Genomic DNA, 111,488 nt, shown 5'->3' with positions numbered 1-111,488 from the left:
GGGCAGCGCGTCGACGCTCTGTCCCGCGTCCGGCTCCCGGCGCAGGTCGGTGAGGAGTTCGCGGGACTCGGCGGCGGCCCGGCGTGCGGCGCGGGCGACGAGTTCGGCCTGTTGCCGCAGGCGCGCCGGGTCCGTGGTCGTGCCGCCCGCCGAGCGGGCCAGGCCCTCCGCCGCGAGGGCCAGGCCGTGCAGGGTCTTGGCGACGGAGTCGTGCATCTCGCGGGCCAGCCGGGCGCGTTCGGCCGCGACCGCCTCGGTGGCGGCGAGACGGGCCCGGACGGTGCTCAGGGCCTGGGTGGCCGTGCCGAAGCGGAGCATGAGGTTGCGCAGGTTGGATCCCATGGCGCCGGTGATGACGCACAGTCCGGGCAGCAGCAGCCGCTCAGCGAGGCTCACCTGCGCGCCGTCCTTCAGGGCGGCGTGGACCAGCAGGAGGATCAGCGACTGCAGGGAGGCGAAGCAGGCGGCGCCCCGCCAGCCGTAGACGATGCCGGCGAGGAGAGGGGTGCAGACGCTGACGTAGGCGAGGGTCGTGTCCGGGCCGGCGGAGACCAGGAGCAGCGAACCGAAGAGGGTGTCCACGGCCAGGAGGGTGGGGTGGGCGAGGAGGAGGGGGCCGAAGCGTTCCCAGTCGCGGAAGAGGACGTACGAGCCCATGAAGGTGGTGACCACGGCCGCGCCCACCAGGCGGCCGCCCAGGCCCGGGGAGGCGTTGAGGAGGGCGGCGGGGGCGGCCAGGGCGATCATGGCGAGGCGGAAGCCGAAGACCTGGCGGCACATCGCCTGGAGGGCGTTGACCTGGAGCGGGATGGGCGTGTCGGAGTGCGGTAAGGCGTCCTGGCTCGTGACGGTGTCGCCCGGGGCGCCACCGGGGATGTCACCGACGCCGGGGGCGCCGTCGTCGTACGCGCTGTCCCCGGGGCGCGGCTCGGGGTGGGTGACGTGGGGCGGGCGGGCCGCCGGTGCGGGGGGCCTCGCGCGGCGCCGGAGCAGGCCGCCGCGTCCCCTCGTGAGCGTCGTCATCACCGTCACCCCGTCCTCCTATTCGCCCGTGAGGGGGCTGAAGTCCGTGCCGGAGCCGAGCAGCAGGCCCGCGCCGAGGAGGAGCATGGTGGCCGGGACCATGAACGTGGTGATCATCAGCGTGGCCCGGGGGACCGCGCGGGCGGCCCGGCGGCGCGCGTTCTGGGCGTCCGTACGCCGCATGTCCTTGGCGATCGCGACCAGCGTGTCGACGATCGGCGCGCCCAGTTCCTCGCCCTGCTGGAGCGCCGTCACGAACATGGCGACCTGTTCGGAGTCGTTGCGGCGGCGGAGTTCGGCGAAGGCCTCGCGGCGGCTCACCCCCAGGTCCATCTGGCGGAGCGTGATGCGGATCTCGTCCGCCCAGGGGCCCTCGTACTTCGACGCCACCCGGTCCAGCGCCTGCCGGAAGCCGAGGCCCGCGCTCACCACGACGGCGAGGACGTCCAGGAAGTCCGGGAGGGTCCGTTCGATCACGTCCTTGCGGATGCGGATCGCCGACCAGATGCCGACCTCGGTCCAGAACACGCCGAAGGCGAGGAGGAGGAGCGCCAGGACGACGTCGCCCCGCAGCAGGAACACGACGCCGCCGAAGCCGCCCAGGGCGCCGTACACGGCGCGGCGTGCCGCGTAGCGGTCGATCGTCAGGCCGCCCGGGTTGCCCGCCAGGTCGATCTTGCGGCGGTACTTGGCGACCTGTTTGGGGCCCATCATCCGCAGGACGGCGGGGGCGTACCGCATGCCCAGACGGTCGACGAGGGAGTCGACCGCGCCGGTCCGTGTGGAGCCGACCTCCAGGGCAAGCGCCAGGTCGGCGGGCAGCCGGGCGTCCGCCCGGTACATGCGGATGCCGGTGAAGACGCCCCAGACGCTGAGGCCCATGACGAGTGCGAGCAGGTATTCCATGTCCGTGTCCCTCCCGGGCCGCTCAGACGTCGATCCGGGACATACGGCGGATGAGGAGGAACCCGACCGCGTACAGGGCGAAGGCGATGATCACGGCGGCCTGGCCGAGGGGGGAGCCGGTCATGCGGTCCAGGGCGCCGTCCTTGACCCCGTTCATGAGGAAGAGCGAGCCGACTCCCAGCACCGGTACCGCGTACGACGTCATGCTCACCTGCGACAACTGCGTCCGCACCTCCCGCCGGGTCTCCTTGCGCTCCTCCAGCGTCTCCGTCAGGTTCCGCAGCGCCCCCACGACTTGTCCGCCCGCCCGGTTGGAGAGGACCAGCGTGGTGACGAGGACGACCAGTTCCCGGGACGGCAGGCGGTCGGCCAGTTCGCCCAGGGCGTCGTCCAGGGAGTGGCCGACGGCCAGCTGGTTGGCGACCTTGGCCAGTTCCTCGCCGGCCGGGGCCTCCAGTTCCTCGGCGGCCATGCCGATCGCGGTGCGCAGGGCGAGACCCGCGTGAGTGGCGTTGGCCAGGATGCGGGCCAGTTCGGGGAGTTGGTTGATGAACCGCTCGATGCGTTTCTGGCGCTGCCAGGTGAGGAACTGCCACGCAGCCCCGATGCCCAGGAGGCCGGCCAGCGGCCCGAAGAAGGGGGCCAGGGTGGCCTGGCCGATCAGCCACAGGGCGGCGACCGTCGCCAGCATGCAGGCGAAGAACTCACCCGGCGTCACGTCCAGGCCCGTCGCCTGCAGTTTCAGTTCCAGCGTGCGGCCGAGGTTCGTACGGCGCAGGCGGCGGTCCAGGGTGCGGAAGCGGCGCCGGCGGCCGGTGAGGACGGGCCGGCCGGTGGCGGAGAGGCGGTCGACGAGCGCCGCCCGCTGGGCGCGGCCCCGCGCGTAGGTGTGCAGGCCCACGACGGCCAGGACACAGGTCAGGAGGGTCACGCCGGAGGTGAGGGTGATCAGGGTCTGGAGATCCATGGGGCCGCGTCCTGTCCGTCCTGTCCGTTCTGCCTGTTCTGCTCGCTCTGCCTGTTGTGCCTGTACTGCCTGTTCCGCCTGTCCTGCCTGCGGGGTCTGCCGGCGCACCGGGGTCACCTGTCCGTCCGGCGTGTCGGGGCCGATCCGGCTGTTCGGCCGGTCCGGCCGGTCCGGCTGCCCGGCTCATCTGCCCGCCCGGCTGACCGACGTGTCCGGGCCCGCCCGGCTGACCGGCCCGTCCGGGAAGGTCCGCCCGCCCGGCCCGTCCGGTCCACCCGGCCCGCTCCGGCTGCCTACCTGCCGGCGGCTCACCTCGCTTCCCGGGTCGTGAGTTCGTCGAGGGTGCGGGCCACCCCGAAGGCCTGCGGGACGGGCTGGCTCGCCATGTAGAGGCGGTCCGCGGCGCGGCGCGGGAGCGGGAAGTACTCGAAGACGCCGTAGATGCGGCCGTCCGCCGCCATCGGCCGGGCGTTGAAGCGGGCGACCGTCGCCAGCCGGTACGGCTCTCCACCGTGGCTGTCGAGCAGCGCGATCTCCGTCACCCGGCGCGCCCCGTCCGCGAAGCGGGTGAGCTGGACGATGACGTCCACGGCGCTGTTGATCTGGTCGTGGAGGGCGACGAAGGGGATCTCGACGTCGGACATCGAGGCCAGGGTCTGCAACCGCATCAGGGCGTCCTCGGCGCTGTTGGCGTGGACGGTGGCCAGGGAGCCGTCGTGGCCCGTCGACATCGCCTGGAGCATGTCGAGCGACTCGCCGCCGCGGACCTCGCCGACCACGATCCGGTCGGGCCGCATGCGCAGCGAGTTGCGGACCAGGTCGCGGATGGTGATGCGGCCCTTGCCCTCGACGTTCGGGGGGCGGGACTCCAGGCGGATCACGTGCGACTGCTGGAGCTGGAGCTCCGCCGAGTCCTCGATGGTGATGATGCGTTCGCCCTCCGGGATCAGGCCCGAGAGCGCGTTCAGGAGGGTCGTCTTGCCGGTGCCCGTCGCGCCCGAGACGATCACGTTGAACTTGGCCTGCACCAGTCCCGCCAGCAGGTACAGCATGGGCTCGTCCAGGGAGCCGAAGCCGATCAGTTCGTGCAGGGTGAAGGAGCGCGGGAAGCGGCGGATGGTGAGGGTGGGGCCGGTCAGCGACAGCGGGGGGATGATGACGTTGACGCGTTCCCCGGAGGGCAGACGGGCGTCGACCATCGGGTTCGTCTCGTCGACGCGGCGGTTGACCGTCGAGACGATGCGTTCGATCGTCTGCATGAGCTGGTCGTTCGACGCGAAGCGGAGCGGGAGTTGCTCCACCCGGCCCGCCCGTTCGACGAAGATCGCGTCGGGGCCGTTCACCATGATCTCGGTGATGGAGGCGTCCTCGAGGAGCGGTTCGAGGATGCCCAGGCCGAGGGCCTCGTCGACCACCCTGCGGATGAGCTGGGAGCGTTCCACCGTGGACAGCACCGGGCCCTCGCGGCTGATGATGTGCCCCAGCACCCGCTCCAGCCGCACCCTGCGCTCGGCCGCCGCCAGCGAACTCATCTCCGCGAGGTCGATCTCCTCCAGCAGCTTGGCGCGGTAGGAGGCGACGAGGTGGCCGTCCTCGCCCCGGCTGCCGTTCTCCTCGGGGGAGGTGATGCGTGCGCGCAGGCTCATGTCCGGTGCCTTCCTTCACGGGCCATCAGTGGTCGACCGGCATCGTGGCGGTCTTGTGGGCCTGGCCGAAGTCCCCGATCCCGGGGATGACGGACGGGATCGTGACGCTGGAGGTGACCTGGACCTCGTCGCCCAGGTCGGCGGGCGAGCAGCTCGTGCCGTCGGCCAGCCAGCTGCTGACCGCGTTCCGGCAGGCGCCCTGGACGCCCTCGTCGAGGGACGCGCTGCGGGCCCCGGCCCGGGCCGCCGTCCCGGCCTGCTGGGCCGCGTACGCGACCAGCCCCAGTTGTACGGCGGCCAGCGCGACGGCCAGCAGGATCGGCAGGAAACCCAGGTACTCCAGGGCGACCTGGCCCCGGTCCCGGGCCGCCTGACACCGGCCCCGTACCCCTTGGCCCCGGTCCCTGGCCACTGGGCGCCGACCCTGTTCCACCGGGCCCCGAGCCCGGGGCACCGGGCGCCGTTCCCAGCTCTCCTGCCGCCGGCCGCGCGCCACCCGACCCCTCCCCCGCGCCCCTCGGTGCCGCTCCCCGGCGGCCTGGCCCCGGTCACGTCCGCCGCGTCCGTACGCCATCTCAGTCGTCCTCTTCCTCTACGGCGCCCGCGTGGCCGTGCACCGTGAACGGGAAGGCGATCGTGCCGGGGAAGAGGACGGGGACCCGCAGCCGGACGTCCGCCGTGACGAACCCCGCCGACGACGAGCAGCTCACCTCGGCGCCCGCCTGCCACGCGTCCGGCAGCTTGTCCGTGCCGGCCTGTTCGCACACTGCCTGCCGCTCCCCCGGATGCGCCGCCGTCCCCTCCCGCACCGCCTCGTCGGCAGCATTCCCCGCGAGCGTGAAGGTGTACCCCAGCAGCACGAACTGCCACACCATCACCAGGGTCACGAGGATCAGCGGGGTCATGCCGAGGAACTCGATCGTGACCTGGCCCCGGTCCCGGGCTCCGCGCAGCGCTGGTAAGGACATCCCCTCAGTCCTTCCTCCGCCGGAGCACCACCGAGCCCCGGTCCCCGCCCCGCGCGGCCCGTCCGGTCCTGCGCGGCGAGGCGCCCTCCGCCGCCCTCACCAGGCCCAGCTCCCCCGCGAGCGCCCACATCGCCTGCCGGACGCTGCCCTTGGCGTCGAGGGCGTGGACCCGGCCGGCGTCCACGGCGGCCTGGAGTTCCTTGAAGTGGGCGGGGATCGTGGTCGTGGCGATGGCGGTGCCGGTGATCTTCCGGATGAGCGTGGGCTGGATCTCGGTGGCGCGGCTGTGGCGGTTGACGACGACCGTCGTCTCCTCGGCCTTGCGGATCTGCAGGCGGTCCCACATGCGGACGGTGCGCTTGGCGCCGCGTACCGCCACCACGTCCGGGGTGGTGACCAGCAGGGCCGTGTCGGCCATCTCGACCGCGGCCGCGCCCGCGCCGCCGAGCTGCGCACCGCAGTCGACGACGACGACCTCGTAACGGGAGCGCAGGGCGCTGACGATCTGGCGGGCGGCGCGGTCGGTGACCTCCTCGCCGCGCTCGCCCTCACCGGGGGCGAGGAGGAGGGCGACGCCGCTGTCGTGGCGGAAGACGGCCTCGGAGAGGATGCGGGGCGAGATGTCGGCGATGGCGGCGAGGTCGACGACCGAGCGGCGGAACTGGACGTCCAGGTAGGAGGCGATGTCGCCGGTCTGCAGGTCCATGTCGACCAGGGCGGTGGGTCGGCCGGACGCCTGGGCTGCCAGCGCGATCTGGACGGCGGTGAGGGTCGCGCCCACGCCTCCCTTGGCGCCGCTGACGGTGACGACGGTGCCGCCGGCGCCGGTGAACACGTCGCCGCCGTGGCCGAGATGACGTCGTACGCCGACCGACCACTGGGCGACCGCCTGAACGCGGTTCGCCAGCTCCTCGTAGTTCAGGGGGAGGGCGACCAGGCCGCGGGCGCCGGAGTCCATGGCCGCCGCGAAGAGGCCGGGGCTCGCGTCGGTGGTGACGAGAATGACGCCGACCGCGGGGAAGCGCAGGGCGACCTCGCGGACCAGCTCCAACGCCGGGACCGGGCCGATGCGTTCGTGGACGATCACGACCTCGGGCAGTTCGTCGACCGACTCGGCGGCCAGCCGGGCGAGGGTGTCGACGAGCTGGGTGGAGTCGGCGACCGGGGTGACGGGTTCGGCGTCCGGGAGCTGGCTGAGCAGGGTGGTGAGGGAGCGGACCGCGTCCGCGTCGCCGACGGCCGGGAGGATCCTCGTGGGCATGGGCGGCGGCCTCTCACTTGTCCGTGGCGAGTTCGTACGTACGGTCCTGCTCGGGAACCGCGGTGGGGGCGCCGGGTGCCACCAGCGCGAGCCGGACGCGCTTGGCGAACGACTCGGCGTAGGTGATGCGCTGGGCGTCGAGGGTGGACAGCGCGAAGGTGATGGGGACCGCGTCGGTGGGCTGCCGCCCGCGGTCGTCGGCGTCGGGTTCGAGGGCGGTCAGCTCGCCGACGTCGAGGACGCGGGCGTTGGTGACGATGATCTTCGACTGGTCGGGGTCGCCGTCCTTGGCGCCCTCGAAGGTGGCGTAGACGTTGACCGAGGAGCCCGGGGTGATCTTGCCGGCGACGCCGGTCGCCGCGTCGATCATGATGGCGACCTCCTGCTGGCCGGGCTGGAGGGCGGGCTGGTCGACGATCATGTCGCTCTGGAGCAGGGAGCCCTTCTTCAGGGTCGTCACGGCGATCTTGCCGCGGATGGCGGCGAGATCGGTCACCGCGTTGCCGGAGAGCCAGCGCTCGGGCATCTCGATCTTCTCGAACTGGCCCGTGGTGAGCGGGGTGTAGGGCGCGACGTCGGACCTGAGCCGGTAGGCGGTCACCTCGGGGCCGACCTTGGACTCCACGTCGTCGATGACGGAGAGGACGCCGGCGAAGGCGCCGAGGGCGCACACCACCGACAGGAGCAGGAGAATCACGCCGCGGCGCTGACGGGAGTTCATGAAACCGTGCAACCTCGTTGGGGGTCGGGTCGAGCGGACGGGTGCGGGCGGGGTGGTGGACCTGGTCAGCCGCCGGCGGTGAGCGCACGGCTGTGGCGGCCGCCCGCGGTGAGCGCGCGGACGGGGCCGGTCGTCTCGTGGGCGGGCGGCGGGGTGGCGGAGCAGAAGACGCAGCGGTCGCCGATGACGTCGACGCCGCACCAGTGGCAGACCGTCTGCCGTACCGAGGTGACCAGTTGGTAGAGGACCGACAGGTCGGGCAGGTAGGCACAGAACTCGACGAGCTTGCCGGTGCCCCACCAGTCGGCGGACTCGGCGGGCAGCTCGGTCTCGCGCAGGCCCTGGACCTTCCAGGCGGGGGCGAGGGTGCCGGTGACCCAGTCGGCCGGGAGCCGGCCCGGGGCGACCAGCATCCAGGTGCCGAACTCCGGTCCCGGCAGCACGGTTTCCGCACTCACCTTCACCAACTGCGGCTGTGGATGGGCGAGGACACCGAACTGGCTGCCCGGGACCCAGGACCGGGCGTGCGACTTCAGGCCGACGGGGATCCGGTCGAGGCGGGCGACGGAGGCGAGCAGGGCGCCGGTGTGGAGGTAGTGGATGAGCAGCCGGCTCGCCGAGGCCAGGACGCCGGGGCTGAGGTCGCAGGAGGCGAGCTGGCGCAACTGGCGGGCCAGGACGGCGAGCGCGAGCGGGGGCAGGTCGGGCCGGAACAGGGCGATGCGGTCGCTCTCCAGGAGGGAGCGGATGGTGTGCAGCCGGTGTTCGACGGCCGGGGGGACGGCCCGCGAGTACAGGACGATCAGGTACCCGTGCTGCTCGACGAGTGTCTGGACGTCGGCGACGGCCTGGTCGAGGGGCCGGCGGTCCAGGCCGTCGAGGACGGCGGCGGGCACGGTCCGCTCGTCCTGCGGCGGCAGCGCCAGCTCCGCGCCGGTCACGGCAATGGCAGTTGGCACGCGCAGCTCCCCGATTCCCGCGGTCCGGCCCACCGGTGTGTTACTCCGGCGCACCGGGGTGACTTCATTGCGTGACTACCTCAGCACTGTATCCACGCCCCTGTGGCCGGAGAACCACTTTCCGTGGCTGTGCACCAACTGCCCTTCCCTCAAGTCAGGCCAAACCGGGGCAGGTTACGCACATCAAGGCCTCCCCTGGCGGACACCTTGACAACACAATTGGTCTGGACCAACTTGTTGTCATGTCCCCACAGAAACGATCGACACGGTTCTGGTCGGGAGCGGTGACCGCCGCCCTGACCCTCTTCCTGTCCCTGGCGGGCGCGGCTCAGGCGTCCGCCGCGGACGTCAACAACGCGAGGAACGCCGGCTTCGAGTCCGGGCTGACGAACTGGACCTGCTCGGCGTCGAGCGGCACGGCCGTCTCCTCCCCCGTGCACGGCGGCACCGCCGCCCTGAAGGCGACCCCGGCGGGCCAGGACAACGCCCGCTGCTCCCAGACGGTCGCCGTCGCACCCCGCTCCACCTACACCCTGAGCGCCTGGGTGCAGGGCGGTTACGCCTACCTGGGCGCGGCCGGCACCGGCACCACGGACGTCTCGACGTGGACCCCCGACTCCCCCACCTGGAAGCAGCTGTCGACGACGTTCACCACGGGCGCGTCGACGACCTCCGTCACCGTGTACCTGCACGGCTGGTACGGCCAGGCCGCCTACCTCGCCGACGACGTCTCGGTGTACGGCCCCGACGGCGGCGGTGGCGGCGACCCGGCCCCCACGGTCCCGGCCGCCCCGAGCGGACTCGCCGTCTCCGGTACGACCTCCTCGTCGGTCTCCCTGACCTGGAACCCGGTGTCGAACGCCACCGGCTACAGCGTCTACCGCGACGGTACGAAGGTGACCGCGGTGACCGGCACGTCGGCGACCGTGACCGGGCTCGCCGCCTCGACGTCGTACGCCTTCCAGGTCACGGCGGTCAACACGGCCGGTGAGTCGGTCAAGTCGGCGGCGGTCACGGGCAGAACGGCCGCGACCGGCGGAGGCGGCGGGGGCTCGGTGCCCCGGCACGCCGTGACGGGCTACTGGCAGAACTTCGACAACGGCGCGACGGTCCAGCGGATCTCCGACGTCCCCGCCCAGTACGACATCATCGCCGTGGCCTTCGCGGACGCCACGACGACACCGGGCGCGGTGACCTTCACCCTGGACTCCGCCGGGCTGGGCGGCTACACGGTGGACCAGTTCAGGGCGGACGTCCGGGCCAAGCAGGCGGCCGGCAAGAAGGTCATCGTCTCGGTCGGCGGTGAGCGCGGCACGGTGAGCGTGAACGACGCGGCGTCCGCGGCCAACTTCGCGAACTCGGTGTACGCGCTGATGCAGACGTACGGCTTCGACGGCGTCGACATCGACCTGGAGAACGGCCTGAACGCGACGTACATGACGCAGGCGCTGCGCGCGCTGTCGGCGAAGGCGGGCCCGTCGCTGGTCCTGACGATGGCACCGCAGACCATCGACATGCAGTCGCCGTCGAACGCGTACTTCCGGACGGCCCTGAACGTGAAGGACATCCTGACGGTCGTCAACATGCAGTACTACAACAGCGGTTCGATGCTGGGCTGCGACGGCAAGGTCTACAGCCAGGGCTCCGTGGACTTCCTGACCGCCCTGGCCTGCATCCAGCTGGAGAACGGTCTCGCCCCGTCCCAGGTGGGCCTGGGCCTGCCGGCCTCGACCCGGGGCGCGGGCAGCGGCTACGTGTCGCCGACCGTCGTCAACAACGCGCTGGACTGCCTGACGAGGGGCACCGCCTGCGGCACCTTCAAGCCGCCGCGGACCTACCCCGACCTGCGGGGCGCCATGACGTGGTCGACCAACTGGGACGCGACGGCGGGCAACGCGTGGTCGAACGCGGTGGGCCCGCACGTGCACGCGCTGCCGTAGGACACGGCGGGGTGAGCGGAGGACGCCCGGTTCCCGGCACCGCCGGGGACCGGGCGTCGGCATCCGGCCACGGCGGATCCCCCCGCGGGAAGCCGCGTTGCATCCGGCAATCCGCTGATGTGATGATCCCGGGCATGGTGGTGGACGGGGGAACCGGCCCGCAGGAGCAGCCGCGCAGGTCCCGGCTGGACGAGTACGCGGAGATGGCCGTGTCCGGCGGCACGGGCGACCAACCCCCTCCGGGTGACGCCCTCCCGCCGCCCCCCGGCACCACTCCACAGGCGCCCTCCGAGCCACAGGCCAGGGCCACCGCTCCCGCTTCGGACGCGATGGACCGACTCGACCGTGACCGCCGTGACTTCCCGGCGCTGCTCGGCGAGTTCCGCCGTACCCCCGTCCTGGTCCCCCTCGCCCTCGCCGACGGCGACGAGGCGCCCCTGGCCGCCGACTTCGGCGGCATCCGCTGGATCTACGCCTTCTCCGACGAGTCGGCGCTGGCCCGGTTCGCGATCGCGATTTGCGAAGGAGGCACACACGCGTGCCCGAGAGGACAGTACTGAGCGTTCTGGACACCCTCACGCCGATGACAGATCAAACCGCGGTGTGCGTGGTGCGATGCGTGGCCGGAACCGCCGTTCTCGGCATGGCTTTCACTCCCGAGCCTCACCAATCAGCAGTAGGCGCCTACGCGAAAAGCCTCATCCTGGAAAGGATCGAGTGGTATGGAATGAATGTTGAGCAGTTGGACACCGTTCACTCTGGAAAAGCCACCCTGCGAGGCGGCGCGGCGGAATCGCTGACACCTGGAACCACGCCGAGCAGGCGGGAGACCTGCCCATCGGTAAGCGACTACGCACGCTTCACGTGGGCGGTCCGCTCCATGGCCCAGTGGCCCACGGGCTCGCGTGCGGCGCACTGCTGTGCGTCAACAACGGCTCGCTGTGGAACGCCATGGCTTGGCACGGCACCGGCTACGACGGTGAGCGCTCACGTCTTCGGGAGTGGTGGGGAATCACCACTCCCGAAGCGTGGCAGTCCGCTCTGCGGCAACTCCTGGACTGCGCATCACACAGCGATGTATGGGAGTTCGCGCTGAGGCTGCGCCGCACCATCGCGCGTGACTTCGGCGGGCACGTCGACACCGGGTACTGGCGGCAGGCCGCCGCCAGTCTCATCCGCGCGAACTCCGGTGGTTCGACCGTGCTGAGTGCCGATGGGGTGACGAAGACCGAGCCACGACCCACGTCCGAGACCGAGGCCCGTATCGAGGGTGTGCAGCGACTCATCGGCCGCATCACGCGCTACGAGGCCCGGATGCGCGCCGACGGAGTGCTCGACGAGAACCGGTACGTCTCCTCCGTCGACGCCTGGGACCTCGGGCGGGCATCGAAGATGGCACGGTGGGGACTCGGAGCGCGGTTCGGCACCCTTCAGGAGGCTGAGTCTGCCGTGGTACAGGCCAGGCGGGCAGCCTCGCTGTCCTACTGCCCCTGGCAGGACTTCTCCGCCGGCTACATCCTCGGACGGTGCCTCCACTTCGACGAGGAAGAGTTCGGGGAGTGGTACACGGACATGCTCGACGCTCACCGGATCCTGATGTCCGACCCTGGAAACCCTTGGCTCAACATCCCCTTCCGGTAGCCCTTCCGTACGCCACCGCACTCGCCCTCGGCAGCCTCGCCCACATCCGCGTCCCACCGCCCGGTTCACGCGACTCGCCGAAGCCCCAGTCGCCGTCGCAGGCGCGGCAGACGCAGGCGAGGACGCGGAGCGCTGCTCGGCGGCGGGTGTCACAGGCGGCGGCGAGGCGGGGTTGGGTGTGGCGGGGGTGGTTGTCGTAAACGATCACCCGGAGGGTGTCGGCTCGGTAGCGGAGGGAGAGGTAGAAGTCGGCGGATTGCGTGAACTGGGCCGCCACCGCAGTCAGTTCGCCGACCGCTTGCAGCGCCGGATCCAGCATGTCGTGCAGGCCGTGGGCCTTCAGCATTTCGCGGGTCGCCGCTCGCGCGAGGGCGGGACTGGCCAACGCTGCGGGGAGCGTGAGGCTGTAGGAGAGGGTTTCGGGGATGGGGGCGGTGAAGTCCGCGGGGAAGGTGGGGGCGACAGGGCAGAGGGGCATGGGCATGGCGGGGCTCCTGATGGGCGTACAGGTGTTCGCAGTCGGTGGCTCGTCTCCCTGGCGCGGGCCCGCCCCTCCAGGGAAAGAGCGTGCGGACAGGCTCGCGCGATGCACTGGCAACTGCCGATGCGTAGTTGATGCGTTACTGAATGTAAGACTCCTAGTGGTTCAATTACCACGCGATCTTTGAAATTGACCCGATCGTGGTCGCTCGGTGCCGATTGGCGGCAGACTGCTGACGAACCGCACGGAAGGAACGGCATGCCCCCGAGGACGACCCCCACGGAGCGTCAGAGGCGTCTGGGCAGTGAGCTGCGCAAGATGCGGACGGCGGCGGGGATAACGGCCGACCAGGCCGCCGGGCTGCTTGGCCTCGACCGCGCGAAGATCTCCAATATCGAGACCGGCATCCGCACCATCAGTCCGGAGCGGCTGCGCACCCTCGCGTGCAACTGCGACTGCTCGGACCTGGTGTACATCGAAGCCCTCGTGAGCATGGCGCGGCCCAACGGACGGGGCTGGTGGGAGCGTTACCGAGGCTCCCTCCCCGCCGGGGTACTGGACATCGCCGAGTTCGAGGCGTTCGCGACACGGATGCGAACCGTCCACATCGCCCACATTCCCGGACTGTTGCAGACCAGCGATCACGCCCTCGAACTTTTCCGGGCAGTGTTGCCACCGCTTCCGGACCACGAGGTCGCCCTGCGACTGGCGTACAGGGTGGAGCGTCAACAGGTGTTGGATGGGGACAACCCGCCCGAGTACGTCGCCGTCGTGCACGAGGCCGCGGTGCGGATGCAGTTCGGCGGGCGCAAGGTGGCCCGCGCCCAGTTGGAGCACCTGCTGGACGTCTCCGAGCGGCCGACCGTACGGCTGCTGGTCATTCCGTTCGCCGCTGGTACCTTCCCCGGCTCGGGGCAGACCTTTAACTTTCTGGAAGGGCCGGTCCCCCAACTGGACACCGTCCAGGTCGACAGCACCCATGGGCCGGAATTCCTTGACGGGGAAGCACAGTTGGCCAAGTACCGTACGCATCTGGACTGGATGGAGCGCATCGCCCTCTCCCCGGAGGAATCGCGCGACTTCGTTCGGGACATCGCCAACAGCCTGTGAGGAGACGCCAGATGGATGCCATCACTTGGGAGGAGCCCTTCTGCGGCGAGGGAGCCAGCTGCTTCCGCCTCGGCACCGACCCCCAAGGCAACGCCTACATCGCCATAGCCGGCGCCGAGGACGCCTACCTCACCGACTCCCGCGAAGCGCTCCGCACGATGATCCTCGACATCAAGGCGGGGAAGGCCGACCACCTCCTCTGAGAACGGTGGCCTTCTCCGGTCGGTCTCAGCGGTCCAGAGGACGCAGGCACAGGTTCGTCGTGCCGTCCTCGCTGTACTTGAGGTCCGCCATGTACTCACCGTCCTCGCACCCCTCCAGGCCCGGTTGCGTCACCCGCAACTGGGCGGCCGTCGAGTCGCACGTGACGGCTTTCAGGTCCTGGTCGCTCCAGGAGCCGTCGTTGCGGGCGCAGGTGCCGACGGTGAGGGGCTTGGGGTCGCTGTCGCCGCTGAGCAGGCCGACCACCATCAGGACGGGGGCCGACACGACCAGCGCGGCCAGCAGGGTCAGGGGGACGAGGGCGACCATGCCCGCCGGGCGCTTCATCAGCGGCTTGCCCGGGTCGAGCGGGGGCCGGCCGCCCCAGGTGGTGGGCTGGGGGAGGCGGAGCAGGGCGGAGCGGGCGCCGAGGTTCATCAGCAGGACGGCGCCGGTGATGATGACGGACAGCGGGCTCCACCAGCCCAGCAGCATGGTGTTCGCCTGCATCTCACGGAAGACGGCCAGCCCGCAGGTCCGGCAGAACACCCCCTGCCGCCGCAGGTTGCGCATGATCACGATCATGCCCTGGTGGCCCCGGACGGTCACCGGTACGGCGGGTGCCGCTCCGCAGACCTGGCACACGAGGGCGGGGGCCGCACCCGGCTGCGGGTACCCATGCGGTGTCGGCGCGTACACCGGGTGTCCGGCCGGCGGCTGGTAGGAGGGCGGGGGTGTGCTCACGAGGACTCCGTCGTTGATCAAGCAGTCGGTGCAGCACCCTATCCAGCCGCACCGGCTACCCCATCGGCCGGTAGTGGCCCAGCACCCACGCCAACTGCCCGAACCATCCCGCCAGTTTCTCCCGCGGCTTCGCGTCCACGACGGCCTCGTAGAACCTGCCGTCCAGATGGACCACCGCCACCATCAGCGCCTTGCCGTTGGGGCTCGCCTTGTAGTGGACGCTGCGGATCTCCGGCCAGTCGAACTCGGCCGACACGCCGTACATCTCGAAGGCGATGCCCGAGGCGTCCACGACGATCGAGTTGTGCCTGTCGACCGCCAGGAACTCCGGTGCGGACGCGGCGGGGGCGCCGTACGGGGGTGGCGGGGCCGCGTACTGGGGTGAAGGGGACGCCCCGCAGGGGGGTGGTGCCGGGGCCCCGTACGGGGGCGGGGGCGGGCCGAAGCCCGGGGGCGGGGGTTGATGGGTCATCCTGCGGTTCCTCCCGATCACGGCGCGACGGAAACTGCGCTCATTCTTTCCGTCCCCGGTGAAACATTTCTCCGGCCCCACCCCATCAATGAGGTGAGGACAGTGCGCGAGCACGGACACACCAACTGGGGGAGCACATGGGGCAGGCCGCCCGCGTGGACGAGTACGCGGAGTTCGCTGCGGCGCGCACCGGGCAGCTGTACCGGTCCGCGTGTCTGCTCACCGCCGGGGACACCCATCTCGCCGAGGATCTGGTTCAGGAGACCCTCGGCAGGCTGTACCTGCGCTGGGGCCGCGTCTCGCGGGCGGAGAACCCCGCCGGGTACGCGCAGACCGTCCTCACCCGCACGTTCCTCGCCCACCAGCGCCGGCGCAGCAGCGGTGAGCGTGCCGTGGACGTCTTCCCGGAACGTGCCGACCACGCCGCCGACGTACCGCTGCGGCTCACGCTGCTGCAGGCCCTCGGCCGGCTGCCCGCCAAGGACCGGGCCGTCCTCGTCCTGCGGTACTGGGAGGACCGGTCGATCGAGGAGACCGCCGGTGCGATGAACGCCAGCTCGGCCGCCGTACGGACCCGGTGTGTGCGGGCCCTCGGCCGGCTGCGGGAGCTGCTCGGCGAGGACATCGGCGAGTACGCCAGACCGTGAGCCGGAGCCTTGAGCCCTGGGCTTACGGCCCATGGACTCGCCGGCCCCTGACACTGCCCCCCACGACTTCTTCTTCACTTCGAACCCCGGGAAACGGTGGTGTGCCATGCCCGTCGAACAGCCCAACGACCCCTTCGAGGACCGGTTCTCCGCCGCTCTGCGCCAAGCGGGCGGCACCTTCGACACCGACCGGGCGGCACTCGTCGCCGCGGGCCAGGCGTACGGGCGCCGGCTGCGGCTGCGGCGGCGGCGGGCCGTCGTGGCGGGGGGTGCGGCGGGTCTCGCCCTCGTGGGGGTGGGCGGGGCCCTGCTCGCACCGTCCGAGGGAAGCGCGAGCGAGAAGCAGCGCACCTCCGTCGCCGCGAAGCGGTCCGACGAGCCGGGTTCCGTCTCGGCCGACGAGATGATCCGCACGCTCGAGAAGCTGCTCCCCGAGGGCGAGATCAGCGGCGTGCAGGGGCGGGGGACCGATGATCCGCTGCCGCCGTACGCGTACGTCGTGTTCGACGACGGGAAGGGCGCGGGGGCCATCTCGCTGAGCGTGGACCGGATCGCGCGCGGCACCGAGACCGTCGACCCGACCCGTGAGGTGATGCCGTGCCCGGACCCGGACTCACCGATGTCGAGCCTGGACCACTGCGTGACCGAGACACTGCCGGACGGCTCCGTGGTCACCCTCTTCCAGGGGTACGAGTACCCCGACCGCCGTGCCGAGACCAAGGCGTGGGGGGCGGACCTGGTCACGCCGGCCGGACAGCGCGTGAGCGTGAGCGAGTGGAACGCCGCCGCCCAGAAGGGCGAGCCGGTGAGCCGGCCCGAACCACCGCTGTCGCTGGACCGGTTGAAGACGCTGGCGGCGGCGAAGGAGTGGCGGCGGGTCGCCCACGCCATCCCGAAGCCGAGCCGGCAGCCGGCCCCCTCCACACCCCGGGGCACCGAGGGCGTCGGGGGCCGGCGGATCCTCGGGCTCCTCACCGCCGCGCTCCCGGACGGGCTGAAGGTCGTCTCGCGCGGCGCGCAGGACCCGGACTTCGCCTACGTCGTCGTGGACGACGGCAAGGGCAGGAGCTACGTCCAGATCAACGTGCAGGCCGGCATGTCCGACGCCGCGGACCAACTCTACGGCGCGGACTCCGAGACGCTCGCCGACGGCACGCGTGTCGCGACGCGCCAGGGACCGGGCGAGAAGGGCGGCGAGGGGGTCGTGATGTGGACGGTCGACACGATGCGCGAGGACGGCAAGCGCGTGGTGGTCAGCGCCTTCAACTCGGGCCGCCAGGACACGGCCGCCACCCGTGAGGAACCCGCCCTGTCCATGGCGCAGTTGCGGAAGATCGCCCTCAGCCCGCAGTGGCTGGTGATCGAGGGCGGCTGACCTATGGCGGACTGGCCCTCAGCGGCGGGCCAGGCGGGCCGGGTGTCCCCCGGCCCGCCGGGGCTCAGAAGAACTCCGACCACGGCTGGTCCCAGATCTGCTTCACGCACAGGACCAGGAACAGCAGCCCGGCCAGTGCGAGCATCCCGTTGCTCACCCAGCCGTTGCGCCACTTTCTGGGCGTGCGGGAGGAGTTGAGGAGCCAGATCAGGGTCCCGGCGAGGAACGGCAGGAACGCCGCGCCCAGCACGCCGTAGAGGACGATCAGGCGGAACGGCTGGCCCTGGAAGAGCAGGACGATCGGCGGGAAGGTCAGCCACAGCAGATAGGCCCGGAACGGCCAGGAGCGCTCGCGGGCGCCGGAGGCGACCTCCGCGCCGGTCGTCCGCTCACGGCCGCGGTAGCGGGCGACGAAGTCGGCGAACATCAGGCTCACGCCGTGCCAGACGCCGATCAGGGAGGTGAAGGAGGTGGCGAAGAAGCCGATGAGGAAGAACTTGGCCGTCGCGGTGCCGTACTCCTCCTCCAGGATGTCGCCGAGCTGGATGAGGCCCTTGTCGCCGCCGGCGATGGCCACGTTCGCCGAGTGCAGCAGTTCCGCGCCGACGAACAGCATCGCGATGACGAAGATCCCGGTGGTGGCGTAGGCGACGCGGTTGTCCATGCGCATCACCTTCATCCAGCCGGTGTGGGTCCAGCCCTTGGCGTTCACCCAGTACCCGTAGGCCGCGAGGGTGATGGTCCCGCCGACGCCGCCGATCAGACCGAGGGTGTTGAGGACGGAGTCCTTCTCGTCGGGAAGGACGGGCAGGAGGCCCGCGAGGGCGTCCGGGAGGTTCGGGGTGACCCGGATCGCCAGGTACACCGTCACCAGGAACATGACGCCCACGAGGACCGTCATGACCTTCTCGAAGACCTCGTACTTGTTGAACCAGACGAACACCAGGCCCACCAGCCCGCAGGCGATGGCCCACCACTCGAGGTCCATGATGTCGGGGAACAGCGCCTGGAGGGGCAGGGCGCTCGACGACATCGCGGCCGCGCCGTAGACGAAGCCCCAGATCACGGCGTAGACGACGAAGAAGTACGTCGTCCAGCGGCCGAGGCTGGCCCAGCCGTCGAACAGGGTGCGGCCGGTGGACAGGTGCCAGCGGCCGGCCGCCTCCGCGAGGGAGATCTTCACGAGGCAGCCCAGGATCGCCGCCCAGAGCAGCGTGTACCCGAAGTTGCTGCCGGCGATGAGGGTGGCGACCAGGTCGCCGGCGCCGACGCCGGTCGCGGCGACGACGATGCCGGGGCCGATGTGGCGCCAACTGGACTTGTGGGGGGTGTGCTCGGTGCTGCCGGATGATGCCTCGGTGTCCGTGGGGTTTCCCGTGGTGTCCGCCATGAAGGTCAAGAAAGCCCAATCGAGGCGGTCGGGCAAGAGGGTGTGCGCGATCTCCCCCGGATGTGCTCGCGCGCCGCCCACCGCGGCACAACCAGCCGCCGGGGGGTCGGCCCCGGCGACCGGGCGAACCCGCGGAGGCCGGCCGGCCCGGCCGGGCGCTACGGCTGTCGCCGGCCGCAGCCGTCGCACCCGCACGTGCCGAGCTCGAACCAGACGGTCTTGCCCGACCCGTCCTGGTGACAGCCCCAGCGCCGGGCGAGCGCCTCCACCAGGAACATCCCCCGGCCGCTCTCCGCGCAGCCCGCCTCCAGGACCTGCGGGGTGCGGCGGCCGGTGTCGGTCACCTCACAGCGCAGGACACCGTGCGCGGCGGACAGCACGAGCCGGAAGTGGCTCGCGGAGTGCAGCAGGGCGTTGGTGGCCAGCTCGCTGACGAGGAGGACGGCCGTGTCGAGCAGGTCGCCCCGGTCGGCCAGCCCCCACGCCTCCAGCTGTCGGCGCACCTCGGCGCGGGCCTCACCGACCGCGGACGGCCGGGGGTCGTACCCGACGCTCAGGTTGCCCGCCCCGAGGGGCGGTTGCAGACAGGCGCCGTACGGAGGGTCGGGGTCCGGGAGGCGCCCCCCGGCGAGTTCCAGCATGGCTTCAGGATGGCCTCCCCGGACGACCCGTACACGGGGAGGACTACCTGATTCCGTACCTGGGGTACCCGCGTACACCCGTGAGGTCTACGGGTCACCCGTACTGGAGGCGTACGTCCGTGCCCCCGTCCTCGGCGTCGCGGACGTCGACGTACGCGCACACCTGGCGGGCGAACCACAGGCCCTGGCCGGGCTCCAAACCGGCCGTGGGAGGGGGGACGAAACCGGCGAGGGGGTCCTCGACGCGGCGAGCCAGGGTCAGTTCGCAGACGCAGCCGGTGCCCTCGCCCCACAGCAGGGCGCCGGCGACCGGGCCGAGCGAAGCCGCCTCGGTGACGGCCGTCGCGAACAGTTCGGCGTCGGCGTCGGCCAGTCCGCGTCCGGCCGCCCAGGCCCGCACGGCGTCCCGCGCGGGCTCGGTGAGCCGGAGCGCGTCGGACGGGGGCGGGGGCAGCGGTACGGCGTCCAGTTCGGCCGCGAGCCGTACCGGGTCCTCGTACACCCCGGTGCCGGGGTGGGCGCGGCGGGCGGCGGCGACGAGGGCGGAGCCGGCGGTGCGGGTGTCGTAGACGCACAGGGCGGTGGTGGCCGAGGGGGCGAAGAGGAGGTTGGCGAGGGCCTCGTAGCGGATCCACTCGGCGCTCTCGCGCGGCGAGCGTCCGGCCCGTCCGTTCCACACCGGTTCCATGAGCAGGTGGATACGGCCGCCGGGGCCGGCGTGCGCGGCGAGGTGCCCGGCGGCCCGGGCGACGGCGTTGGCGGCGGAGCCGGTGTACCAGTCGGTGTGCGGGACGAGGCCGACGCCCTGGGCGTCGGCGCCCAGGGCGTCGCGCAGCAGGTCCAGCTTGGCGGGGGCGGCGATGACCACGGGCGGGGGCTCGTCGGGTGCCGCGAGCCCTTCGGCGAGGAAGGGCAGGGCGACGGCCAGGAAGGCGTCGTCCGTGCCGGGGGCGGCCATGCGGTGGTCGAACGCGCCGGGTGCCTGGGCCGGTCGAGTGCTCATCGGTCCCCCATCTGTGGTGTGCGGGTGGGTGTGAGTGCGGGTGTGGTGGCGTGGTCGCAGGGCGGGCGCAGGGGTGCGGGTGTCACCGCTGGGCCGTCACCCAGGCGGCGATCTGGCTGCGGTTGCTGAAGCCGAGTTTGCTGAGGATGCGTTCGACGTGGCCCTCGGCGGTACGGCGGGCGATCACCAGCCGGTCGGCGATCTGCTGGTTGGCGAGGCCCTCGGCGACGAGTTCGGCGACCTGGACCTCGCGGCGGGTGAGGCGGACGGCCGGACCGTGCGGTGCGGGCGCGGCGCTCGTGACCGGTTCGTGGGACGGCGGCAGGGCGTCGGCGGCCGGACCGTGCGGCCGGGGTGTGCGGCCCGGGGCCGCCGTGGGGCCGTCGGCCGGACCGTGGGCGGGGGCTCCCTGGCGGGGAAGCGGCCCGTGCGGCGGAGCCGGGCGGCGCCGCGCGGGATCGCCGGCTCCGGCGGTCAGGACGTGGGCGACGAGGTCCGTGAGGGCGAGGGCGGCACCGCGCTCGTAGGCACGGTGGAAGGCCGTGCCGCCGAGCGCCCCGCGGGCCCGTTCCTCGCTGCCGCGGCGAGTGGAGTTCAGCGCCGCCGATCCCCAGCGACTGCGGTCGACGTCGGCCCAGGCGCGGTCGGCGCCGCCGAGCAGGACGGCCGCGTGCTCGTGGGCGCCGCGCTCGGCGGCGATACGGGCCAGCAGGTCGAGGGTGAGGCCCATGCCGAGGACGTCGTGCACCTCGAGCTTCAGGCGCAGCGCCTCGCGGCCGTGCCGCTCCGCCTGCCGCCAGTCGCCCTTCACGGTGTGGGCGAGGGCCAGCATCCGCTCCACGTACGACAGCACCCACCGCTCGCCGTGCTCGGCGCACAGCCGGCGGGTCTCCTCGCAGACGAGGACCGCCTCGTCGGCACGGCCCAGCAAGCTCAGGGCGCACGCGAGTTCGACCCGGTCGAGGCCGACGAGGCTGAGGTGCTGGCCGGAGACGCGGCCGCGTTCGACGCCGGCCCGGAAGTGGTCCAGGGCGCCGGCGAGGTCGTCGCTGAACAGGCGGATGACGCCGACGACGTACTCGGCGTGGGCCGCCTCGGCCGCGTCGCCGAGGCGGTGGGCCAGGTCGCGGGCCTGTTCGGCGCGGCGGCGGCCGCGGGTGAGGTCCTCGGGGCAGAGGGCGAGGAGCCCGGCGGCCCACAGGGCGCGGGCGCGTTCGCGGGTGGGTCCGGGGTTGGCGTCCAGGGCGCGGTCGAGCCAGTAGCGGCCCTCGCGGGGGGCTCCGCAGGCGTGCCAGTGGAACCACAGGGTGCCGGCCAGGCGCAGGCCGGCGAGGGCCTCGCCGGGGGCGGTGAGGCTGAAGTCGAGGGCGGCGCGGAGGTTGTCCTGCTCGGCCCTCAGCCGCGCGACGATCTCGGGCTGGCCGGGGCCGAACCACTCCCGCTCGCAGGTGGTGGCGCGGTGCTGCATCCAGTCGCGGAAGCGGATGCGGACGGCGTGCTCCTCGCCGGGACGCTGCCGCAGTCGCTCCAGGCCGTAGTCCCGGAGGGTGTCGAGCAGGCGGTACCGGACGGTGCCGCCCGGGCCGGACTCGCGGCTGAGGACGGACTTGTCGACCAGGCCGGCCACGGCTTCCAGGACGGCGTGGGGGTGGAGGGGGGCGGGGCCCGGTGCGGTGGGGGGAACGGGGGGCGCTGAGGATACGTCAGCGGTGGTGGGCGGCGGGGTGGGTGCGGCGGGCGGCACGGTGGGGGTGGCGGGCGGCGCGGCGGGGGTGGCGCTCGGCACGGTGGGCTCGGCGCTCGGCACGGTGGAGGTGGCGGGCGGCTCGTGCGCGGGGCCCCCGCACACCGCCTCCGCCGTCTCCAGGTCGAAGCCGCCCGGCAGGACCGACAGGCGGGCCCAGACCAGTTGTTCCGCCTCGCTGCACAGGTCGTGGCTCCAGTCGACGGCGGCGCGCAGGGTCTGGTGGCGCGGGGACACCGTGGGGCTGCCGGCGGTCAGGAGGTGGTAGCGGTCGTCGAGGCGGCGCAGGAGTTGGTCGACGTCGAGGACGCGCATGCGGACCGCGGCCAGTTCGATGGCGAGGGGGAGGCCGTCGAGGCGGCGGCACAGGCGGGCGACGGAGGCCCGGTTCGCGGCGGTGAGGCGGAAGCCGGGGACGACGGCGGCGGCGCGGTCGGCGAAGAGGGCGAGGGCCGGGTAGCCGTCGGCGGTGGAGAGGTCGCCGTCCGGGTCGGGGACGGGTAACGGCCGTACGTCCAGGAGGTGTTCCTCGGTGAGGCCGAGCCGGTGGCGGCTGGTGGTGAGGAGACGCACGCCGACGGTGCCGTGCAGCAGGGCGCCGGCGAGGGTGGCGCAGGCCGGCAGCAGGTGCTCGCAGTTGTCGACGACGAGGAGCAGTCTCCGGTCCCGTACGCGCTCCACGAGGGCGTCCAGCGCCGGGCGGTCGGAGTAGTCCCGCAGGCCGAGCGCGTCGGCCACCGCGAGCGGGACGAGGGCCGGGTCGTTGAGGCCGGAGAGGTGCACGAAGCGCACGCCGTCGGGGAAGGCGCGGGCGACCCGGGCCGCGATCCGTCCGGCGAGGCGGGTCTTGCCGACGCCGCCGGGGCCGGTCAGGGTGACCAGCCGGGCCCTCGCCAACAGCTCGCGCCCTTCGGCCAGTTCACTCCGCCGGTCGACGAAGCTGGTCGTCTCCACCGGCAGGTGACAGTCCCGTCGTGGCGCTGATCCGCCCATGATCAGCCAGTCCTCTGGGGGTGTGGTCGGAGGAGCGAGCCGGAGGGTGCGGCTCCTCTTTCGTGCGGACCCCCAGTGTTCCCCGTGACGTACATATATGCACGCGCGCCTCACACCCGCGGGTGACCTTTGCCGAGGACCGCGCCGGGGACGACGGCCATGCGTACACTGCGCGACCACGCGGGACGGTGCACCCGTCCGCCGCGGCCACCGGCGTATGGATCCGGCCAGTCCGGCGCTTTGTTCGCTCTTGACCTGACCATGACATGAGCCGACGATGAGCGGCACCCCGCACAGGCACGTCGCGCAGGCGCGTCGCACCGGCGCGTCACGCAGGCACCCCGCACAGCACGTCGCACGAAGCACCACCCCCCGCTCCACTCCCCCACATGTCCGGCGACCCCGGACTTCTGGAGACCCAAGGAGAGTTCATGCGACTCCGCATACGCGGCTCAGGCACCCGCGGCTCCGGCACCCCCGGCTCGGGCGGCGCCCTCGGCGGCAGACGGACCGCCGCCCTCGCCGCGCTCATGGCCCTCGCCCTCGCGGCACCGGTCTCGGCGACCGCCACGGACGCGGCGGCCGGCAGCGCCCCGAAGGCGGCCGCCACGGTCGACGACATCCGCCAGTACGAGATCCACGTCCACCACAGCACGCCCCAGATGCGCACCGCGATCGCCGCGTCCGGCGTGAGCGTCGACGAGGCCGACGAGGAGACCGTCGTCGTCTCCGGCCGCGCGGACCAGATCAGGAAGCTCCGCGCGCAGGGCTACGAGGTCGCGCCGGTGGGCGCCGCGCCCGACCGCACCGCCGAGGGCGAGGTGCGGCTGTACGACTTCCCCTCCGCCGACTCGCGGTACCACAACTACGCGGAGATGAACGCGGAGATCGACCAGCGCATCGCGGCCTACCCGAACATCATCAGCAAGCGGGTGATCGGCAAGTCGTACCAGGGCCGGGACATCGTCGCGATCAAGATCAGCGACAACGTCGGCACGGACGAGGCCGAGCCGGAGGTGCTGTTCACCCACCACCAGCACGCGCGTGAGCACCTGACCGTGGAGATGGCCCTGTACCTGATCCGCGAGCTGGGCGCCGGCTACGGCACCGACTCCCGTGTCACCGGCATGGTGAACAGCCGCGAGATCTGGATCGTCCCCGACATCAACCCCGATGGCGGCGAGTACGACGTCGCCACCGGCTCCTACCGCTCCTGGCGCAAGAACCGCCAGCCCAACTCCGGTTCCTCGTACGTCGGCACCGACCTCAACCGCAACTGGGCCTACCGGTGGGGCTGCTGCGGCGGCTCCTCGGGCTCGACGTCCTCCGAGACGTACCGGGGTACGGCGGCCGAGTCGGCGCCCGAGGTGAAGGTGGTCGCGAACTTCGTGCGCAGCCGGGTCGTCGGCGGGGTGCAGCAGATCAAGGCGGGCATCGACTTCCACACGTACAGCGAACTGGTGCTGTGGCCCTTCGGGTACACCACCGCCGACACCACCACGGGGATGACGGCGGACGACCGCAACGCCTTCGCGACGGTGGGCCGGTCGATGGCCGCGAGCAACGGGTACACGCCGGAGCAGGCGAGCGACCTGTACATCACGGACGGGTCGATCGACGACTATCTCTGGGGCTCGCACAAGATCTTCGCGTACACCTTCGAGATGTATCCGGGGTCCGCTAGCGGGGGCGGGTTCTACCCGCCCGACGAGGTGATCGAGCGGGAGACCGCGCGCAACCGGGACGCGGTGCTGCAGCTGCTGGAGAACGCGGACTGCATGTACCGCTCCATCGGCAAGCAGGCCCAGTACTGCGGCTAGGACCTACTCGGCGCCCTTGACGTCCTTGACGTCGTCCGCGTCCGTGGAGTCGTGCGCGTCCGTGGCGTCGTCGGCGTCCTCGAAGTAGGCGTCGAGCACCGCGTCCAGCTGCTCGTCCCACTCCTTGAAGCGCCCCCTGGCCGTCGCCTCGATCTCGATCGGGTACCAGCGGCGGTCGGGGGTGTGCACCGTGACGGTGAACCGCTTGCCGAAGCGCGGCGCCTCCGTCTCGATCGCGCCGATCTCGTCCCAGCGGAACTCGCACTCCTCCTCGTCGAGGCGGAGACGGACGCCCCTGGCGTCGGCGACGATCCGCGCCCGGCGGTCGGCGGCCTCGAAGACGGGACCGTCGGGGGTCTCCTCCTCCGGCTTCTCCCCGGCGGCGTCGGCCGGTTCGGCCCCGGACGCGGACGCCGACGCGGTGCCCTCGTCGACGACCGCCTCGTCGACGACGGCCTCGTCGTCGTCGTCCGCCGTCGCGTCCTTCGCCTTCGCGTCCTCCGGCTCCGCGGTCACGGGCGAGGTGAGCCCGGGGATGAATGCCGGGTCGAATCCGGCGCCCTCCAGGGGCTGGCTGCTCGAACCTATGCGCTGCTCCACAGCGGGCAGTATGGTCGAAGATCCTGTGCCGCACACAGCCGGGCCACGACTTCGTTATCAGACCCCTACACGAACAGGCTCAATACGGCCGCCGCCAGGAACCCCACCACCGACAGCACCGTCTCCAGCACGGTCCACGTCTTCAGGGTGTCCCGTTCGCTGATGCCGAAGTACTTGGCGACCATCCAGAAGCCGCCGTCGTTCACGTGCGAGGCGAAGATGGAGCCGGCGGAGACGGCCATGATGACGAGGGCGACGAACGGCTGGGAATGGTCGCCCTCGGCGAGGAGGGGGGCGACGATGCCGGCCGTCGTCACGATGGCCACCGTCGCCGAGCCCTGGGCGACCCGCAGGACCACCGAGATCAGGTACGACAGGACGATCACCGGCAGGCCGACGTCGTTGAAGGTGTCCGAGAGGGCCTGGGCGACCCCGCTCGCCTTGAGGACGGCGCCGAAGACCCCGCCCGCGCCGACGACCAGCAGGATGTTGCCGACCGGCTTCAGCGAGGCCGTGGAGACGGTTTCCAGGGACTTGCGGGACCAGCCGCGCCGGATGCCGAGCAGGTAGTAGGCGAGGAACAGGGCGATGGTCAGGGCCACGAAGGGGCTGCCGAAGAACTCGACGACCGAGCGGCCGGTGGAGGGGTCCAGGGCGATCGAGGAGAACGTGGCGGCGAGGATCAGGACCAGCGGCGTACCGATGATGCCGAGGACCGTGCCGAGCGGTACCGGGTCCTCGCGCGGCACGACGCCCTGCGCCCGCTGTTCCTCGACGACCGCGCGCTTCGCCTCCGCCGCCGCCTCGACCATGTCCTGCGGTACGGCGACGAAGAGGCGGCGGCCGATCCACGCCGAGAACGCCCAGGCGGCGAGCACCGCGGGGACACCGCAGACGACGCCCATGAGGATGACCCAGCCGAGGTCGACGTGGAGGAGGCCGGCGGCCGCCACCGGGCCCGGGTGCGGGGGCAGGAAGGCGTGGGTCATCGACAGGCCGGCGAGCAGGGGCAGGCAGTAGAGCAGGATCGACCTGCCGCTGCGCTTCGCCGCCGCGTAGACGATCGGGGCGAGGACGAAGATGCCGACGTCGAAGAAGACCGGGATGCCGAAGATCAGGCCGGTCACGCCCATCGCGAGCGGGCCCCGCCGCTCACCGAACAGGCCGAGCAGCCGGGAGGCCAGGACCTCCGCGCCACCGCTGACTTCGAGGACCGCGCCGAGCATCGTGCCCAGGCCGATGATGATCGCGACGTGGCCGAGGATGCCGCCCATGCCGGACTCGATGGTGGAGACGGCGTCCGAGCGCTGGACGGTGCCGAAGAGTTCGGTGACCGACAGGCCGGCCAGCAGGCCGACGGCTATGGAGACGGCGAGGAGGGCGACGAAGGGCTGGAGTCTGACCTTGATGATCAGGTAGAGGAGGAGGGCGATGCCGAGGGCGGCGACGGTCAGCAGGCCGGCCGTGCCGTCGACGAGGAGGAGCAGACCTCCGGTGTGGGGTGGGGCGTCGGCGGGGGCGGCGGCCGCGAGTGGGAGGGACATGCGGTGGTCCTCTGCGTAAGTACATGAAGCTTTCGGGCAGGGGGGATCGCGGCACGGCGCACCCGGGCAGGGGGCGCCGTGCCGTCGTCGTACGGCGTGCGGGAGTGGGGAGGAGACGGCCGGGGACAGCCGGGGCCGTCGGCCGGTCAGCCGAGCACGGCGAGCGCGTCGATCTCGATCAGGAGTCCGGCGGGAAGGCCGACGTAGACCGTCGTGCGGGCCGCGGGCGGGGCGGTGAGCGCCTGCTCCGCGAAGTAGGCGTCGTAGATCTCGTTCATCTCGGCGAAGTGGTCCACGTCCGTGAGGTAGACGCGGATCATCATCACGTCGTCCCAGCTCGCGCCGCCCTCCTCGAGGATCGCCTTGACGTTGGCGAGGGTCTGGAGGGTCTGCTCGCGCAGGGTGGGGCCGGCCGGGGTGGGGGGTGTGCCCTCCTCGGCGGGGAGGAAGCCGACCTGGCCGGCGACCTGGAGGATGTCGCCCTTGCGGACACCGTGCGAGAACCTCGCGGGCGGGGTGGTGTGGGTGGGGGGGATGAGCGCGGTCTTCTCGGTCATGCGGCGCCTTTCCTGCGGTTCATACGGGGGTCACCGGCGTTCTGCCGGAGTACTCGCCGCTGATGTCGTCCGCCGTGCGGCGCACCTGCGGGAGGAGGGTGAGGAGTTCGTCGGCGGTGACGACGACGTTCGGCGCGGACACCGACATCGCGGCGACCACCCGGCCGTCGGCGCCGCGGATCGGCGCGGCGACGCAGTTGATGGACTCCTCGTGGCCGCCGAGGTCGGTGGCCCAGCCCTGTTCGCGCACCTTCTCCAGCTCCCGCAGGAAGGCGGGCGCGTTGGGGGTGGAACGGACCGTGTACAGGGGATAGTCGAGCTTCTCGGCGACCGCGCGGCGCTCGGGCTCGGGCAGGTCGGCGAGGAGCAGCTTGGCGACGGCGGCGACGGTGATGGCGACGGGCTTGCCGATCCGCGAGTACATGCGCACCGGGTACCGGCTCTCCACCTTGTCGATGTAGAGGACCTCGCCCTCCTCGTACACCGCGAGGTGGACGGTGTGTCCGCACCGCTCGTTCAGCCGCGTCAGGTGGGGGTGGGCGATCTCGCGGATGTCGAGGTTCTCCATCGCCTCCTGGGCGAGGGCGAAGAGGCGGGCGCCGAGGCGGTAGCGCTGGTCGGACTGGCGGTAGACGAGCCCGTGCTCGTGGAGGGTGCGCAGCAGGCGCAGGGCCGTGGACTTGTGGACGCCGAGGCGGTCGGCGACCTGTCCGAGGTCGGCGGGTCCCTCGGCGAGCAGCGGCAGGATGCTCAGGGCGCGGTCGACGGTCTGGCTCATGGGGTGCGTACCTCCTCCTCGGCCCGGTGCGCGGCGGGGGTGGTCCAGCCGGGGCCGAGTCGAAGTGTCCCCCACGCCTCGTCGTCGAGGGCGGCCAGGCGGTCGGCGAGGTCGCGGGCGGGCGGCGCGGCGAGGTCGCCGGGGACGGTGAGGGCGGCGGCGGCCATGAGGTGGCCGTGGCGCAGCCGGTCGCGGACGGGCAGTCGGCGCAGGGTGGCGGAGAGGAACCCGGCGGCGAAGGCGTCGCCGGCGCCGACGGCGGCGACGACGTCGACGCGGAGGGCGGGGACGAGGGTGGCGGTGCCGTCGGCGTCCTCGGTGCCTTCGGTGTCCTTGTCGAACGCGACGGCTCCGCCTCTGCCCGTCTTGACGACCAGGAGCCGCGGCTCGGGCAGCGCGTTGCGGAGGGCGCGCGTGCCGTGCAGCCCCCAGGCGGCCCGTGCCTCGTCGGCGCCGACGAAGACGATGTCGGCGCGGCGGGCGAGGTCGAGCAGGACGCGGGGGCCGTCGGCGTCGCGCCACAGGCCGGGCCGGTGGTTGACGTCGAAGGAGACGAGCGGCCGTCCGGGCCGGGGCTCGGTCAGCTCCCGCATGAGGGCGAGGCAGTCGTCGGACAGCGCCGCCGTGATCCCGGACAGGTGCAGCACGCGGCCCGCGCGCGCCGCCTCCAGGTCCACGTTCCGCACGGACATCGCCGAGGCCGCCGAGCCGGCCCGGTAGTACGCCACCTCGTGGGCGTCGGTGGCGCGGTCCCCCGCGGTGCGGAAGTAGATGCCGGTGGGTCGCGCGGGATCACGCCGTACGGACGCGACGTCGACGCCGTACGCACCGATCTCCTCGACGAGGTGGTCGCCGAAGCCGTCGGCGCCGACGCTGCTGACCCAGCGTGTCGTGTGCCCGGCCGCCGCCAGCACGCACGCGACGTTGGACTCCGCGCCGCCGATGGCCCGGTCGAAGGAGGGGACGTCGGCGAGGCGTCCCGGACGGGAGGGCAGGAACGTGACCATGGACTCGCCGAGCGCGACGACGTCCACGACGTCGGGGGCGTTGCGGGCTCCGGTGGCGGTCACGATCGTCGTAGCTCCTCGGTCGGTGCGGTGGCCGTCGTTGACCCCGCGTGGCCGAGATGTTAGACAGCGGTAAGCGGTATACGCAATGAGCGTTGCATTCTGCGCAACGCACTGGATGGGGAGGCTCCTGATGAGCAGCGAAGCGCTCGCGCGTCTCGGCGAGGAACGCGTCGACCACCGTTTCAAGGGCCTCCCGCCGGATGCCGACGGGCTCACGGTCGGCGAGCTGGCCGCCCAGCGCCGCAACCTCTTCACCGGCGGCTTCACCACGCCCGTCCTGGCCCTCTCCGCGGAGCGCCTGGAGCACAACCTCGCGCTGATGGAGACGTACGCGACCCGCCACGGTCTGGCGTTCGCCCCGCACGGCAAGACCACCATGGCCCCCCAGCTGTTCCGGCGTCAGATCGAGCGCGGCGCCTGGGGCATCACGCTCGCCGTGCCGCACCAGGTGCGGGTGGCGCGGGCGTTCGGGGTGCGGCGGGTGTTCCTCGCCAACGAGCTCGTGGACCCGGCGGCCCTGCGCTGGATCGCCGCCGAGCTCTCCGCGGACCCGGACTTCCGCCTGGTCTGTTACGTCGACTCCGTGCGCGGGGTGGAGCTGATGGACGCCGCCCTGCGCGGGGCGCGGCGCCCGCTGGACGTGGTCGTCGAACTGGCCGCCGGCGAGGGCGCGCGGACCGGGGTGCGGACGGAGGCGGAGTGCGCGGCGGTCGCGGACGCGGTGGCCGGCGCGCGGACCCTGCGGCTGGTGGGCGTGGCGGGCTACGAGGGCGAGGTCCCGCGGGCCGACCCCGAGCGCGTGCGGGCCTGGCTGCGCCGACTGGTCGCGCTGGCCGTCGACCTGGACGGGGCGGGGCGGTTCGCGGGCGTCGAGGAGATCGTCGTCAGCGCGGGCGGCAGCGCCTGGTTCGACGCGGTCGCCGACGTCTTCGCCGAGATCCCCGGCCTCTCCCTGCCGGTGCTGAAACTGCTGCGCTCGGGCGCGTACGTCTCCCACGACGACGGCCACTACCGCAGGCTGACGCCCTTCAACCGGGTCCCCGAGGAGGGCGCCCTGGAACCGGCGTTCCGCCTGTGGACCCAGGTGGTCTCCCGCCCCTCCCCCGAGCAGGCCTTCGTCAACGCGGGCAAGCGGGACGCGGCCTACGACCTGGACCTGCCGTTCGCCCAGGTGGTCCGCCGGGACGGCACGGAACGCCCCGCCACCGGCGTCTCGGTCACCGCCCTGTCCGACCAGCACGCCTGGCTGCGCACGACCGGCGAGGCGGACCTGGAGGTCGGCGACTGGGTCGGCCTCGGCCTGTCCCATCCGTGCACGTCCTTCGACAAGTGGCCGCTGATCCCGCTGGCCGAGGCGGACGGCACGGTCGTCGACTACATCCGTACGTTCTTCTAGGAGGCCGGTCGTGGAAGAGCTCGTCATCCGGGACGCGGACGTCGTGGACGGCTCCGGCGAACCGTCGTACCGCGCCGACGTCGTGGTCGACCGCGGCCGGATCGTCGCGATCGTCAAGGAGGCGGCGGCCGCGGGCTGCCAGCGTCCCCGGGCGGTCCGCGAGCTGGACGCCGAGGGCCTGGTGCTCTCCCCCGGTTTCATCGACATGCACGCCCACAGCGACCTCGCCCTGCTGCGCGACCCCGACCACAGCGCGAAGGCGGCGCAGGGCGTGACGCTCGAGGTCCTGGGCCAGGACGGCCTGTCCTACGCCCCGGTCGACGACCGCACGCTCGACGGGGTGCGGCGGGCGATCGCCGGCTGGAACGGCTACGGCGAGGACATCGACTTCGACTGGCGGTCGGTGGGCGAGTACCTGGACCGCCTGGACCGCGGCGTCGCGGTCAACGCGGCCTATCTGGTCCCCCAGGGAACCGTCCGCGCGCTCGCCGTCGGCTGGGAGGACCGGAAGGCGACGCCCGGCGAGCTGGACCGGATGCGGCAGCTGGTCGCCGAGGGTCTGGAACAGGGCGCGGTCGGCATGTCCTCCGGGCTCACCTACACGCCCGGCATGTACGCCGAGGACGCCGAACTGACCGAGCTGTGCCGGGTGGTGGCGTCGTACGGCGGCTACTACTGCCCGCACCACCGCTCCTACGGCGCGGGGGCCCTGGAGGCGTACGCGGAGATGGTGGCGCTGGCCCGGGAGGCGGGCTGTGCGCTCCATCTCGCCCACGCCACCATGAACTTCGGCGTGAACAAGGGCCGCGCCCCCGAACTGCTGGCCCTCCTCGACGACGCGCTGGCCGCCGGCGCCGACATCACCCTCGACACCTATCCGTACACCCCCGGCTGCACCACGCTGGTCGCCCTGCTGCCGAGCTGGGCGAGCGAGGGCGGGCCAGAGGAGATCCTGCGGCGGCTGGCGGACGAGGAGACCGCCGAGCGGATCCGCCACCACCTGGAGGTCGTCGGCGCGGACGGCTGCCACGGCGTGCCCGTCGACTGGGACACCATCGAGATCTCGGGCGTCGGCGGCCCGGGCCTCGGCGCGTACGTGGGCCGGACGGTCCGGGCGTCGGCGGACCTGCGCGGCGAGACCCCCTGGACCACGGCCCGCCGCCTCCTCCTGGAGGACCGCCTGGCCCCCACGATCCTCCAGCACGTGGGCCACGAGGAGAACGTGCGGGCCATCATGCGCCACCGGGTCCACACCGGCGGCTCGGACGGCATCCTCCGGGGCACCAAGCCGCACCCGCGCGCGTACGGCACCTTCCCGCACTACCTCGGCCACTACGTGCGGGAGTTGGAGGTGCTGTCGCTGGAGGAGTGCGTCGCCCACCTCACGGGACGCCCGGCGGCCCGGCTGCGGCTGCCGGACCGCGGGCTGGTCCGCGAGGGGTACCGGGCCGATCTGGTCCTGTTCGATCCGCGGACGGTCGCGGCGGGCTCCACCTACGACGCCCCGCGCACGCCGCCCACCGGCATCCCGTACGTCCTCGTCGACGGCCGGTTCGTGATCGAGGACGGGCGGCGGACGGACGTGCTGGCGGGGCGGTCGGTGCGCAGGACCCCGTAGGCCCCGGTCCGGTTACGGCTTGGGCAGGGTGCAGCCGGCGGCGCTGAGGTTCAGCTGGTTGCGGGTCGTGAAGCAGGCCGGGAACTGGTAGGTCTGCTGGGCGTAGTTGATGCCCTGGCGGACGGTGACGTTGCCGGCGGCGTCGATCTCGCACGGGTTGTTCACCGTGCAGGTCCCGCCGTCCTCGTTGCCGGTGTTGTTCACGGCGACGACCTTGCCGGTGGCCTGGTCGACGACGGGGGAGCCCGAGGTGCCGCCGATGGTCTGGCAGGCGGAGGTGTAACGGACCGAGTCCTTCCAGGTCCAGTCGCCCTCCTTCATCCGGTACACGAACCCGTCGATGTTGCAGCTGTAGAGCCGCTTCCAGTAGCCGGAGGCGACGGTGATCGCGGTGCCGGCGGTGGGGTGCGTGTCCTGCACGGTGAGCGGGCTGATGCCGTAGGAGCTCCGTATCGTCGCGTACGTGGTGGTGAGCTGGTAGATCGTGGCGTCCGTGTCGGTCATCGTCGAGTAGGCGATCTTGCTGGCCCGCAGCGTCGCGACACGGGTGCCGGACGAGTTGAGCAGGCCGAAGGTGCGGCTGGACGCCCGGTTGACGATCACCTCACCGGGTGCCGGGAACCCGGTCTCCAGGCAGTGGCCGTTGGTCAGCACCAGCGCCGGGTCGGTGTCGAGGGAGTTCGGGAAGCGCACGACGGACCCGGAACAGTTGCTCAGCGCGACGGTCCCGGCGAGGGTGACGGCCTGGAGCGTCGGCGACGCGGCCTCGGCGTCCGCCTTCACGGCGGCCGCCTTCACCGCGCCCGCCTTCTCCGTGGTCGCCGGAGTCGATGTCACGGGCGCCGCGACCGCGGGCGCCGCGCCGGCCCCGGCGATCGCCAGGGCGAAGAGCGCGGCAACGAGAGGCTTTCTCATGTGGGGGTCCCCTCTTACGACGAGGCGACCGGAGATCTTCCGGTCGCCCGCTGATTTGTCATGCGCATTGTTAGCGCAGGGAGGGGGGAGGACAAGGGTCGCTTTTCAGCCGGGGGACTCCCGGCGAGGGGCGGGGCGGCGGCTCAGGGGCGCGCGCCGGGACGGGCGGCTCAGGGACGGGCGCCGGGGGGCGGCTCAGGGGTGGCGCCCTCCCGCCTACCGGGGCCCTTTGGAGGCCCCCGGCCCGCGCCCCTTCCGGCCCTCCTTGCCGGAGGACTCCGGGGAGGGCTCCGCGGACGTCGGACCGGCCGACGGGGAAACCGTGGGCGCCGCGGCCGAGGGGGTGGCCGGGGGCGCCGAGGACACCGTGGCGCCCGCCCCGGAGGACGCGCCCCGCGTCGGGCCCGCGTCGGGGGTGCCGGTCGGGGACACGGTCGGGTCCGCGGACGGGGACGCCGATCCGCCGGGTTCGGCCGGCCCGGCGGGCGCCGACCGCGCGCCCTCCTGCTTCTCCCGCGACCCGCCGTCCTCGGGGGACCCGGAGAAGGCCAGCCCCGCGACCACCGCGGCCAGGGACACCGCCCCCACCGCCCCGACGGCGAGCACCACCCGGCGCGGCCGACGGGCGGCACGGCGCCGGTCCGCGCGCCCGCCGGGCATGCCCGGGCGCGGATCCTGTGGGACGCGAGGCAGCTCGGTCGTCTCGTCGTACGCGTTCTCCCACCCGTGAGCGGCCGCCGGATCGGCGTACTCCTCGTACGAGGACGGGTCGGTCGCGGCGTACGGGAGGTACACGTTCGGCCGCACCTCGGGCGCTCCGCTCTCACCTGGCCTGGACATGGGCGCGGATTGTAGATACCCATGGGGCGCCTGGGACAGCGGACGGCGATACCCACCCAAACCACGCGTCTCACGTGGCGGAAAACACGCCCCGAGAGGCGTTACCGAGCCGTAAGCTCCCAGACATGCAGGTGATCCAGTCGACCAAGCTCGCCAATGTCTGTTACGAGATCCGGGGTCCGGTTCTCGAGGAGGCGATGCGCCTGGAAGCGGCGGGGCACCGCATCCTCAAGCTGAACACCGGGAATCCGGCCGCGTTCGGCTTCGACTGCCCGCCGGAGATCCTGGAGGACATCCTCCGCAACGTCTCCTCGGCCCACGGCTACGGCGACGCCAAGGGCCTGCTCGCCGCGCGCCGGGCGGTCGTCATGCACAACCAGACCCTGGGCATCGAGACGGACGTCGAGCACGTCTTCATCGGCAACGGCGTGTCCGAGCTGATCGTGATGGCGATGCAGGGCCTGCTGGACGACGGGGACGAGGTCCTCGTCCCGGCCCCCGACTACCCGCTGTGGACGGCGGCCGTCTCCCTCTCCGGCGGCACGGCCGTCCACTACCGCTGCGACGAGCAGTCGGACTGGATGCCGGACCTCGCCGACGTCGAGCGCAAGGTCACCGACCGCACCAAGGCGATCGTCATCATCAACCCGAACAACCCGACGGGCGCGGTGTACGACGAGGCGATGGTGCGGGGCCTGACGGACATCGCCCGCCGTCACAACCTGCTGGTCTGCTCGGACGAGATCTACGACAAGATCCTCTACGACGGCGCCGAGCACACCCCGACCGCCGCCGTCGCCCCGGACCTGCTGACCCTCACCTTCAACGGCATGTCGAAGGCGTACCGGGTGGCCGGCTACCGGGTCGGCTGGATGTCGATCTCCGGCCCGCGCGCCCACGCCGACTCCTACATCGAGGGTCTGACGATCCTGGCGAACATGCGGCTGTGCGCGAACATGCCGGGCCAGCACGGCGTGGTGGCCGCGCTGAGCGGCCGGCAGACCATCAACGACCTGGTGCTGCCCGGCGGGCGGCTCAAGGAGCAGATGGACACGGCGTACGAGCTGCTGACGCAGATCCCGGGCGTGACGTGCGTCCGCCCCAAGGGGGCGCTGTACCTCTTCCCGCGGCTGGACCCCACGGTGTTCAAGATCAAGGACGACCGGCGGATGGTCCTCGACCTGCTGCGCCGGGAGAAGATCATGGTGGTCCAGGGCACCGGCTTCAACTGGCCGGAGCCGGACCACTTCCGCGTGGTGACCCTGCCGACGGTGACGGACCTCAGGGACGCGATGGGCCGCATCGGGCGCTTCCTGGACGGCTACGGCCAGCACTGACGCCTCACGCGCTCACGGCCGGTGATGGACCGGTCCCGGTTTTGTGATCGGCTCAACTTTAGACGAGATCTAAGCTAGGATGGTTTCCTGTCAGAGCACGGGAGGCCATCCTCATGTACGAACCGATCCGTACCAAGTCGGTCCACAGCACGATGGCCGGCACCACCTCCGACTTCCCCCACCGGTCCCGCGAGGAGGAGCTGGACATCCAGCTCGCGGGGCATCTCGCGGCACTGCTCGCCGTCACCGACGAGCTGCGCGCGCAGTCACCGTCCAGCGACCTGGACACCGCGGCCGGACGGCTCGCGCAGCAGGTGGCCCGGCTGAGGGGAGGACGGACGCCGGTCCGTACGACCCCGACCGCCAACCGGTCCGAGCCGCCCCTGGCGGCCCTCCACGAGCGGGCGCACACCCTGGCGGGCCGCGCGCTCGTCGTCGCGGCGTCCCGCGCGGACACGGCTGTGGCGATCCTGGTGGCGGAGCGCATGGACGCGCACGCCGCCGCGCTGGCGGAGCAGAAGGAGCTGAGCACCGCCGGCTGACCCCTTCGAGGGGTCCCCTTGAACGGCCCCGGTCCGCGTGCACCCGCAGCGACGCGCGGACCGGGCGCCATGACACCGCGTCGGCTTCGGCCGACGTTCGCCGTTCCGCCGCAGGGCTCCGCGTCCTGCGGCGGCCGCGGGTTCTTCGTGGCGGGCCGCGCGGTTCCCCGCGCCCCTGGAAACCGGGTGCTGCTCGAAGGCCGACGGGGTTCGGCCGCTCATCGGGGCGGGCCACGGGAAGCGTGTGCGGGCCGGCCGGTCCGGTACTGACCTTCCGTCGGTCTGCGCGCGACTCAGGCGCGGCAGCAGGCGTCGCGAGAGCGGTTACTCGGAGGACGGGTCGCGGTCCGTGGCCGTGCGGGCGAAGGCCTGCCGGCGTGCCGGATGTACGGGCGAAGGCCTGCCGTCGTCCCGTCCGTCGGGGCGGACGGGGGGACGACGACAGGCCCAGGGCTCCTCACGCCGTTGTGCGGAGCCTCGCCGGTCCTTGGTGCTCACCGCGGCCGGCCGTGACGATGTTGCTGGTCAGGGCACGATCGGAGCCGGCCGCGGCGTCTTGGGGGGCTTTCTCAGCCCAGGCGCTGCACCAGTGCGCGGTACTCGTCCCAGAGCTCCTCGGGCGTGTGGTCGCCGAAGGTGTTGAGGTGATCGGGGACCAGGGCGGCCTCCTCGCGCCAGACCTCCTTGTCGACGGTGAGCAGGAAGTCCAGGTCGGAGTCGGACAGGTCGAGCCCGTTCGTGTCGAGGGCCTCCTTGGTCGGCAGGATGCCGATCGGGGTCTCGACGCCCTCCGCCCTGCCCTCCAGGCGCTCCACGATCCACTTCAGGACGCGGCTGTTCTCGCCGAAGCCGGGCCAGACGAACTGGCCCTCGTCGTTCTTGCGGAACCAGTTGACGTAGTAGATCTTCGGCAGCTTGGACTGGTCCTTGTCCTTGGCGACGTCGATCCAGTGGCCCATGTAGTCGCCCATGTTGTAGCCGCAGAACGGCAGCATGGCGAACGGGTCGCGGCGCAGCTCACCGACCTTGCCCTCGGCCGCGGCGGTCTTCTCGGAGGCCACGTTGGCGCCGAGGAAGACGCCGTGGTTCCAGTCGAAGGACTCCGTGACCAGCGGGACGGCGGTGGCGCGGCGCCCGCCGAAGAGGATCGCCGAGATCGGCACGCCCTTGGGGTCCTCCCACTCCGGCGCGATGATCGGGCACTGCGCGGCGGGGACGGTGAAGCGGGCATTGGGGTGGGCGGCCGGGGTGCCGGACTCCGGCGTCCAGTCGTTGCCCTTCCAGTCCGTCAGGTGGGCCGGAGTCTCCTCCGTCATGCCCTCCCACCAGATGTCGTTGTCGTCGGTGAGGGCCACGTTGGTGAAGACGGAGTTGCCCCACAGCGTCTTCATCGCGTTGGCGTTGGTGTGCTCACCGGTGCCGGGCGCGACGCCGAAGAAGCCGGCCTCGGGGTTGATGGCGTACAGGCGGCCGTCCTCGCCGAAACGCATCCAGGCGATGTCGTCGCCGATCGTCTCCACCGTCCAGCCGGAGATCGTCGGCTCCAGCATGGCGAGGTTCGTCTTGCCGCAGGCGCTCGGGAAGGCGGCGGCGACGTACTTGGACTCGCCCTGCGGCGGGGTCAGCTTGAGGATGAGCATGTGCTCGGCGAGCCAGCCCTCGTCGCGCGCCATGACGGAGGCGATGCGCAGGGCGTAGCACTTCTTGCCGAGCAGGGCGTTGCCGCCGTAGCCGGATCCGTAGGACCAGATCTCGCGGGTCTCCGGGAAGTGGGAGATGTACTTGGTGCTGTTGCAGGGCCACGGGACGTCCTGCTCGCCCTCCTCCAGCGGCGCCCCGAGCGTGTGCACGGCACGCACGAAGAAGCCGTCGGAGCCCAGCTCGTCCAGGACCGGCTGTCCCATCCGGGTCATGGTGCGCATGGACACGGCGACGTAGGCGGAGTCGGTGATCTCGACGCCGATCGCGGAGAGGTCCGAGCCGAGCGGTCCCATGCAGAACGGGACGACGTACATCGTCCGGCCGCGCATCGAGCCGCGGAAGACGCCCTTCTCGCCCTGGAAGATCTCCCGCATCTCCGCGGGGGCCTTCCAGTGGTTGGTCGGGCCCGCGTCCTCCTCCTTCTCGGAGCAGATGAAGGTGCGGTCCTCGACCCGGGCGACATCGGTCGGGTCGGAGGCCGCGTAGTACGAGTTGGGGCGCTTGATCGGGTCGAGTTTCCTGAAGGTGCCCTTCTCGACCAGCTCCTCGCACAGGCGCTGGTACTCGGCCTCGGATCCGTCACACCAGACCACGTTGTCCGGCTGGGTCAGTTCGGCGATCTCGTTGACCCACGAGATCAGGTCCTGGTGCTGGGTGGGGATGACGGGGGGAGCCGCGATGTCGCGCGCCACGATCGCTCCTAGGTGAGGGATTTTGTCCTTGTCTGCCCCGTGGGGGCCGCGACCCGGATGCTTCGCAGCGAGCTGCTGAGCGCTCATCCGGTGCCGACCGCACTCATTTGATCATCCGACGCCTCGGCGCATCTGTCCAGAGGACGTCACAGATGAGCGGCGTGAGGCTCGCCACGTGGGCATCCCGACGCCCTCGCGGGCCTCCGGAGACCGTGAGATGATGGCCACTCTTCGCCCCTCATCCGGCCTGGTTGAGCCGTAACTTACGGTTCCGTAGGTACGATGCGGCGCATGACTGCGTCCGCTCCCGACGCGCGTACGGAGACTCCGGCCGCCGGCCAGGGCCCTGTCGCGCTCTCCCTGCCGCATCCGGTCAAGCCCAAGCTCCGCGGCTGGCTGCACCTCGGCATGTTCCCGGCCGCCCTCATCGCGGGTCTCGTGCTCACCGCACTCGCCGACTCCCCCCGCGGCCGCGTGGCCTGCGGCATCTACGCCCTGACCGCCTGCCTGCTGTTCGGCGTGAGCGCGCTGTACCACCGGGGCGACTGGAGCCCGCGCATGGACGGCATCCTGCGCCGCCTCGACCACGCGAACATCTTCCTGATCATCGCGGGCACCTACACCCCGCTCACCATGCTGCTCCTGCCGGGAGCCAAGGGTCAGTGGCTGCTGTGGGGCATCTGGGCCGCCGCGGCGGCCGGCATCCTCTTCCGGGTGTTCTGGGTGGGCGCGCCGCGCTGGCTGTACACCCCGTGCTACATCGCGATGGGCTGGGCGGCCGTGTTTTTCCTGCCGGACTTCCTGCGCACGGGCGGCGTCGCCGTCCTCGTCCTGGTGGTCGTGGGCGGCCTGCTCTACAGCGTGGGCGGCGTGATCTACGGCCTCCAGCGACCCAACCCCTCACCGCGCTGGTTCGGCTTCCACGAGGTCTTCCACTCCTTCACGCTGGCCGCGTTCGCCGTGCACTACGTGGGCATCTCGCTGGTGGCATACCAGCACGCATAGACCTTTTCCCGCCTTTTCCAGGGCCACGGCTTCCGAGCCGTGGCCCTTTCGCGTTGCGCGAACCGGTCACGGCTGCCGAGCGGCGCCTTCGCGCCCGGGGGCCGGTCGCGGCGTCCGAGCCGTGCCTTCCGCGCTGGGGGCCCGGTGGCGGTTAGGGAGCCGCACCTTTCGCGTCGCACGGAGTGTCGCGGGACAGCAGGACCACCCTTCCGACAGTAGCACCCTATTGACAGTCCGTGGATTTTGACAGTTACTCTCACTCCATGCCTCCTATCCCTTCCCCCGGACCCCACCCCCGCCGCTGGTGGGCCCTCGGGGCCCTGGTCGCGAGCATGCTGGTGCTCGGCTTCGACCTGACGATCCTCAACGTGGCCCTGCCGACGATGGCCCGGGACCTCGGCGCCGGCACCGGCGAACAGCAGTGGATGGCGGACGCCTACGTCGTCGTCTTCGCGGCCCTGATGCTCCCCGCCGGACTGCTGGGCGACCGGTTCGGGCGGCGGCGCATGCTGATCGGCGGGCTCGGCGTCTTCCTGGCCGGCTCCCTGGTGGGCGCGCTGGCCGACGACGTCACCCCGGTCGTCGCCGCCCGTGCGGTGATGGGCGTCGGCGGAGCGCTGATCACCCCGCTCGCGCTGTCCGTGCTGCCGTCGCTGTTTCCTCCCGGGGAACGCGGCAGGGCCGTCGCCCTCGTCTCCACCGGCTCCGCGCTCGGCCTGCCGCTCGGCCCGATCATCGGCGGCTGGCTCCTGGACCACTTCTGGTGGGGCTCGGTCTTCCTGATCAACGTGCCGATGGCCGCGATCGGCATCCTCGCCTGCGTCGTCCTGCTGCCCGAGACCCGTGACCCCGCCTCCCCCACGGTCGACGCCCTCTCCACCGCGTTCACCGCCGCCGGGCTCGGCGCCCTCATCTACGCGATCATCGAGGCCCCCGAGCGCGGCTGGGCCGACCCGCTGGTGCTGGGCACGTTCGCCGGATCCGCCGTCCTGCTCGCCGCACTCGTCCGGCGGGAGCGGCGGACGGCACGCCCCATGCTCGACATGACCCTGCTCACCGACCGCGGCTTCCTGCTCAACGCCCTCGCCGCGACCCTGGTCATGTTCGTCCTGTCCGGGCTGCTGTTCGTCGTGCCGCCGTATCTCCAGGCCGTCCTCGGCAACGACGCCCTCGGTACCGGCATCCGGCTGCTGCCGCTGGTCGGCGGCCTCGCGGTCGCCGCGAGGGCCGTCCCGGCCCTCTCCGAACGGTTCGGCGCGCGGGCCGCGGTCTGCGCGGGCCTGGTGGTCCTCGCCTTCGCCGGCCTCCTCGGCAGCCGTACGACGGCCGACTCCGGCTACGGCTTCACCGCGCTGTGGCTCTCCCTCGCCGGTGCCGGTTTCGGCCTCGCCCTCCTCCCGGCCATGACCGCCGCTCTCGCCACCCTGCCCGCCGACCGCGCCGGCAGCGGCTCCGGTCTGCTGATGACGCTGCGCCAGGTCGGCGCCGCGATCGGCATCGCCGTACTCGGCAGCCTGCTGTCCGCCGCCTTCCGCGACCGCCTCGACGTCACCGGTCTGCCCCCCGGGGCGGCCGAGACCGCGGGGGACTCCGTGGTCGCCGCGCACCTGGTCGCCGAACGGGTGGGCTCCGCGCACCTCGCCGCCTCCGCGGACGGCGCCTACGTCCACGGCATGGACCTGGTCCTGATCGTGTCCGGCGTCGCCGCCCTCGTCTCCGCGCTGCTCGCGGCCGTGTTCCTGCCGACGGCGCCCCGCCGCCGTCAAACGCAAACCCCTGACCTGGTCGTCCCGGAGGCGGATGCCCGACAATGACCCTCATGACGGCCGCACGCTCCTCCCTCGCCTCAGCCGACCGCCCCCAGCTCGGACTCCGCGAACGCAAGAAGATCAAGACCCGCGAGGCGATCCGCACCGCGACCTACGCCCTGGTCGAGGAGCAGGGATACGAGGCCACGACGATCGAGCAGATCGCCGACCGGGCCGAGGTGTCACCGTCGACCGTCTTCCGCTACTTCCCGACCAAGGAGGACATCGTCCTCACGGACGAGTACGACCCGCTCCTGGCGGAGGACCTGCGGGCCCGGCCCGCCGACGAGCCGTGGTCGAAGAGCATCCGGCATGTGATGCGCGAGGCCATCCGCACGGGCGTCGAGGGCGACATGGAGGTGGCGCGGCTGCGGACCCGGCTGATGGTCGAGGTCCCCGCGGTGCGGTCCCGGATGATGGAGAGCATGTCGGTCACCGGCCGCATGCTCTGCACCGCCATCGGCGAGCGCACCGGCCGCGACCCCGACAGCCTGGAGGTCCGCATCTACGCCATGTCCCTCATCGGCGGCCTGATGGAGACCTCCCTGTACTGGGCCGAGAGGGGCCACCAGGACGACCTGACCTCCCTCGTCGACCGCACGCTGGACGTCCTCGAGCACGGTCTCCCCCGGGAAAGGCCCTGAGGCCCCGCCGCCCCGCCGTGCCATCCTGACCGGGTGAGCACACCCGAGATCCACGTCGAAGTCGCCCCCGAGCTGGCCCTGTTCGTCCCGCACGCCCGACGGTCCGGCGCGCACGCCCTCGCTGTCGACGGGCTCTCCACCCTGGGCCATGTCGTCGAGTCCCTCGGCGTCCCGCTGACCGAGGTCGGCACCCTGGTCGTCGACGGCCGTGAGGTGCCCGTCTCGCACATCCCGGCGCACGGCGAGTCGGTGAGCGTCCGCCCGGTCGAGCGCCCCCAGCGGGTCCCGGGCGCGCCGCTGCGCTTCCTCCTCGACGTCCACCTCGGCACCCTCGCCCGCCGGCTGCGGCTGCTGGGCGTGGACACGGCGTACGAGTCGACGGACATCGGCGATCCGGCGCTCGCCGCGCGCTCGGCGGCCGAGCGCCGGGTCATGCTCAGCCGTGACCGGGGTCTGCTGCGCCGCCGCGAGCTGTGGGCCGGCGCGTTCGTCTACAGCACCCGGCCCGACGACCAACTCCGCGACGTCCTCGACCGGTTCGCGCCCGAGCTGCGCCCCTGGACGCGGTGCACCGCGTGCAACGGACTGCTGAGGGAGGCCACCAAGGACGAGGTCGCCGACCAGCTCGAGCACGGCACACAGCGGTCGTACGACGTGTTCGCGCAGTGCCGGGAGTGCGGGCGGGCGTACTGGAAGGGCGCGCACCACGAGCAGCTGGAAGCCATCGTGGAGCGCGCCCTGAAGGAGTTCGCGGGCGACCGGTAGGGCCTGTCCGCTACGTCTTCCTCACATCGCCCTTTCCGCAGGCGATGCCGTCCTTGTTGCGGTCCAGGCCGTGCCGGTCACGGCCGCCGACCGCGAGGCCGGTGCCGTAGCCCTTCGTCCTGAGCCAGTCGCACCGCTCCGCGACCCCGTTCACCTTCTTCGGGAACGTCCACGGCACGCACTGGCTGACGGTGCCGTAGGAGTGGTCGCAGCCGTCGTAGCCGGCGGGCATCTCGACGCCCTGGTGACCCTGGTGGTGCCGGTGGTCGGCGGGGTCGGTGCTCTCCGGGCTGACCGAGCTCCTCTCGCTCGCCGGGATCTGCGCCAAATCCTCCGCGAACTCCTGCACGCGGGCCGCCGCGACCTGCCCGTCGGCGCCGATCCGCACCCACCTGGACACCGACGGCACGCCGTTCGCGTCGACCACGGACAGCATGTACCAGCCGGGCGGGGCCAGGTCGGGGTTGCTGGTCAGGCTGAGGTCGACGGTGTCGCCGTCGACCGTCATCGGCAGGTCGACGTAGCGCTGGTTGGGGTCGGAGGAGTGGGTGATCGCGGCCGGGCGGATCAGGGACGCCTTCACCACCGGCTTGTCGACCGTGATGCGCTGGTCGGTGCCGTACGTCCAGCGCGTGCTCGCCACCGAGGTGATCCGCGGCCGGTCGCCCTTGAAGAGGTACGGCGGTTCGTAGACCGACACGCGCTGGTCGAAGGAGCCGTCCCCCGGGTTGTCGCCGACGCTCAGCACCCGGCCGTCGGGCAGCAGCAGGGACGAGGAGTGGTACGTCCGCGGGACCGGATCGGTCGCCAGGCCCGGCTCGAACGTGTTGGTCGCCGGGTCGTACATCGACGCCTCGAAGACCGGGTCCTCGCGGTAGGTGTGCAGGGCGCCGCCGGTCTCCAGGACCTTGCCGTCCGGGAGGATGACCGCCGAGACGTACACCTTGCCCTGGTCGCCGGTCTGCGGGGTGCCGTCCTGGTAGTGGCCCTGCGGCAGGTCGGGGCCGGGCACGTACCGCGGCGAGTCGGCCTTCAGGTCGATGACGTCGACGAGCCGGTGCGCGTCGGGCGAGACGGTGTGGTTGCCGCCGCCGATGGTGATGACCTTCTGGTCCTGGGCGGGCGGCAGCAGCACCGACATGGACTGGTCCCGCTCGTCCTTCCTGCGCAGGCCGGGTACGTCGGCGATGGTCCCGGCGTCGTAGTCGTAGACGGAGGCGCCGGTGCCGGGCAGGCCGTTGCCGAAGACGTGGCTGCCGGTGTAGAAGAGGCGGCCGTCCTGGAGCAGGATCATCGACGGGTACAGGCCCCAGAAGGACCAGGCCTGCTTGGCCTCGCCGAGCGGCAGCCACTTGTTCTGGGCGTGGGAGAAGTGCTCGTTGACGACCGTGCCCGAGGAGTCCTCGGCGAGGCCGCCCAGCGAGATGACGTCACCGTTGCCCATGGCGGTCGCCGACGGGTACCAGTGGCCCGCCAGCATGTCGTTGACCTTGATGTACTTGTTCTGGTCCGGGTCGAAGACGTAGCTGGACCGCAGGCCCTTGTAGCCGACGCTGCCGTCGGGTGCGGCGTAGTCCTTGTTCCCGCCCATGACCAGGACGCGGCCGTCGGGGAGCTGAACGTGTCCGGCGCAGAAGAAGTCCTCCGGCGTCGGGATGTCGGTGTAGGTGCCCGCCACCGGGTCGTAGACCGAGGTCTTGAAGGTGCCGGCCTCGAACATGTCGAGGTCGTTGCCGGAGCCGGCGATCAGCAGGACCTTGCCGGTGTGCAGCAGCACCGAGTGGATGGCCCGGACCGGCATCTCGGTGGTCTGGACGGTCCACTTGCCCTTGCACTCCGGTCCGGTGCCGCCCGTGGTGCAGGGGTCGGGGCCGGAGGGGACGGTGGCGTCCGTCATCGCGTAGTCGTCGGTGGTGAGGCTGCCGACGCCGTAGAGGGCGCCGCCCCAGGTGATCCGGTCGGTGTTCGGCGGGATGAGCGGGGTGCGGACCTCGGTGCGGGTCCAGTCCGCCGACTGCTCCAGGGTCTTGAGGTCGGTCCAGTAGACCCAGCCCTGGACGGTGTCGTGGCGGAAGAGGGTGAAGGCCACGTTCGGTGTCGTCGACTTGTACCAGAACGACAGGTCGTACTGGTGGTCCGGAGTGACCTGGGGGGCGCAGGAGTTCTCCAGCATCATCGTCTTGCGGTCGCCGTCGGCGCGCCGGGTCAGCTCGATGCGGACGGCACGGCTGCCGGAGTGGGCGTCGTCGGTGACGGTGAAGGTGAAGTCGTTGTCTCCCCAGCCCGACTTCTCGAAGCACTGCGGGAACCGGGAGGGCCCGTCGAGGATCTCCAGGCCCGGGTTCCTGACCAGGTTGGTGGCGGCGGTGGCGGGTTGGGCGCCCAGCGGGCCGAGCCCGAGGGCGGCGGCGAAGAGCATGAGCGCGGTCAGCAGCAGGCGGGGCGTTCTGCCGTGCGGCAGGGGCCGGCGCCATGCTGGTCTTCGGGCTCCGTACATGTGAGTCCCCCCTTGGTTCACGGGCCCCCCTCCGGCGCGGGGCCCGCGTGTCACTCGTCGTTCTCGATGCGGAGGATGTCGATGCGGCCGCCGCCCTCGCCGAAGGTGGCGACGGGCGTGCCGTGCGCGAACAGGTCCCGCAGGGTGGGCAGGTGCTCGCGCTCACCGCGCAGGGCCGCGGTGGACACCACGTAGTCGATGTCCTTCCAGCCGTGCGGCAGCGTCTTGGTGACCGCCGGGTCCTGGTCGAGCTTGTAGTGCCAGATGACACCGGTGCCCGGCCGGTAGCCGGCGTCGACCGCGTCCAGCCAGAGCACGCCGTCGGTGACGATGCGCACCCGGTCGCGGTCGCCGACGGGCGTCTCGCGCAGCCAGCGCGCGGCGTCGTGGTAGACGCCGTTGTCGTGGGCCTGCACGGCGGCCCGGTCCCGCTCGTACCAGTGGGGTCCGGCGAGTGCCGCGGCGGCGGCCGCTGCCGCCACGGCGGCGACGGTCCGCAGGTGCGGCCTGCCGGGCAGCCGGGCCACCACGGCCTGCGTGAGCCCGGCCAGGGTGAGCGCCAGGAACGGCAGGACCTGCACGATGTACATCTGCGGCAGGTATCCGCCGGGCCGCAGCGCGACCAGCGCCAGCACCAGGACGGCGAGCGCGGCCGGCCGCAGCCGGCGCACCGCGAACGCGCACACGGCCGCCGCGGCACCGCCGATCAGCAGGTACGGGTCCCGGTCCAGCCAGTCCGCGAACAACTGGTGGGCGTCGGTGCCCTCCTCGAAGGCCGAGCCGCTGCCCTCGCGTCCGCCGAGCTGGAACGCGAGCGTGCCGAGCAGCGACACGTGTCCGGCGCCGGGGAACAGCTCGCCCTTGAGCAGGGCGTAGAGCGGATAGAACAGGCCGGTCAGGACGAACCCGGAGCCGAAGCCGGCGAAGGAGAACTTGCGGGTGCTGGGGTGGCTGCCCTGCCAGAGGGTGACCAGCAGGACAGGCAGCAGGACCCCGATGGTCTCCTTGGAGAGCACCGCCACCGCGAACGCCGTGCCGGCCGCGACGTGGTGCCACAGGTGGCGGCGCGGTGACAACGCGAACGCGAAGGACACCAGCACCCACAGGACGGCGAAGTTGTCCAGGTAGATTTGCCGGTGCAGCACCACGGCGAGCGGTGACAGCGCGTACAGCAGCATGGCCGCGGCGGCGGTGGGCCGGGCGAGTCCGAGGCGCCGGCCGATCACGTACACCAGGACCATCGACGCCGCGGCCACCGGCAGCACGGCGATCCGCCCCTGCACGAAGGTGGGCAGGTCGGGCAGGAGCCAGTTGGGCAGCCAGGAGACGGTGGCGAGCTGGATCCAGCCCAGGGGCGGGTGGTCGTACCAGTAGGTGTAATGCGCGAGATCACCGTGCTGTACGGCCCATGCCTGCGCGAGATAGGTGCCCTCGTCGTCATTCGGGAATGGGTAATTACCGATTCCGAGGATCCTCACGAGGAGACCGGTAAGGAATACGGGGGCAACCCAGAAAACATCCCTGCGTAACACTCCTCCGCGTATGGAGGTGCGCCCGTCACCCGAATCACCGGACGGCGTCCGGGAAACGGAAGAAGAGCCTTCGGAAACTGCTGTTTCGGACGCATCACGCGCACGTGTGTGCGGTATTGCGGTCCCCATGCGGAATCCCCCCACCCACTTCTGGGCCTGATGACAGCCGTGGGACTCCCCCTTGAAACCCCCCGGAATCAGGCATGCCGGAGCATCATGGCACACCTCCGGACCTCACATAAGCAGAACCTGTGACTCCGCTTGCGGCGGCGATCACCACGGCGAGGCCACATTGCGAGGGAAATGCCGAACCTGCTAACTTCGGCCCTACTTTGCTCGTGGACCTGCATCGATCATGCGCGAAAACTCCGGGGAACCGGCTGGGAACCGGCCCGCCACCAAGGGTTGTCAATGATCACGAGCACTTCTGGAAGTCCCGTCGGCCGGGGGGCCGCAGACGGACGAGGACATTCCGCGCACACCCGAGTTGAATCACCGTTCACATCAAGGATGACCAAGAAAAACCGAGGGGGGAATTCGTGGTCTCCGCCATTCTTTTCATCGATTCGATCATTCTCATGGCCGCCGCCGGCGTGACCCTGTGGTGGATGCTGCACGCCTGGCGCACCCCGGAGACACTGGAGTCGACGGCCTTCGCCACACCCGACGGCAGAGCGGACCTGTCCTTCTCGCTCCTCGTCCCGGCCCGGCACGAGGAGGCCGTCCTACGGCACACGGTCGAGCAGATGCTGCGCATCGACCACCCGGACTTCGAGATCCTGCTGATCGTCGGTCACGACGACCCCGGGACCGCCGCCATCGCCGACGAACTCGCCGCAGAGCACCCCGGCACGGTGCGCACGGTGGTCGACACCCACGCCAGGAAGAACAAGCCCCGCGCCCTCAACACCGCGCTGCCGCACGCCCGCGGTGAGATCATCGGGGTCTTCGACGCCGAGGACGTCGTCCACCCGGAGCTGCTCAGTCACGTCGACTTCGCCTTCCGGCGCGAGAACGCCGACGTCGTCCAGGGCGGCGTCCAGCTCATCAACTACCAGAGCAGCTGGTACAGCCTGCGCAACTGCCTGGAGTACTTCTTCTGGTTCCGCAGCCGGCTGCACCTGCACGCCCGCAAGGGGTTCATCCCGCTCGGCGGCAACACCGTCTTCGTCCGGTCCGCGCTGCTGCGGGAGACCGGCGGCTGGGACGGCGACTGCCTCGCCGAGGACTGCGACCTGGGCGTCCGGCTGTCCAGCGGCGGCGCCAAGGTCGTCGTCGCCTACCACTCCGCGCTCGTCACCCGCGAGGAGACGCCGGACTCCGTCAAGGCGCTCTACAAGCAGCGCACCCGCTGGAACCAGGGCTTCCTTCAGGTCCTGCGCAAGGGAGAGTGGCGCCGGCTGCCCGGCTTCGGCCAGCGGATGCTCGCCCGCTACACCCTCAGCACCCCCTTCGTGCAGGCCGCGACCGGTGTGATGATCCCGCTGGGCATCCTCTTCGCCGTCATCGGCGGCGTCCCACTGCCGTTCTCGATGTTCGCCTGGCTGCCCATGCTGCCGATGGCCGCGATGATCGTCTTCGAGGCGGTCGCCCTGCACGACTTCGGCCGCGAGTACGGCTTCCGCATCGGCTTCGGGCACTACGCCAAGCTCATCCTCGGCGGCCCCGTCTACGCCGTGATCCTCGCGGCCGCCGCGCTGCGCGCCGTGTGGCGCGAGTACACCGGGCGCCGCGACTGGGAGCTGACCTCCCACGTCGGCGCCCACCTGCCGGTCCAGACCCCCCAGCCCCAGGAGGTACGGTGACGGCGCTGCCGGCCGATGTGTCCGTCGTCGTCCCGACCTTCAACGAGGCCGACAACATCCCCGAGCTGCTCGCCCGGGTCTGCGCCGCGATCCCCGCCGGGACCCGCGCGGAGGTCGTCTTCGCCGACGACTCAACCGACCACACCTGCGAGGTCATCGAGGAGGCGGCGCGGTTCAGCCCGGTCCCGGTGATCCTGCACCACCGTCCGGTCCCCGTGGGCGGGTTGGGCGGTGCGGTGGTCGAGGGCATGTCCCGGGCCTCGGCCCCGTGGATCGTCGTCATCGACGCCGACCTCCAGCACCCGCCGGAACTCATCCCCGAACTGATCGCCCGGGGCGAGACCACCGGCGCCGAACTGGTCGTGGCCAGCCGTTACGCGGCCGGCGGCGACCGCAGCGGCCTGGACGGCGGCTACCGCAAGCTGGTCTCCAGCACCTCCACGCTGGTCACCAAGTCGCTCTTCCCCCGCGCCCTGAGCGGGCTCACCGACCCGATGAGCGGCTTCTTCGCCATCCGCCGCACAGCGGTCGACCGCGCCTCCACCGAGGACGAGGGCCTCCAGCCGCTCGGCTACAAGATCCTGCTCGAACTGGCGGTACGGTGCCGGCCCCACGGCATCGCCGAGGTCCCGTACGCCTTCGGCGAGCGCCACGCCGGCGAGTCCAAGTCCACGGCCCGCGAGGGCATGCGCTTCCTGCGCCACCTGATCACCCTGCGCACCGCCGACCCCCGCGCCCGGGCGGTCGTCTTCGGCCTGATCGGCCTGTCGGGCTTCGTCCCGAACCTGGCCCTGCTGTGGCTGCTCACCAGCTGGGCCCCCGGCCTCCACTACGCCCCGGCGGAGATCATCGCCAACCAGGCCGGCCTCCTGTGGAACTTCGCCCTGATCGACTCCTTCGTCTACCGCAACCAACGCGGCCACCGCCGGCGCGGCACCCGCCTGCTGTCGTTCGCGGCCGTCGGCAACGCCGACCTGATCGCCCGCATCCCGCTGGGCGCGCTCCTCATCGGTGTCGGCGGGATGACCGCCCTCCCCGCCACGGCCCTCGCCATGGCGATCGTCTTCACGGCCCGCTTCCTGGTCGTCGACCGGTGGCTCTACGGCCGCCTGCGCAAGCACCGTCCGCCGACCGCCCGGGTCACCCCGGAGCCGGTGCCGGACCCGGTACCGGACCCGCTGGGCTGACGTACCCTCCACGGGGCCCGGGGCGCCACCGCGCCCCGGGCCCCGTCGGCCCGCCCACCGTGACCCGCCGCTCAGGGCGTGAGCTTCTCCCTCAGCCCCGCCGCGTCCGTCACCGGCATGTCGCACACGAAGCCCCGGCAGACGTACGCCGTCGGCGCGCCGCCGACCAGCACGCGGTCGGCGAGCAGCGGGAACTCGTCGCTGTCCGGCGTGCCGCAGGCCACCACCGCGCCCGGCGCGGGCGCCAGCAGGGCGGTGCGGTGCAGTTCCCCGGTGGCGGTGTCGTCGACGGAAGGCCCGGCCACCGCCACCTCGCGCGGCCCGTCGAGCAGCGCCTCGGCGACGGCGAGACCCCAGCCGATGAACCGCGGCACCCGCGGTCCCAGCGCCTTCACCACGCCCAACGCCCGTTCGGCGGCGGTGCGGTGGGGTTCGGAGCCGGTGTGGGCGGCATACGAGAGCAGCGCCCCGGCCGCCGCCGACCACCCGGAGGGCGTCGCGTTGTCGGTCGGGTCCTGGGGCCGGCGGATGAGCTGTTCGGCGTCGGCGGCGGTGTCGTAGAGGGCACCGGAGCCGGGGTCGGTGAAGCGGGCCAGGACGTGGTCGAGGAGGAAGCCCGAGAACTCCAGCCACACCCCCTCGCCCGTCACGGAGGCGAGCGCGAGGAAGCCCTCCGCCACGTCGGCGTAGTCCTCCAGCACCCCGGCGTTGGCCCCGATCTGCCCGTCCTTGCTGGTGCGGGCGAGCCGTGCCTGGTCGTCGAGGTGCAGCCGGACGAGGAGGTCGGCGGCGGCGAGGGCCGCCTCGACCAGGTCGGGGCGGCCGAAGTAGGCGCCGGTCTCGGCGAGCGCGGCGATCGCGAGCCCGTTCCAGGCCGCGACGACCTTGTCGTCCCGTCCGGGGGCGGGACGGGACGCCCGCGCCTGGAACAGCCGCCGCTTGACCGACGCGATCCTCTCGGCGTCGAAGACACCCTCGTGCTGCGGGAGCTGGAGGACGGAGGCGCCCTCCTCGAAGGTGCCCTCCTCGGTGACGCCGAAGTAGTGGGCGGCGATCTGCGCGTCCTCGGCGCCGAGCACCTCGGTGAGCTGCTCCGGCGTCCAGACGTAGTACGCGCCCTCGACGTGCCTGCCGGTCCCGTCGTCGCTGTCGGCGTCGAGCGCCGAGGCGAACCCGCCCTCGGCGGTGCGCAGTTCGCGCACCATGAAGTCGGCGGTCTCCAACGCCACCCGCCGGGCGAGCTCGGACCCCGTGGACCGCCACAGGTGGGCGTACACCCGGCACAGCAGCGCGTTGTCGTACAGCATCTTCTCGAAGTGCGGCACCACCCAGTCCCGGTCCACCGAGTACCGCGCGAAGCCGCCCCCGAGCTGGTCGTAGATCCCGCCCCGGGCCATCCGCTCACACGTGTCCCGCGCCATCTCCAGCGCGCCCTCGGCCCCGGTCCGCGCGTGGTGCCGCAGCAGGAACTCGATCACCATGGACGGCGGGAACTTCGGCGCCCCGCCGAACCCGCCGCGCTGCGGGTCGTACTCGCGGGTCAGCCCGAGCAGCGCCTGCCCCAGCTGCTCCTCCCCGGGCGCCAGGCTGTCCCCGTACGAGATCTCCCGCCCCGCCAGGTCCCGCACGATCTTCCCGGCGACCTCGGCGACCTCCTCCCGGCGGTCCGTCCAGGCCTGGTGGACGCCCTCCAGCACCTGCCGGAAGGAGGGCATGCCGTGGCGCGGGGCGGGCGGGAAGTACGTCCCGAAGTAGAAGGGCTCGGCGTCCGGCGTGAGGAACACGGTCATCGGCCAGCCGCCCTGTCCGGTGGCGGCCTGGACGGCCTCCATGTAGACGGCGTCGACGTCGGGGCGTTCCTCGCGGTCGACCTTCACGCTCAGGAAGTGCTCGTTGAGGTAGTCGGCGGTCGCCCGGTCCTCGAAGGACTCGTGGGCCATGACATGGCACCAGTGGCAGCTCGAGTAGCCGACGCTCAGCAGCACCGGCACCCCCCGCCTGCGCGCCTCCTCGAACGCCTCCGCCGACCAGGGCCACCAGTCGACCGGGTTGTCGGCGTGCTGGAGGAGGTAGGGGGAGGTCTCATGGGCCAGTCGGTTCGCCATGGAGTCCATCCTGCCGCAGTACCCACCCCGACACGCGTCAGGCGTCTCCCGCCCCGGCCCGCCCGGCTCGCGTCAGGCGTCTTCCGTCCGCCGGCGCGCCCGGTGAGGGGACCGCGTTCGCACTCTCGCGCCCGTGCGCCCCCGCGCCGCACCGCCGGAGGGGGGAAGGGATATGCGGGACAGCCATCGGGCGGAAGCCGAGGAGCTGTGGTACGGGCCGTGGAGAAAGGGGTACGGCGTTCGGGCGGCCGTACCGACCGGCAGGTGCTGATGACACGGGTCCGGGGCGCGATGCACACGATCGTGCGGACCGCCGCCGAGGAGTACGAGGCGTACGCGCGGGCCGGGACGGAGACGGAGGCCGGCCGGCTCAGCTTCGGGCAGCGCCATGCGCCGGAGGCCGCCGGTGGGCTCCACTGCTGGTGGCGGGGGGCGCGGTGGTGACGACGGCCGTCGTGGACCTGGCGCTCGGCACCGGTCCGGGGACGGCGCCGGGCGCCGGCGTGGCCCTCGGGGTGGTCGGCGCCGCGACGACCGTGGTGAAGGCCGCCGGGTCGCATCTGCCGGCCGCCCGTCACCGCGCGGGTGAGGCCGGCCGGCCCGGTGGGCCGGAACAGCTGAGGCTGCGGTGGCTGACGGCGCTCGAGGTGCGTGGAATCCGTCCGTTCACGCGGGGAAGCCGGCATCACGCGCCGACTCCCGGACTCGCCACGTCATGCCCCCACGTCGGCGTCCGCCCGGCCGGCCGGCTCGCGCTCAAGCCACCGCGGTCGGGCGGACACCGCCGTACGACCGCCGGGCGGCGGGCACCGCCGTTCCACGACCGCCGGGCGCGGGCAACGCGCCTCGGCGGCCGGGCTCAGCCCTTCGCCGGCGAGGCCTTCCCCGTGGCGCCCTTGCCGGAGGCACCCGCGCCCCCGTCGGCGGCGTCCTCCGGGGTCTCCTCGAAGTCGACCTTGCCCATGTGCTTGTTCATGGACTTCATCAGGCCCCACACGGCCAGTGCCATCACCGCGAAGACGATGAAGCCGAGGACACCCGGGGTGACCTTGTCCTCGTCCACCTCCTTGGCGAGGGTGGCGAACTGCGTCACTGCCAGGCTCACGCTTGCGCTCATATCAGGCATTGTCGCGGATGCCCGCGAAGAGGTCGTCCTCGGGGAGGGAGGTGTCCACCCGCGACTTCGCGAGCTCGTACTCCTCCGTCGGCCAGACCTCCTTCTGGACCTCCATCGGCACCCGGAACCAGCCCCCGTCGGGGTCGATCTGCGTGGCGTGCGCGATCAGCGCCTTGTCGCGGATCTCGTAGAAGTCGGCGCACGGCACGTGCGTGGTGAGCGTGCGGTCCTTGTGCCCGGACTCGTCCCAGCGCTTGAGCCACTCCCCGTAGGGCGACTCCAGGCCGCGGTCGAGCATCGCCTGGTGCAGCGCCTCGGTGCGCGGACGGTTGAAGCCCTGGTTGTAGTAGAGCTTCAGCGGCCGGTACGCCGGCCCGAACTCGTCCTCCGGGTACTTCACGGTGTCGTCCGCGCCCTCGAAGGCCACCATCGAGATCTTGTGGGTCATGATGTGGTCGGGGTGCGGGTAGCCGCCGTTCTCGTCGTAGGTGGTGATCACCTGGGGACGGAAGGCGCGGATCTGCTTCACCAGCTCGCCGGCGGCGGTGTCGACGTCCTCCAGGGCGAAGCAGCCCTCGGGCAGCGGAGGCAGCGGGTCGCCCTCGGGGAGGCCGGAGTCGACGAAGCCGAGCCACTCCTGCTTGACGCCGAGGATCTCGCGGGCCTCGTCCATCTCCTTCTTGCGTACCTCGTGGATGTGCTCCTCGATGTACTTGTCGCCCTGCAGCTTGGGATTGAGGATGGAGCCGCGCTCCCCGCCCGTGCAGGTCACGACCAGCACGTCCACCCCCTCGGACACGTACTTCGCCATGGTGGCCGCGCCCTTGCTCGACTCGTCGTCGGGGTGCGCGTGGACGGCCATCAGTCGCAGCTGGTCAGTCAAGACTCAATCCTCGGTAAGTCGGCGCCCCCGTGGGACCGGGCGCGATCGGCGGCTTCTATAGTGACCGAATCGGGGGACCAATAATTCCGGAGCCAGGCTCCGGAAGCCCTTTTGGGACGTTCGTCCCGTCGGCGTCGAGAGGACGATCATGAGTACGGCGAGCACGCGACGGCCCGAGGGCCGCTACGGCCGCTCCTCGGACGAGCGCGCCGACCGTACGCTCAAGATCGCCGGCGCCGTCCTGGGCACGGGCCTGCTCGCCCTGATGGGCTACTTCGGCTATCACTACGTCGGCGAGAACGAGATCAGCGGCGAGCTGATCGCCTTCTCCGTCTCGGACGACGCGGTGAAGGTGCACCTGGAGGTCCGCAAGGACGCGGGCGCGAGCGGCTACTGCACGGTCCGCTCCCAGGCCGAGAACGGCGCCGAGGTGGGCCGCGCCGACTTCCGCTTCTCCGGCTCGGACACGCGGATCGACAAGGTGGTCACGCTCCGTACGACGTCCAGGGGCACCTCGGCGGAGCTGCTCGGCTGTCACGCCGACTGACACCACGGCCGGGTTCCTCCGGAATACGTACGGCCTGACCTGGGTTGACGTGATTCTGGTGGCTTATGTCCTCCCCCTTCGGCCGTTGAATTGTTAGGCTCGTGGTTTCGCCCGTCCCTGGAGGAACATGCTTCCGGGTAGGGCGATGCTTTGTATTCCCAGTACCGACGAGGAGCACCCTGTGACCCAGACCAGCGAGAACGTCACCTGGCTGACCCAGGAGGCGTACAACAAGCTCAAGGATGAGCTTGAGTACCTTACTGGTCCTGCGCGCACGGAGATCGCCGCCAAGATCGCGGCCGCGCGCGAGGAGGGCGACCTGCGGGAGAACGGCGGGTACCACGCGGCCAAGGAGGAGCAGGGCAAGCAGGAGCTCCGTGTGCGCCAGCTGACCCAGCTCCTGGAGAACGCCAAGGTCGGCGAGGCCCCGGCGTCCGCGGACGGCGCGGTGGCGCCCGGCATGGTCGTGACGATCGCCTTCGACGGTGACGAGGACGACACCCTGACCTTCCTGCTGGCCTCGCGCGAGTACGCGAGCTCCGACATCGAGACCTACTCGCCGCAGTCCCCGCTGGGCTCCGGCGTGATCGGCCACAAGGTCGGCGAAGACGCGGAGTACGAGCTCCCGAACGGCAAGAAGGCCTCCGTGCGCATCCTCAAGGCCGAGCCCTACAACGGCTGACCGGCCGCATCGGCTTCTTCGAGGAGGCCCCCGGCGCCCGCGTGGCGCCGGGGGCCTCGCCATGCGCCGGCGCGACGAGGTGTGGCGACGGTCGGACTGCCCCCGGGCGGTAGGTACTGCTCCGGGGCACAATCCCCCAGGCGGCGCGTCCCAGGCGGTACGTCACCCCAGGCGGTACGTCTCACGCGGTGGCCGAGCGGTATTTGCGGACCGCCAGCGTGCGGAATATCAGGATGATCAGCACCGAGTAGATCAGTGAGGCCCAGACCGGGTGCTGCATGGGCCAGGCCTCGGACGGTGACTGTCCGGGGTTGGCGAACAGGACACGGCAGGCCTGGACGGTGGCGCTGAACGGGTTCCACTCGGCGATGTGGCGCAGCCAGGGCGTCATGTTGCCGGTGTCCACGAACGCGTTCGAGATGAAGGTGACGGGGAAGAGCCAGATCAGCCCGCCGGAGGTGGCCGCCTCGGGGGTGCGCACCGACAGGCCGATCAGGGCGCCGATCCAGGTGAAGGCGTAGCCCAGCAGGAGCAGCAGACCGAAGGCGGCCAGGACGCGCCCGAGGTCGGTGTCACCGTCGGAGCCGACGCGCCAGCCGACCAGGACGGCGACGACGGCGAGGACCAGCAGGGTCAGGGCGGTCTGCACGAGGTCGGCGAGAGTGCGGCCGGTGAGCACCGCGCCCCGGGCCATGGGCAGGGAGCGGAAGCGGTCGATGAGGCCCTTGTGCATGTCGTCGGCGATGCCCGCGCCGGCACCGGCGGTGGCGAAGGTGACGGTCTGGGCGAAGATCCCCGCCATGAGGAAGTTCTTGTAGTCGGTGGCGCTGGTGCTGCCGCCGATCTGCATCGAACCGCCGAAGACGTAGGTGAAGAGCACCACGAACATGATGGGCTGAATCAGCCCGAAAATAACCATTTCCGGAATTCGGGACATTCTGATCAAGTTGCGTTTTGCAACGACCAGCGAGTCCCGGGCGGCCTGCCCGAACGGGCGGGTGGGTGCCGCGCTCCGGGCGGCGTCGGTGACGGCGCTCATTTCACGGCCTCCTTGCCGCTCTCGTCGTTCTCGTCGTTCTCGTCGCCCTTGCTCTCGGCCACGCGCCCCGTGAGCGAGAGGAAGACGTCGTCCAGGGTGGGGCGGCGCAGGCCGATGTCGTCGATCTCGATTCCGCGGGTGTCCAGTTCGCGGATCACCTCGGCGAGGAGCTTCGCCCCGCCCGTGACGGGCACGGTGAGCTTGCGGGTGTGCTCCTCGACGGTGGTGTCGCCCTTGCCGAAGCCGGCCAGCACCTCGGCGGCGGTGGCGATGTGGTCGCGCTCGTGCACCACGACTTCCACGCGCTCGCCACCGGTGCGGGCCTTGAGCTGGTCGGAGGTGCCGCGGGCGATGACCCGGCCGTGGTCGACGACCGCGATGTCGTGCGCAAGGTGGTCGGCCTCCTCCAGGTACTGCGTGGTCAGCAGCAGCGTCGTACCGCCGGAGACGAGGCGCTTGATGACGTCCCACAGCAGTTGGCGGTTGCGCGGGTCGAGGCCGGTGGTCGGCTCGTCCATGAACATCACGGGCGGCGAGACCACCAGCGCCGCGGCCAGGTCGAGGCGGCGCCGCATGCCTCCCGAGTAGGTCTTCGCGGGGCGGTCGGCGGCCTCCGCGAGGTCGAACTGGTCGAGCAGTTCGGCGGCCCGGGCCTTGGCCGCGCCGGCCTTCATCTGATAGAGCTGACCGACCATCCGGAGGTTCTCGCGGCCGGTCAGGTACTCGTCGACCGCGGCGAACTGGCCGGACAGGCCGATCGAGCGTCGGACCTCGTTGGGGTGCTTGAGCACGTCGAACCCGGCGACCACGGCCCTGCCGCGGTCGGGGCGCAGGAGAGTGGTCAGACAGCGGACCGTAGTGGTCTTGCCCGCGCCGTTCGGTCCGAGCAGGCCGAGGACCGTGCCCTCCGGGACGTCGAGGTCGACGCCGTCCAGGGCCTTGACGTCACCGAAGGTCTTCACCAGGCCTTCGGCATGGATGGCGCCGGGCATATGAGTCTCCACGTCGTTGGGGATGCTGCTAAAAGGATGGCTTCGCTCTTTTCGTTCCGCCCGAGGGGTGGCATGAGTCACACCATAACGCGATGTATCGCGTCTCTCAACGGACTTCCCCGAACGAGTGACACGGAGCGTCGTGCGACAGGACCCGACCTCAGCGAGACCCAGCGTGAGACCCCAGGTAGAGAACCCCGTTCGAGACCCCAGCCGGGCCCTCACCGGACCCTCAGCCGATGACCCGGTAGCCTGCCTCGCGCAGAGCCTGGCCGACCTCGGCGCAGTGCGCCGGACCCTTCGTCTCCAGGTGCAGCTCGACCTCCGCCTCGGTCAGCCCGAGCCGCGGGTCGGTCCGTACGTGGCTCACGTCGAGCACGTTGGCGTCGACCGCCGACAACACCCCGAGAAGCGTGGCCAGAGCACCCGGCCGGTCCGTCAGACGCAGACGCACGGCCAGATAACGGCCCTGTGCGGCCATGCCGTGCCGCAGGACGCGCTGCATCAGCACCGGGTCCACGTTGCCGCCGGAGAGGACCGCGACGACCGGGCCCTCGAAGGCGCCGGGCTCACTGAGCAGCGCCGCGACCGGGCTCGCCCCGGCCGGCTCGACGACCAGCTTGGCCCGCTCCAGGCACAGCAGCAGCGCGGTGGACAGCTCGTCCTCCGACACCGTGCGCACCTCGTCCACCAGGTCGCCGACGATCCCGAACGGCACGTCACCGGGACGGCCGACCCTGATGCCGTCGGCCATCGTCGCCGGGTTCTCCACCGCCACCGGCCGCCCGGCCGCCAGCGAGAGCGGATACGCGGCCGCCCCCTCCGCCTGCACGCCGACGATCCGCACGTCCGGCCGCAGCTCCTTCACCGCGACCGCGATGCCCGCGGCCAGCCCCCCGCCGCCGATCCCCACGACGATCGTGCGCACCTCCGGACACTGCTCCAGGATCTCCAGGCCGACCGTGCCCTGCCCCGCGATGACGTCCGGGTGGTCGAAGGGGTGGATGAACACCGCGCCGGTGGCGGCCGCGTACTCCTGCGCCGCGGCCAGCGTCTCGTCGACGACCTGCCCGTGCAGGCGCACCTCGGCGCCGTACTCCCGGGTCGCGCTGATCTTCGGCAGCGGGGCGCCCTGCGGCATGAACACCGTGGACCGCACGCCCAGCAGCGAGGACGCCAGCGCGACACCCTGCGCGTGGTTGCCGGCACTCGCGGCGACGACCCCCGCGGCCCGCTCCTCCGGCAGCAGTCCGGCGATCCGCACATACGCGCCGCGCAGCTTGAACGACCCCGTCCGCTGGAGGTTCTCGCACTTGAAGTGCACCGGCGCCCCGACGAGCTGGGACAGGTGCCTGCTGCCCTCCATCGCGGTCATCCGCGCGACGCCCGAGAGCATCTTCTGGGCGCCGCGCACGTCGTCGAGGGTGACGGGCCGCAAGGAGTCAGCCGTGCCATAGCTCATGACACCAGCATCGCAGTTCACAGGCGGGAACGACCGTTGTGACCAACCACCGAGACTGGTTTGCGCAGCCCTCGTACGACCCGCCTTCCGGCCGCGTACCCTGTCCCCCAACCCAGCACCCCCTTCATGAAGCGAGCCCCCGGCCATGCCCACAACACCTGAAATGTCGATGGACATGACGACCGTCGGTGACACCGGTCTTCTCGACACGCTGCAGCACGAGGTCGCCGTCTTCGCGCGCCGTGCCGAACAGACCCGGCTCGGCGGCGTCGGGCAGGTGCGCAACTCCATGGACCGCGCCGCGTACCTGCTGCTCAACCGTCTCGACAAGGAAGGTCCCATGGGCGTCAAGGCGCTCGCCGCGAGCATGGGCATCGACTCGTCGACCGTCACCCGGCAGGTGGCTCCCCTCGTCGACACCGGCCTGGTCAAGCGCACCTCGCACCCCGAGGACGGGCGGGCCGTGGTGCTCCAGCTCTCCCCGCGCGGGATGTCACGCCTGGAGGAAGTGCGCTCCTCGCGACGTCAGTTGATGGCCGAGCTGACCCACGACTGGGCGCCGGAGGAGCGCGAGGCGTTCTGCGCGCTCCTCACCCGCTTCAACAGCGCGCTGTCGTCCCGGATGGCCGCCCAGGGCGTCCCGGGCGCGGAGCCCGCCCCGGCGTCCTGACGCCCCGCGCGCGGGGCCCGCATCCCGCGCGTGCGCGACTCTTGACCGACGGCCCGGCCCTGGCCTCATATGAGACCGGGTCCCCGTTCGCCGCGTGCGTCCGGGATCCGTTTCCAGGGGGTCGCCGGCAGGCGGGAGGCGCGCGGTGGGAGCACGGCACGCGGCCCGGGGCGCCCGCCGGGCCCGGGAGTTCGAGGCGTTCGTCGCCGGCGCGGGCGGCCGGCTGCTGCACACCGCCACCCTGCTCACCGCGGAGGCACCGGACGACAACCCGCGCGCACGCCGCCTGCTGACCCATGCCCTCGCGCACACGTACGCGTGCTGGGACCGACTGCGCGGCGAGGACCCCTACGACCGGGCCCGCCGGCACCTCGCCACCCGCTTCGCCCACCGGGCGTGGTACGAGTACGGCGCCGGCCTCGTCCGCGCCCGTGCCCGCCCCGCCGGCGTGCTCGCCCGCCTCACCCCCCGGGAACGCTGCGTCCTGGTCCTCAGGCTCTACGAGGGCGTCGCGGAGGAGCAGGTGGCGGGCCTGCTCGATCTCCCGCCGGAACGTGTCCACACCCTCTGCGACCGCGCGACGGCGACGCTGCTGCGTCCGCCGCGGGGGCGGACGGCGGCGGTGGTGGGCGCCGAGGCGGCGGCGTCATGAGACGGGACCCCCGCGAAGCCCCCCGACCCTCCGGCCGGCCGGCCGACGCCGGCCGAGCGCCCGGGGACCTCGGCGGATCCCGGACGCGCTCCTGGAGGAGGTCCCGATGAACCGGCCCGAGCGGGAGGCCGCCGTACGGCAGCTCATGGAGCGGACGGTGCCGCGGGTACCGCCGGAGCTGCACGCGGACGCCGTACGCCGAGGCAGTCGCCTGCTGCGGCGGCGGACGGTCGCCCGGCGCCTGCTGTGGCTGCTGCTGTGCGCGGCCGTCGTGGCGTTCACCGTGTGGGCGACGACGGCCCAGCCGTGGGTGGAGCCGCCGTCGGAGACGACCCCACCCCTGACCGACTGGTGAGCCGGGCCGGAGCGGACTAGCCGAGGGCCAGCTCCAGGTCCTCCAGGAGGTCGTCGACGTTCTCGATGCCGACGGAGAGACGCACCAGGTCGGCCGGGACCTCCAGGGCCGAACCGGCCGCGGACGCGTGCGTCATGCGCCCCGGGTGCTCGATCAGGGACTCGACACCGCCGAGGGACTCCCCGAGGGTGAACACCCTGGCGCGGTTGCAGACCTCGACGGCCGCCTCCTCGCCGCCAGCGACCTGGAACGACACCATGCCGCCGAACGCCCGCATCTGCTTGGCGGCGACCTCGTGACCGGGGTGGTCCGGCAGGCCCGGGTACAGCACACGCGTCACGCGCGCGTGCCGGGTCAGCATGTCGGCGATCTTCGTGGCGTTCTCGCTGTGCCGGTCCATGCGCACCGACAGCGTCTTCGTGCCGCGCAGCACCAGCCAGGAGTCGAACGGCCCGGCGACCGCGCCCATCGCGTTCTGGTGGTACGCCAGCTCCTCGCCGAGGGCCCGGTCGCCCACGATCAGCGCGCCGCCGACGACGTCCGAGTGACCGCCCATGTACTTGGTCAGCGAGTGCACGACGATGTCGGCGCCGAGCGCCAGCGGCTGCTGCAGGTAGGGGGTGGCGAAGGTGTTGTCCACGACGAGCCGGGCGCCCGCGTCCCGGGCGACCTGGGCCACGGCGGCGATGTCGGTGACGCCGAGGAGCGGGTTGGAGGGGGTCTCCACCCACACCGCCTTCGTCTTCGGGGTGATCGCGGCCCGTACGGCGGCCGGGTCACTGGTGTCGGCGACCGACCACTCCACACCCCACCGGGAGACGACCTTCGCGAACAGCCGGAACGTGCCGCCGTACGCGTCGTTCGGGATGACCACGTGGTCGCCGGGGCTGAGCAGCGTACGCAACAGGCAGTCCTCCGCCGCCAGTCCGGAAGCGAACGCCAGACCCCGGACGCCGCCCTCCAGGGCGGCCAGGTTCTCCTCCAGGGCGGTCCTGGTCGGGTTGGCGCTACGGCTGTACTCGTAGCCGCCGCGCAGGCCGCCCACGCCGTCCTGCTTGTAGGTCGAGACCTGGTAGATCGGCGGGACGACCGCGCCGGTGAGGGGATCGGCGGTGTTGCCCGCGTGGATCGCCAGGGTCTCGAAGTGCTGACTGATGTGCCTGTCGCTCATGGGCACCGAGCGTAGTGCGCCGGAGGACGAGGTGCGGTCCGGCGGTCGCCGGCGCCTGCCGCCGGAGGCGTCCACGAGAGCGCGCCGGGCGGTTTTCCACAGGTCGGGCGGAGGGGGTTGGCCAATTGTCGGCGGCGTCTGGAACCCTTGAGACATGGAGATTCTGTGGGTCCTGATGGCGCTGGTCATGTTCGGCTTCGTGCTGTTGCCGTTCCTGCGTCGCAGGCGCGGCATGATCGAGCAGGTCCCGGCGGGCCACCCGGACGCCGCGGACCCGGCGGACTACGGCTTCGTGCGGACGGAGGAGCTGGACATCCGCATGCCCGGCCCCGACAAGGACCTGCTGGACGTCCTCGACGTGGTGCAGCGCACCCAGGACTACCGGGCCGCGCGGCAACTGCTGGCCGGTACGGAGACGGAGGGCGAGCTGCGCTGGCAGCGCGTGCAGGCCTTCGCGGGTGCCGCGGCGCTGGAGCTGCAGCAGCGGCCGGGCGGGGTGAGCGACACGCCGGGCGGGCAGTGGCTGCGGGTGTGGCGCACGGAGGCGCCCAAGGACCCGGGCGGCGCGGCGGTGCACGCCGAGTTCCTGGTGCAGCAGGCGTGGCGGACGTCGACGCCGGGCACGGACGACTTCCGGATCATCATGGAGGAGGCGAAGGACGCCTGCGGCCAGGCGGCGCTGCTCGCCCCCGGTGACCCGATTCCGTACATCGTCGAACTGTCGGTGGCCCGCGGCCTGAACTACTCGCAGGCGGAGTTCGACCAGCTCTGGCTGAAGATCCTGGACCGGGCGCCGGCGCACATGGGCGCGCATCTGGCGGCGCTGCACTACTGGTGCGAGAAGTGGCACGGCTCGCGCGAGACGGCGAAGTCGTTCGCGGAGGCCGCGGCGGCGCGCGCGCCCCAGGGTTCGCTCCTCGCGGCGATGCCGCTGTTCGCGGTGTTCGAGCACCTCCCCGAGGTGAACCTCGTCAGCGGCTTCTACCAGAGCGAGGTGGTGACGAAGGCGATCCACGGCGCGCTCTACGCCGTCCATGCCGCCCGCCCCGACGACCCGATGCTGGCGCACGTCCGCCATCTGCTCGTCTTCTTCCTGGTGCGCGCCGAGCGCTGGGCGGAGGCGATGAACCAGCTGATACACGTCGACGGACACGTGGGCGCGCTGCCCTGGACGCTGTCCCCGGACCCGGCGGCGGAGTTCGCGGTGTACCGGGCCCTGGCGGTGGCGGGCTACGAGGCGAACGGCGGCAATCCGGCGACGCTCCCGCACTGAGCCCCGGCCCCGGAATGCACAGGGGTCCGCGCCCGTTGACGTGTGCGCCCCCGACCAAAGATGGAGTCCGCATGTTCCTGCACAGCCGTACGCCCCAACTCCCGACGCCCGAGCAGGCTCTGCGGGGCCGCCCGGAGCCCGCGTTCTCCGTCCCCGACCGCCACACGGTCCTCGGCAACCCCCTGCTCGGCCCCTACCCCGAGGGCCTGGAGATCGCCGACTTCGGCCTGGGCTGCTTCTGGGGCGCCGAGCGCACGTTCTGGCAGCTCCCCGCGGGTGTGTGGACGACGCTGGTCGGCTACCAGGGCGGCCACACCGAGCACCCCACGTACGAGGAGGTGTGCTCGGGTCTGACCGGCCACACGGAGGTCGTCCGCGTGGTGTTCGACCCGGAGGTGGTCTCGTACGCGACCCTCCTGAAGACGTTCTGGGAGGCCCACGACCCCACCCAGGGCTTCCGCCAGGGCAACGACGTCGGCACCCAGTACCGCTCGGCGATCTACACCCACTCACCCGCCCAGGCAGCCACCGCCGTCTCCTCCCGCGACGCCTACCAGCAGGTCCTCACCGGTTCGGGCTACGGCACGATCACGACGGAGATCCTCCCGGCGGAGGACCGCACGTTCTATCCGGCGGAGGCGTATCACCAGCAGTACCTCGACAAGAACCCGGCCGGTTACTGCGGTATCGGCGGGACCGGGGTCTCCTGCCCGATCGGCGTGGCGAAGGCCGAGGGCTGACGTCGCCGGGGTTCAGGTCGGCCGTGTCCGCGGGGCCGCCCGCCTCGAGTGGTCACCGCGGGATCGGCTCGGGGCTCCGACTGGGCCGCGTTTCTCGATTCTTCTCGTCCTTCTCGGTGGCGACGGCCGCGGCGGACAGGAGTGTCGCCGCGGAGAGGCTGCCCCAGAGGGCGGCCGGGCCGTGGGGCGCGAGAGCGGTGATGACCGCCGGGGAGACGGCCAGACCGAACCCCGTGGAGAGCTCGAAGCGGGCGAGGGTGCGGCCCAGGGCGTGGGCGGGGGCCAGGTGGGTGACGAGCGCGGTGGCGCTGCCGGCGTAGATGATCTCGCCGAGGGTGCAGACCACGGACACCAGGGCGACCGCCGGGGCGCCCCGGCCGGGTCCCAGTGAGGTGGCCGCGAGGAAGCCGAGGTAGGACGCGGCGAGCACCACGCCGGCGAGGGCCAGCACGGTCCGCCGGGAGAAGCGGGACAGCAGGACGGTGACCGGAACCTGGAGGGTGACCACCAGCACCGTGTTGGCCACGAAGACGGCTGCCGACCAGACCGGGGACGCGTGCACCTGTGTCACCAGGATGAGAGGCAGCGCGATCTCGGGGACGTTGAGGCAGAAGACGTAGACCGCGTTGGCGGCGAGCAGCGCGCGCATCCGGGGTGCGGGCCCGTCGTCGCCGTCCCGGGCCGGGGCAGCGGCCGGAGGCGCGTGCAGGTGGACCGACCACACCAGGCCCGCCGCGGTGAGACAGGCGAGCCCGGTGACGGCTGCCAGCGCCCGCAGTGCGGTGGTGCCGCCCGCCAGGCATACGGTGGCGATGAGCGCGCCCACGCCCAGGCCGGCGTTGCGCAGGGCGCGGCCTCCCGCGAGAGCGGCGTCGCGTTCCCGGCCGTGGGCGACCGTGGCCACGACAGCCGCATGGGCGGCCGGCCAGGCCTGGTTGCCGATGCCGAGGAAGAGGGCCGCCGTCGCGAACAGCCAGACGTGCCCCGCCGGGGTGGCCAGCAGCACCGCCACGCCCAGCACCCGGACCAGCATCGACGCCGCCACGACCGTGCTGCGCGCGCCCCGGTCCAGCCATCGGCCCACCGCGGGCATGCACGCCAGGCCCGCGACGACGGCGACCGTCATGGCGGTGCCGGTGACCGGCGCGGACAGCTTCAGCACCGTCAGCCCGTAGAGCAGCAGGAAGGGCCGCAGCAGGCCGGTGCCGAGCGCGTCCACGGTCAGGGCGACGGCGTAGCGGGGGCCTCCGGAGGCCCGGACGAGGGCGCGGGGCTGGATCCTGGTGGTGGTTGCCATGGCGTCACACGGTGGGGTCTCCCGCCGGGTCGGGCACGTCGGTTGACGGTGTCCGTCAACCGACGCCGTCGCCGGCCGTCCCGGTCCGTGATGCTGAGGGGATGACGTTGAGGATCGACATCGGCGGCCTGCCGTCCGGGCGACTGCGGTTCGCCGCCTCCCCGCTGGCCGAGCTGACCGCGATGCTGCACGTGCTGGCCGAACCGGGGCATCATCCGCAGCTCGCCGGCTGGGCCGGGGACGTGTGGGCGGGGCTGCGGCCGGAGCTGGCCGAGCGGTTGCGGGAGGCGGAGTTCCTCTGGCGTTCCTCGCAGGCCGACTTCCTGCTCCCCGCCCGGCCTCGGCCGACCCTCGCCGAGGAACTGGACGACGTGGACCGCATCGACGACGAGACGTATGTGACCGCCGCGCTCGTCACCACCTGCGGCGGCAGCCGCGTCCCCGCCGCCGCGCCGTCACCGCTCACCGACGCCACGGCGCGCGAGCGGGCCCTGGACCTGGCCCAGGCCCGCGGGGCGCGGCAAGAGGCCTTCGCGGAGCGGCTGCTGGCGGACCCGGCGGCGGTGCGGGCGCGGGTGCGTCACACCCTCGAGCAGTGCGCCGAGGCGTTCTTCGACGGCGCCTGGGCGGGCGTCGCCGTGCGGCTCGCCACGGATCTGCGCCTGAAGAACGACCTGCTGAAGCGCCAGGGCGTCGGGGCGGCTCTCGCGTCGGTGTCCGGCGCGGTCACCCTGGCGCCGGACGGCGACTGCATCATCGTGGACAAGCTGCAGGACAAGGCGACCGCCGCCCCCGGCACCGGGGTCACCTTCATCCCCAGTGTCTTCGGCAGCCCCCACCTGGTGGTGGTCCACGCGCCCGGGTGGCAGCCGGTGGTGCAGTACCCCGTGGCCGAGCCGAGTCCGTCGGAGCCGGTGTCGCTGGAAACGGTCACCCTACGGCTGGAGGCCCTCGCCCATCCGGTACGGCTGCGGCTGCTGCGCACCCTGGCCCGCGGCCCCCACACCACCGGCGAGCTGGCCCACACGTGGGAGCTCTCGCCCCCGGAGGTCTCCCGCCACCTCGCCGTCCTGCGCCGCGCGGGCCTGCTCACGGCCCGGCGGCAGGGTCGGTACGTCCGTCACACCGTGAATCTGCCCGGCCTGACGGCGCTGGGCACCGACCTGCTGGCGGCCGTCCTGCGCTGAACGGCCCCGCCGGGCGTTCCTTCCGCCAGGTCCGAGGGCCGTCCCCCGGGAGCTGTCATCGGCTCCGGGTTTCCGGGTCAGGCAGCGCCCCCGGGAGCTGTCGTCGGCTCAGGGGTCGGTTCGGTCGGCCCCGGAACCGGCCGGGTGGGCGCGTACCCGGGCCCGGTCGCCCCGGGGGCCGAAGATGTGCAGGATCTCGACCGGGTGGTCGTCGGCCGGGCCGAACCAGTGGGGCTCGGCCGTGTCGAACTCGGCGACCTCACCGGGGCGGAGGGTGAGTTCGCGTTCGCCGAGGACGAGCAGGAGTTCTCCCGCCAGGACGAAGAGCCACTCGTGGCCGGCGTGGGTGACGAGCCTGCGGGGGGTGGGTGCGATCACCTGTTTGAAGACCTGGAGGCGGCCCGGGTACTGCGTCAGCGGCACCAGGACGCTTCTGTTCCTGCGGTGGCGCAGCGGGGCCAGGTGGACGCGGGGGTCGCCGGTCGCCGGGGCGGCGATGAGCTGGTCGAGCGCGACGCGGTGGGCGCGCGCGAGCGGGATGAGGAGTTCGAGGGTGGGGCGGCGCCTGCCGGACTCCAGCCGGGACAGGCCGCTGACCGAGATGCCGGTCGCCGTCGACAGCGCCTCCAGGGTCATCCCGCGGTCGCGGCGCAGTGAGCGCAGTCGAGGCCCGATGGCGGCGAGCACCTGCTCCAGTTCGGCATCCACGGGCACCAGTGTGCGGTACGGGATCCGGGGCGCGTCGGCGCAGGTCATGGCTGTCCCGCGGGGTCCGGTGGAATTTTGCGGTGTCTGCAAAAACGCTGTCCGGTCGGGGGGCGTCGGCCCGACCGTGTTGCTCTGGCCCGTGCGGAGTCGATTCCGCGAGCTCCCACGCGCCCCGAAGGAGCGACCCATGCCGAACCCCACGCACGCTGTCCGCCCGGTGGGCGCCGTGCGCCCTGTGAAGTCCCCCGACGGCGCGTCCGGACGCTGGACGGTCCTGGCCATCTGCTGTCTGAGTCTGTTCCTGGTCGGACTCGACACCACGATCGTGAACGTCGGGCTGCCCTCGATCGGCGCCGGCCTGCACATCGGGACCCGCGGTCTGGAGTGGACGGTCGACGCGTACACGCTGGTGATGGCGAGTCTGCTGATCTCGTCCGGCGCGCTGGCCGACCGCGTCGGCCGGCGGCGTGTGTTCCGGCTGGGGCTGGTCGTGTTCGGTGTCGCGTCCGTCGTGTGCGCGCTGGCGCCGGGCTTCGGCGTGCTGGTCGCGGCCCGGGCGGTGCAGGGGGTCGGCGCGTCGATGCTCAGCCCGGTGGCGTTGGCGATCGTCGTCAATGTGATGACCGATCCCAGGGAGCGGGCGCGTGCGATCGGCGTGTGGGCGGCCGTGTTCGGCGTCAGCATGGCCGCCGGGCCGCTGGTGGGCGGCGCTCTGGTCTCGGCCGTCGGCTGGCGCTCGCTCTTCTGGATCAACGTGCCGGTGGTGCTCGTGGCGCTGGCGCTGACCGCCTTCTTCGTCCCGGAGTCCCGTGCGGAGCGGCCGCGCAGGCTCGACGGCCCGGGTCAGCTGCTGCTGACCGTCGTCGTCGGCTCCTCGGTCGCCGTGCTGATCGAGGGACCGCGCGTCGGGTGGGGCTCGCCCCTGGCGCTCACCGGGTACGCCGTCGTCATCGGCGCCGCGGTCGCGTTCGGGTGGGTCGAGTCGCGCCGGGCCGAGCCGCTCGTGGACCCCCGGCTGTTCCTTCGGCGCCCGTTCGCCGCCGCTGTCGTGGGCGCGGTCGCGGTGTTCGTCGCCCTGAGCGCGACCCTGCTGCTGAACACGCTGTACCTGCAGCACGGGAGGGGCATGACCCCGCTCGCCGCGGGGGTCGTGACGCTCCCGATGGCCGTCGCGGCGACGGTGTGCGCGCCGCTGTCCGGGGTGCTCGTCGGGCGTTTCGGGCCGCGCCCGCCGCTGGTGCTCGCCGGGGTCTTCACCACCGCCGGCGGCCTGTGCCTGGTGGGTCTGGACGACCACACCGACCTGCGGTGGCCCGCGCTGGCCTACCTGCTCGTCGGTATCGGCTTCGGATGCGCCAACGCGCCCCTCACCCACACGGCTGTCAGCGGCCTGCCGCCCGCGCGGGCCGGCGTCGCGGGCGGCATCACCTCCACCGCCCGCCAGCTGGGCTCGGCCCTCGGCATCGCCGCCGCCGGCAGCCTGATCGCCGGCGCCGCGCCGGCACAGCTCGCCCGCGCCTCCCGCCCCGGCTGGTTCCTCGTCGCCGCCTGCGGCCTCCTCATCCTCGCCGTGGCCGCACTGGCCCCGTCGGCCCGCGCCCGGCGGGATCCACGACCGGTCGGGAGGCCGGCCGGCCACGCGGAAACGGAGGGGGCCCGCACCGCGGGAGGCCGACCGGGCCGCGGCTGAGGGGCCGTCGGGGCACGGCCGTACGAGCGCCGGCTGAGGGTGCCGTCGGGGCACGGCTGAGGGGCCGTCGGGGCACGGCTGAGGGGGCCGTGGGGGGGGCGGCTGAGGGGGCCGTGGGGGGCGGGACGCCCAGAGTGGCTCACCCACACCGGGACGGCGGTGTCTCCCTGGATCGCCTGAGCCCGAAAGGGGATCCGATTCCTCCCTCCGGGAGCGCGCGGAGCACCTTCCTCCTCCCCGGACAACCGGGCACGAGGGGCGCGGGAAACCGGAATGATGTCCTCCCCGCGTACGGCTGAGGCCCCCCGGCACCAGCCGGGGGGCCTTCGTGCGGGACGTCCGACGGTGTCAGATCGTCGCCGTGTCGATCACGAACCGGTACCGCACATCGCTGTTGAGCACCCGCTCGTACGCGTCGTTGATCTCGGACGCGCTGATCAGTTCGATCTCCGCGCCCAGGCCGTGCTCGGCGCAGAAGTCCAGCATCTCCTGGGTCTCGCGGATGCCGCCGATCATGGAGCCGGCGAGGGTCTTGCCGCCGCCGATCACGGAGAAGAGGTTGAGGGAGACGGGCTCCTCGGGGGCGCCCACGTTCACCAGCGCGCCCTCCGTCTTGAGCAGCGTCAGGTAGGCGTTGAAGTCCAGCGGGGCCGAGACCGTGGACACGATCAGGTCGAACGTACCGCGCAGTTCCTCGAAGGTCTTCGGGTCGCTGGTGGCGTGGTAGTGGTCGGCGCCCAGCTTGAGGCCGTCGTCCTTCTTGCGCAGGGACTGCGACAGCACGGTCACCTCGGCGCCGAGGGCATGGGCGATCTTCACGCCCATGTGGCCGAGGCCGCCCAGGCCGAGGATCGCGACCTTCTTGCCGGGGCCGGCGTTCCAGCGCTTCAGCGGGGAGAAGAGGGTGATGCCGGCGCACAGCAGGGGTGCGGCGACGTCCAGGGGCAGGCCGTCGGGGATGCGCACGACGAAGTTCTCGTCGACGACGATCTTCTGCGAGTAGCCGCCGTGGTTGGGCGTGCCGTCCCGGCCGATCGCGTTGTACGTGGGGCCGAAGCTCCCGTTCAGGCAGTACTGCTCCTGCCCTGCCTTGCAGTTGTCGCACTCGCGGCAGGAGTCGACGAGGCAGCCGACGCCCACCCGGTCACCGACGGCGAACTTCGTCACGCCCGGTCCGACCTGCGAGACGACGCCCGCTATCTCGTGGCCGGGCACCATCGGGAAGATCGCCTCGCCCCAGCCCTCCCGGGCCTGGTGGATGTCGGAGTGGCAGATGCCGGCGAACTTGATGTCGATCAGCACGTCGAACTCGCCGACCGCGCGGCGCTCGATGGTCGTGCGCTCCAGCGGAGCCTTGGCGGACGGTGCGGCGTAAGCGGCGACGGTGGTCGTGCCAGTGGTCATGCTGGGGTCTCCTAGCAGGTCGTACGCCCGGTCTGCCTTCGGACCGGGTACGGCGTCCAGCCTGCCGCAACGCCCGGCGGTCACCCAGTCCTCACCTGTGCCTACGTCCCCCGTGCCTACCACTGGCGGGGTCAGGATCGTGTGCGTACGACGGTGAATACTGGACGCATGGACCAACAGCCCGAAGCCGTGCCGGAGCCCGCCGGCGGCCTGGACCGGCGTGCCGAACTCAGCGAGTTCCTGCGCACCCGGCGGGCCCGGCTGAAGCCGGAGGACGTGGGGCTGCCGGACTACGGGCGGCACCGCCGGGTGCCGGGGCTGCGGCGCGAGGAGCTGGCGCAGCTGGCCGGGGTGTCGGTGGCGTACTACACGCGCCTGGAGCAGGGCAACGGGCGGAACGTGTCGGCGGAGGTGCTCGACTCCATCGCGCGCGCCCTGCGGCTGACCGACGCCGAGCACGCCCACCTCACCCACCTGGCGAAGCCGAAGCACAAGAAGAAGCAGGCGGCCCGGCCACAGCAGGCGCGGGCCTCGCTGCGGCAGCTGCTGGACCTGATGGACGGGGTGCCCGCGTACATCGTGGGACGGCGCACGGAGATCCTCGCCTGGAACCGGATGGCCGCGGCCGTCTTCGGGGACTGGGCCGAGCTCCCGCCCGCCGAGCGCAACTGGGCCCGGCTGGTGTTCCTGCGGCCCGACTACCGCGAGCTGTACCTGGACTGGGAGCAGAAGGCGATCGACATCGTGTGCGTGCTGCGCATGGACGCCGGCTGCTACCCGGACGACCCCCGGCTGTCGGCGCTGGTGGGTGAGCTGTCGGTGAAGAGCGAGAACTTCCGGCGGCTGTGGGCGACGCACGACGTCAAGGAGAAGAGCCACGGGGTGAAGCGGCTCAGGCATCCGCTGGTCGGCGAGCTCTCCCTGAACTTCGAGAGCTTCAGGCTGGCGGACGACGGCGAGCAGTCGATGGTGGCGTACCACGCGGAGCCGGGGTCGCCTTCGGCGGAGGCGCTGCGCCTGCTGGCGAGCTGGGGAACCGACGCGACGCGGGCGGGGGCCGGGTCTCAGGCGCCCTCGGCCTAGCAGATCGCCCCGCGGCTCAGCAGGTCTCCCCGCGCACCGGTGCCGGGCCGGCCGGGGGCCGCCGCCCTCAGGTGCCCGCCACGGCCCTCGTCTTCGGTGGCCGGACGGCTGTGGTGACCGGTCGTCGCTCGCACGGCGCCGCCGGGCCCCTCAGCCCCGGTGCGGCGGCATCACCCCCCAGCCCCACTTCGGCACCGCCTGGTCCGTCGGCGGCTTGGCGTCCGGTCCGGAGAAGCGCACGGCGAGGCGGGTGCCCCATTCGACGCAGGCGAGGAACGCCGAGCGGAACTCCGCGTCCGTGGGGAGGCCGGCCTCGTCCGCCGCGTCCTGGACGAGGTTCACCCAGCGGCGGCGCTGCGGCTCGGTGATGCCTCGGCCCACGTGCTGGGCGACCATGTGGCCATGGCCGCCCAGGGTCGCGGAGTAGGTCGCGGGGCCGCCGAAGACCTCCGCGAGCCAGAGGGCGACGTGCTCGGCGTACTCGGGGCCCAGGTCCGCGAAGACCGGGGCGAGGAGGTCGTCCGCGAGCACCTTGGCGTAGCAGGCCTCCGTCAGGCGGGCCAGTGCCTCGGCGCCGCCCGCCCACTCGTACAGGGTGGGCACGGCGGAGCCCTCGCCGCGCACCGACGTGGGCTTGTAGTGGCGCATCTCCTCGATGTCCCCGACGTACGGGCGGGTCTCGGCGAGGAAGGCGGGGAACAGGTCCGAGGTGCGGAAGCCCTCGAGGTGGTCCTCCGTCGACGTCCAGGTGACGCGCAGGACGAAGTGCGCGAAGTCCTCCTCGCAGCGGGCGAGTTCGTAGTCGACGCAGTGGGGTGAGGCCGCGAGGAGGGGCGCGGCCCGGGTGTAGGCGGCGAGGAACTCCGCGGAGCGCTTCTCGGGGATGTGGTAGCGGATGTACTCGACGGTGGTGGACGCGCTGGGTTTCTCGGACGTCATGGGGCCACGCAAGCACGAACGGGCGCCGAAGGCTCCCCCTCCGGGTCGGCGTTCGCTCAGCGCTCAGCGGGAGGCGGTGTCCGGCCGCCCTTTTGGACCTGTCGAGGCAGCCGTCTTTGGCCCTGTCGGCCGGACCATGGGCCCGTCAGGGTGGAGGGACCTCGCACGTGCGGAGGTCAACCTTGCGGAGGTCCCCTTGAGCATCGCGTTCCTGCTGACCGCCCTGGTGATGGCGGTCACCCCCGGCACCGGGGTGGTGTACACCCTCGCCGCCGGGCTGTCCCACGGCCGCCGGGCGAGCGTGATCGCCGCGTTCGGCTGCACCCTCGGCATCGTGCCGCACCTGGCGGCGACGATCACCGGCCTCGCCGCGCTGCTGAACACCAGCGCGGTCGCCTACGAGACGGTGAAGTACCTCGGGGTCGGTTATCTGCTGTACATGGCGTGGGCCGTGGCGCGCGACAAGGGCGCGCTGGTGGTGGAGGGGGACGGGCCCCGGCCGGCGGCCCGGGTGATCGGCTCCGCGGTGCTGGTCAACCTGCTCAACCCGAAGCTGACGATCTTCTTCGTGGCGTTCCTGCCGCAGTTCGTCCCCGCCGGCGCATCCGGGTCGACGGGCGCGATGCTGCGGCTCGGGGCCGTCTTCATGGGGGTGACCTTCGTGGTCTTCGCCGCGTACGGCCTGTGCGCCGCCGCCGTCCGGGACCGTCTGCTGTCCCGGCCGCGGGTGATGACCGGCCTGCGCGGGGTGTTCGCCGCCAGCTTCGTGGGCCTGAGCGCGCGGCTGGCGGTGGCGTGAGCATGCGTTTCCGGCACGCGGACGCCGTCCGCCGCGACCACCCCGGCCTCGCCGCCGGCGCCCTGTACGCCACCGGTGTCGACGCCACCGCCGACGTCGGAGCGCGCGTCGCCGAGTACACCTCGCGTGCGCTGGAGCGGCTGGCCGGGGCCACCGAGAGCGGGTTCCCCGAAGTGCTGGCCTGGCGGCGGGCGTTCGCCCGGATGGGGCTCAGGCCGACGCAGTACCGGTGCGCCTCGGAGTCGCTGCTGCGGCGGCTGCGCAAGGAGGGGAGCCTGCCGCGCATCCATCCGGTGGTCGACCTGTGCAACGCCGTCTCGGCGGCCTACGCCGTCCCGGTGGCGGCCCTCGACGCCGACCGTATCGCCGGGCCGCTGCTGGAGGTGCGCCACGCCCGCGGCGACGAGCGGTACACGACGTTCGGCGGCGGCATCGAGCACCCCGCGCCCGGTGAGGTGATCTTCGCCGACTCCGCCGGGCGCTCCCATGCCCGGCGCTGGACCAACCGGCAGAGCGGCCACTCCGCGGTCGGGGAGCACACCGGCAGGATCCTCGTGGTGGTGGAGGCGCTGCACGACGGCGGTGAGGAGACCGTGGCGGAGCTGCTGAAGACGCTCGCGGAGGAGCTGTCCGCGCACTGGCCGCCGACCGGCCCGGCGAGGACCGCCCCCTCACCGGCCGGTGGCTCGATGCCCGGCCGCCCCGCCACGGCCGGTCCCCCGCAGACCGCTCCGCCCGCGGCCGGCCCCAGGGTCGCCGTCCTCACCCCCGCCGCACCCGAGTTCCTCTACCCCGACCCCGTCCCCGCCGGGCACCGGCCGCCGGGGTGAGCCGTGGCAGCATGGGCGGGGTGACCGAGCGGGAACAGGCAACGGCGACGCGCCGCACCACCGACACCCCGGCGGCCTACGACGGGCACCCGGCGCACGGCTCGGACTTCCTCCAGCTCGACGCCGGTGACGCGCCTCCCGGCGGCAAGGCGGACTGGCTGGTGCGGCAGCTGCGCCGGGCGATGGCCGACGGCCGGCTCACCGTGGGCAGCAGGCTCCCGCCGACCCGGGTGCTCGCCGCCGAGCTGCGCGTCTCCCGCGGGGTGGTCGCCGAGGCGTACCGGCGGCTGACGGAGGACGGTCACGTCGAGGGGCGCCGACGCGGCGGGACGGTGGTGGTGGCGGTCTCCCCCGCCCTGCCGCCCCGGACCCCGGCCGCGGTCGCCCCGGAGCCGGTCGCGCCGGGCTCGCTGTTCGCCGGTGTGCCCGGCCCCGAGGTCTTCGACGCGCTGCGTGCCGCCCCGTCCCGCATCGACTTCACACCCGGCCGGCCGGACCTCACCGCGTTCCCCCGCTCGGCCTGGCTGCGGGCGGAACGCGCCGTGCTCGCCGGGCTGTCCGCCGAGCACCTCGGATACGGCGACCCGAGCGGCGCCCCGGAGCTGCGCCGTGCGATCGCCGGCTGGCTGGCGCGCGGGCGCGGCATCCGGGTCGAGCCGGACGAGGTGCTCGTCGTCGCGGGCACCGCACAGGCGCTCACCCTGCTGCACCCGGTGCTGCGGGCGGACGGTCTCGACACCGTCGCCGTCGAGGACCCCGGCTCGCTCGGCACCCGTCAGCACCTGGAGCACGGCGGCCTGGCCACCCCGCCGGTGCCCGTCGACGACGAGGGCGTCCGGGTGGACGCGCTGCGCGCCACCGGCGCCCGGGCGGTGCTGCTCACCCCGGCCCACCAGTTCCCCCTGGGCGTGGTGACGAGCGGCGAGCGCCGGCGGGAGCTGCTGCGCTGGGCGGCGGAGGGTGGGCTGATCGTCGAGGACGACTACGACGCCGAACACCGCTACGACCGGCCCCCGGTGCCCGCCCTGCGCGGTCTCCTCGACGACCGGGTCTGCTATCTGGGCAGCGTGTCCAAGCTGCTCGCGCCCGCGCTGCGGATCGGCTGGATGGTGCCGCCGCACCGCCACCGGGACGCGCTGGTCGCCGCGAAACGCTTCACCGACCTGGGCAACGCCGTCCTGCCGCAGCTGGTGCTGGCCCGGCTGATGGAGTCCGGTGACCTGGAGCGGCATCTACGGCTGCTGCGCGGCCGTCACCGGCGCCGCCGCGACGCGATGATCCACGCCCTCGCCGGCCATCTGCCGGGCGCGGTGGTGCACGGCGCGGCGGCCGGCCTGCACCTCACCGTCACGTACGCGCCGGACGTGCCGGACACCGAGCTGGCCGCCGCCGCGCTGGCCCGTGGGGTGAAGGTGCAGCCCCTGTCCTGGCACCGCCGGCTGCCCGGGCCTCCCGGCCTGGTCCTCGGCTACGCGGCCACCCCGGCCGGGGTCGTCGCCGAAGGGGTGGCGGCGGTCGGCGAGGCGCTGCGCGCACTGTCCGCCTGACGCCGGCCGGCCGGGCCCCGGCCGCTCGATTCGGGCCGGCCGCTCGACCCGACCCCGCCCCGCGAACCGGCCCGGCCGCGGCCTCTCGTGCGAGGCCGGGGCCGGGCCGACGTGGGCCGGTGTCCGGCTGCTCGCCGGGGTACGTGGCGGGGCCGTCAGGTGGCGGCGTTCTCCTTCACCGTGATCCTGCCCTTGCGAATGGTCGCGAGGCGGGGGGCCTTCCTCGCGATCGACGAGTCGTGCGTGACCATGATGAAGGTGAGCCCGTGCTCCTTCCACAGGGTCTCGAGGACGTCCATGATCTCGTCGCGCATGGACTCGTCGAGGTTGCCGGTGGGTTCGTCGGCGAGGAGCACCTTCGGCCGCTTCACCAGGGCGCGGGCGATGGCCACGCGCTGCTGCTGCCCGCCGGACATCTCACTGGGCAGGTGCCCGAGCCGCTCGCCGAGCCCGACCGACTTCAGCGCCTCGGCGGCCCGCTCGCGCCGTTCCCGGGACTTCACGCCGAGGGGGACGAGGGCGGTCTCGACGTTCTCCTGCGCGGTGAGCGTCGGGATGAGGTTGAACGACTGGAAGACGAAGCCGATGTTCTCGCTGCGTACCTTCGTCAGCCTGGCCTCCGACAGCTTGGCCAGATCGACACCGTCGAGGACGATCTCGCCCTCGCTGGGCCGGTCGAGCGCGCCGAGCATCTGCAGCAGCGTCGACTTGCCGCCGCCGGTGGGCCCCTGGATGACGAGCCGGTCGCCGTCCGGGATGGTCAGATCGACACCGTCGAGGGCGTGGACGGTCTCCTTGCCGCGGGTGTAGCGCTTGGTGACGCCTCTGAGTTCGTACATGGGTCAGCTCCTGGGTGGGGTGAGGGGGTGCGGGATTTCCGGCGGCGGCTACTCGACGCGCCGCAGCGCGTCGGCCGGACGCAGCCGGGACGCCCGCCAGCCGCCGAACGCCCCCGCGATCAGCCCACCGGCCACCGCGAGCGCCACGGCGAGCGCCACGGTCGTGACGCTCACGGGCGCGGTGAGCGCGACGTCGAGCGTCTTCGCCGCCGCCTGCCGCCCGGGACCGCCGAAGCCCCCGCCGCCCCCGGGGCCGCCCGTGCCGCCGCCACCGCCGCCGCCCAGCTGCGCCTCCAGCGTCGGGCTCATCGCCGTCACCGCGTACGCTCCCGCCACTCCGACCGCGATGCCCAGCACGCCGCCCAGCAGCCCGTTGACCATCGCCTCACCGACGACCTGCCGGGTCACCCGCCCGGACTTCCACCCGAGCGCCTTCAGCGTCCCGAACTCCCGCACGCGCCGCGAGACCGCCGACGAGGTGAGCAGCCCGGCCACCAGGAACGCGGCGACCAGCACCGCGATGGACAGCCACGTGCCGACGCTGGTGGCGAGGGAGGACGCCGTGGACAGGGAACCGGAGACGGTGTCCGCGAGGTCCGCGGAGGTCGTCACCGTCGTCCCCGAGACGTTCTTCTGGATCGCGGACTTGACGCTGTCGATCTTCTGGGAGTCGGTCGCCTTGACGTAGATCGTGGTGACCCTGTCCTTCGAGTCGCTGAGGGTCTGCGCCTGGGGCAGCGGGATGTAGACGTCGGCGGCGGAGTCGCCGCTGTCGGCGGTGGCGACGCCGATCACGCTGAACGTGACGCTCTTGATGGTGACGGTCGAGCCGACCTTGAGCTTCTTCTCCTTGGCGTACGCCGAGTCCAGCACGGCGACCTTGCCGTCGGTCTCCGTCGCCTTGAACGTACGGCCGCTGGTGATCCGGGAGGAGGTCAGCGGGCCGAGCGCGGCCTCGGTGACGTCGGTGCCGTAGACGGAGTAGTTGTTGACGTCGAAGTCGGCGCCGCCGCCCCGCACTTCACCCTGCGGCTGGCCGCCCGTGCCGCCGGCGCCGCCCGGCCCGCCCTGCTGGCCGCCGGTGGAGCCGTTGCCGCCCTGCTGGAACTGGCCGCGGGTGAACTGGCCGCTGACCTTGATGACCTGGAGGCTCAGTCCGCCGACCGCGTCGGCGACGCCGTCCTGCTTGCCGACCTTGGTGACGGTCGAGGTGGACAGGGTCTGGAAGCCCTGGACCATGACGCGGTCGCTGCTCTGCTCCTCGCCGGAGCCGTCGTCCTGCGCGTCGAACTGGAAGCGCGGCCGGTCGGAGGGGGTCGCGGTGGGCGAGGCGGCCTTGGTGACCGTCATGTCCGTACCCAGGCCGTACAGGGACTGCAGGACCTTGTCCTGGGCCTTCCCCATGCCGGAGGACACGGAGGTGACCACGATGACCAGCGCGATGCCCAGCGCGAGGCCGGAGGCGACGACGAGGGCCGCCCTTCTGCGGCGGCGCAGTTCGCGCCTCAGGTAGGTGAAGAACATGCGCCGCAAGCTAGGTACGGACCGTGATGAAGCGATAAGGCTCGAATAAGAGATGGATGAGAAGCCTGTGCCCGACCCCGGAAACACCGATGCCGCCCCTGGGGGCGGCATCGGAAAGCTGTGCGCCGACTGGGCGTCAGACGGCCGAACCGGCCTTCCACTGCGCCCAGTCCATGTTCCAGCCGTTGAGGCCGTTGTCCGGGGCGACGGTCTTGTCGCCGGTGTTCTGGACGACCACGACGTCACCGACGATCGAGTTGTCGTAGAACCAGGCGCCCGGCGTGCTCGGGTCGTCGGCGCCCTTGGTGTCGGACAGGCCGACGCAGCCGTGGCTGGTGTTCACCGAGCCGAAGATGGACTTCGCGCCCCAGTAGTTGCCGTGCACGAAGGTGCCGGAGGTGGTCAGACGCATGGCGTGCGGCACGTCCTTGATGTCGTACTCGCCCTTGCCGTCGTCGTCGGTGAAGCCGACCGTCGCGCCGTTCATCCGGGTCTCCTTGAACTTCTCGGAGATCACCATCTGGCCCTCGTACGTCTTGTTGTCGGGCGAGCCGGCGGAGATCGGGATGGTCCGGACCGTCTTGCCGTCCTGCGTGACCTTCATCTGCTTGGTCTTGGCGTCGACGTAGGTGACCTGGTTGCGGCCGATCTTGAAGGTGACCGTCTTCTGCTGGACGCCGTAGACGCCCTCGGCACCCTGGACGCCGTCGAGCGCGAGCTTCAGCGTGACGGTGGAGTTCTCCTGCCAGTAGTCCTCGGGCCGGCAGTCCATGCGCTGGGTGTTGAACCAGTGGCAGACGATCTCCTGGCCGCTGCTGGAGGTGACCGTGATGCCCTTCTGGACGGCGGCCTTGTTGGTGATCTCCTTGTTGAAGTTGATCGACACCGGCATGCCCACGCCGACGGTCGAGCCGTCCTCGGGCGTGAAGTTGCCTATGAAGCTGTTGTCGGGGGAGACCGTGGTGAAGGACGCGTTCTCGTGGGCCTCGCGGCCTTCGGAGTCCTTCGCGGTCGCCGCGAGCTTGTAGGTGGTGGAGCGCTCGAGCTGGCCGCTGGGCTTCCAGCTGGTCTTGTCGGCGGAGAGCTCGCCCTCCACGGCGGTGCCGTCGGCGGTGGTCATCGTCACCTGGGTGAGCGTGCCCTTGCTCACCGTGACGGTCGCCGAGTTGTTGATGGAGGCGTTGTCCGAGCCGTCCGCGGGCGTGATCTTGATCTGGGCCTCCGACGCCTTCTCCGCCGCCGCCTCGTCGGCCCTGGCCTGAGAAGAGCCGCCCGTGCCGCCGTCCGAGGCGCTGCTGTCACCACCGGAACACGCAGAGAGCACCAGAACACCGCCGAGCAGTGCGGACGCGGTCCTCAGACCCCTGCGCCGCCTACTGTTCGTCATCACACGCTTCTCCATCGTTGCCGATTCCCGAACCCCGAGAGTCCCCGTCAAGAACATCAACGCTACGACCGGTTCGTCCCGTTCCACATCCTGCGAATGTGTGGGCCACACCACGTCCACAGGGGCGGTGAATCGCCCGGGACCCGTGGTGCGGGTGTCGGTCAGTGCGTCCTGTGAGACGACGGAACCCCGGGCGGCGGTTGCCGCCCGGGGTCACGATTTCCCCAAGACGTTCAGCCGATGCCGCCCGTGCGGGCGTCCTTCCGGCCGTCCGCGCCGTCATCCTCGTCGACATCATCCCCGTCGAGGTCCCACTCCGGCGAATCCGGGTCGTAGTCGACGGGTTCGCTGGACCAGGAGGCCTGCTGGAGTTCGACCCCCGGCACCTCACTGATCAGGTCCAACGGGTCGACGAGGTAGGCGAGGGCCTCGGCGGTGTCCTCGGTCACAGCGCTCTCGGTGTGCGCCCGCTCGGCCTCCGGCGTCCCGGGATCCGCCGCGATGCGCCGCAGGGCGGCCCCGGTCACCGCGTCCGCGTCCCCGACCTCCAGGACGAGCTCCACGCGAAGCCGGACATATCGGGATGTCTCTTCAGTGCTCATGCCCGGAGCGTACGGCTCCCGGGTCCCGCAACTTTCCCGCGACCCGCGCCTTTCATTAGCATCGGGCCACACGGCCAATTCGCCAGCGCCACAAGGGGATCGATATTCCGTGTCATCCGCTCGCCGTCCGTTGCTGACCGCCACCGCCGCGGGCACCCTGTTGGGCGCCCTGTGGTTCGTCCCGAACGCCAACGCGACGCAGGACTTCCCGGCGAGAGCGGACGCGAAGCCGCAGGCCACCGCCCAGGCGCGGGCCGCGAACGCGACCGTCACCGACGCCACCACGACCTCCGCCACCGGCGCCGCGAGCGACACCGAGGGCACCCGGCTCGCCGACACCGGCAGCTTCGACACCACCCCGTACGTGGTGGGCGGAACCACTTTGCTCGCCTTGGGTGCGGGATTCGTGGTTTATTCCGTTCGCCGGGAACGCCTCGGTTTTTGAAATGACTTGACGCTCACTTGACCAGACCTTCATAGTCCGCTCATGAAGAGATCATCGGGTGCGCGGCTGTGCGCCACGGCTGCCGTGGGCGCTCTGTCGCTCGCCCTCATCACAGGCTGTTCGAGCGACGGGTCGAAGAAGGACAAGGGATCCAGCGGTTCCGGCGCGGGTTCCGGTTCGTCCTCCTCCTCGTCGGCTCCGGCCGCGAACGCCCTGACCGCAGCCGAGTTGGAGAAGCTGCTGCTGGTCCAGGGCGAGGTCAAGGGGTACAAGGTCGACTCGGGTGACGACACGCTCCCGAAGTCCAAGACCGAGGTGAAGACCGACAAGCCGGCCTGCGACCCGCTCGCCTGGGCCACGGCCGGTCTCGCCCCGGGCGACACGGACGCGAACGCCAGCAACTCCGTCTCGGAGGACAAGGCGTCGACCGCCACCGCGCAGCCGGAGGACATCGCGGACGCCTTCAACGTCGACATGACGTTCGTGGGTCTCTCGTCGTACGACGGCGACGGGGCCGAGAAGGCCATGAAGGCCGTCACCGACGGCGTGACGGCCTGCTCCGGCGGGTACGGCCTCACCACCGGCGGCGAGGACTCGAAGGTCACCAAGGTCGCCGCGACCAAGGGCTCCGGGCTCGGTGACGAGTCGATCGCCTTCGCCGAGGACGTCGACATGGACGGCGAGGGCACGGCCACCTTCCACACCGAGGTGGTGCGCAAGGGCAACACCATCGCCACGTTCTACACGGTGAACTTCGCCGCGCTCGGCACCGGTGAGGCCGCCGAGATCCCGGCCGCCGTGGTCCAGGCGCAGGTCGCCAAGCTCAAGTAGTCCGTCCGGACACACCGTCGGGGCCCTGCCGTCACCCGTGGACGGCAGGGCCCCGCGCCGTCTTCTCCGCCGGGCGCCTACCGCAGCGGCCCGGTGACGGTCTCCGCGGCCGCGACGAGCCGCCCCGCGCGCACGAAGGCGTCCGCCGCCGCGAGGTCGGGCGCGAGGAACCGGTCGGGACCGGGCCCCTGGACCCCCGCCTCCCGTACGGCGTCGATGACCGCCCGGGTGGCCGGCGCCGGGGTCAGCCCCTCGCGCAGCTCGACGGCGCGCGTGGCGGCGTACAGCTCGACGGCGAGCACGCGCGTGAGGTTGTCGACGGCCGTGCGCAGCTTGCGCGCCGCGGACCAGCCCATGGACACGTGGTCCTCCTGCATCGCGGAGGACGGGATCGAGTCCGCCGAGGCGGGTACGGCCAGCCGCTTCAACTCGCTGACCAGCGCGGCCTGCGTGTACTGGGCGATCATCAGCCCGGAGTCGACGCCGGCGTCGTCCGCGAGGAACGGCGGCAGTCCGTGGCTGCGGTTCTTGTCCAGCAGCCGGTCGGTGCGGCGTTCGGCGATCGAGGCGAGGTCGGCGGCGGCGATGGCGAGGAAGTCGAGGACGTAGGCCACCGGCGCGCCGTGGAAGTTGCCGTTGGACTCCACGCGCCCGTCCGGCAGGACGACCGGGTTGTCGACGGCCGAGGCCAGCTCCCGCTCGGCGACCAGCCGGGCGTGGGCCATGGTGTCCCGTCCGGCGCCGGCGACCTGCGGGGCGCAGCGCACCGAGTAGGCGTCCTGGACGCGGGGCGCGTCGTCCTGGTGGTGCCCGGTCAGCCCGGACCCCTTCAGGACGGCCAGCATGTTGGCCGCGCTGGCCTCCTGTCCGGGGTGCGGGCGGATGGCGTGCAGCTCGGGCGCGAGCACCCGGTCGGTGCCGAGGAGGGCCTCCAGCGAGAGCGCCGCCGTGACGTCGGCGGACTTGTAGAGGGTGTCGAGGTCGTCCAGGGCCATGATCAGCATGCCGAGCATGCCGTCGGTGCCGTTGAGGAGGGCGAGGCCCTCCTTCTCGCGCAGCTCGACGGGGGCGATCCCGTGCTCGGCGAGCAGGTCCCCGGCGGGCCGCACGACGCCGTCCGGCCCCTCGGCGTCGCCCTCTCCCATGAGCGTGAGGGCGCAGTGGGAGAGCGGGGCCAGGTCGCCGGAGCAGCCGAGGGAGCCGTACTCGTGGACGACGGGGGTGATGCCGGCGTTCAGCAGGTCGGCCATGGTCCGGGCGACCTCGGGGCGCACCCCGGTGTGCCCGGAGCAGACGGTCTTCAGCCGCAGGAACATCAGGGCCCGGACGACCTCCCGCTCCACGCGCGGCCCCATGCCGGCGGCGTGCGAGCGGACGATGTTGCGCTGGAGCTGGGTGCGCAGTTCCTGGCTGATGTGCCGGGTGGCGAGGGCGCCGAAACCGGTGGAGACGCCGTAGACGGGGTCGGGCTTGGCCGCCAGCGCGTCGACGATCTCGCGGGCGGCGGCGAGGGCCGTCACCGCCTCCTCGGAGAGTTCGACCCGGGCGCCGCCGCGCGCCACGGCGAGCACGTCGGACGCGGTGACCCCGGACGTCCCCACCACCACAGTGTGCATATCCATATTCAGGAGCGTACGCAGTGAAGACGAAGATGTCACCACTGGGGCCGGGCCTCACCCCTTACCGATGCGTCACACCTCAGCTCCGCCGCCCACGGAAGCTGCGCCGCTCGGCGGCCGGCCCCTGGGGCGGTTCGTCGGCGAGGCGCACGACGGGATCGTCCGGCCCCTCCCGCCCGGCGACGACCGGCCGGGCGGCCCGCACCGCCTTCGCCCGGTACTGGGCGGCGTCCGCGAGCCGGAACAGCCGCCGGGCGGAACGCACCGTTCCGATGGGGTCCTCGGTGGAGGCGACGCCGCAGGCCACCCCTTCCCCGAGCTCCAGTTGCAGGGCCCGCAGGCACAGTTCGTCGGCCACCTTCACCACGTCGTCGGCGGACGGCCCGACCGCGAGCAGACAGAACTCGTCCCCGCCCAGCCGGGCGGCGAGCGCCCCGGGCAGCATGGCCCCGCACAGCGACAGCACCGACCCGAACCGCTCCAGCAGCCGGTCCCCGACGGCATGTCCCTGGGTGTCGTTCACCCGCTTGAGCCCGTTGAGGTCGCACACGACGAGACTGACCACGTCCCCCCGCGTCCGGTGCCGCTCGACCGCCTCCTCCAGCCGTACGTCGACGGCGCGGCGGTTGGCCAGGCCGGTGAGGGCGTCGGTGAAGGCGAGCCGGCGGGCCTCCTCCAGCCGCTCGGTCTGCGCCAGCCCGGCGGCGACCACCGCGGCCAGGACGGTGGCGAAGTCGGCGTCGGCGCGGTCGAAGACGGGCGTGCCGGAGGAGCGGGCCACGTACAGCTCGCCCCAGGCGCGGCCGTGCAGCACGATCGGCGCGACGACACAGGAGCCGCGCCCGCGCCGGCGCAGGGCGGCGACCCGCTGGTGGCAGTAGCCGGGCCGCCCGGCGGCGGGCCCCTGCGCCGTCTCCACCCAGGCGTTGGGCTCGCCGCCGGCCACCCAGCGTTCGTGCAGGAACTCGGTGATCTCCGGGAACTGGTGCACCGGATAGGCCTCGCCGTCCGGGAACTCCTCCTCGTCCGGCGCCCGGTCCCCCACGTTCACCAGGACACGCAGCCGCCCGAGGTCGCGCTCCCACACCGAGAGCGCGGCGAACGCGCCGGCCAGCGCCCGGCAGGCCCCGAGCGCCGCCGCCCGCCACGACTCCCGGGGCGTGTGCGCTGCCGCCATTCCCTGCGCCAGCGCCACCACGGCCGCGAGGCGTCTGTCCTCACCCATTTCATCAGGCTAGGGACATTTACCCACCAAGGGGACACCGGGATGGCACTTGGAGTGACGGCACGCCCCCTCCCCGGGGCGGGTCACTCCCCCGGCCACTGCGGCTTGCGCTTCTCGTTGAACGCCGCCACCCCTTCCGCCCGGTCCCCCGAGAACGCCACCGACCGCCAGGCCGCGTCCTCGACCTCCAGCCCCGCCCGCAGGTCCAGCCCCTGCCCCAGCCGCAGGGCCCGCTTGGCCGCCCGCAGGCCCACCGGGGAGTTGGCCCCGATCCGCGCGGCCAGCGCCAACGCCTCCTCGCGGTCCCTCCCCTCCTCCACCAGCACGTCCACCAGTCCCAGCTCCCGCGCCTCCACGGCCTCCACCCGCCGGGCGCTGAAGATCAGCTCGGCCGCCCGGGCCGCCCCCACCCGCCGGGGCAGCAGCTGCGTACCCCCACCGCCCGGAATCACCCCGACCGACACCTCGGGCAGCCCCACCACGGCCGTACGGTCGGCCACGATCACGTCGCACGCCAGCGCCAGCTCGAACCCGCCGCCCAGCGCGAACCCGTGCACCGCGGCGACCGTGGGCACCGGCAGCTCCAGCACCCCGGTGTACGCGCCCCGCGCCACCGGCCGCTGCCGCACCAGTTCGGCGTCGCTGAGGGAGTTCCGCTCCTTCAGGTCGGCGCCCACGCAGAAGGCCCGCTCGTGCGTCGAGGTCACCACGACCACGCGGACGTCCCGGTCCCGGCCCAGCGCCGCGCAGGCCGCGCCGATGGACCGGGCCATCCCGGTCGAGACGGCGTTCATGGCCTTGGGCCGGTCCAGGGCCAGCTCCGCGACATGCCCGTCCTCGTGCCGCCGCACCAGGACGAACTCCCCGAACCGCTCCTCGCTCATGACACCCTCCGGATCGACGCAGGTTAACGCGGGTTAACCTCTCCCGCTCGACCGATCATCGCAGGCCGGGTGCGCCGGGGAAAGAGCGGACGAGGGCCCGGCCCGCTCCCGCGTCACCGCCCGTCCGGCCACCGCGATCCCGCCCGTCCACCCGTTCGAGTGACATCCCGCCCAACTCCCACCCGACCGCCCAAGGGAGCGCATAACGTGCGTCCGCCCCGGCGCATCGGGGGCGCGAATCGCACCGGGGAGGGAACGCGATGACGAGCACACCGGTGAGTACGCCGACCGGACGAGGCATCGGGGCCGAGGAGCCGCAGGTGGGGGAGCCCGTCCGTCTCCGGACCGCCGCCCGGGGCCGGCACCGCCGTCCCCGCCCCCGCAAGACGCTGTTCGCCGCGGGCGGCCTCGTGGTGATCGCCGGTGTGCTGAGCTTCCTCCGGATGACGCCCGACTCGGGCGTCGGCGGACTCGGTACCGCGGAGGCGGGAGCCCGCCCCGACCCCGTCCTGGGCACGGACCCGGACACCGACCGCGCGGCCCACGCGGGCGCCACCGTCGCCGCCGTCCCGACGGCCTCCGCCACCACGGGCGTGCCGAGCACCCGCCCGGCACCCGAGGTCACCCTGGTCCCGGGCACCCCCGGTTCACCGACGTCCGTCGCCCTCACTCCGGGCGCCACCTACACCCCGGCGGCCCCGGGCGTGCCACCGGCACCGGCCGCGACCCGCGCCCCGGCACCCGCGCCCACCGCGGCCGGCCGCCCGCGGCCCCCGTCGACGGCGACGCCCGCGCCGACCGCCCCGGCGCCCGCTCCCCCGCCGCGGCAGCCGGACCAGCCGGACCTGTGCGTCCCCGTGGTCGGACTGTGCGTGGACCCGCTCGACGCGCCCCTGCCCTGACCGCCCGAGGTCACTCGCCGCCGTCGTCCCGGCGGGTCAGCAGCCAGGGCTCGACCACACCGAGCCCGCGCACCGGGCGCTGCCACATCGGCTGGAGCGCGAACCGGTAGACGGGCGGCTCCTCGCCCTCCTTCTCGGCGGCGGCCGCCTCCTCGGCGGCCTCGGCCTCGGAGGCGGGCGCGTCCCCGGTGCGGATGATCTCCTCCGCGAACGCGCTGTCGACGAGGACGGCGTCCCGCGGCGCTATCGACGTCAGCCGCGAGGCCAGATTGACGGTCGTGCCGAAGACATCGCCCATCCGGGTGGTCACCGTCCCGAAGGCCATGCCGACGCGCAGCTCGGGCATCGTCTCGTCGTTGCTCATGGTCTCCACGAGACGCAGCGCGATGTCGGCGGCGGTACCGGCGTCGTCGGCGGCGTACAGGACCTCGTCGCCCAGCGTCTTGATGAGCCGCCCGCCCCGCGCGGCGACCAGGTCGGCGGCGGTGGTCTCGAAGGCCTCGACGAGCTCGCCGAGCTCCTCCTCCTCCATACGGCGGGTCAGCCGGGTGAACCCGACGAGATCCGCGAACCCCACCGCGAGCCGCCGGTCGACCATCTCCTCGTCGTCCGCGGCCTGCACGACCCGCCCGGCCGAGGCGGCCAGCTGCCGGCGCCACACGTAGACCAGGAACTCCTCGAGCTCCGGCAGCAGCAGCTCGACGATCGGATAGGTGACCTCGGTGCGGGTCATGCCCGGCTCGGGAGGCTCGGTCAGCCCCTCCAGGAAGGAATCGATCTGCCACTCCGCCAACCGGGCGGTGGTCTGCCCGGTCGACCGTGCCACCTGCACCGCCATGGCCTCGCTCAGCAGCCCCGCCTCCACGAGACCGGCGAGCCGCCGCAGGGCCAGTACGTCGGCCTCGGTGAGCGCCCTGGCCTGCCCTATGTCGGCGAAGCCCATGGCCCGCCAGAAGCGGGACGCCAGCTCCATGGAGACACCGGCGCTGCGGGCCGCCTGGAACGGGGTGTAGCGCCGCTCGGCGCCGAGGATGAGCTGCTCCAGGCGCAGGGCGAGCGGGTCGTCGCCGGATTCGGCGGCTTGGGCGTCCCCCCGCTCGAGCGAAGCCGAGAGCGGCGGAGGGTCCACCCGGCCGTCCGCGCCCGCGCCGGAGCCCGTGTCGTCGACGGTCACGCCTGTGCCCTTCCGATCTACCGCGGTCAGGTATCGACCGGCCTCAACTCTACGGCAGGTGTGCGCCAGCTCACTCCGTCAGGTGGAGCGGACGCACCCCTCAGGCCGGCCGCAGATGCACGATGTCGCCCGCCCCCACGGGCTCCTGCACGCCGTCCTCCGTGGCGATCACCAGCCTGCCGTCGCCGTCGACCGCGACCGCCTCCCCCACCACCGACCGCTCCCCGGGCAGCTCCGCCCGCACCACGCGCCCGAGCGTCGCGCACCCGGCCGCGTACGTCTCCTGCAGCCCGCTCGCCGCGGGGTCGCCCCCGGCGGCGCGCCACCGGCCGTACCACTCCTCCAGCGACCGCAGCACGGCCCGCAGCAGCGGATCGCGGTCCGTGCTCACCGCCCCGGCCAGCGCCAGCGACCCCGCCTGCGGCACCGGCAGCTCGTCGGCCCGCAGCGAGACGTTGACGCCGAGTCCGAGCACCACCCCGTCCGCCCCGGCCCGCTCGGCCAGGATCCCGCCGGCCTTGCGCTCCTCCCCGCCCACGGTCACCAGCAGGTCGTTGGGCCACTTGAGCGCCGTGTCGACGCCCGCGGCACGCGACAGCCCGGTGGCCACCGCCACCCCCGCCAGCAGCGGCAGCCAGCCCCACCGCTCCACCGGCACCTCGGCCGGTCGCAGCAGCACGGAGAAGAAGAGCCCCGAGCGGGCGGGCGCCGTCCACCGCCGGTCCAGCCGCCCCCGTGCCGCGGTCTGCTCCTCGGCCACCAGGACCGCGCCCTCGTCCGCCTTCCCCGCGGCCGCCAGGGCCACGAGATCGGAGTTCGTGGAGCCGGTCCGCTGCACGACCTGCACGTCGCGCCAGAGCCCGCCCTCCCGCACGAGCCCGCGCCGCAGCGCGACGGCGTTGAGGGGCGGACGGTCCAGATCGGACCACCGGCTGTTGTTCGCGTCTGATGCATCTCGCGGCGTCATGCAAGCCACCCTAGGTGTGGTAAACGCCGCACTGCTGATCCATAGGCGCACCACTACGCTACGGATGAGTAACCGTCCCCCCTTTTGAGCAGGCAGGGAGCCGCATCCCGATGTCCGAGCCGGAAGAGATCGACATCCACACGACCGCGGGAAAGCTCGCGGATCTCCAGCGCCGCGTCCAGGAGGCGACGCACGCCGGCTCCGAACGTGCCGTCGAGAAGCAGCACGCGAAGGGCAAGCTGACGGCCCGTGAGCGCATCGAACTCCTCCTCGACGAGGGTTCCTTCGTCGAACTGGACGAGTTCGCCCGTCACCGCTCGACCAACTTCGGGCTGGAGAGCAACCGCCCGTACGGAGACGGCGTGGTGACCGGGTACGGCACGGTCGACGGCCGCCCCGTCGCCGTCTTCTCCCAGGACTTCACCGTCTTCGGCGGTGCCCTCGGCGAGGTCTACGGCCAGAAGATCGTCAAGGTCATGGACTTCGCGCTGAAGACCGGCTGCCCGGTCATCGGCATCAACGACTCCGGCGGCGCCCGCATCCAGGAGGGCGTGGCCTCGCTGGGCGCGTACGGCGAGATCTTCCGCCGCAACACGCACGCCAGCGGCGTCATCCCGCAGATCTCGCTGGTCGTCGGCCCCTGCGCGGGCGGCGCGGTGTACTCGCCCGCGATCACCGACTTCACGGTCATGGTCGACCAGACCTCGCACATGTTCATCACCGGCCCGGACGTCATCAAGACCGTCACCGGCGAGGACGTCGGCTTCGAGGAACTGGGCGGCGCCCGCACCCACAACTCCGTCTCGGGCGTGGCGCACCACATGGCCGGCGACGAGAAGGACGCCATCGAGTACGTCAAGCAGTTGCTGTCGTACCTGCCGTCGAACAACCTCAGCGAGGCCCCGGTGTTCCCGGAGGAGGCGGACCTCACCGTCACCGACGAGGACCTCGAGCTGGACACGCTCGTCCCGGACAGCGCGAACCAGCCGTACGACATGCACACGGTGATCGAGCACGTCCTGGACGACGCGGAGTTCTTCGAGACGCAGCCGCTGTTCGCCCCGAACATCCTCACCGGCTTCGGCCGGGTCGAGGGGCACCCGGTCGGGATCGTCGCCAACCAGCCGATGCAGTTCGCGGGCTGCCTGGACATCCAGGCGTCCGAGAAGGCGGCGCGCTTCGTCCGCACGTGCGACGCCTTCAACGTCCCGGTGATCACCTTCGTCGACGTCCCCGGCTTCCTGCCCGGCGTCGGCCAGGAGCACGACGGCATCATCCGGCGCGGCGCGAAGCTGATCTACGCCTACGCCGAGGCCACCGTCCCCCTGATCACGGTCATCACCCGCAAGGCCTTCGGCGGGGCGTACGACGTCATGGGCTCCAAGCACCTGGGCGCCGACCTCAACCTGGCCTGGCCCACCGCCCAGATCGCCGTCATGGGCGCCCAGGGCGCGGTCAACATCCTGCACCGCCGCACCATCGCGGAGGCCGAGGCGAGCGGTGAGGACGTCGAGGCGGTCCGCGCCCGGCTGATCCAGGAGTACGAGGACACCCTCCTCAACCCGTATGTCGCCGCCGAGCGCGGTTACGTCGACGCGGTGGTCATGCCGTCGGACACCCGCCGGCACATCGTGCGCGGCCTGCGTCAGCTGCGGACGAAGCGGGAATCCCTGCCTCCGAAGAAGCACGGCAACATCCCCCTGTAAGGAGCCGCTGTGATCAAGGTCGTACGGGGCAACCCGACCCCGGAGGAGTTGGCCGCCGCACTGGCGGTGGTCAGGGCCCGCGCCGCGGCGGCGTCCAGCACGCCGTCCGGCGCGCCGACGACGAGGGACGCGTGGTCCGACCCGTCACGCATCGCGGCCCACCGCCTGCCCCAGCCGGGCCGGGCGTCGTGGGCCCGCACCTACTGGCCGGGCTGACAGCGGCCGGCCGGGGCGCCGCGGGGCCGTACACCGGCCCACGGCTCCGCCAAGCCGACGCGCCGGCCCCCACCGGCCCGCAGCCGCGCACGACCGGCTGCGGGCCGGCAACTTGAGTACGCGTACTCAGGCGCCCTTCACGCTCGCGCCGCACCCTGGACACCATGCTGTGGTCCGACCCCGAGAACGAACCGCCGAAGGAACTGCGAGACATGCAGGAGACGATGCGGCGGCTCGGCCTCTTCCTCGCCCTGGCCATGGTGCTGGCGATGATCGTGATCGGCCTCGGATGAAGCGCCCGGCCCGGGCCGGGCGCCAGCGGATACGCTGACCGCATGACTGATCAGCCGCGCCGTCGACTCGTGCTCGCCTCCCAGTCCCCCGCCCGGCTGGGCCTGCTGCGGCAGGCCGGCCTCGACCCCGAGGTGATCGTCAGCGGGGTCGACGAGGACGCCGTCACCGCCCCCACCCCGGCCGAACTGGCGCTGGCCCTCGCCGAGGCGAAGGCCTCCGTCGTGGCCGCGAAGCCCGAGGTGAAGGGCGCCCTGGTGATCGGCTGCGACTCGGTCCTCGACCTGGACGGCCAGGCCCTGGGCAAGCCCGCGGACGCCGAGGAGGCCACCGCCCGCTGGAAGGCGATGCGCGGGCGGGCCGGCACGCTGCAGACCGGGCACTGCGTCTACGACACCGTCAGCGGGCGGTACGCCTCGGCCACCGCCTCCACGGTCGTCCGCTTCGGGGAGCCGACCGACGAGGAGATCGCCGCGTACGTCGCCTCGGGCGAGCCCCTCTACGTCGCCGGGGCGTTCACCCTGGACGGCCGTTCCGCCCCGTTCATCGACGGCATCGACGGCGACCACGGCAACGTCATCGGCATCAGCCTGCCCCTCGTCCGCCGCCTGCTGGCGCAACTGGGCGTGGGCATCACGGAGTTGTGGGCGCCGGCGGACCGCTGACCGGGGCCGGGCCCTCGTCCTCGGGGCCGCCGCCCGGACCTGCCTGCGGCCCCGCGGCGGCCTGCCCCTCCTGACGGTCGTAGCTCATCAGCAGCAGCACGATCAGCGCCAGCACCACCACCATGAACAGGAACGCCGGCCAGCCCACCAGCCCCCAGACGAACGCGCCCAGCAGCCCGTGCACCACCGCGGCGCTGATCAGCAGGATGCGGCCGAGGCCGGCGGCCGGCCGGCCGCGTACCGCCATCAGCAGGGCGACCAGGCCGCACAGGGCGAAGTAGAGGCCGAAGACGACCCCGCCGATCTTCGACGAGGTCGACATCATGTGCGGGTCCAGGCCGGCCAGCGACATGTCCTGCCGGTCCACGACGACCCCGAGGAACCAGTTCAGCGCCGCCACGCCGAACGCCTCGGCGAAGAGCACGACCGCCACGATCGCTGCCACCGGTCTGCGGACCACCGGTCCCCACCCACTTTCGACCCAGCCCCGGGAGGACTGCTGTTACCCCAAGTACGTTCGAGACATCGTGAACGCTACTAACGGGTAAACCTGGGGACAAGGGTTGTGCGCCCGGCAAAGAATCATTGGGCCATTCGTAGGGACTCGACAAAGAAACAGAGTGGGCCGCAGCACGCTCTCACAGAGACCTTGGCCACAGTTGAGGGCTAGGGTTTCCGGGAGGAGTGCTGCGTACGGCGGTACTACAAGGGATTTCGCGGTCGAGTGAGCCTCGCATCACGCTCCGTGTGGGCAAGCTCACCTCTGGGGACGGGTCGAAGAGCCGTGTCGGCAGTCCCTAAACTCGGCTTGTTTCAAGGAGGGAGCCTCAATCGTGCGCAAGGTGCTCATCGCCAACCGTGGCGAAATCGCAGTCCGTGTGGCCCGGGCCTGCCGGGATGCCGGTATCGCGAGCGTTGCCGTCTACGCGGACCCGGACCGGGACGCTCTGCATGTCCGCGCCGCGGATGAGGCGTTCGCCCTGGGCGGTGACACTCCGGCGACCAGCTACCTGGACATCCAGAAGGTGCTGAACGCGGCCCGCGAGTCCGGCGCGGACGCCATCCACCCGGGCTACGGCTTCCTCTCCGAGAACGCCGAGTTCGCCCAGGCGGTCCTGGACGCGGGCCTGATCTGGATCGGCCCGCCCCCGCAGGCCATCCGCGACCTCGGCGACAAGGTGGCGGCCCGGCACATCGCGCAGCGCGCCGGCGCGCCCCTGGTCGCCGGTACGCCCGACCCGGTGTCCGGCGCCGAGGAGGTCGTGGCCTTCGCGAAGGAGCACGGGCTCCCCATCGCGATCAAGGCCGCCTTCGGCGGTGGCGGCCGCGGCCTGAAGGTCGCCCGCACCCTCGAAGAGGTCCCGGAGCTGTACGACTCCGCCGTCCGTGAGGCCGTCGCCGCCTTCGGCCGGGGCGAGTGCTTCGTCGAGCGCTACCTCGACAAGCCGCGCCACGTCGAGACCCAGTGCCTCGCCGACCAGCACGGCAACGTGGTGGTCGTCTCCACCCGTGACTGCTCGCTCCAGCGCCGCCACCAGAAGCTGGTCGAGGAGGCCCCGGCGCCGTTCCTGTCCGAGGCCCAGGTCGCCCAGCTGTACTCCGCGTCGAAGGCCATCCTCAAGGAGGCCGGCTACGTCGGCGCCGGCACGGTGGAGTTCCTCGTCGGCCTCGACGGCACCATCTCCTTCCTGGAGGTCAACACCCGCCTCCAGGTCGAGCACCCGGTCACCGAGGAGGTCGCCGGCATCGACCTCGTCCGCGAGATGTTCCGCATCGCCGACGGCGAGGAGCTCGGCTACGGCGACCCGGTGCTGCGCGGCCACTCCTTCGAGTTCCGCATCAACGGCGAGGACCCGGGCCGCAACTTCCTCCCGGCCCCCGGCACGGTCACCGCGTTCGACCCGCCGTCCGGGCCGGGCGTGCGCCTGGACGCGGGCGTGGAGTCCGGCTCGGTCATCGGTCCGGCCTGGGACTCGCTGCTGGCCAAGCTGATCGTCACCGGCCGCACCCGCAAGGAGGCGCTGGAGCGCGCGGCCCGCGCCCTGGAGGAGTTCCAGGTCGAGGGCATGGCCACGGCGATCCCGTTCCACCGCGCGGTGGTGAGGGATCCGGCCTTCGCGCCCGAGCTGACCGGGTCCGCCGACCCGTTCACGGTCCACACCCGCTGGATCGAGACCGAGTTCGTCAACGAGATCAAGCCCTTCGCCTCCCCGGCCGACGCCGAGGCGGACGAGGAGATCGGCCGTGAGACGGTCGTCGTGGAGGTCGGCGGCAAGCGCCTGGAGGTCTCCCTCCCGGCCTCGCTCGGCATGACCCTGGCCCGTACGGGTCTGGCGGCGGGCGCCAAGCCGAAGCGCCGGGCGGCGAAGAAGTCCGGTCCGGTGGCCTCCGGCGACACCCTCGCCTCGCCGATGCAGGGCACGATCGTCAAGGTCGCCGTCGAGGAGGGCCAGGAGGTCAAGGAGGGCGACCTGGTCGTCGTCCTGGAGGCGATGAAGATGGAGCAGCCGCTGAACGCGCACCGCTCCGGCACCATCAAGGGCCTCACCGCGGAGGTCGGCGCGTCGATCACCTCGGGCGCCGCGATCTGCGAGATCAAGGACTGAGCCCGGACGCACGTCGAGGCGCCCGGTGGACCTGAGCGATCGGTCCACCGGGCGCCTCGCTCGTCCCGGTCCCTCCCCGCGGCTGTGGCCCGTTTCCCTGCCCCCCGTGACGGCGGTCCGGTTCCCCGGCCCCCATGACGTCGGTCCCTTTCCCGTCTCCCGTGACGGGTCCGGGCGCGTCCGGGTCCAGGACGCGCCCGGGTCCAGCCCGTACCGTGCCGTGCGGCCGCGGTGAGCGAGCTGCCGGGTGAAGCCGAAGAGGTCGCGCTCGTCTCGGTGAAGTCCCGTCCGGCGCGGACGAGGGCGTACCCCTCGACCACGCTCAGGTCCGAGCCCGCCGACGCGACCAGGTGCCGGCGCAGGCCGAACGGGCGGAAGGCGAGGAGGCAGCGGTGGGTCCGCCGCCCCAGCAGTCGCCGGCCGCGTCACTGGTGCGCCGGGTCTCGGTCGTCGAAGTCTGGAGCATGACCTCGGTGAGCGGGTGGCCGAGGGGGCGGTCCTAAGAAGGCCATCGGGTTCTCGTGGAAGGAGTCCCGGGGCAGCGACAGTGAGGACAGCCCGGCCCGGTCGGCCGGCAACCGGTACCACTGCGCGGCGCCGGCGGCCACGAGCCCCATCGGCTCGGGCAGCGCGCGCTCCCCCCGCACCTCCGGGCGGAAGCGGTCTCTCAGAGGCCACGGGGCATCGGCAGGCGGCGGCTGCGGGGAGGCCTGGCCGGCCGCGCCTTACCCGGCGGAGCCGCACATCGGACGCCGCCCCGCCCCTGAGGGGCCGTCGCGCGGCGGGCCCGGCGAAGACGGCGCCGCCTGCTCACCGGGCGTCGGACGCGGCGTGGCCCGGCGCGGTGACCGGCGGCCCCGGCCGCCCGGCGGACGCCGCCGGCTCACCGCCGGCGCAGGTCGGCCACCCGTGCGCGCTCCTGGCCCGGGGACTGCTCACCCAGGACCGACGCCGCGCGCAGGCCCGACGGGGTGCCGGGGACCTGGCCTCGGCGGGGGGAGGGGAGGGGGACGTCCCGGCGCTGCTGCTGGCGGCGCGCCGGGACCGCGTCACCCCCCGGGTTTCCCGACGCCCCGGCCACGGCGATCTGCACCCCCTGGTCCGCCAAAGCCTGCAACTCGGTCTGGGCGCGGTCGTCGTGCGCGGGCGGTTCGTCGGTGACCAGGCGGGTGATGACGTCGGTCGGGACCGTCTGGAACATCGTGTCGGTGCCCAGCTTGGTGTGGTCGGCGAGGACCACGACCTCGGCGGCGGCCTGGACGAGGGCCCGGTCGACCGACGCCGACAGCATGTTGGACGTGGAGAGCCCGCGCTCGGCGGTGAGGCCGCTTCCGGAGAGGAAGGCGCGGGAGACCCTGAGTCCCTGGAGGGACTGTTCGGCACCGCTGCCGACGAGGGCGTAGTTGGAGCCTCTGAGGGTGCCGCCGGTCATCACGACCTCGACCCGGTTGGCGTGGGCCAGGGCCTGGGCGACCAGCAGGGAGTTGGTCACGACGGTGAGTCCGGGCACCCGGGCGAGCCGGCGGGCCAGCTCCTGGGTGGTGGTCCCCGCCCCGACCACGATGGCCTCGCCCTCTTCGACGAAGTTGGCGGCGAGGTCGGCGATGGCGGTCTTCTCGGCGGTCGCGAGATGGGACTTCTGCGGAAAGCCGGACTCCCGCGTGAAACCGCCCGGCAGTACCGCACCGCCGTGCCGGCGGTCGAGGAGTCCTTCTGCCTCCAGTGCGCGCACGTCCCGCCGTACGGTCACTTCGGAGGTCTGGACGACGCGGGCGAGCTCACGGAGCGACACGGCCCCGTTCGCTCGCACCATTTCGAGGATCAATTGGCGACGTTCTGCAGCGAACACGAAACTGACAGTAACGCGGACGACCGTCTGCTTTCAGCTCTTTGCGCCGAATAATAGAAGTTGTTCGCACAGTGGGGCACGAAGTGGTATAGGGGCCTAGTTCCGGCGCCTATGCCACCCGCACGGGCCGCAACTCCCCGTGACCTGCGAGGAGTCGATTCCGGCCGTCAGACCTCGCTGCCCGTCTTCCTCGTGTGCAACTGCCGTGCCACCTCGGCGATCGACCCCGAAAGGGACGGGTACACGGTGAAGGCGTTCGCGATCTGTTCGACCGTCAGATTGTTGTCGACGGCGATCGAGATGGGGTGGATGAGTTCCGAGGCGCGCGGCGCCACGACGACACCGCCGACGACGATCCCCGTGCCCGGACGGCAGAAGATCTTCACGAAGCCGTCGCGGATGCCCTGCATCTTGGCGCGCGGGTTGCGCAGCAGCGGCAGCTTGACGACCCGCGCGTCGATCTTGCCGGCGTCCACGTCCGCCTGCGAGTAGCCGACGGTGGCGATCTCGGGGTCGGTGAAGACGTTGGAGGAGACGGTCTTGAGGTTGAGCGGGGCCACCGCGTCGCCGAGGAAGTGGTACATGGCGATGCGTCCCTGCATGGCGGCGACGGAGGCGAGGGCGAAGACGCCGGTCACGTCACCGGCGGCGTACACGCCCGGAGCCGACGTCCTGGAGACCCTGTCGGTCCAGATGTGCCCGGAGTCGCGGAGCCTGACGCCCGCCTCCTCCAGGCCGAGGCCCTCGCTGTTGGGGATGGCGCCGACGGCCATCAGGCAGTGCGAGCCGGTGATGACCCGCCCGTCGGCGAGGGTCACCTCGACCCGGTCGCCGACCCGCTTGGCGGACTGGGCGCGGGAGCGGGCCATGACGTTCATGCCGCGACGCCGGAAGACGTCCTCGAGCACGGCGGCGGCGTCCGGGTCCTCACCGGGCAGCACACGGTCCCGGGAGGAGACGAGGGTGACCTTGGAGCCGAGGGCCTGGTAGGCGCCGGCGAACTCGGCACCCGTCACGCCCGAGCCGACCACGATGAGCTCCTCGGGCAGCTCCCGCAGGTCGTAGACCTGGGTCCAGTTGAGGATGCGCTCGCCGTCGGGCTGGGCGTCGGGCAGCTCGCGGGGGTGACCGCCGGTGGCGATGAGCACCGCGTCGGCGACGAGCGTCTCCTCGGTCCCGTCGGCCGCCCGAACCACGACCTTGCGCGAACCGTCGAGGGCCTGCATGCCGTCCAGGCGGCCACGGCCGCGCAGGACGCGGGCACCCGCGCGGGTGACGGAGGCGGTGATGTCGTGCGACTGCGCGAGCGCGAGCCGCTTGACGCGCCGGTTGACCTTGTCGAGGTCCACCCCGACGACCCGGGCCGACTGCTCCAGCGGAGGGGTGTCGTCGGCGACGATGATCCCCAGCTCCTCGTAGGAGGAGTCGAAGGTGGTCATCACCTCGGCCGTAGCGATAAGGGTCTTCGACGGCACGCAGTCGGTCAGCACCGACGCCCCGCCCAGACCGTCGCAGTCGACGACGGTCACCTCCGCGCCGAGCTGCGCGGCCACCAGCGCCGCTTCGTAGCCGCCGGGTCCGCCACCGATGATCACGATCCGAGTCACGTACTCCATTGTCCCGCACGCCTCAAGGCGGCACGTCTCCGGGGGGCCGGGCGGTGGTACCGCTGCGGCGGAAGGGGTGGTGGACGGCGGAAGTGACGTCTGTTCGAGCTGCCGTACTCTCATCACATGTCGCTCTACGCCGCGTACGCCGGCAACCTCGACGCGCGGCTGATGACGCGCCGCGCCCCGCACTCGCCGCTGCGCGCGACCGGCTGGCTGAACGGCTGGCGGCTGACCTTCGGCGGCGAGCAGCTGGGCTGGGAGGGCGCCCTCGCGACGATCGTGGAGGACCCCGTCGCACAGGTCTTCGTCGCGCTGTACGACCTCGCCCCCATGGACGAGGACTCGCTGGACCGCTGGGAGGGCGTGGGCCTCGGCATCTACCGCCGGCTCCGGGTGCGCGTCCACACCCTGGACGGCGAGGAGCAGGGCTGGGCGTACGTCCTGAACGGCTACGAGGGCGGTCTGCCGTCGGCCCGCTACCTCGGGGAGATCGCCGACGCCGCCGAGTCGGCGGGCGCGCCGCACGATTACGTGATGGAGCTGCGGAAGCGGCCCTGCTAACCGACCCGCCTGCGGACCTGGCCGTCGTCCCGGGCGAGTGACCCCGTCGGCGCAGCCGCGGACCCTTTCATTGGAAACGACAAGACAACGATCGCCATCCCGTGGGCTCTGTCATCTACGCGCGTAGGCCGAGACCGGCTACCCTCATCCGCGTGAACGCATCTCTTCTCCCGGACGACATCCAGGGCGACCCCTACGCCGCCGCCGACGCCGCCGCCGCGCGCCTGCGCGAACTGACGGGCGCCGAGACCCACGACGTCGCCCTCGTGATGGGCTCCGGCTGGGCCCCCGCCGTGGACGCCCTGGGCGCGCCCGAGGCCGAGTTCCAGGTCACCGACCTGCCCGGCTTCCCGCCGCCGGCCGTCGAGGGACACGGTGGCAAGATCCGCTCGTACCGCATCGGCGCGAAGCGCGCGCTGGTCTTCCTGGGCCGTACGCATTACTACGAGGGCCGTGGTGTGGCCGCCGTGGCGCACGGCGTCCGCACGGCGGTGGCGGCCGGCAGCAAGACGATCGTGCTCACCAACGGCTGCGGCGGTCTGCGCGAGGGCATGCGTCCCGGGCAGGCGGTGCTGATCAGCGACCACATCAACCTCACGGCGACGTCGCCGATCGTCGGCGCCAACTTCGTCGACCTCACGGACCTGTACTCGCCGCGGCTGCGGGCCCTGTGCAAGGAGATCGACGCCACGCTGGAGGAGGGCGTCTACGCCCAGTTCCCCGGCCCGCACTACGAGACGCCGGCCGAGATCCGGATGGCTCGGGTCATCGGAGCCGACCTGGTGGGCATGTCCACGGTGCTGGAGGCCATCGCCGCCCGTGAGGCCGGTGCGGAGGTGCTGGGCATCTCCCTGGTCACCAACCTCGCCGCCGGCATGACGGGCGAGCCCCTCAACCACGAGGAGGTCCTCCAGGCCGGCCGGGACAGCGCGACCCGCATGGGGTCGCTGCTGGCGCAGGTGCTGGGCCGGCTGTAGCCGAACACGTCCCCTCAGCGCGCCGCGGCTGCCCGTCCGCCGCCGGCGGCTTCGCGCCCGGGCGTTCGGCCCCTGCCGTCCTGACGGCTCCACCCCGGGCTCCTGGCCTTCGCCGTCCCTGAAGGCTTTGCCCCCGGGCCAGGGCCCCCGGCCTCTGTCCCACCCCTCACCCGTCTCGGCATCTCAGCAGGCGGGCGGCCCGGGACGGGGTCCGACCTCGACCGTGGGCCCTGGCCCGGGGTCCGGCGACGCCCCCGGCGGGGGCCGAAGGGGCGGCCGAGCCCTGGCGGGAAAGGCGGCGGCGGGGGCGAGACACTCACGATCACATACGAGAGGTTGACCGACCGTGCACGACGATCTCGATAACGTCGACGATCTCATCGCCCGCGCCCGGACCTGGCTGGCCGAGGACCCCGACCCGGACACCCGCGAGGAACTCGCCGAGCTCCTCGACGCCGGGGACGTCACCGAACTCGCCGCCCGCTTCCGCGGCACCCTCCAGTTCGGCACCGCCGGTCTGCGCGGCGAACTCGGCGCCGGCCCGATGCGGATGAACCGTGCCGTCGTCATCCGCGCCGCCGCCGGCCTCGCCGCCCACCTGAAGGCGCAGGGCAAGGGGGACGGCCTCGTCGTCATCGGCTACGACGCCCGGCACAAGTCCGCCGACTTCGCCCGCGACACGGCCGCGGTCATGACCGGCGCCGGTCTCAGGGCCGCCGTCCTCCCCCGCCCCCTGCCCACCCCCGTCCTCGCCTACGCCATAAGGCACCTGGGGGCGGTCGCCGGCGTCGAGGTCACCGCCAGCCACAACCCGCCCCGGGACAACGGCTACAAGGTGTACCTGGGCGACGGTTCGCAGATCGTCCCGCCCGCCGACGCGGAGATCGCCGCCGAGATCGCCGCCGTCCGCTCCCTGCACGACGTGCCCCGGCCGGAGACCGGCTGGGAGACCCTCGACGACGCCGTCCTCGACGCCTACCTGGCCCGGACGGACGCCGTGCTCGCCCCCGACTCCCCGCGCACCGCCCGCACCGTCTACACGGCGATGCACGGCGTCGGCAAGGACGTCCTCCTCGCCGCCTTCGCCCGTGCCGGGTTCCCGGTGCCGGCGCTCGTCGCCGAGCAGGCCGAGCCCGACCCGGACTTCCCGACCGTCGCCTTCCCCAACCCGGAAGAGCCCGGCGCCATGGACCTCGCCTTCGCGAAGGCCCGCGAGACCGACCCGGACCTCGTCATCGCCAACGACCCCGACGCGGACCGCTGCGCCGTCGCCGTCAAGGACGACGGCGCGTGGCGCATGCTGCGCGGCGACGAGGTCGGCGCCCTCCTCGGCGCCCACCTGGTCCACCGCGGCGCCCGGGGCACCTTCGCCGAGTCGATCGTCTCCTCCTCCCTCCTCGGGCGTATCGCCGACAAGGCGGGGCTGCCGTACGAGGAGACCCTCACCGGCTTCAAGTGGATCGCCCGCGTCGACGGTCTGCGCTACGGCTACGAGGAGGCCCTCGGCTACTGCGTCGACCCCGAGGGCGTACGCGACAAGGACGGCATCACCGCGGCCCTGCTCATCACCGAGCTGGCCTCCGTCCTCAAGGAGGAGAACCGCACCCTCCTCGACCTCCTCGACGACCTCGCCGTCGAGCACGGTCTGCACGCCACCGACCAGCTCTCGGTCCGGGTGGAGGACCTGTCGGTGATCGCGGACGCGATGCGGCGACTGCGCGAGCAGCCCCCGACCGCCCTCGCGGGCCTGGCCATCACCCGCGCCGAGGACCTCACCCGGGGCACCGACCGGCTCCCGCCCACGGACGGTCTGCGCTACACCCTCGACGGGGCCCGCGTCATCGTCCGCCCCAGCGGCACGGAGCCCAAGCTCAAGTGCTACCTGGAGGTCGTCGTGCCCGTCGCCTCCCGCGAGGACCTCCCGGCGGCCCGCACGACGGCGACCGAACTCCTCGCGACCATCAAGCGGGACCTGTCGGCGGCCGCCGGCATCTGACACGGATCCTGGGGTGCCCGGGGATCCGGGGCCTGCGGATCCGGGGGTGTCTGAGCCCGTCGTACCCCGACGCGCACCGGCCGGGCAGCGGGCCTCCGCTTCCCGGCCCGGCTCGCCGCCCGAGGCCGCCGTGGGCGCCGCCGCGGCTACGGCAGGAGCACCGCCAGCGCCAGGGTCACCACCCCGGCCACCACCCCCACCGGCCACAGCGCCCGTCCCCGCTGCCGCGCGTCGGCCGTGGCGGTCGGCCGCAGCGCCGGGTCCCTCCACAGCGCGGCGATCTCGGCGGCGGTCCGCTCGTAGGGGTGGAGGACGCCGAGCCGGCGTTCCAGCCAGGGCCAGCGAGGCGTGTGCACCCTCCACTCGGCGAAGGACGCCGGCTTGCCGACGACCTTCAGCGTGACGCCCTGGCAGCGGACGTCCCGGATGCGGTCCCACTCCAGGAGCCGGGGCCGCCGCAGGGTGTTGAACCACAGCCCCTCCCGGTCGGCGGTGATCCGCCAGGCGAGACGGCGCGGCAGTACGAGGGCGGCGGCCAGGGCCAGCAGGACTCCGTAGACGTAACGCCACCCACCGGAGTCCGCCCAGACGGACGTCAGGTACAGCACCGCCACCAGGACGGTGAACGCGTCGGCCCATCCGGCCCGCCACCGCCGCACGTCCGGCGTCCCCGTCGGACCGGCCCGTCCCGCGAGGGCGGCGGCGACAGCCCGGTGCCGCTCCTGCCGGCGGGCCTCCTCGACGGCCTTCCGCCTCTCCTGCACGGCCCGGCGCCGCGCGGCCGGCCCGGTCACCGGCCGTACCGGCCCCACCGAGGCCTCCACGACGGGCGGCGCGCCCTCCTCCTCCGCGGCGGCGAGCAGGACGACCTCGGCGCCGTCATGGGGCACGCCGTACAGGACGGCCTCGCGCAGGGGCCCGGTCCAGCCGTCGGCGCCACCCCGCAGCAGCTTCAGGATCTCCTCGTCGTCCTCGGCGTCATCGTCGTCCTCGGCGCCGTCCTCACCGTCGTCGCGGTCCGCGTCGGCGTCCTCCGCCCGCGTCTGGAAGGTGGCGACGGTGAACAGGGGCCGCAGCGCGGCGACGTCGTCGGCGGCGAAGACCTCCGCGTCCGCGTCGGAGTTGTCCCGCACCAGCACCCTGAGCACGGGGACGGGCGCCCGCCGCAACCCGGCGGCCCGGTGCCGGCCGAGTCCCGCGGAGAGGACGACGGTGAGCCCGAGCCCGACGACACACCAGCAGGCGGCGACCGCCGGCCGCTCCCCGCCCCCCGCCCACAGACCGGCGGTGGCCCCGAGCAGCCCGCCGACGACGACGGTGGCGGCACCGGACCAGAACAGGAACGCACCCCGCTCCAGGGGCGCTCGCCTCCCCGGCAGTGCGGACGTCACGCCTCCGGAGGCCTCCAGGGCTGCCACCCGCTGCGCCTTCCGCGCGACCAGCCGCACCGTGACGGCGGCCCACACGCCCACGAGTCCCGCCGCGAGCCCCAGCCGCACGGCCCACGAGGTGTCCCCCGGCACGAGGACGACGGGAACGGCGACCGGCGCGAGCAGACGAGCCGCCTCCGGCCGCAGCACCAGCCACACGAGGTGCAGCGCGACGAGAGCGGCACCCCAGCCGGGCATTCCGGTGCCCGCGACGAGCCCGGCGGCCCCGGCGACGGCGGCGAGGGGCAGCCCCGCGTGCACCGACGTCCACGCCCGGACGGGCACCCACCGCGGGGGCAGCGCCGCCACCCACCGCCGAGCCCGCTCACCCTCCCAGCGCTCAGCGCCGTCGGGTATCGCGGAACCGGGCAGCCTCAGCACCCCACCGGAACCACCGCTCATCGTCTTTCAGCCCCCGAGACACAGACCGAGCCCCACGGATCACCCACCGGACGGCGAGGACCGTGGAGCGCACGGACACAGCACAGCGAACGCCGGCACCCGCGCTCAGCGGACACAGGCCCGCCGCCTCACCCCACGGCCAGCAGAATCCCCAGCACCACGGCCCCGGCCACCGCGGGCCCCATGATCTCCCAGGCCCACCGCACGCTCACCTCACCCTGCGCGCTCTCCTCCTTCTCGCGGGCCTCCCACAGCTGCCGCAACTCGTGCATGATCTTGTCGCTCTCGGCCAGCAAGGGCCCCTCCGGCCCCCCGGCACCCGGCCCCGCACCCGCACCGGCACGCCCGCCCGCGAACGCCCCGCCCCCGGCACCGCCGAACCCACCGAAACCGCCGAGCCCGCCGGCCCCCCGGCCGCTCCGCCCCTGCCGTTCGGCCGTGCGCTCCGCCGCGGCCCGCGCCTGCCGCCGGGCCGCCTTCTTCCGCGCCCGCAGCGAGACGGGGATCGACCACAGCTGGTACTTCTTCCCCGACACGGCGACGACCTCGTTGGTGTACCCCGCCCGCAGCGAGGCGACCTGCCCCCACGGCAGCACGATCACCCGGAACGGATTGCGCACCCGCAGCCGGTCCTCACCGGCGAACACCGCCGGCCGCAGGGTGAAGGCGACGACCAGCGGCACCAGCAGGATCAGCGTCGCGAGCGCCAGCCACGGCGTCCGCCCCTCCCCCGCGACGATCGCGTCGACACCGAGCCAGCCGACGAGCGCGAGCAGCAGCACGCCGCCGGCGATGCCCGCGGGCGACCGGTAGATGCGGTCCTTGGTCTCGGGGGCCGCGGGCTGCGGCGCTGGCGACTGGTCTTCCGGGCTCGTCATGGCCCCGATTGTGCCGCAGCCCGCGGCGCCGGGCCGACCCGCCCCGGGGCCGTCGAGGAGCAGCCCCGCGCCGCGCGGCTCGTCACGGTTCCCCGCGCCCCCACACCGGACACCCGGCGCGCCCTTCGAGGAGCCGCCTCCGGGGTGTACAGCCGCTACGCGCGTAGATATGCTCGTCTGGTGACCATGCCCACCAATGCACCCTCCCCCACTGCTGAACGCGTGGGAGGTACCCCCAGCGCACATGCCCTCGCGGACGTCGCCACGTCCGACAGCGCGCTGCGCCGCTTCCTCCACGGGCTGCCCGGCGTCGACGCGGTCGGCCTGGAGGCGCGCGCCGCATCCCTCGGTACCCGATCCATCAAGACGACCGCGAAGGCGTACGCCATCGACCTCGCCATCTCGATGGTCGACCTGACGACGCTGGAAGGCGCGGACACTCCGGGCAAGGTCCGGGCGCTCGGCGCGAAGGCGGTCCACCCCGACCCGACCGACCGCACGACGCCCCCGACGGCGGCCGTCTGCGTCTATCCGGACATGGTGGCCACCGCCAAGGCCGCCGTGGCGGGCTCCGGCGTGAAGGTCGCCTCCGTCGCCACCGCATTCCCGGCCGGCCGCGCCGCCCTCGAGGTGAAGCTCGCCGACGTCCGCGAGGCCGTCGCCGCGGGCGCCGACGAGATCGACATGGTCATCGACCGCGGCGCCTTCCTCGCGGGCGACTACCTCAAGGTGTACGACGAGATCGTCGCCGTGAAGCAGACCTGCGGCACCTCCGCCCGCCTGAAGGTCATCTTCGAGACGGGCGAGCTGTCGACGTACGACAACATCCGCCGCGCCAGCTGGCTCGGCATGCTCGCCGGGGCGGACTTCATCAAGACGTCCACCGGCAAGGTCGCCGTCAACGCGACCCCCGCGAACACGCTGCTCATGCTGGAAGCCGTGCGCGACTTCCGCGCGCAGACCGGGGTCCAGGTCGGCGTGAAGCCGGCCGGCGGCATCCGCACCACCAAGGACGCCATCAAGTTCCTGGTCCTGGTCAACGAGACCGTGGGCGGGGACTGGCTGGACAACCACTGGTTCCGCTTCGGCGCCTCCTCGCTCCTGAACGACCTGCTGATGCAGCGTCAGAAGCTGGCCACCGGCCGCTACTCCGGCCCCGACTACGTGACGGTGGACTGATCACCATGGCTCCCGCATCCGCATTCGAGTACGCACCGGCCCCCGAGTCCCGCTCGGTCGTCGACATCGCCCCGTCCTACGGCCTCTTCATCGACGGCGAGTTCACGGAGGCGGCGGACGGCAAGGTCTTCAAGACCGTCTCCCCGTCCACCGAGGAGGTCCTCTCCGAGGTCGCCCGGGCCGGCGGCGAGGACGTCGACCGCGCGGTCAGGGCCGCCCGCAAGGCCTTCGAGAAGTGGTCGGCGCTGCCCGGCCCGGAGCGCGCGAAGTACCTCTTCCGCATCGCCCGCATCATCCAGGAGCGCAGCCGCGAGCTGGCCGTCCTGGAGACCCTGGACAACGGCAAGCCGATCAAGGAGACCCGCGACGCCGACCTGCCACTGGTCGCCGCGCACTTCTTCTACTACGCGGGCTGGGCCGACAAGCTCGACCACGCCGGCTTCGGCCCGAACCCGAGGCCGCTGGGCGTCGCGGGCCAGGTCATCCCCTGGAACTTCCCGCTGCTGATGCTGGCGTGGAAGATCGCCCCGGCGCTCGCGACCGGCAACACGGTGGTGCTGAAGCCGGCCGAGACCACGCCCCTGTCCGCGCTCTTCTTCGCGGACATCTGCCGCCAGGCGGGCCTGCCGAAGGGCGTCGTCAACATCCTCCCGGGCTACGGCGACACCGGCGCCGCCCTGGTCGCGCACCCGGACGTGAACAAGGTCGCCTTCACCGGCTCCACGGCCGTCGGCAAGGAGATCGCCCGCACGGTCGCCGGCACCGACAAGAAGCTCACCCTCGAACTGGGCGGCAAGGGCGCCAACATCGTCTTCGACGACGCGCCGATCGACCAGGCCGTCGAGGGCATCGTCAACGGCATCTTCTTCAACCAGGGCCAGGTCTGCTGCGCGGGCTCCCGTCTGCTGGTGCAGGAGTCGATCCACGACGAGCTGCTGGAGTCGCTGAAGCGCCGTCTGTCCACGCTCCGCCTGGGCGACCCGCTGGACAAGAACACGGACATCGGCGCGATCAACTCCGCCGAGCAGCTCGCGCGCATCACGGCACTCGCCGACCAGGGCGAGGCCGAGGGCGCCGAGCGCTGGTCCCCCGCCTGCGAACTGCCCACCTCCGGCTACTGGTTCGCCCCGACGCTCTTCACGAACGTCACCCAGGCGCACACCGTCGCCCGCGACGAGATCTTCGGCCCCGTGCTGTCCGTCCTCACCTTCCGCACCCCGGACGAGGCCGTCGCCAAGGCCAACAACACCCCGTACGGCCTGTCGGCGGGCATCTGGTCGGAGAAGGGCTCCCGCATCCTCGCGGTGGCGAACAGGCTCCGGGCCGGCGTCGTCTGGTCCAACACGTTCAACAAGTTCGACCCGACCTCGCCGTTCGGCGGTTACAAGGAGTCGGGCTTCGGCCGCGAGGGCGGCCGCCACGGCCTGGAGGCGTACCTCGATGTCCGATAAGACCGACAAGACCGAGCAGCAGCGGCTGAGTGTCTTCAAGACCTACAAGCTGTACGTCGGCGGGAAGTTCCCGCGTTCCGAGAGCGGCCGGGTGTACGAGGTGACGACGAAGACATCAGCCGCCGACGCGGCGGGGGAGGGCAGGTGGCTGGCGAACGCGCCCCTCTCCTCCCGCAAGGACGCCCGTGACGCGGTCGTCGCCGCCCGCAAGGCGTTCGGCGCCTGGTCCGGCGCGACGGCGTACAACCGGGGTCAGATCCTCTACCGCGTCGCGGAGATGCTGGAGGGCCGCAGGAGCCAGTTCGTCCGCGAGGTCGCCGACGCCGAGGGCCTGTCGAAGTCGAAGGCCGCCGACCAGGTCGAGGCGACGATCGACCGCTGGGTCTGGTACGCGGGCTGGACCGACAAGATCGCCCAGGTGGTGGGCGGCGGCAACCCGGTGGCGGGCCCGTTCTTCAACCTGTCCTCGCCCGAGCCGACGGGCGTCGTGGCCGTCGTGGCCCCCCAGGAGTCGTCCTTCCTGGGCCTGGTCTCGGTCGTCGCCCCGGTGATCGCCACCGGCAACACGGCGGTCGTGGTGGCGTCCGAGCGGTCCCCGCTCCCGGCCCTGTCCCTGGGCGAGGTCCTGGCCACCTCCGACCTCCCCGGCGGCGTGGTCAACGTCCTCTCCGGCCGTACGGCGGAGATCGCCGCGCCGCTGGCCGCGCACCAGGACGTCAACGCGATCGACCTCGCGGGCGCCGACGCCGCGCTGGCGAAGGAACTGGAGATCGCGGCGGCGGACAACCTGAAGCGCGTTCTTCGTCCACAGCCTGTGGACGACTGGTCGGCGACGCCGGGCATCGACCGCCTGACAGCCTTCCTGGAGACGAAGACGGTCTGGCACCCGACGGGGTCGCTGGGCGCCTCGGGCTCGTCGTACTGACGGCCCTCCACGACGGGCAGGCCGCGCCCCTCTCCGTCCGGAGGGACGCGGCCTGCTGCGCGTGCGCGCCGGTCAGCCGCCCAGCAGCCCCGTCACCTGCCCCCCGACCGGGATCGAGCCGACCGACTGCGCCTGCGCCACCGGCCCGGTCAGCGCCCTGGAGGAGAGCGGCCGGAAGTCGGCGACCTGGGTGCCGACGCCGTTGTCGAGCGGGTCGACACCGGTGCCGGCGAGCGGGTTGGGCTTCAGGCCCGACACGGGGCCGGTGACATGGCCGACCGTGCCGGTCAGCGCCTGCAGGCCGGCCTGCGGGTCGATGGTGCCGAGCGAGGTGGGACGCGTGCGCACCACGTCCAGGACCGGTTCGGTCTCGGCGGCGGCCGTCCCCGCGCCCGCGCCCAGCGCCACCCCCGCGGTGGCGAGGGCGACCAGGGCACGTCGGCCGGTCGGAGTCCGGGGTGAGGGGTGTCGGGCCATCGCGGCGCCCACTTTCTGCTGCGTCGGGTGATCGGATCGACACGAAGGGTAGTTGAGGTGTGACGCGCGCATCAAAGCCGACCCGCGGGGTCGTTGACGACCCGGGCGATGCCTCACACTGGTGTCCCGTGAGTCCCCATCCGCCCGTACCCACGCGAGTCGTGCTGCTCTGCGGCCCTTCCGGCTCCGGCAAGTCCCTCCTCGCCGCCCGCTCCGGTCTGCCGGTGCTGCGGCTCGACGACTTCTACAAGGAGGGCGACGACCCGACGCTGCCGCAGGTGGCGGGGAGCTCCGACATCGACTGGGACCACCCCGACTCGTGGGACGCGGACACGGCGGTCGCCGCGATCACCGACCTGTGCCGCACGGGCCGGACGAGCGTTCCCGTCTACGACCTCGCGCTCAGCGCCCGCACCGGCGCGGAGACGATCGAGATCGGGCGGACACCGCTGTTCATCGCGGAGGGCATCTTCGCCGCCGAGATCGTCGGCCGGTGCCGGGACCTGGGTGTCCTGGCCGACGCGCTGTGCCTGAGCCGCGGCCCGGTGACGACCTTCCGCCGCCGTTTCCTGCGGGACCTGAAGGAGGGCCGCAAGTCGGTCCCCTTCCTGCTGCGCCGCGGCTGGCGCCTGATGCGCGACGAACGCTCCATCGTGGCCCGCCAGACCGCGCTCGGCGCGTACGCCTGCGACCGCGACGAGGCGCTGGGCCGCCTGGCGAACGCGGCGTCCGGCCACCGTGCCACGGCGGCGCGTACGGTCGCGTAGACGCCGTACGGGCCGACCCGGGGCAGCACGAGAAGCGGGACTGGACGGACCCCCCGGCCCTCCAGCCCCGCTCTGTGGTGCTCCCCCGTGCTTCCCCCGTGCTCCCGTCCCCCCGGACGGGGCCTCCCCCGTGCTGTGCGCGGTACCGCTCCCCCGACGTCCCCCGTTGGGTCCCCCCGGTACCGCTCCCCCGTGTCTCCCCCGTTCACCGGCGTCCCTCACGGGATGCCGGCCCCCGTGACCTTCAGGCGACGAGCTCCCCGAAGGCGTCCTCCTCGTCACGGCCGAAGCTGAGGACCTCGTCCTCGCGCAGCCGGCGCAGCGACCGCCAGATGCTGGACTTCACCGTGCCGACACTGATGTCGAGGATCTCCGCGATCTCCGGGTCGGTGCGGCCCTCGTAGTAGCGCAGGACCAGCATCGTCCGCTGGAGTTCGGGCAGCCGGGCCAGCGCCTGCCACAGGACCGCGCGCAGCTCGGTGCCGCGCATCGCGTCCGTGTCGCCGGGCGTCTCCGGCAGTTCCTCGGTCGGGTACTCGTTCAGCTTGCGGCGGCGCCACGCGCTGATGTGCAGGTTGGTCATGGTCCGCCGCAGGTAACCCCCGACGGCCGCCTTGTCGCTGATGCGGTCCCAGGCCCGGTAGGTCGAGAACAGCGCGCTCTGCAGCAGGTCCTCGGCCTCGAAGCGGTCACCGGTGAGGTGGTAGGCGGTGGCGTACAGGGAGGCGCGGCGCTCCTGGACGTAGGCGGTGAACTCCGCCTCCGACAGCGAGCGACGCTCCCCCGTGGCCTCCCTGTACGCGGCTCCCCCGTGCGCTTCCCCCGTGTTCGCGTCAACCACCGTCATGATCGCGGTGTGCTGACGCCCGGCGCCGCGAGCGCACCCCCGCCCGCTCACGGCACCGGACTTCTCGGAACCCCGGTGCACGTCGTGCAGGCGCGTGACCACTGCGCTGGTGCTCAGGCCGTGCAGCGTGTTCATCTTGCGCCCCCCGTCGTGGACTTACGGTGTCCGGCTTGATCCGTTCGGCTCGGCGTGCTGCCTTGCCTGTGCCGAAAAGCTTGCCCACGCCACTTCATCGCCGTGTCCGTCGACTGTCACAGACCTGTCACAGGGGTCGGTCACGGCGACACCACAGCCCGTTCACAGTCGTCGCCGCTACGGCCCGTCGCACCGCGCTCCGGCGGTGCTCCCGGAGCGCCCGGAACCGCCCGCACGCCGCGCGCGCCGCGGAAACGGCGGACCTCCGCGCCCGAGCCCCGACCCGCAGGTCGAACGACAGCACCTCCATGGGCCAGAATGAGCCCGTGCCTTCCCTGTTGCTGATCGAGGACGACGACGCCATCCGTACGGCCCTGGAGCTCTCACTGACGCGCCAGGGACACCGTGTGGCGACCGCTGCGAGCGGTGAGGACGGTCTGAAGCTGCTGCGCGAACAGCGGCCGGATCTGATCGTGCTGGACGTGATGCTGCCCGGCATCGACGGCTTCGAGGTGTGCCGGCGCATCCGGCGCACCGACCAGCTGCCGATCATCCTGCTCACGGCACGCAGCGACGACATCGACGTGGTCGTGGGGCTGGAGTCCGGCGCCGACGACTACGTCGTCAAACCGGTGCAGGGCCGGGTGCTCGACGCCCGGATCCGGGCCGTGCTGCGGCGCGGGGAGCGCGAGTCGAACGACTCGGCGACCTTCGGCAGCCTCGTCATCGACCGCGCGGCGATGACGGTGACGAAGAACGGCGAGGACCTCCAGCTGACCCCGACCGAGCTGCGCCTGCTGCTCGAACTGAGCCGGCGCCCCGGTCAGGCGCTGTCCCGGCAGCAGCTGCTGCGCCTGGTCTGGGAACACGACTACCTGGGCGACTCCCGACTCGTGGACGCCTGCGTCCAGCGGCTGCGCGCCAAGGTCGAGGACGTCCCCTCCTCCCCCACCCTGATCCGTACCGTGCGCGGAGTCGGCTACCGCCTGGACGCGCCTCAGTGACCTCAGGGCAAGGGGGGTTCCGCGGCTGGTCCGCGGCGCGCAAGGGACATCTTTCACGGCTGCGCCTCACCAGCCTGCGACTGCGCCTCGTCGTCGTCTTCGGGCTGGTGGCGCTGACCGCCGCCGTATCCGCGTCCGGCATCGCGTACTGGCTCAACCGCGAGGCCGTGCTGACGCGCACCCAGGACGCGGTGCTGCGGGACTTCGAGCAGGAGATGCAGAACCGGGCCGGCTCGCTGCCCGAGCACCCGTCGCAGGACGAGCTGCAGCACACGGCCGGCCAGATGGCCGACAACAGCCAGCGCTTCAGCGTCCTGCTGCTCGCCGAGGACTCCACCGGCAGGACCGTGTACGGCAACTCCGGCGGCCTGAACGGCTTCTCGCTGGACGACGTGCCCATGTCGCTGCGTACGGCGGTGAACAAGGAACAGGGCACCACCGCCGGCAACAAGTCGCCGTACCACCTGTACTGGCAGCGGGTGGTCGACCACGGCACGCCGTACCTGGTGGCCGGGACGAAGGTGATCGGGGGCGGTCCGACCGGCTACATGCGCAAGTCCCTGGAGCCGGAGGCCAAGGACCTCAACTCACTGGCCTGGTCCCTGGGCATCGCCACCGGCCTGGCCCTGATAGGCGCCGCACTCCTCGCGCAGGCCGCGGCCACGACCGTGCTGAAGCCGGTCCACCGGCTCGGGGTCGCCGCCCGGCGCCTCGGCGAGGGCAAGCTGGACACCCGTCTGCGTGTCTCCGGGACGGATGAGCTGGCCGACCTGTCCCGCACCTTCAACCGGACGGCGGAAGCCCTCGAGAAGCGCGTCGCGGACATGGCCGCCCGCGACGACGCCTCACGCCGCTTCGTCGCGGACATGAGCCACGAACTGCGCACCCCCCTCACCGCCATCACCGCCGTCACCGAGGTGCTGGAGGAGGAGCTGGACGCGGAGTCGGGCGGGATCGACCCGATGATCGAGCCCGCCGTACGCCTGGTGGTCTCCGAGACCCGACGGCTGAACGACCTCGTCGAGAACCTGATGGAGGTCACCCGCTTCGACGCGGGAACGGCACGCCTGGTCCTGGACGACGTCGACGTCGCCGACCAGATCACGGCCTGCATCGACGCGCGCGCCTGGCTCGACGCGGTCGAACTCGACGCCGAGCGCGGCATCCACGCCCGCCTCGACCCACGCCGTCTGGACGTCATCCTCGCCAACCTCATCGGCAACGCCCTCAAGCACGGCGGCTCGCCGGTACGGGTCTCGGTGCGGGAGTCGGCCGACGAGGTGGTCATCGCCGTCCGCGACCACGGCCCCGGCATCCCCGAGGACGTCCTGCCCCACGTCTTCGACCGCTTCTACAAGGCGAGCGCCTCCCGCCCCCGCTCCGAGGGAAGCGGCCTGGGCCTCTCCATCGCCCTGGAGAACGCCCACATCCACGGCGGCGAGATCACCGCCGCCAACTCCCCCGAGGGAGGCGCGGTCTTCACCCTCCGCCTGCCCAGGGACGCCTCGGAGTTGGCGGAGGGTGAGAAGAAGGACAAGGGGGACACTTGATGACCGCACACGCCAGGCCCGTACGCCTTCTCGCCCTCCCCCTCCTCGCCGCGCTGGTCACCGGCTGCGGAATCAGGGCGACGGAGGTACCGACCGACTTCGGACCCGCCCCCTCCCGGGTCCGCTGCTCCCTCACCGAACCGGACGCGACCCCGCAGGCCTCGCGGGGCGTACCGGTGCGGGTGTTCCTGCTGTGCGGTTCCTCCCTGGTCGCCGTCGACCGCGCCGTCCGGGTCCCGGACGGCGCGGTCGACTCCGCACGACGCGTCCTGGTCGCCCAGGGCCTCCTCGACGAACTGGCGGAGTCCCCGTCGGCCCCCGAGAAGGAGGCCGGCTACACCACGGACGTACGCGGCGGCATGACGGTGAGCGGCCCGGCCCCCGAGGACCCGGACGACACCCTGCGCCTGAGCACCTCCCCCGGCGACCTGACCTCGTACGCCCTGGCCCAACTCGTCTGCACCTTCTCCGACTCGGCAGCGGCCGAGGGCGACGGCTCGGTGGTCCTGGGCGGCCCCGACACCGACCCCCCACGCCGCTACGAGTGCACGGACGAGGTCCGCTCCCGCCCCGGAACGACGGAACCCCCGTCCACAGAAGTGACCGAGGAATAACCCCCACCCCGACGTACTCACCACGGACACCCGCACCCGCCCGACGGCGGGAGCGGACCGTCAACCGGTCAGCCGCCCCAGCCCGACGGCGGGCGCGGGTGTGTGTGCACCGGACCACCGCACCCGCGAGACGGCGGGAGCGCGTACAGGCGGGAGCGGACGTGTGCGCTGCCGACCCGCCGCACCCGCGAGACGGCGGGAGCGGGTCGTGGCGGTGCGGCGCAGCCCGTCGCTCAGCGCTGCACAGCCACGTTCCACTGCTACCGACAGGCAGCCGTACGCCCAACGCGCGACG

At 72.4% G+C, this 111,488-nt stretch carries 102 protein-coding genes and 1 pseudogene (1 of these 103 running past the window's edge); 50 read left to right on the top strand and 53 right to left on the bottom strand.

The genetic code is table 11. The features are described 5' to 3' along the window. The 9 genes from ACIBBD_RS13955 to ACIBBD_RS13915 all read right to left on the bottom strand — a co-directional run. Positions 1-1,023: the 5' portion of a sensor histidine kinase gene (locus tag ACIBBD_RS13955; protein ID WP_399419601.1), read on the bottom strand. It extends 414 nt beyond the left edge of the window; 1,023 of the gene's 1,437 nt are visible here — the first part of the coding sequence; its start codon is at positions 1,021-1,023; its stop codon lies off the left edge, out of view. An 18-nt stretch (positions 1,024-1,041) separates the two neighbouring features. Beyond that, positions 1,042-1,929, bottom strand: coding sequence for a DUF5936 domain-containing protein (locus ACIBBD_RS13950; protein ID WP_399419600.1), 888 nt, complete (start codon positions 1,927-1,929; stop codon positions 1,042-1,044). Positions 1,930-1,951: 22 nt separating this feature from the next. Further along, the gene (locus tag ACIBBD_RS13945; RefSeq protein ID WP_399419599.1) at positions 1,952-2,896 is read right to left on the bottom strand and encodes a type II secretion system F family protein; all 945 of its coding nucleotides are present in this window, start codon (positions 2,894-2,896) and stop codon (positions 1,952-1,954) included. Positions 2,897-3,204: 308 nt separating this feature from the next. Continuing rightward, positions 3,205-4,542 carry a CpaF family protein gene (locus tag ACIBBD_RS13940; protein ID WP_399419598.1) on the bottom strand — a complete coding sequence of 446 codons (1,338 nt, stop codon included), beginning with the start codon at positions 4,540-4,542 and terminating at the stop codon, positions 3,205-3,207. A gap of 25 nt (positions 4,543-4,567) precedes the next feature. Next, on the bottom strand, positions 4,568-4,954 hold the full coding sequence (locus ACIBBD_RS13935) for a TadE/TadG family type IV pilus assembly protein (protein ID WP_399419597.1): 387 nt from the start codon (positions 4,952-4,954) through the stop codon (positions 4,568-4,570). A gap of 163 nt (positions 4,955-5,117) precedes the next feature. Next, positions 5,118-5,510 carry a TadE family protein gene (locus ACIBBD_RS13930; protein ID WP_399419596.1) on the bottom strand — a complete coding sequence of 131 codons (393 nt, stop codon included), beginning with the start codon at positions 5,508-5,510 and terminating at the stop codon, positions 5,118-5,120. Positions 5,511-5,514: 4 nt separating this feature from the next. Further along, the gene (locus ACIBBD_RS13925) at positions 5,515-6,771 is read right to left on the bottom strand and encodes a CpaE family protein (RefSeq protein WP_399419595.1); all 1,257 of its coding nucleotides are present in this window, start codon (positions 6,769-6,771) and stop codon (positions 5,515-5,517) included. Between the two features lie 13 nt (positions 6,772-6,784). Beyond that, positions 6,785-7,492 (bottom strand): Flp pilus assembly protein CpaB, encoded by a 708-nt coding sequence (gene cpaB / locus ACIBBD_RS13920; RefSeq protein WP_399419594.1) that lies wholly within the window; start codon positions 7,490-7,492, stop codon positions 6,785-6,787. Between the two features lie 65 nt (positions 7,493-7,557). After that, positions 7,558-8,451 (bottom strand): hypothetical protein, encoded by an 894-nt coding sequence (locus ACIBBD_RS13915; protein ID WP_399419593.1) that lies wholly within the window; start codon positions 8,449-8,451, stop codon positions 7,558-7,560. Positions 8,452-8,693: 242 nt separating this feature from the next. On the opposite strand from ACIBBD_RS13915, the gene ACIBBD_RS13910 reads away from it, so the two are divergent. The 3 genes from ACIBBD_RS13910 to ACIBBD_RS13900 all read left to right on the top strand — a co-directional run bounded on the left by ACIBBD_RS13910 (position 8,694) and on the right by ACIBBD_RS13900 (position 12,032). Next, entirely contained in the window at positions 8,694-10,391 is a 1,698-nt protein-coding gene (locus tag ACIBBD_RS13910; protein ID WP_399419592.1) for a chitinase, read from the top strand. A 134-nt stretch (positions 10,392-10,525) separates the two neighbouring features. Next, the gene (locus tag ACIBBD_RS13905) at positions 10,526-10,951 is read left to right on the top strand and encodes a hypothetical protein (RefSeq protein WP_399419591.1); all 426 of its coding nucleotides are present in this window, start codon (positions 10,526-10,528) and stop codon (positions 10,949-10,951) included. A 328-nt stretch (positions 10,952-11,279) separates the two neighbouring features. Then, positions 11,280-12,032 carry a DUF1266 domain-containing protein gene (locus tag ACIBBD_RS13900; protein ID WP_399419590.1) on the top strand — a complete coding sequence of 251 codons (753 nt, stop codon included), beginning with the start codon at positions 11,280-11,282 and terminating at the stop codon, positions 12,030-12,032. On the opposite strand, the gene ACIBBD_RS13895 is transcribed toward ACIBBD_RS13900, so the two are convergent. After that, the gene (locus tag ACIBBD_RS13895) at positions 12,013-12,516 is read right to left on the bottom strand and encodes an ATP-binding protein (RefSeq protein ID WP_399419589.1); all 504 of its coding nucleotides are present in this window, start codon (positions 12,514-12,516) and stop codon (positions 12,013-12,015) included. The genes ACIBBD_RS13900 and ACIBBD_RS13895 overlap by 20 nt on opposite strands. Positions 12,517-12,771: 255 nt before the next feature. Here ACIBBD_RS13895 and ACIBBD_RS13890 point away from each other — a divergent pair, with 255 nt between their 5' ends. Continuing rightward, positions 12,772-13,623 carry a helix-turn-helix domain-containing protein gene (locus ACIBBD_RS13890; RefSeq protein ID WP_399419588.1) on the top strand — a complete coding sequence of 284 codons (852 nt, stop codon included), beginning with the start codon at positions 12,772-12,774 and terminating at the stop codon, positions 13,621-13,623. Positions 13,624-13,634: 11 nt separating this feature from the next. Then, complete coding sequence (locus tag ACIBBD_RS13885; RefSeq protein ID WP_399419587.1) at positions 13,635-13,826, top strand: hypothetical protein; 192 nt, start codon at positions 13,635-13,637, stop codon at positions 13,824-13,826. Between the two features lie 25 nt (positions 13,827-13,851). Here ACIBBD_RS13885 and ACIBBD_RS13880 read toward each other — a convergent pair whose 3' ends face one another. Then, the gene (locus tag ACIBBD_RS13880) at positions 13,852-14,568 is read right to left on the bottom strand and encodes a hypothetical protein (RefSeq protein WP_399419586.1); all 717 of its coding nucleotides are present in this window, start codon (positions 14,566-14,568) and stop codon (positions 13,852-13,854) included. 55 nt (positions 14,569-14,623) lie between these two features. Next, the gene (locus ACIBBD_RS13875; RefSeq protein WP_399419585.1) at positions 14,624-15,040 is read right to left on the bottom strand and encodes a hypothetical protein; all 417 of its coding nucleotides are present in this window, start codon (positions 15,038-15,040) and stop codon (positions 14,624-14,626) included. Between the two features lie 137 nt (positions 15,041-15,177). On the opposite strand from ACIBBD_RS13875, the gene ACIBBD_RS13870 reads away from it, so the two are divergent. Both ACIBBD_RS13870 and ACIBBD_RS13865 read left to right on the top strand, forming a co-directional pair. Beyond that, entirely contained in the window at positions 15,178-15,687 is a 510-nt protein-coding gene (locus ACIBBD_RS13870; protein ID WP_399419584.1) for a SigE family RNA polymerase sigma factor, read from the top strand. 106 nt (positions 15,688-15,793) lie between these two features. Then, positions 15,794-17,062 carry a hypothetical protein gene (locus ACIBBD_RS13865; RefSeq protein ID WP_399419583.1) on the top strand — a complete coding sequence of 423 codons (1,269 nt, stop codon included), beginning with the start codon at positions 15,794-15,796 and terminating at the stop codon, positions 17,060-17,062. Between the two features lie 64 nt (positions 17,063-17,126). On the opposite strand, the gene ACIBBD_RS13860 is transcribed toward ACIBBD_RS13865, so the two are convergent. The 4 genes from ACIBBD_RS13860 to ACIBBD_RS13845 all read right to left on the bottom strand — a co-directional run bounded on the left by ACIBBD_RS13860 (position 17,127) and on the right by ACIBBD_RS13845 (position 22,833). Next, positions 17,127-18,452, bottom strand: coding sequence for an Nramp family divalent metal transporter (locus ACIBBD_RS13860; protein WP_399419582.1), 1,326 nt, complete (start codon positions 18,450-18,452; stop codon positions 17,127-17,129). Between the two features lie 158 nt (positions 18,453-18,610). Further along, the gene (locus tag ACIBBD_RS13855) at positions 18,611-19,093 is read right to left on the bottom strand and encodes an ATP-binding protein (RefSeq protein ID WP_399419581.1); all 483 of its coding nucleotides are present in this window, start codon (positions 19,091-19,093) and stop codon (positions 18,611-18,613) included. A 94-nt stretch (positions 19,094-19,187) separates the two neighbouring features. Next, on the bottom strand, positions 19,188-20,096 hold the full coding sequence (locus ACIBBD_RS13850) for an anti-sigma factor RsbA family regulatory protein (protein WP_399419580.1): 909 nt from the start codon (positions 20,094-20,096) through the stop codon (positions 19,188-19,190). Positions 20,097-20,178: 82 nt separating this feature from the next. Next, the gene (locus tag ACIBBD_RS13845) at positions 20,179-22,833 is read right to left on the bottom strand and encodes an ATP-binding protein (RefSeq protein WP_399419579.1); all 2,655 of its coding nucleotides are present in this window, start codon (positions 22,831-22,833) and stop codon (positions 20,179-20,181) included. A 431-nt stretch (positions 22,834-23,264) separates the two neighbouring features. On the opposite strand from ACIBBD_RS13845, the gene ACIBBD_RS13840 reads away from it, so the two are divergent. Further along, entirely contained in the window at positions 23,265-24,653 is a 1,389-nt protein-coding gene (locus ACIBBD_RS13840; protein ID WP_399419578.1) for a M14 family metallopeptidase, read from the top strand. A 3-nt stretch (positions 24,654-24,656) separates the two neighbouring features. On the opposite strand, the gene ACIBBD_RS13835 is transcribed toward ACIBBD_RS13840, so the two are convergent. From ACIBBD_RS13835 to ACIBBD_RS13815, 5 genes are all read right to left on the bottom strand, one after another. Beyond that, positions 24,657-25,253 carry a hypothetical protein gene (locus tag ACIBBD_RS13835; protein WP_399419577.1) on the bottom strand — a complete coding sequence of 199 codons (597 nt, stop codon included), beginning with the start codon at positions 25,251-25,253 and terminating at the stop codon, positions 24,657-24,659. Positions 25,254-25,318: 65 nt separating this feature from the next. After that, positions 25,319-26,797 carry a GntP family permease gene (locus tag ACIBBD_RS13830; RefSeq protein ID WP_399419576.1) on the bottom strand — a complete coding sequence of 493 codons (1,479 nt, stop codon included), beginning with the start codon at positions 26,795-26,797 and terminating at the stop codon, positions 25,319-25,321. A 146-nt stretch (positions 26,798-26,943) separates the two neighbouring features. Then, on the bottom strand, positions 26,944-27,354 hold the full coding sequence (locus ACIBBD_RS13825; RefSeq protein WP_399419575.1) for a RidA family protein: 411 nt from the start codon (positions 27,352-27,354) through the stop codon (positions 26,944-26,946). A gap of 19 nt (positions 27,355-27,373) precedes the next feature. After that, positions 27,374-28,132, bottom strand: coding sequence for an IclR family transcriptional regulator (locus ACIBBD_RS13820; RefSeq protein WP_399419574.1), 759 nt, complete (start codon positions 28,130-28,132; stop codon positions 27,374-27,376). Continuing rightward, positions 28,129-29,202, bottom strand: a complete 1,074-nt coding sequence (locus ACIBBD_RS13815) for a sugar kinase (RefSeq protein ID WP_399419573.1) — start codon at positions 29,200-29,202, stop codon at positions 28,129-28,131. Before ACIBBD_RS13815 ends, ACIBBD_RS13820 begins: the two co-directional genes overlap by 4 nt. A gap of 130 nt (positions 29,203-29,332) precedes the next feature. Here ACIBBD_RS13815 and ACIBBD_RS13810 point away from each other — a divergent pair, with 130 nt between their 5' ends. Then, the gene (locus ACIBBD_RS13810) at positions 29,333-30,598 is read left to right on the top strand and encodes an amino acid deaminase (RefSeq protein WP_399419572.1); all 1,266 of its coding nucleotides are present in this window, start codon (positions 29,333-29,335) and stop codon (positions 30,596-30,598) included. A 10-nt stretch (positions 30,599-30,608) separates the two neighbouring features. Continuing rightward, positions 30,609-32,216, top strand: a complete 1,608-nt coding sequence (locus ACIBBD_RS13805; protein ID WP_399419571.1) for an amidohydrolase family protein — start codon at positions 30,609-30,611, stop codon at positions 32,214-32,216. A gap of 12 nt (positions 32,217-32,228) precedes the next feature. Here ACIBBD_RS13805 and ACIBBD_RS13800 read toward each other — a convergent pair whose 3' ends face one another. Further along, complete coding sequence (locus ACIBBD_RS13800; protein ID WP_399419570.1) at positions 32,229-33,131, bottom strand: serine protease; 903 nt, start codon at positions 33,129-33,131, stop codon at positions 32,229-32,231. A 216-nt stretch (positions 33,132-33,347) separates the two neighbouring features. Then, the gene (locus tag ACIBBD_RS13795) at positions 33,348-33,971 is read right to left on the bottom strand and encodes a hypothetical protein (RefSeq protein WP_399419569.1); all 624 of its coding nucleotides are present in this window, start codon (positions 33,969-33,971) and stop codon (positions 33,348-33,350) included. Positions 33,972-34,096: 125 nt separating this feature from the next. Between ACIBBD_RS13795 and ACIBBD_RS13790 the strand changes: the two genes are divergently transcribed. Beyond that, positions 34,097-35,308, top strand: coding sequence for a pyridoxal phosphate-dependent aminotransferase (locus ACIBBD_RS13790; RefSeq protein ID WP_399419568.1), 1,212 nt, complete (start codon positions 34,097-34,099; stop codon positions 35,306-35,308). 113 nt (positions 35,309-35,421) lie between these two features. Beyond that, positions 35,422-35,850 carry a hypothetical protein gene (locus ACIBBD_RS13785; protein ID WP_399419567.1) on the top strand — a complete coding sequence of 143 codons (429 nt, stop codon included), beginning with the start codon at positions 35,422-35,424 and terminating at the stop codon, positions 35,848-35,850. A 569-nt stretch (positions 35,851-36,419) separates the two neighbouring features. Here the strand turns inward: ACIBBD_RS13785 and ACIBBD_RS13780 are convergent. Further along, on the bottom strand, positions 36,420-38,243 hold the full coding sequence (locus ACIBBD_RS13780; protein ID WP_399419566.1) for a phosphoenolpyruvate carboxykinase (GTP): 1,824 nt from the start codon (positions 38,241-38,243) through the stop codon (positions 36,420-36,422). A gap of 291 nt (positions 38,244-38,534) precedes the next feature. Between ACIBBD_RS13780 and ACIBBD_RS13775 the strand changes: the two genes are divergently transcribed. The 4 genes from ACIBBD_RS13775 (at position 38,535) to ACIBBD_RS13760 (ending at position 42,465) form a co-directional block, all read left to right on the top strand. Further along, complete coding sequence (locus ACIBBD_RS13775) at positions 38,535-39,248, top strand: hemolysin III family protein (RefSeq protein ID WP_399419565.1); 714 nt, start codon at positions 38,535-38,537, stop codon at positions 39,246-39,248. A 263-nt stretch (positions 39,249-39,511) separates the two neighbouring features. Then, entirely contained in the window at positions 39,512-41,062 is a 1,551-nt protein-coding gene (locus ACIBBD_RS13770; protein WP_399419564.1) for an MFS transporter, read from the top strand. Further along, a complete protein-coding gene (locus tag ACIBBD_RS13765; RefSeq protein ID WP_399419563.1) occupies positions 41,059-41,700 on the top strand; it encodes a TetR/AcrR family transcriptional regulator in 642 nt (213 codons plus the stop codon). Before ACIBBD_RS13770 ends, ACIBBD_RS13765 begins: the two co-directional genes overlap by 4 nt. Positions 41,701-41,733: 33 nt before the next feature. Continuing rightward, the gene (locus ACIBBD_RS13760) at positions 41,734-42,465 is read left to right on the top strand and encodes a Mut7-C RNAse domain-containing protein (RefSeq protein WP_399419562.1); all 732 of its coding nucleotides are present in this window, start codon (positions 41,734-41,736) and stop codon (positions 42,463-42,465) included. Positions 42,466-42,475: 10 nt separating this feature from the next. Here ACIBBD_RS13760 and ACIBBD_RS13755 read toward each other — a convergent pair whose 3' ends face one another. Both ACIBBD_RS13755 and ACIBBD_RS13750 read right to left on the bottom strand, forming a co-directional pair. Further along, entirely contained in the window at positions 42,476-44,962 is a 2,487-nt protein-coding gene (locus ACIBBD_RS13755; RefSeq protein WP_399419561.1) for a galactose oxidase-like domain-containing protein, read from the bottom strand. Positions 44,963-45,012: 50 nt separating this feature from the next. Beyond that, positions 45,013-46,440, bottom strand: a complete 1,428-nt coding sequence (locus ACIBBD_RS13750; RefSeq protein ID WP_399419560.1) for an ArnT family glycosyltransferase — start codon at positions 46,438-46,440, stop codon at positions 45,013-45,015. A 632-nt stretch (positions 46,441-47,072) separates the two neighbouring features. Here ACIBBD_RS13750 and ACIBBD_RS13745 point away from each other — a divergent pair. Next, complete coding sequence (locus ACIBBD_RS13745; RefSeq protein WP_399419559.1) at positions 47,073-48,299, top strand: glycosyltransferase; 1,227 nt, start codon at positions 47,073-47,075, stop codon at positions 48,297-48,299. Further along, positions 48,296-49,486: a glycosyltransferase gene (locus ACIBBD_RS13740; RefSeq protein WP_399419558.1), complete on the top strand. Its 1,191-nt coding sequence runs from the start codon at positions 48,296-48,298 to the stop codon at positions 49,484-49,486. Before ACIBBD_RS13745 ends, ACIBBD_RS13740 begins: the two co-directional genes overlap by 4 nt. 71 nt (positions 49,487-49,557) lie before the next feature. Here ACIBBD_RS13740 and ACIBBD_RS13735 read toward each other — a convergent pair whose 3' ends face one another. Further along, complete coding sequence (locus tag ACIBBD_RS13735; RefSeq protein WP_399419557.1) at positions 49,558-51,591, bottom strand: thioredoxin domain-containing protein; 2,034 nt, start codon at positions 51,589-51,591, stop codon at positions 49,558-49,560. Positions 51,592-51,763: 172 nt separating this feature from the next. On the opposite strand from ACIBBD_RS13735, the pseudogene ACIBBD_RS13730 reads away from it, so the two are divergent. After that, positions 51,764-52,266: pseudogene (locus tag ACIBBD_RS13730) on the top strand (hypothetical protein); the annotation flags it as partial. 184 nt (positions 52,267-52,450) lie between these two features. Here the strand turns inward: ACIBBD_RS13730 and ACIBBD_RS13725 are convergent. Both ACIBBD_RS13725 and mca read right to left on the bottom strand, forming a co-directional pair. Continuing rightward, positions 52,451-52,717: a hypothetical protein gene (locus ACIBBD_RS13725; protein ID WP_399419556.1), complete on the bottom strand. Its 267-nt coding sequence runs from the start codon at positions 52,715-52,717 to the stop codon at positions 52,451-52,453. Continuing rightward, positions 52,710-53,570, bottom strand: a complete 861-nt coding sequence (gene mca, locus ACIBBD_RS13720; RefSeq protein ID WP_399419811.1) for a mycothiol conjugate amidase Mca — start codon at positions 53,568-53,570, stop codon at positions 52,710-52,712. Before mca ends, ACIBBD_RS13725 begins: the two co-directional genes overlap by 8 nt. Before the next feature lie 169 nt (positions 53,571-53,739). Here mca and ACIBBD_RS13715 point away from each other — a divergent pair, with 169 nt between their 5' ends. Further along, positions 53,740-54,138, top strand: a complete 399-nt coding sequence (locus ACIBBD_RS13715) for a DUF4307 domain-containing protein (RefSeq protein ID WP_399419555.1) — start codon at positions 53,740-53,742, stop codon at positions 54,136-54,138. A gap of 181 nt (positions 54,139-54,319) precedes the next feature. Next, positions 54,320-54,820 (top strand): transcription elongation factor GreA, encoded by a 501-nt coding sequence (gene greA, locus ACIBBD_RS13710; protein WP_399419554.1) that lies wholly within the window; start codon positions 54,320-54,322, stop codon positions 54,818-54,820. A gap of 181 nt (positions 54,821-55,001) precedes the next feature. Here the strand turns inward: greA and ACIBBD_RS13705 are convergent, their stop codons facing one another. The 3 genes from ACIBBD_RS13705 to ilvA all read right to left on the bottom strand — a co-directional run bounded on the left by ACIBBD_RS13705 (position 55,002) and on the right by ilvA (position 58,313). Then, entirely contained in the window at positions 55,002-55,859 is an 858-nt protein-coding gene (locus ACIBBD_RS13705; RefSeq protein WP_399419553.1) for an ABC transporter permease, read from the bottom strand. Beyond that, complete coding sequence (locus ACIBBD_RS13700; protein ID WP_399419552.1) at positions 55,856-56,851, bottom strand: ATP-binding cassette domain-containing protein; 996 nt, start codon at positions 56,849-56,851, stop codon at positions 55,856-55,858. The genes ACIBBD_RS13705 and ACIBBD_RS13700 overlap by 4 nt, the downstream gene beginning before the upstream one ends. A gap of 232 nt (positions 56,852-57,083) precedes the next feature. Further along, entirely contained in the window at positions 57,084-58,313 is a 1,230-nt protein-coding gene (ilvA, locus tag ACIBBD_RS13695) for a threonine ammonia-lyase (RefSeq protein WP_399419551.1), read from the bottom strand. A gap of 163 nt (positions 58,314-58,476) precedes the next feature. On the opposite strand from ilvA, the gene ACIBBD_RS13690 reads away from it, so the two are divergent. The 3 genes from ACIBBD_RS13690 to ACIBBD_RS13680 all read left to right on the top strand — a co-directional run bounded on the left by ACIBBD_RS13690 (position 58,477) and on the right by ACIBBD_RS13680 (position 59,990). Beyond that, complete coding sequence (locus ACIBBD_RS13690) at positions 58,477-58,983, top strand: MarR family winged helix-turn-helix transcriptional regulator (protein ID WP_399419550.1); 507 nt, start codon at positions 58,477-58,479, stop codon at positions 58,981-58,983. A 145-nt stretch (positions 58,984-59,128) separates the two neighbouring features. After that, positions 59,129-59,635 carry a sigma factor-like helix-turn-helix DNA-binding protein gene (locus ACIBBD_RS13685; protein WP_399419549.1) on the top strand — a complete coding sequence of 169 codons (507 nt, stop codon included), beginning with the start codon at positions 59,129-59,131 and terminating at the stop codon, positions 59,633-59,635. Between the two features lie 106 nt (positions 59,636-59,741). Next, positions 59,742-59,990: a hypothetical protein gene (locus tag ACIBBD_RS13680; protein WP_399419548.1), complete on the top strand. Its 249-nt coding sequence runs from the start codon at positions 59,742-59,744 to the stop codon at positions 59,988-59,990. 16 nt (positions 59,991-60,006) lie between these two features. Here the strand turns inward: ACIBBD_RS13680 and ACIBBD_RS13675 are convergent, their stop codons facing one another. After that, positions 60,007-61,161: a cystathionine gamma-synthase gene (locus ACIBBD_RS13675; RefSeq protein WP_399419547.1), complete on the bottom strand. Its 1,155-nt coding sequence runs from the start codon at positions 61,159-61,161 to the stop codon at positions 60,007-60,009. A 154-nt stretch (positions 61,162-61,315) separates the two neighbouring features. Between ACIBBD_RS13675 and ACIBBD_RS13670 the strand changes: the two genes are divergently transcribed. Continuing rightward, positions 61,316-62,434 carry a hypothetical protein gene (locus tag ACIBBD_RS13670; RefSeq protein ID WP_399419546.1) on the top strand — a complete coding sequence of 373 codons (1,119 nt, stop codon included), beginning with the start codon at positions 61,316-61,318 and terminating at the stop codon, positions 62,432-62,434. Positions 62,435-62,505: 71 nt separating this feature from the next. Then, a complete protein-coding gene (msrA, locus tag ACIBBD_RS13665) occupies positions 62,506-63,174 on the top strand; it encodes a peptide-methionine (S)-S-oxide reductase MsrA (RefSeq protein ID WP_399419545.1) in 669 nt (222 codons plus the stop codon). 52 nt (positions 63,175-63,226) lie between these two features. Here msrA and ACIBBD_RS13660 read toward each other — a convergent pair whose 3' ends face one another. Then, positions 63,227-64,471: an MFS transporter gene (locus tag ACIBBD_RS13660; RefSeq protein ID WP_399419544.1), complete on the bottom strand. Its 1,245-nt coding sequence runs from the start codon at positions 64,469-64,471 to the stop codon at positions 63,227-63,229. 101 nt (positions 64,472-64,572) lie between these two features. Here ACIBBD_RS13660 and ACIBBD_RS13655 point away from each other — a divergent pair, with 101 nt between their 5' ends. Then, a complete protein-coding gene (locus ACIBBD_RS13655) occupies positions 64,573-65,658 on the top strand; it encodes a DUF5937 family protein (protein WP_399419543.1) in 1,086 nt (361 codons plus the stop codon). A gap of 108 nt (positions 65,659-65,766) precedes the next feature. Here the strand turns inward: ACIBBD_RS13655 and ACIBBD_RS13650 are convergent, their stop codons facing one another. Beyond that, complete coding sequence (locus ACIBBD_RS13650; RefSeq protein ID WP_399419542.1) at positions 65,767-66,414, bottom strand: helix-turn-helix domain-containing protein; 648 nt, start codon at positions 66,412-66,414, stop codon at positions 65,767-65,769. Between the two features lie 139 nt (positions 66,415-66,553). Between ACIBBD_RS13650 and ACIBBD_RS13645 the strand changes: the two genes are divergently transcribed. Next, positions 66,554-68,056: an MFS transporter gene (locus ACIBBD_RS13645; RefSeq protein ID WP_399419541.1), complete on the top strand. Its 1,503-nt coding sequence runs from the start codon at positions 66,554-66,556 to the stop codon at positions 68,054-68,056. Positions 68,057-68,404: 348 nt separating this feature from the next. Here ACIBBD_RS13645 and ACIBBD_RS13640 read toward each other — a convergent pair whose 3' ends face one another. Next, on the bottom strand, positions 68,405-69,460 hold the full coding sequence (locus tag ACIBBD_RS13640) for an NAD(P)-dependent alcohol dehydrogenase (RefSeq protein ID WP_399419540.1): 1,056 nt from the start codon (positions 69,458-69,460) through the stop codon (positions 68,405-68,407). Positions 69,461-69,628: 168 nt separating this feature from the next. Here ACIBBD_RS13640 and ACIBBD_RS13635 point away from each other — a divergent pair, with 168 nt between their 5' ends. Beyond that, on the top strand, positions 69,629-70,543 hold the full coding sequence (locus tag ACIBBD_RS13635; protein WP_399419539.1) for a helix-turn-helix domain-containing protein: 915 nt from the start codon (positions 69,629-69,631) through the stop codon (positions 70,541-70,543). A 150-nt stretch (positions 70,544-70,693) separates the two neighbouring features. Here ACIBBD_RS13635 and ACIBBD_RS13630 read toward each other — a convergent pair whose 3' ends face one another. Further along, positions 70,694-71,482: a group II truncated hemoglobin gene (locus ACIBBD_RS13630; protein WP_399419538.1), complete on the bottom strand. Its 789-nt coding sequence runs from the start codon at positions 71,480-71,482 to the stop codon at positions 70,694-70,696. A 196-nt stretch (positions 71,483-71,678) separates the two neighbouring features. Between ACIBBD_RS13630 and ACIBBD_RS13625 the strand changes: the two genes are divergently transcribed. From ACIBBD_RS13625 to ACIBBD_RS13615, 3 genes are read left to right on the top strand one after another with little or no spacing between them, the layout of a single operon-like run. Beyond that, positions 71,679-72,281 (top strand): LysE family translocator, encoded by a 603-nt coding sequence (locus ACIBBD_RS13625; protein WP_399419537.1) that lies wholly within the window; start codon positions 71,679-71,681, stop codon positions 72,279-72,281. 2 nt (positions 72,282-72,283) lie between these two features. Then, positions 72,284-73,111, top strand: a complete 828-nt coding sequence (locus ACIBBD_RS13620) for a phenylalanine--tRNA ligase beta subunit-related protein (RefSeq protein WP_399419810.1) — start codon at positions 72,284-72,286, stop codon at positions 73,109-73,111. A gap of 11 nt (positions 73,112-73,122) precedes the next feature. Continuing rightward, entirely contained in the window at positions 73,123-74,658 is a 1,536-nt protein-coding gene (locus ACIBBD_RS13615; protein WP_399419536.1) for a PLP-dependent aminotransferase family protein, read from the top strand. Positions 74,659-74,813: 155 nt separating this feature from the next. Here ACIBBD_RS13615 and ACIBBD_RS13610 read toward each other — a convergent pair whose 3' ends face one another. From ACIBBD_RS13610 to ACIBBD_RS13595, 4 genes are all read right to left on the bottom strand, one after another. Beyond that, a complete protein-coding gene (locus ACIBBD_RS13610) occupies positions 74,814-75,497 on the bottom strand; it encodes an ABC transporter ATP-binding protein (protein WP_399419535.1) in 684 nt (227 codons plus the stop codon). Between the two features lie 48 nt (positions 75,498-75,545). Beyond that, positions 75,546-77,021 carry an ABC transporter permease gene (locus ACIBBD_RS13605; RefSeq protein ID WP_399419534.1) on the bottom strand — a complete coding sequence of 492 codons (1,476 nt, stop codon included), beginning with the start codon at positions 77,019-77,021 and terminating at the stop codon, positions 75,546-75,548. 136 nt (positions 77,022-77,157) lie between these two features. Beyond that, entirely contained in the window at positions 77,158-78,408 is a 1,251-nt protein-coding gene (locus tag ACIBBD_RS13600; RefSeq protein WP_399419533.1) for an Ig-like domain-containing protein, read from the bottom strand. A gap of 233 nt (positions 78,409-78,641) precedes the next feature. Continuing rightward, a complete protein-coding gene (locus ACIBBD_RS13595; RefSeq protein ID WP_399419532.1) occupies positions 78,642-79,010 on the bottom strand; it encodes a hypothetical protein in 369 nt (122 codons plus the stop codon). A gap of 109 nt (positions 79,011-79,119) precedes the next feature. On the opposite strand from ACIBBD_RS13595, the gene ACIBBD_RS13590 reads away from it, so the two are divergent. Both ACIBBD_RS13590 and ACIBBD_RS13585 read left to right on the top strand, forming a co-directional pair. After that, entirely contained in the window at positions 79,120-79,455 is a 336-nt protein-coding gene (locus tag ACIBBD_RS13590) for an LPXTG cell wall anchor domain-containing protein (protein ID WP_399419531.1), read from the top strand. Between the two features lie 42 nt (positions 79,456-79,497). Beyond that, positions 79,498-80,286, top strand: coding sequence for a hypothetical protein (locus ACIBBD_RS13585; protein WP_399419530.1), 789 nt, complete (start codon positions 79,498-79,500; stop codon positions 80,284-80,286). A 77-nt stretch (positions 80,287-80,363) separates the two neighbouring features. On the opposite strand, the gene hutH is transcribed toward ACIBBD_RS13585, so the two are convergent. From hutH to ACIBBD_RS13570, 3 genes are all read right to left on the bottom strand, one after another. Beyond that, entirely contained in the window at positions 80,364-81,902 is a 1,539-nt protein-coding gene (gene hutH, locus ACIBBD_RS13580; protein WP_399419809.1) for a histidine ammonia-lyase, read from the bottom strand. Positions 81,903-81,984: 82 nt separating this feature from the next. Further along, on the bottom strand, positions 81,985-83,130 hold the full coding sequence (locus ACIBBD_RS13575; RefSeq protein WP_399419529.1) for a diguanylate cyclase domain-containing protein: 1,146 nt from the start codon (positions 83,128-83,130) through the stop codon (positions 81,985-81,987). An 83-nt stretch (positions 83,131-83,213) separates the two neighbouring features. Then, positions 83,214-84,014 (bottom strand): enoyl-CoA hydratase/isomerase family protein, encoded by an 801-nt coding sequence (locus tag ACIBBD_RS13570; RefSeq protein ID WP_399419528.1) that lies wholly within the window; start codon positions 84,012-84,014, stop codon positions 83,214-83,216. Positions 84,015-84,274: 260 nt separating this feature from the next. Between ACIBBD_RS13570 and ACIBBD_RS13565 the strand changes: the two genes are divergently transcribed. After that, a complete protein-coding gene (locus ACIBBD_RS13565) occupies positions 84,275-84,916 on the top strand; it encodes a hypothetical protein (protein WP_399419527.1) in 642 nt (213 codons plus the stop codon). Positions 84,917-84,926: 10 nt separating this feature from the next. Here ACIBBD_RS13565 and ACIBBD_RS13560 read toward each other — a convergent pair whose 3' ends face one another. Together ACIBBD_RS13560 and ACIBBD_RS13555 are read right to left on the bottom strand one after the other, a co-directional pair. Then, positions 84,927-86,090: an adenylate/guanylate cyclase domain-containing protein gene (locus ACIBBD_RS13560; protein WP_399419526.1), complete on the bottom strand. Its 1,164-nt coding sequence runs from the start codon at positions 86,088-86,090 to the stop codon at positions 84,927-84,929. A gap of 100 nt (positions 86,091-86,190) precedes the next feature. Continuing rightward, positions 86,191-87,057, bottom strand: coding sequence for a biotin--[acetyl-CoA-carboxylase] ligase (locus ACIBBD_RS13555; protein ID WP_399419525.1), 867 nt, complete (start codon positions 87,055-87,057; stop codon positions 86,191-86,193). Positions 87,058-87,167: 110 nt separating this feature from the next. Here ACIBBD_RS13555 and ACIBBD_RS13550 point away from each other — a divergent pair, with 110 nt between their 5' ends. From ACIBBD_RS13550 to ACIBBD_RS13535, 4 genes are all read left to right on the top strand, one after another. Next, complete coding sequence (locus ACIBBD_RS13550) at positions 87,168-88,763, top strand: acyl-CoA carboxylase subunit beta (RefSeq protein WP_399419524.1); 1,596 nt, start codon at positions 87,168-87,170, stop codon at positions 88,761-88,763. Between the two features lie 9 nt (positions 88,764-88,772). Continuing rightward, complete coding sequence (locus tag ACIBBD_RS13545; RefSeq protein WP_399419523.1) at positions 88,773-88,979, top strand: acyl-CoA carboxylase epsilon subunit; 207 nt, start codon at positions 88,773-88,775, stop codon at positions 88,977-88,979. 164 nt (positions 88,980-89,143) lie between these two features. After that, entirely contained in the window at positions 89,144-89,272 is a 129-nt protein-coding gene (gene mmpB, locus ACIBBD_RS13540; RefSeq protein ID WP_399419522.1) for a morphogenic membrane protein MmpB, read from the top strand. A gap of 42 nt (positions 89,273-89,314) precedes the next feature. Further along, positions 89,315-89,935: a Maf family protein gene (locus tag ACIBBD_RS13535; protein ID WP_399419521.1), complete on the top strand. Its 621-nt coding sequence runs from the start codon at positions 89,315-89,317 to the stop codon at positions 89,933-89,935. On the opposite strand, the gene ACIBBD_RS13530 is transcribed toward ACIBBD_RS13535, so the two are convergent. Then, on the bottom strand, positions 89,904-90,395 hold the full coding sequence (locus tag ACIBBD_RS13530) for a hypothetical protein (RefSeq protein ID WP_399419520.1): 492 nt from the start codon (positions 90,393-90,395) through the stop codon (positions 89,904-89,906). The two genes, ACIBBD_RS13535 and ACIBBD_RS13530, sit on opposite strands and share 32 nt — an antisense overlap. Before the next feature lie 373 nt (positions 90,396-90,768). On the opposite strand from ACIBBD_RS13530, the gene ACIBBD_RS13525 reads away from it, so the two are divergent. Beyond that, positions 90,769-92,541: an acetyl/propionyl/methylcrotonyl-CoA carboxylase subunit alpha gene (locus ACIBBD_RS13525; RefSeq protein ID WP_399419519.1), complete on the top strand. Its 1,773-nt coding sequence runs from the start codon at positions 90,769-90,771 to the stop codon at positions 92,539-92,541. Positions 92,542-93,424: 883 nt separating this feature from the next. On the opposite strand, the gene ACIBBD_RS13520 is transcribed toward ACIBBD_RS13525, so the two are convergent. Both ACIBBD_RS13520 and ACIBBD_RS13515 read right to left on the bottom strand, forming a co-directional pair. Continuing rightward, a complete protein-coding gene (locus tag ACIBBD_RS13520) occupies positions 93,425-94,390 on the bottom strand; it encodes a DeoR/GlpR family DNA-binding transcription regulator (protein WP_399419518.1) in 966 nt (321 codons plus the stop codon). A 167-nt stretch (positions 94,391-94,557) separates the two neighbouring features. Continuing rightward, entirely contained in the window at positions 94,558-96,006 is a 1,449-nt protein-coding gene (locus tag ACIBBD_RS13515) for an NAD(P)H-quinone dehydrogenase (RefSeq protein WP_399419517.1), read from the bottom strand. Positions 96,007-96,123: 117 nt separating this feature from the next. On the opposite strand from ACIBBD_RS13515, the gene ACIBBD_RS13510 reads away from it, so the two are divergent. From ACIBBD_RS13510 to ACIBBD_RS13500, 3 genes are all read left to right on the top strand, one after another. Continuing rightward, complete coding sequence (locus tag ACIBBD_RS13510; protein ID WP_399419516.1) at positions 96,124-96,561, top strand: gamma-glutamylcyclotransferase; 438 nt, start codon at positions 96,124-96,126, stop codon at positions 96,559-96,561. A gap of 152 nt (positions 96,562-96,713) precedes the next feature. Next, on the top strand, positions 96,714-97,538 hold the full coding sequence (locus ACIBBD_RS13505) for a purine-nucleoside phosphorylase (RefSeq protein ID WP_399419515.1): 825 nt from the start codon (positions 96,714-96,716) through the stop codon (positions 97,536-97,538). A 346-nt stretch (positions 97,539-97,884) separates the two neighbouring features. Beyond that, complete coding sequence (locus ACIBBD_RS13500; protein WP_399419514.1) at positions 97,885-99,534, top strand: phospho-sugar mutase; 1,650 nt, start codon at positions 97,885-97,887, stop codon at positions 99,532-99,534. 146 nt (positions 99,535-99,680) lie between these two features. Here the strand turns inward: ACIBBD_RS13500 and ACIBBD_RS13495 are convergent, their stop codons facing one another. Then, entirely contained in the window at positions 99,681-101,366 is a 1,686-nt protein-coding gene (locus ACIBBD_RS13495) for a hypothetical protein (protein ID WP_399419513.1), read from the bottom strand. Between the two features lie 128 nt (positions 101,367-101,494). Beyond that, positions 101,495-102,244, bottom strand: a complete 750-nt coding sequence (locus tag ACIBBD_RS13490; protein ID WP_399419512.1) for a PH domain-containing protein — start codon at positions 102,242-102,244, stop codon at positions 101,495-101,497. 186 nt (positions 102,245-102,430) lie between these two features. On the opposite strand from ACIBBD_RS13490, the gene deoC reads away from it, so the two are divergent. Genes deoC through ACIBBD_RS13475 form a run of 3 tightly spaced genes read left to right on the top strand, consistent with a single transcriptional unit; the run spans position 102,431 to position 105,799 of the window. After that, positions 102,431-103,423, top strand: coding sequence for a deoxyribose-phosphate aldolase (gene deoC / locus ACIBBD_RS13485; protein ID WP_399419511.1), 993 nt, complete (start codon positions 102,431-102,433; stop codon positions 103,421-103,423). Positions 103,424-103,428: 5 nt separating this feature from the next. Beyond that, complete coding sequence (locus ACIBBD_RS13480) at positions 103,429-104,874, top strand: aldehyde dehydrogenase family protein (RefSeq protein WP_399419510.1); 1,446 nt, start codon at positions 103,429-103,431, stop codon at positions 104,872-104,874. Beyond that, positions 104,864-105,799 carry an aldehyde dehydrogenase family protein gene (locus ACIBBD_RS13475; RefSeq protein WP_399419509.1) on the top strand — a complete coding sequence of 312 codons (936 nt, stop codon included), beginning with the start codon at positions 104,864-104,866 and terminating at the stop codon, positions 105,797-105,799. Before ACIBBD_RS13480 ends, ACIBBD_RS13475 begins: the two co-directional genes overlap by 11 nt. Positions 105,800-105,871: 72 nt before the next feature. Here ACIBBD_RS13475 and ACIBBD_RS13470 read toward each other — a convergent pair whose 3' ends face one another. Further along, positions 105,872-106,276: a hypothetical protein gene (locus ACIBBD_RS13470; RefSeq protein WP_399419508.1), complete on the bottom strand. Its 405-nt coding sequence runs from the start codon at positions 106,274-106,276 to the stop codon at positions 105,872-105,874. 128 nt (positions 106,277-106,404) lie between these two features. Between ACIBBD_RS13470 and ACIBBD_RS13465 the strand changes: the two genes are divergently transcribed. Beyond that, positions 106,405-107,043 carry a uridine kinase gene (locus ACIBBD_RS13465; protein ID WP_399419507.1) on the top strand — a complete coding sequence of 213 codons (639 nt, stop codon included), beginning with the start codon at positions 106,405-106,407 and terminating at the stop codon, positions 107,041-107,043. A gap of 244 nt (positions 107,044-107,287) precedes the next feature. Here the strand turns inward: ACIBBD_RS13465 and ACIBBD_RS13460 are convergent, their stop codons facing one another. After that, positions 107,288-108,025: a SigE family RNA polymerase sigma factor gene (locus ACIBBD_RS13460; protein WP_399419506.1), complete on the bottom strand. Its 738-nt coding sequence runs from the start codon at positions 108,023-108,025 to the stop codon at positions 107,288-107,290. Positions 108,026-108,351: 326 nt separating this feature from the next. Between ACIBBD_RS13460 and afsQ1 the strand changes: the two genes are divergently transcribed. Genes afsQ1 through ACIBBD_RS13445 form a run of 3 tightly spaced genes read left to right on the top strand, consistent with a single transcriptional unit; the run spans position 108,352 to position 111,193 of the window. Next, the gene (gene afsQ1, locus ACIBBD_RS13455; RefSeq protein ID WP_189933766.1) at positions 108,352-109,029 is read left to right on the top strand and encodes a two-component system response regulator AfsQ1; all 678 of its coding nucleotides are present in this window, start codon (positions 108,352-108,354) and stop codon (positions 109,027-109,029) included. Then, positions 109,026-110,579, top strand: a complete 1,554-nt coding sequence (locus ACIBBD_RS13450; RefSeq protein WP_399419505.1) for a sensor histidine kinase — start codon at positions 109,026-109,028, stop codon at positions 110,577-110,579. Before afsQ1 ends, ACIBBD_RS13450 begins: the two co-directional genes overlap by 4 nt. Then, positions 110,579-111,193, top strand: a complete 615-nt coding sequence (locus ACIBBD_RS13445) for a hypothetical protein (RefSeq protein WP_399419504.1) — start codon at positions 110,579-110,581, stop codon at positions 111,191-111,193. The genes ACIBBD_RS13450 and ACIBBD_RS13445 overlap by 1 nt, the downstream gene beginning before the upstream one ends. Positions 111,194-111,488 lie beyond the last annotated feature (295 nt).

This window comes from Streptomyces sp. NPDC051315, from assembly GCF_044455165.1.
Taxonomy (GTDB): Bacteria; Actinomycetota; Actinomycetes; order Streptomycetales; family Streptomycetaceae; genus Streptomyces.
Note: the sequence above shows the minus strand (reverse complement) of the source record. Positions and strands in the feature narration are given on the sequence as shown.

Excerpts from the sequence above, each read along its gene's own strand:
- ACIBBD_RS13550 (WP_399419524.1), top strand. The coding sequence starts at position 87,168 with ATGTCCGAGCCGGAAGAGATCGACATCCACACGACCGCGGGAAAGCTC.
- ACIBBD_RS13795 (WP_399419569.1), bottom strand. The coding sequence starts at position 33,971 with ATGTCCAGGCCAGGTGAGAGCGGAGCGCCCGAGGTGCGGCCGAACGTG.
- ACIBBD_RS13650 (WP_399419542.1), bottom strand. The coding sequence starts at position 66,414 with ATGACCTGCGCCGACGCGCCCCGGATCCCGTACCGCACACTGGTGCCC.
- ACIBBD_RS13945 (WP_399419599.1), bottom strand. The coding sequence starts at position 2,896 with ATGGATCTCCAGACCCTGATCACCCTCACCTCCGGCGTGACCCTCCTG.
- ACIBBD_RS13585 (WP_399419530.1), top strand. The coding sequence starts at position 79,498 with ATGAAGAGATCATCGGGTGCGCGGCTGTGCGCCACGGCTGCCGTGGGC.
- ACIBBD_RS13565 (WP_399419527.1), top strand. The coding sequence starts at position 84,275 with ATGACGAGCACACCGGTGAGTACGCCGACCGGACGAGGCATCGGGGCC.
- ACIBBD_RS13950 (WP_399419600.1), bottom strand. The coding sequence starts at position 1,929 with ATGGAATACCTGCTCGCACTCGTCATGGGCCTCAGCGTCTGGGGCGTC.
- ACIBBD_RS13660 (WP_399419544.1), bottom strand. The coding sequence starts at position 64,471 with ATGGCAACCACCACCAGGATCCAGCCCCGCGCCCTCGTCCGGGCCTCC.
- ACIBBD_RS13675 (WP_399419547.1), bottom strand. The coding sequence starts at position 61,161 with ATGAGCGACAGGCACATCAGTCAGCACTTCGAGACCCTGGCGATCCAC.
- ACIBBD_RS13700 (WP_399419552.1), bottom strand. The coding sequence starts at position 56,851 with ATGCCCGGCGCCATCCATGCCGAAGGCCTGGTGAAGACCTTCGGTGAC.
- ACIBBD_RS13680 (WP_399419548.1), top strand. The coding sequence starts at position 59,742 with ATGAACCGGCCCGAGCGGGAGGCCGCCGTACGGCAGCTCATGGAGCGG.
- msrA (WP_399419545.1), top strand. The coding sequence starts at position 62,506 with ATGTTCCTGCACAGCCGTACGCCCCAACTCCCGACGCCCGAGCAGGCT.
- ACIBBD_RS13765 (WP_399419563.1), top strand. The coding sequence starts at position 41,059 with ATGACCCTCATGACGGCCGCACGCTCCTCCCTCGCCTCAGCCGACCGC.
- ACIBBD_RS13445 (WP_399419504.1), top strand. The coding sequence starts at position 110,579 with ATGACCGCACACGCCAGGCCCGTACGCCTTCTCGCCCTCCCCCTCCTC.
- ACIBBD_RS13715 (WP_399419555.1), top strand. The coding sequence starts at position 53,740 with ATGAGTACGGCGAGCACGCGACGGCCCGAGGGCCGCTACGGCCGCTCC.
- ACIBBD_RS13475 (WP_399419509.1), top strand. The coding sequence starts at position 104,864 with ATGTCCGATAAGACCGACAAGACCGAGCAGCAGCGGCTGAGTGTCTTC.
- ACIBBD_RS13645 (WP_399419541.1), top strand. The coding sequence starts at position 66,554 with ATGCCGAACCCCACGCACGCTGTCCGCCCGGTGGGCGCCGTGCGCCCT.
- ACIBBD_RS13925 (WP_399419595.1), bottom strand. The coding sequence starts at position 6,771 with ATGCCCACGAGGATCCTCCCGGCCGTCGGCGACGCGGACGCGGTCCGC.
- ACIBBD_RS13725 (WP_399419556.1), bottom strand. The coding sequence starts at position 52,717 with ATGCCTGATATGAGCGCAAGCGTGAGCCTGGCAGTGACGCAGTTCGCC.
- ACIBBD_RS13630 (WP_399419538.1), bottom strand. The coding sequence starts at position 71,482 with ATGACGTCCGAGAAACCCAGCGCGTCCACCACCGTCGAGTACATCCGC.
- deoC (WP_399419511.1), top strand. The coding sequence starts at position 102,431 with ATGCCCACCAATGCACCCTCCCCCACTGCTGAACGCGTGGGAGGTACC.
- ACIBBD_RS13785 (WP_399419567.1), top strand. The coding sequence starts at position 35,422 with ATGTACGAACCGATCCGTACCAAGTCGGTCCACAGCACGATGGCCGGC.
- ACIBBD_RS13735 (WP_399419557.1), bottom strand. The coding sequence starts at position 51,591 with ATGGCGAACCGACTGGCCCATGAGACCTCCCCCTACCTCCTCCAGCAC.
- ACIBBD_RS13845 (WP_399419579.1), bottom strand. The coding sequence starts at position 22,833 with ATGGGCGGATCAGCGCCACGACGGGACTGTCACCTGCCGGTGGAGACG.
- ACIBBD_RS13860 (WP_399419582.1), bottom strand. The coding sequence starts at position 18,452 with ATGGCGGACACCACGGGAAACCCCACGGACACCGAGGCATCATCCGGC.
- ACIBBD_RS13930 (WP_399419596.1), bottom strand. The coding sequence starts at position 5,510 with ATGTCCTTACCAGCGCTGCGCGGAGCCCGGGACCGGGGCCAGGTCACG.
- ACIBBD_RS13810 (WP_399419572.1), top strand. The coding sequence starts at position 29,333 with ATGAGCAGCGAAGCGCTCGCGCGTCTCGGCGAGGAACGCGTCGACCAC.
- ACIBBD_RS13830 (WP_399419576.1), bottom strand. The coding sequence starts at position 26,797 with ATGTCCCTCCCACTCGCGGCCGCCGCCCCCGCCGACGCCCCACCCCAC.
- ACIBBD_RS13470 (WP_399419508.1), bottom strand. The coding sequence starts at position 106,276 with ATGGCCCGACACCCCTCACCCCGGACTCCGACCGGCCGACGTGCCCTG.
- ACIBBD_RS13495 (WP_399419513.1), bottom strand. The coding sequence starts at position 101,366 with ATGAGCGGTGGTTCCGGTGGGGTGCTGAGGCTGCCCGGTTCCGCGATA.
- ACIBBD_RS13865 (WP_399419583.1), top strand. The coding sequence starts at position 15,794 with ATGCCCGTCGAACAGCCCAACGACCCCTTCGAGGACCGGTTCTCCGCC.
- ACIBBD_RS13820 (WP_399419574.1), bottom strand. The coding sequence starts at position 28,132 with ATGAGCCAGACCGTCGACCGCGCCCTGAGCATCCTGCCGCTGCTCGCC.
- ACIBBD_RS13480 (WP_399419510.1), top strand. The coding sequence starts at position 103,429 with ATGGCTCCCGCATCCGCATTCGAGTACGCACCGGCCCCCGAGTCCCGC.
- ACIBBD_RS13825 (WP_399419575.1), bottom strand. The coding sequence starts at position 27,354 with ATGACCGAGAAGACCGCGCTCATCCCCCCCACCCACACCACCCCGCCC.
- ACIBBD_RS13570 (WP_399419528.1), bottom strand. The coding sequence starts at position 84,014 with ATGAGCGAGGAGCGGTTCGGGGAGTTCGTCCTGGTGCGGCGGCACGAG.
- ACIBBD_RS13775 (WP_399419565.1), top strand. The coding sequence starts at position 38,535 with ATGACTGCGTCCGCTCCCGACGCGCGTACGGAGACTCCGGCCGCCGGC.
- ACIBBD_RS13510 (WP_399419516.1), top strand. The coding sequence starts at position 96,124 with ATGTCGCTCTACGCCGCGTACGCCGGCAACCTCGACGCGCGGCTGATG.
- ACIBBD_RS13605 (WP_399419534.1), bottom strand. The coding sequence starts at position 77,021 with ATGTTCTTCACCTACCTGAGGCGCGAACTGCGCCGCCGCAGAAGGGCG.
- ACIBBD_RS13745 (WP_399419559.1), top strand. The coding sequence starts at position 47,073 with ATGGCCGCCGCCGGCGTGACCCTGTGGTGGATGCTGCACGCCTGGCGC.
- ACIBBD_RS13535 (WP_399419521.1), top strand. The coding sequence starts at position 89,315 with ATGACTGATCAGCCGCGCCGTCGACTCGTGCTCGCCTCCCAGTCCCCC.
- mmpB (WP_399419522.1), top strand. The coding sequence starts at position 89,144 with ATGCTGTGGTCCGACCCCGAGAACGAACCGCCGAAGGAACTGCGAGAC.
- ACIBBD_RS13705 (WP_399419553.1), bottom strand. The coding sequence starts at position 55,859 with ATGAGCGCCGTCACCGACGCCGCCCGGAGCGCGGCACCCACCCGCCCG.
- hutH (WP_399419809.1), bottom strand. The coding sequence starts at position 81,902 with ATGCACACTGTGGTGGTGGGGACGTCCGGGGTCACCGCGTCCGACGTG.
- ACIBBD_RS13555 (WP_399419525.1), bottom strand. The coding sequence starts at position 87,057 with ATGACGCCGCGAGATGCATCAGACGCGAACAACAGCCGGTGGTCCGAT.
- ACIBBD_RS13910 (WP_399419592.1), top strand. The coding sequence starts at position 8,694 with ATGTCCCCACAGAAACGATCGACACGGTTCTGGTCGGGAGCGGTGACC.
- ACIBBD_RS13575 (WP_399419529.1), bottom strand. The coding sequence starts at position 83,130 with ATGGGTGAGGACAGACGCCTCGCGGCCGTGGTGGCGCTGGCGCAGGGA.
- ilvA (WP_399419551.1), bottom strand. The coding sequence starts at position 58,313 with ATGAGCTATGGCACGGCTGACTCCTTGCGGCCCGTCACCCTCGACGAC.
- ACIBBD_RS13895 (WP_399419589.1), bottom strand. The coding sequence starts at position 12,516 with ATGCCCATGCCCCTCTGCCCTGTCGCCCCCACCTTCCCCGCGGACTTC.
- ACIBBD_RS13600 (WP_399419533.1), bottom strand. The coding sequence starts at position 78,408 with ATGACGAACAGTAGGCGGCGCAGGGGTCTGAGGACCGCGTCCGCACTG.
- ACIBBD_RS13850 (WP_399419580.1), bottom strand. The coding sequence starts at position 20,096 with ATGAGCACTCGACCGGCCCAGGCACCCGGCGCGTTCGACCACCGCATG.
- ACIBBD_RS13885 (WP_399419587.1), top strand. The coding sequence starts at position 13,635 with ATGGATGCCATCACTTGGGAGGAGCCCTTCTGCGGCGAGGGAGCCAGC.
- ACIBBD_RS13610 (WP_399419535.1), bottom strand. The coding sequence starts at position 75,497 with ATGTACGAACTCAGAGGCGTCACCAAGCGCTACACCCGCGGCAAGGAG.
- ACIBBD_RS13755 (WP_399419561.1), bottom strand. The coding sequence starts at position 44,962 with ATGTACGGAGCCCGAAGACCAGCATGGCGCCGGCCCCTGCCGCACGGC.
- ACIBBD_RS13770 (WP_399419564.1), top strand. The coding sequence starts at position 39,512 with ATGCCTCCTATCCCTTCCCCCGGACCCCACCCCCGCCGCTGGTGGGCC.
- ACIBBD_RS13595 (WP_399419532.1), bottom strand. The coding sequence starts at position 79,010 with ATGAGCACTGAAGAGACATCCCGATATGTCCGGCTTCGCGTGGAGCTC.
- ACIBBD_RS13635 (WP_399419539.1), top strand. The coding sequence starts at position 69,629 with ATGGACCAACAGCCCGAAGCCGTGCCGGAGCCCGCCGGCGGCCTGGAC.
- ACIBBD_RS13855 (WP_399419581.1), bottom strand. The coding sequence starts at position 19,093 with ATGCTGGAACTCGCCGGGGGGCGCCTCCCGGACCCCGACCCTCCGTAC.
- ACIBBD_RS13515 (WP_399419517.1), bottom strand. The coding sequence starts at position 96,006 with ATGGAGTACGTGACTCGGATCGTGATCATCGGTGGCGGACCCGGCGGC.
- ACIBBD_RS13615 (WP_399419536.1), top strand. The coding sequence starts at position 73,123 with ATGGGCGGGGTGACCGAGCGGGAACAGGCAACGGCGACGCGCCGCACC.
- ACIBBD_RS13790 (WP_399419568.1), top strand. The coding sequence starts at position 34,097 with ATGCAGGTGATCCAGTCGACCAAGCTCGCCAATGTCTGTTACGAGATC.
- ACIBBD_RS13905 (WP_399419591.1), top strand. The coding sequence starts at position 10,526 with ATGGTGGTGGACGGGGGAACCGGCCCGCAGGAGCAGCCGCGCAGGTCC.
- ACIBBD_RS13890 (WP_399419588.1), top strand. The coding sequence starts at position 12,772 with ATGCCCCCGAGGACGACCCCCACGGAGCGTCAGAGGCGTCTGGGCAGT.
- ACIBBD_RS13875 (WP_399419585.1), bottom strand. The coding sequence starts at position 15,040 with ATGACCCATCAACCCCCGCCCCCGGGCTTCGGCCCGCCCCCGCCCCCG.
- ACIBBD_RS13640 (WP_399419540.1), bottom strand. The coding sequence starts at position 69,460 with ATGACCACTGGCACGACCACCGTCGCCGCTTACGCCGCACCGTCCGCC.
- cpaB (WP_399419594.1), bottom strand. The coding sequence starts at position 7,492 with ATGAACTCCCGTCAGCGCCGCGGCGTGATTCTCCTGCTCCTGTCGGTG.
- ACIBBD_RS13840 (WP_399419578.1), top strand. The coding sequence starts at position 23,265 with ATGCGACTCCGCATACGCGGCTCAGGCACCCGCGGCTCCGGCACCCCC.
- ACIBBD_RS13670 (WP_399419546.1), top strand. The coding sequence starts at position 61,316 with ATGGAGATTCTGTGGGTCCTGATGGCGCTGGTCATGTTCGGCTTCGTG.
- ACIBBD_RS13870 (WP_399419584.1), top strand. The coding sequence starts at position 15,178 with ATGGGGCAGGCCGCCCGCGTGGACGAGTACGCGGAGTTCGCTGCGGCG.
- ACIBBD_RS13655 (WP_399419543.1), top strand. The coding sequence starts at position 64,573 with ATGACGTTGAGGATCGACATCGGCGGCCTGCCGTCCGGGCGACTGCGG.
- ACIBBD_RS13800 (WP_399419570.1), bottom strand. The coding sequence starts at position 33,131 with ATGAGAAAGCCTCTCGTTGCCGCGCTCTTCGCCCTGGCGATCGCCGGG.
- ACIBBD_RS13490 (WP_399419512.1), bottom strand. The coding sequence starts at position 102,244 with ATGACGAGCCCGGAAGACCAGTCGCCAGCGCCGCAGCCCGCGGCCCCC.
- ACIBBD_RS13620 (WP_399419810.1), top strand. The coding sequence starts at position 72,284 with ATGCGTTTCCGGCACGCGGACGCCGTCCGCCGCGACCACCCCGGCCTC.
- mca (WP_399419811.1), bottom strand. The coding sequence starts at position 53,570 with ATGGCCGTCCACGCGCACCCCGACGACGAGTCGAGCAAGGGCGCGGCC.
- ACIBBD_RS13460 (WP_399419506.1), bottom strand. The coding sequence starts at position 108,025 with ATGAACACGCTGCACGGCCTGAGCACCAGCGCAGTGGTCACGCGCCTG.
- ACIBBD_RS13940 (WP_399419598.1), bottom strand. The coding sequence starts at position 4,542 with ATGAGCCTGCGCGCACGCATCACCTCCCCCGAGGAGAACGGCAGCCGG.
- ACIBBD_RS13690 (WP_399419550.1), top strand. The coding sequence starts at position 58,477 with ATGTCGATGGACATGACGACCGTCGGTGACACCGGTCTTCTCGACACG.